Genomic DNA, 113,384 nt, shown 5'->3' on the forward strand with positions numbered 1-113,384 from the left:
CCAGGCCGGTGCCGAGCAGCACCACCCGCCAGGCGGTGACGTCGGCGACGGCCGGGCCGAGCAGGGCGACCAGGAACACCCCGGCCTTGACCATGGCGGCGGCGTGCAGGTAGGCGCTGACCGGGGTGGGCGCGGCCATCGCCCCGGGCAGCCAGAAGCTGAACGGCACGATGGCCGACTTGCTGAGCGCGCCGAGCAGGATCAGCATCAGCGCGGTGACCAGGTAGCCGCCGCCGGGCAGGTCGGTGGCGACGACCGACCAGCGGTAGCTGCCGGCGTGCTGGCCGAGCATCACGAACCCGGCCAGCATGGCGAGCCCACCCAGGGTGGTGACCAGCAGCGCCTGCATGGCGGCCCGCCGGCTGGCCCGCTTGGTCGGGTCGTAGCCGATCAGCAGGTACGAGAAGACGGTGGTGAGTTCCCAGAACACGTAGAGCAGCAGCAGGTCGTCGGAGACGACCAGGCCGAGCATGGAGCCGGCGAAGGCGACGAAGACCGCGGCGAAGCGCCCCAGCCCCGGGTCGTCGGAGCGGAAGTACCTGGCGCTGTACGCCAGCACCAGCGCGCCGACCCCGCCGACGAGCACCACCATCAGCCAGGACAGGGTGCCCATCCGCAGGGCCAGTTCCAGACCGATCCGGGGCACCCACGGCCAGGTCTCCACCACCGGCTCGCCGGCCCGGACCGCACCGGTACGGGTCAGCGCCCAGACCAGCGTGGCGGCCGGGGCGAGCGCGACGGCGTAGAGCGCACGGCGTCCGAAGCGACGTACCAGCCCCGGGGCGACCACGGCTGCCAGTGCGTGGACCGCCACCAGGACCAGCACATACCCTCCTCGAAGATCAGTGTCGGCGGCCACCGGCCCGTTCGGGGCGGTGCGGAACCGGCGGCGCGGGGACGGGCGTCCCCGGGTCGCACGGCCACCGCGGCGGTGGCGTCACCAGTGGTTGGTTGGTCGGTGGTGGTGCCCGGTCAGTGACCGGCGAACACGTCCACGGCGGTCGTGGTGGCCGCCTCCGCACCCGCGACGACGACCTCGTCGCCGGCGAGCAGGACGTAGTCGTCGCCGGGGGTCGGTACGACCCGGCCGGCGCGGACCACCGCCAGCAGCGACAGCGGCAGGCCGGACAACGCGGTGTCCCGCCAACGCTTTCCGTCGCCGTCGCCGCCCACGGCGACGGGTATTCGCACGACGGTGACGCCGGGGAGCTGGCGTTCCAGCTCGGCGAGGTGGTCGACGGTGATCGCCTGGTTGAGCACCCCGGCGACGGCCTGCGCCTCGGACTGGTCGAGCACCAGCGTGCCGACCGCGGTGTCGGTGTCGTCGGGGTGGTAGATCACGATGTCGCGCCGCCCGCCGGGGTGGGAGATGACGCTGGCCCACTGGCCGTGCGCGGTGGCGAAGCGCTGGCAGAGTCCGACCCCGTGAATGACCGTACGTTCGAACCGCACACCGACCTCCTTCGCCCAACATCGAAGGGGCGTCCGGCCGGTAACGGCCGCGCGCCCCTTCATCCCTATCATGATCAGGGCGCGATCGCCCACCCTCACCGTCCCATCATTCGGGAAACCTGGACGTCGGAGGCGGTGTCGACGGACCCTCGACGCCGCCCGGGGCGACGGTCACGGGTCCGCCGAGCCGGCACCGACCCGGTCGGCGGCCGACGGGCCGGGCGACGCGTCGGCGGCGGATGCCGTCCCCGTCGTCAGCGGGCGTCGGTGCGTTCGGCCGACCGGTGCCGGCCCGACGGGTCGTCCCGGTCGATGCGCAGCTCCCGTTCCAGCTCGGCGATCACCGCCCGCAGGTCGTCCAGGCGCTGGGTCAGGGCGATCCGGTCCACCTCGTCGGGCACCCCGTCGCCGTCGGCGTCGTAGCCGGGCGCCAGCCGCTCGGTCATCTCCAACCGGCGGGCCTCCTCCATCGAGTTCACGATGACCGCGATCAGGATGTTCAGCAGCAGGTTGACCGTGATGAGCACGTAGCTGACGTAGTAGACGAGGGTCCACGGGGACAGCGCCATCCCCTGCTCCACCAGATCCGGCAGGGTCTCCAGGGACAGCAGCACGAACAGGGTCAGCAGCGACCGGCCGATGTCGCCGTACTGCTCCGGGTAGGCCCGGCCGAAGATCAGCCAGCCGGCCATGCCGTAGACGTAGAGGGTCACCATGGCCAGCGCGAGGAACCCGCCGACACCGGGCAGGCTGCGCCACAGCGCGGCCACGATGGTGCGCAGACCGGGCGAGAAACGCACCAGGCGCAGCACCCGGGCCACCCGGACGACCCGCAACAGCGCCGAGTCGCCGTGCAGCCCGGGCAGGAAGATCGCCGCGATCACCACCAGGTCGAACACGTTCCAGCCGTGCCGCAGGAAGTCCTGCGGCCGACGCCCGTACGCCAGCACCCGGACGGCGATCTCGGCGACGAAGGCGGCCCGGAAGCTCAGCTCCAGCCAGTGCAACGCCGGCCGGGCCGCACCGAGATCCGGGTAGGTCTCCACCCCGAGGACCGCCGCGTTGGCCATGATGAGCACCACGATCGCCGCCTCGAAGGGGCGTGACCGGGCGATCCGGGCGCACCACTGGGCGAGGCCGGCGGGGCGGACGGGCCCGGGATCGGCGGCACGCCGACGGGTGGGAACAGGCACGGACGACACCGGTCACCCGGTCCCGGGGCGGTACGGGAACGCGGCGGCCATCCCGACACCCTACCGGCCACCCGGGACGATCACCGTCGGTGATGGACCGGGTACCCGACCACCGGCGATCACAGGTTCTCGTCCCGACATTGAACGACCAGCGCCCCGGCTTCGTACCACCCGGTGAAGGGAGCTGCTCATGAAGCGCACGACCCCGTTGCTCACCCTGCTGACCGGGACGGGCATGGCCGCCGTCCTGTTCGCGATGAGCGCCCAGGCGGCGCCGCGTACGGCCGATGCCGGTGCGGCCGCGCCCGCGACGAGCCCGCCCGGCGCCGCCGTGGTGTCGCCCGCCGCCCCCGCGGCCGAACCGGACGCCGACCCGGCGGCCGAGCCGGAGGCCACCCCGGCGGCACCGGCGCCGGGCCAGCCCGGCCCGGCGCAGACCACGCCACCGACCACGGCGCCACCGGCGAAGCAGGCCGACTCCAACTGGACCGGGCGGCTCGACGGCGGCGCCACCATCGCCATCACCGTCACCGACGGCAAGGCGGTGGCGTACGTCTGCGACGGCAAGAAGCTGGAGGTGTGGCTCAACGGCACCGCCGCCGACGGCCGGATGAAGCTGACGGGCAAGAAGGGCGAGGTGCTCACCGGGTCGTTCGGCGACGGGGTCGCCTCCGGCGAGATGGTGGTGGGTCAGCGCCGGTGGAAGTTCACCGCCAAGCAGACCGGCAAGCCCGACCCGGTGCTCTACCGGGCCACCGCGCAGCAGCGCCGCGCCGGCGTCGACGGCGGCTGGATCATGCTGCCCGACGGCAGCCAGATCGGGGTGGTCACCCGAGACGGCGCGCCGGTGCCGGCCCCGCCGCTGGACCCCGCGTTCGGCACCACCATCCTCGACGGCCGGACCGTCACCGCGTCGCCGGTCGTGGCCGACCCGGGGTCCGGTGCGTGATGACGACGGCACGCCGCAGGTTCGAGACCGACGTGGGACGCGACTTCGACGAGGGGCCGTCCGTCCGGGTCCTGTCCGACCCCCCACCCGCCCTGACGCCGTCCGACCCGGTCGCCGCGCCGTCCACCGGCTCCGGCGCCCCGCCCGCCTCGGTGCTCGTACCGCTGCTGGTCGGGGCGGCGGTCGCGGTGGCCCTCGGGGCGTACGGCCGGATGCACCAGCCCACCGGGATCGCGGTCAACGTGGCCGGCTTCTCCAGCCCTCAGGCGGTCAAGGTCTGGCTGGGCACCGGGGCGGCCTTCTTCGCCGTGGTGCAGCTGCTCAGCGCGTTGGCGATGTGGGGCCGGCTCGGTGGCTTCTCGCCCTCCTGGGCGGGTGGGCTGCACCGGTGGAGCGGCCGGGTGGCGTTCCTGCTGACCGTTCCGGTGGCGGTGCACTGCCTCTACGCGCTGGGCTTCGCCGACTACGACCTGCGGACCCTGCTGCACTCGCTGCTCGGCTGCCTCTTCTTCGGGGTGTTCACCATGAAGATGCTGGCGCTGCCCAAGCGGGGGCTGGCCGGGTGGGTGCTGCCGGTCGTCGGTGGGTTGGTGTTCACCGTCCTGATGGGGATCTGGGTGACCTCGTCGCTGTGGTACTTCACCACCTTCGGGGTGGGGACGTGACGGGCTCGTGACACGGGAGAGGAACGACGGGCAGATGTGCGACGAGCGGGGGACCGGTTGTGCGTCCCGACGGGCGGTGCTGGCCGGTGCCGGCGGGGTGGGCGTGACCGCCCTGCTCACCGGCTGTCAGACGTACGGCGAGCCGACCACGCCGGCCGCGGCGCCGCAGACCGGCGGGTCGGCCGCCGCGCCGGGCGGCGCCTCGCCGGGCGGCAGCGGCGCACCGGCCGGGCCGTCCGCCGGGGCGAGCGGCTCCCCCGCCGGGGGCGGCGAACAGCCGCCCGCCCCGGCGGCGCTGGCCGCGGTGGCGGACATCCCGGTCGGCGGCGGCAAGATCTTCAAGGCCGAGGGGGTGGTGGTGACCCAGCCGGCGGCCGGCACCATCAAGGCGTTCTCGGCGACCTGCACCCACCAGGGCTGCACGGTCACCTCGGTCAAGGACGGCACCATCGTCTGCGGCTGCCACAACAGCGTCTTCGGCATCGCCGACGGCGCGGTGCGCAGCGGCCCGGCCGGTAGCCCGCTGCCGCCCCGGGCGGTGACCGTCGACGGCGACGACATCCGGCTGGCCTAGGGTCGGCACACCTAGATCGCCGAGTCCAGCCACGCCATCCGCCGGTCCAGCCAGTCCCGCAGGTAGTCGAGCTGCCCCTGCCACGTGTCGGCGGTCGGGGTGACGATGGGTCCGATCTTCTCGGTGGTCAGGTTCGGCCACCGCTGGAAGTTGCGGTCGGCGGCGTTGGCCAGCGGCGCGGTGAGAGCGGTGAGGCGCGCGTCGAGCCCAGCGGCCGACAGCGGACCCCGCCGGAGCTCGGCCCAGCGGGTCCGGACCAGCGCCATGAACCCGGGGTCGGTGACCAACCTGTTGATCCAGTTGTTGGGCTTCGGCCACCGGGGCTGCTCGTACTGCCAGCCGGTGGTCTCCAGGTTGGCCCCGCCGCCGACGCCGTAGGTGAGGTCGAGGTCCCACAGCGGCCCGGCGGTGATCCTGCCGCCCCGGTCCTTGTAGAAGTACGAGCTGCGGGCGTAGGCGTCGAAGTTGCGGGTCAGTTCGTTGAGGATGAACGAGTCGACGAACGATCCGACGTCGATCCAGGCGGGATAGCCGGTCACCGGATCGGCGAAGCCGGGGGACTGCATCAGGTCGTTGAACTGTTGGAGGTGCCCGGTCAGCCAGGCCTGCTGTTCCGGTTGCAGTGGCGAGGGGTCGACCACCTCCAGGTAGTGCCAGCAGGTCGCGGGCCGGCCCTGGCAGTCCAGGGTGGGCTCCTCGGCCGTCAGCCACTCGAACTTGAGGATGTACCCACCGGTGATGGCCGGCAGGGTGACGTCGTCGGGGTCGAGATCCTTGAGGTCGAGCCGGTTCTTCGCGTTCTTGATGGTCTCGACGATCAGGTAGACGCCCTGGTAGTCCTCGGCGCTCACCGGCCGGTCCGCCACGTTGTGGTAGAACTCCACGAAGGCGTACCGGGGTGCCTGGAATCCGATCTCGCGGGCCAGGTCGAAGGTGAACGCCTCCCGGATCAACGCCTTGTCGGTGTAGGGCCCGCGCAGCACCCAGTCGGACTCGGCCGGCATCCCGAGGACCGGAAGGTCGACGTCGTCGTCCTCGTTGTCCCGGAACTCGACCCGGTAGGGCGCCTTGTCGAACAGGGAACTCGACGTGCCGCGCAGGTGGTAACCGATCCGGGTGGCGAGGGTGGGTGGCGTCGCGAGCGACGCGTGTCCCCCGGTCGGCGCGAAGAGCAGCGCGGCGGCGTCGACGAACTCCCGGTCCGGCGCACCCTGGCCGTACCCGTCGATCAGCAGGATCGGCAGGTCGAGGCTGACGTCCACGGCCCGCTCGACGTAGAGGGCGGTGCCGGGGTCACCGGTGGCCACCCCGTCGACGAACGCCTGGGCCCGTAGCTGGGTGGTGTCGACGAGGGTCACCGGGGTGCCGTCGTAGCGTGGGGAGTCCGCGCCGGGCAGCGCCCCGTCCGTCGTGTAGCGGATCTCGGCGTCGGTCACCGTCGTCCGCAACGAGACCGTGAGATCGTCGCGGAAGGTGCCGCTGGGCACGGAGAAGACGATGTCGCCGGTCAGCTCGTCCGCCGGGTCCGCCGCCGGGGCGACGGTGGCCGCCACGCCGGCCGGCCGGTCCGGGGCCGGCGACGGAGCGCCGACCACACCGAGCGAGATCGCGGTCACGACGCCCAGGACCCGGGCCGGCAGATTCCGCACAGTCACTCCCCTGCGTCACGGGCGGCTGGAGCACGCTCCAATCCATCTACGCACGCCAATGTTACAGGATTGTCACCGTGGGTGACCGGTCCGGTACTTTCAGACGGCGAGCGCCTGGCGGACCGACCGTTCGGCGTCCCGGCCGCCGTCGCCGGTGGCGGTGACCCGGCCGGACTCCAGCACGTAGTGCCGGGTCGCCACCCGCAACGCGAAGCCGAGGTGCTGCTCCACCAGCAGCACCCGGATGCCGGCCCCGGTGGCCAGCTCGACGATCCGGTCCTGGATCTCGGCGACCACCGACGGCTGGATGCCCTCGGTGGGTTCGTCGAGCAGCAGCAGCCGGGGCCGGGTGACCAGCGCGCGGGCGATGGCCAACTGCTGCCGCTGGCCGCCGGAGAGCAGCCCTGCGCGCCGCCGCAGCAGGGGACGCAGCGCCGGGAACAGGTCCAGCGCCTCGGCGGTGGCGGCGGCCCCGTCGCGCCGGCCGTCGGCCACCAGCCGCAGGTTCTCCGCCGCCGTCAGGTGCGGGAAGCACTGCTGCCCCTGCGGGACGTACGCCAGGCCCCGGGCGACCCGCTGGTGCGGGGCGAGCCGGGTGACGTCCTCCCCGTCGAGGGTGACCGTGCCGGCGCGGGGGCGCAGCAGCCCGACGGCGACCCGCAGCAGGGTGCTCTTGCCCGCGCCGTTGTGGCCGAGCACGGCGGCCACCCCGTCGGCGGGGACGGCCACGTCCACCCCGTGCAGCACCTCGCTGCGGCCGTAGCCGGCGTGTACGCCACGCAATTCCAACATCACGCCTCCGGTGCGGTGTCGACGCCGAGGTAGACCTCCTGCACCCGGGGGTCCGCCTGGACCTGGGCGACGGTGCCCTCGCTGAGCACCTTCCCGGCGTGCAGCACGGTCACGCTGCGGGCGAAGCGCCGCAGGAAGTCCATGTCGTGTTCGATGACCACCACGGTGCGGTCCCGGCTGACCGTCTCCAGCAGGGCGCCGGTGGCGTCGCGTTCCTCGTGGCTCATCCCGGCGACGGGTTCGTCGAGCAGCAGCAGCCGGGCGTCGGAGACCAACAGCATGCCGATCTCCAACCACTGCTTCTGCCCGTGCGCCAACGCGCCGGCCGGCTGGTCACCCCGGTCGGCCAGCCCGATCGTCTCCAGCGCGGCGGCCACCTCGTCGGGGATCCGGTTGCGTCGTCGGGCCAGCGTCCACCAGCTCCGGGTGGCTCCGGCGGCGATGTCGAGGTTCTGCACCACGGTCAGTTCCTCGAACACCGACGCGGTCTGGAAGGTGCGGCCGATGCCGAGCCGGGCGATGCGGTGCACGTCGCGGCCGAGCAGTTCCCGGTCACCGAAGCGGACCGAGCCGGTGGCCCGGACCAGCCCGGTCACGGCGTCGACCACCGTGGTCTTGCCGGCCCCGTTGGGGCCGATCAGGAACCGGATGTCGCCGGGCGGCACGTCGAGGTCGACCCCGTCGACGGCGGTGAAACCGTCGAAGGTGACCCGCAGGTCGCGTACGCACAAGCCGTCGAGCTGCGGGCCGGTCATGCCGCCGACACCTCCGTCCGGTTCTCGGCCCGGTCCACCGGCCGGGTCCGCCGCCACCACCGCGCGCCCGCCGGGTCCGACCGGCGCTGCCGGGCCAGCACCCACAGCGACGCCAGGCCGCCCGGCAGGAACGCCACCACCAGCACGAACAGCAACCCCTGCAGGTACGTCCAGGTGCCCGGGAACCGTTCCGACAGGGCGGTCCGCGCCCAGGCCACCGCCACCGCGCCGAGCACCGGACCGAGCAGGGTGGCCCGGCCGCCGACCGCGACACCGATGACGAACTCGATGGACGGGACGATCCCGATCAGCGCCGGCGAGATGATCCCGACCGCCGGGACGAACAGCGCCCCGGCCAGCCCGGCCATGCCGGCGGCCACGACATAGCCGACGAGCTTGACACCGGCCGGGTCGTAGCCGAGGAAACGGACCCGTTCCTCACCGTCGCGGACGGCCACCAGCAACTCGCCGTAGCGGCTGCGGATGAGCTGGCGGGCCAGGGCCAGCAGCGCCAGCAGGCTGGCGGCGATGATGAAGTAGACCATCCGCTGGTTGACCGGGTCGTCCAGGTCGTACCCGAAGAAGCCCTGGATGTCGGTGAGGCCGTTGGTGCCGCCGGTGGTGCCCTGCTGGCCGACCAGCAGGATCACCATCGCGGCGGCGAGGGCCTGGCTGAGGATGGCGAAGTAGGCGCCACGGACCCGGCGGCGGAACACCAGCGAGCCGAGGCCGAACGCGACCGCCATCGGCAGCAGCACGGTGGCCGGCAGCGCGATCCACGGGCTGGCGAACGGCCGCCACCACAGCGGCAGCTCGTCGAGCTGGCCGTAGAGCTGCATGAAGTCGGGCAGTTCGCCGGGGCCGGCGTCGGCGAGCTTGAGGTGCATGGCCATCGCGTAGCCGCCGAGGCCGAAGAACACCCCCTGGCCGAGGGTGAGCATGCCGCCCCGACCCCAGGCGATGCCGATGCCGACCGCGACCATCGCCACGCACAGGTACTTGGCCAGCAGCGACAGCCGGAAGTCCGACAGGGTCAGCGGGGCGACGGCGAACAGCAGCGCCGCCCCGAGGGCGAACCCGGCGGCGGTGCGGGCCGGGCCGTCGAACCGGCGGCCCCGCCGGCCGCCGGCCGGGGTGCCGGCCGCGCCGGCGGGATCGGTGCGGACCAGCGGCGCGGCGGTCATGCGAGGCTCCTGGTACGCAGGGTGAACAGCCCCTGGGGCCGCCACTGGAGGAACGCCACGATCGCCACGAAGACGATCACCTTGGCGACGCTGAGCGTGGTGAGGTACTCGCCGGTGGCCTGGAGCACACCCAGCGCGAAGGCGACGATCACGCTGCCCTTGAGCTGGCCGATGCCACCGACCACGACGACCAGGAAGGCATCGATGATGAGATTGGTGCCCATCGTCGGGCCGATCGGCCCGAGCAGGGTCAACGCGACCCCGGCGACGCCGGCCAGGCCGGAGCCGATGAAGAAGGTGGTCCGGTCGACCCGGGCGGTGGGGATGCCGGAGACGGCGGCGAGGTCGCGGTTCTGCACCACCGCGCGGATGCGCCGCCCGAGCGGGGTGAGCCGCAGCGCCAGGGTCAGCGCCAGCACGGCGGCCAGCGCGAGCGCCAGGATGAACAGCCGGTTGTTGGCGACGGTCAGCCCGCCGGGCAGGGAGATGTTGCCGGTCAGCAGCGCCGGGGCCCGGGTCTGCACGTTGGGGCTGCCGAAGACGTCGCGGGCCAGTTGCTGGAGCATCAGCGAGACACCCCAGGTGACCAGCAGGGTGTCCAGCGGGCGGGCGTAGAGGCGGCGGATCAGCAGCACCTCCAGCAGCACGCCCATGGTGCCGGCCACCGCGAAGGCGACCGGCAGCGCCACCAGCAGTGACCAGCCGGCGGCGGTCACGGTCTGCTGCAGGACGTAGGTGGTGTAGGCGCCGGCCATGATGAACTCGCCGTGCGCCATGTTGATCACGTTCATCTGGCCGAAGGTCAGCGCCAGGCCGAGGGCGATGAGCAGCAGCACCGCGCCGATGCTGACGCCGGTGAAGAGCTGACCGAAGAGGACTGTCACGTTCGCGCTCCGAAGGGGTGGGTCGGCCCGGGCGGGGGTGCCTCCCGCCCGGGCCGGGATCGGTCAGCTCAGGCCGCTCGCCCAGGGGTAGCTCTTCAGGTACGGGTCCGGCGTGATCGGCTTGCCGGAGTTCCACACCTCGGTGATCAGCCCGTCGCCGCCGACCTTGCCGATCCGGGCGGTCTTGGCGATGTGCTGGGTGGGGCCGTCCACGGTGACCAGGCCCTCCGGGGCGTCGTAGGTGATGCCACCGGAGGCCGCCCGGACCTTCTCCACCTCGAACGTGCCGGCCTTGTCGACCATCGCCTTCCACAGGTACACCGCGACGTAGGCGGCCTCCATCGGGTCGCTGGTCGGCTTGTCCGCGCCGTACTTGGCCTTGTAGGCGGCGACGAACTTCTGGTTGGCCGCACCGGGGGTGGTCTGGTAGTAGTTCCAGGCGGTCAACTGGTCCTTGAGGTACTGGGTACCGATCCCCTTGACCTCCTCCTCGGCGATCGACACCGACACCACGGGCATGCTCGCGGCGGTCAGCCCGGCGGAGGTGTACTCCTTGAAGAACGCCACGTTGCTGTCGCCGTTGAGGGTGTTGAACACGGCGTCGGCCTTCGACGAGCGGACCTTGTTGACGATGGTGCCGAACTCGGTGGAGCCGAGCGGGGCGTAGTCCTCACCGAGCACGGTCATCCCGTTCGCCGCCGCGTACGCCTTGATGATCTTGTTGGCGGTACGCGGGAAGACGTAGTCGCTGCCGACCAGGTAGACCGACTTCTTGCCCTGCGCCTTGAGGTAGTCCAGGCCGGGCACGATCTGCTGGTTGGTGGTCGCCCCGGTGTAGAAGATGTACGGCGACTGCTCCAGCCCCTCGTACTGCACGGGGTAGAACAGCAGCGCCTTGTTCTTCTCGAAGACCGGCTTGACCGCCTTGCGGCTGGCCGAGGTCCAGCAGCCGAAGACGGCGGCGACCCGGTCCTGGGAGATCAGCTTCTCGGCCTTCTCGGCGAAGGTGGGCCAGTCGGAGGCGCCGTCCTCACCGACCGGGACGATCTTCTTGCCCAGCACGCCACCGGCGGCGTTGATCTCCTCCACGGCGAGCATGATGGAGTCCCGTACGGTGACCTCGCTGATGGCCATGGTGCCGGAGAGCGAATTGAGCAGGCCGACCTTGACGGTGTCGCCGGACACGTCGGCACTGACCCCGGCGGTCGACTTCTCGTCGGAGGTCTTGCTGCCACAACCGGCGAGCGCGGCGGCGGCAATCAGGGTCAAGGCGCCCGCCAGGATGCGGCGGCCCCGGAACTGTGACATTCATTCTCCCTGCGGAGCGATATTCGCCGGATAATTTTCCGTGCCGGCCCGCACTGGCCGGCAGGTATTGCTGGCAATGATTGGTAGGCGGTGCGGTCGTAGCGCAGGTCGGCAGGCTCGTCGCGCGACGGGTGGGGCGTCGCGGCGGCGGTCCGCAGTGGACTTTCGGGCAGCAAAAGCTTCTGCCCACTTGATTGCCACCACGTTTCCCGGCCCTTAATTGACTGTTTCCCGGACCGATCTCGACACACACAAAAAAGGCCACCGCCACAATGGACGATGACCGCTCACGAGAATGCGCGACGCCTATCCGACACGGGATAGACCACCACCACCGAACCCGCCCGACAATAGACAGGAATGGCGATTACTTCACGCAGGAAGCATCCTAGAACCCCCACCCACCCCCCTGTCAACACCCCACCTCCGCCCTCCCGCCTCCCGCCCTCACCCCTCCCGGCCCACCCCCCGGCCCGCCCTCCCGGCCCGCGTGATCAAGAGGTTTGCGTCAGCCGTGGAGCTGGAGCTGACGCAAACCTCTTGATCACCGGGGACAACCCGCGGGCCGGCGGAAGGGTGGGAGAGTGGGCGGGGTCAGAGTTCGGCGAGGACGGTGAAGTCGAGGCCGTCGGCCTCAGCGAGGTAGATGCGTTGGCGGACGTGGCGGCGGCGCAGCTGCAACTCGCCCCGGGGGCCGTGGTAGGTGACCGCGTCCGCCGCCGCCCCGATGGCGCGGACGTCCAGCGTGCGGGCGCGGGCGATCAGGGCGGCGAGCAGCATCACGCCCTCGTAGCAGGACTCCCCCAGGCTGCCCAGCGGCGGCGCGTCCACCCCGAACCGGCGGGCGAACGCGCCATGGAAGTCCAGGTTCTCCCGGGTGACCAGGCCGGCGAAGAACCCGGCCGTGCTGAACAGCCGGCGGGTGCCGCCGACGCCGCTGGCCAACAGCATGTTCTCGTCCATCAGGGTGCTCAACCGCAGGCACCGCTGGTCCAGCGCGGAACGGCCGAAGGCCCGGTTGAACCGGACGGCGTCGGCACCGACGAGCAGCATCAGCACCGCGTCGGCCTCGGTCCGCTCGATCTCCCGCAACACCGGTCCGAAGTCCTCGGTGCCCAGCGGCAGGAACGCCCGCCCGCACACCCGCGCCCCGTCGTCGCGGGCGTACCGCTGGGCGGCCTGCGCGGTCCGGCGCGGCCAGACGTAGTCGTTGCCGACCAGGTACCAGCGGCGGACCCCCTGCTCCCGGGCCAGCAGCCGCATCGCCGGGCGGAGCTGCGCGTCCGGCGTCTCGCTGGTCAGGAACACCCCCTCGGTACGCTCCCCACCCTCGTACAGGGCGGTGTAGACGTACGGCACCCGGTGCGCGATCCGGGGCGCCACCGCCTGCCGGACCGACGAGATGTGCCAGCCGGTGACCCCCTGCACCGCGCCGGTCGACACCAGCGCCTCCACCTCGGCGGCGACCTGCGCCGGTGGCGCACCGCCGTCGACCGGCACCAGCCGCAGCTCCCGGCCGAGCACCCCGCCGGCCCGGTTGACCTCCTCCACCGCCAACTGGGCACACAGCTCACAGGTGGGGCCGAACATGCCGGCCGGGCCGCGCATCGGAAAGACCAGCGCGACACTGACCACCGACCGGTCGACGGTCAACCAGGGGGCCGCGCCGGCCGTGCCGCCCGAGCGGGGCAACGGCTCCGGCACGCCGTGGGGGCCGGGCACCGGCACGGACATGCTGACATGATTGCCGGCAACCCTGGCGGGCCACCAGACCCGACCGAAAACCGGGACGCTTCGGTAACATGGCAACCCACCGAACGGGGAGAGACATGGCCGACGATCCCACGACGCCCGTCGACCTGATGCGCGCGCTCACCCGCGCCGAACGGCTGCTCGCCCGCCGGGTCGGCGCGGTGCTCACCACCGAGGGGCTCACCGTCGAGGCGTGGCGGGTGCTCTGCCGCCTCGCCGACGGGCAGGGCCACCCGATGAGCGAGGTCTCCACCGAGGAGTCGTTGCCGCCGGGCACCCTGACGAAGCTCGTCGACCAGCTCGTCGACCAGAATCTGGTGCACCGCCGGATCGACCCGTTCGACAGGCGACGCATCCGGGCCTACCTGACCCCCCGGGGCCGCCGCGAACAGGAACGCATCGACGCCCTCGTCCGGGCCGAGCTGGCCGGGCTCCTCGACGACGCGACGCTGACCGGGCAGCTCGTCGACCTGGTCGCCCGGCTCGACCCGCGCCGGCAACCGGTCCGGGTCGGCTGACCCCGGCCCGACCCACCGGGGATCCCGCCCGACGCCTGGCCGGCGGCGGTCCGGCACGGGTGCAGACACGACAGGTCGCCGACCGCCCGCCGGCGGCGGCAACGCCGGCAGGAAGCCTCCGCGGTCGACACCACCGCACCCCGCACCGCCCGGGCTGAGGGCGGACCGGGGCAGGGTCCGCCCGGCCGGTGGCCGGTGCGGGGTTGTGGGGGCCGCTAGGCGACCGGCACCGCGTCGGCCCCGGTGCGGGTCGCGGGTCGGTGGAGACCCCCGGGCGGGGTGTTCGCGTCGACCGGGGCGGTGAGCAGGGTACGCAGGGTGTGCGCGTCGACGGCGGTGGCGGTTAGCAGCGCCGCCGGGCCGCCCGCCAGCGGCAGCCAGGCGGCGGACGCCCCGGGGCCGGCGGGGAGCAGCCGGCCCCGGGGCTGACCGCCGCCGGCGTCCACGGTGGCCGGTCCCGACGCGGCGGCGGGACCGACCACCAGCAGCGACCCGGTCGCCGTCGCCCCGCCCAGCACGGCCGGCCCGGCCCAGCCGGGTGCGGCCGGGCCGACCGCCAGGGACTGGCGCAGCAGCGGCCGCCCGGCGTGGTCGACCGAGGTGGCCACCACGACGTCGCCGGCGGGTTCGCCATACCGGCCGCAGACGAGTTCCTCGCGCCAGAGCAACCGGGCCCCCTCGGCGAGGGTCACCCGGGACCCGGCGACGTGGTCGCAGCCGGCCGCCGCGACCAACTGCTCCGGAAGCCAGTGCAGGGTGCCGCCGTCGTGCACCACCGCGTCGACCCGCATCCGGGAGACCGCGCCGGGCCGGCCGGGCAGGGCGACCGAGGCGGCGACGGTACGCACCTGCACCGCCGCCCCCGGCCCCACCTCGACGCTCAACCGCAGGTCGTCACCGGCCAGCGGACCGGCCGCGCCGCCGACGACGTACACCGTGGGGACGCCCTGTTCGGCGGCGGCCTGGCGCAGCAGCAGCGGTGACTCGCCCCGCAGCTCGCGCAGCACGGTGCGGCCGTGACGGTCGGCGACCGCCACCACCCGGGCGACCGCGCGCATCAGGCGACGGCCAGCCGGCCACGGTGGTGGGCCAGCTCGTGGCGCACCCAGTCGGCCACCCCGGTGGCCAGCGGATCACCCACGATGGACAGGAACACCGTCGGCAGGTCCCCCCGCCGGGCGCGGGCGTCGCGGTCCATCACCGACAGGTCGGCCCGCACCAGCGGGGCAAGGTCGGTCTTGTTGATGACCAGCAGGTCGGCGGCGGTCACCCCGGGCCCACCCTTGCGGGGCACCTTGTCGCCACCGGCGACGTCGACCACGAAGATCTGCCTGTCGACCAGCCCCCGGCTGAAGGTGGCGGTGAGGTTGTCCCCGCCGCTCTCCACCAGCACCAGGTCCAGCGGCCCGACCCCGTCGACCAGCTCGTCGATGGCGTCGAGGTTCGCGCCGATGTCGTCGCGGATCGCGGTGTGCGGGCAGCAGCCGGTCTCCACCGCCCTGATCCGGGCCGGGTCGAGCACCCCGGCCCGACGCAGGAAGTCGGCGTCCTCGGTGGTGTAGATGTCGTTGGTCACCACGCCCAGGCGCAGCTCGTCGGCGAAGGCCCGGCACAGCGCCGCGACCAGCGCGGTCTTGCCCGACCCGACCGGCCCGCCGATGCCGACCCGCAGCGGGCGGGCGGTGGGCGGCAGCGGGGCGTGCGGGTCGACCCCCGGCTCGGGGTGGGTGTGCGGCACGGTCTCGTCGTGCGGGATCGACGCGTGCGGGGTCGGCGATACGGTTTCAGGACGCAAAGAGACGCACCTCCCAGGTGGTGTGGACTTCGGCGTGGATGTCGGTGAGCGGGGCGGCCGGGGCCGGCAGCCACTCGGGCGGGTCGTCGGCGGTGGCGACCGCGCGGGCCGCCGTGGCGTCACAGTCGACGGCCAGCGCCGCCAGCACCGCGTGCACCCGGTACGGGTCGAGGCCGAGCAGCCGGACCGCGGCGCTGGCCGGGCCGGTCACCGACCCGTACGCGGCGACGGTCGCGACCGCCACCGGGTCGAGGCCGGCGGCGGCGGCGACCAGGCCGAGCACCAGCGGCTGGTGCGGCCCGGACGGGCCGGTGGGCACGTCGTCGAACCCGCCGCCGGGCCAGATCTCCCGGCCGGCCCGCAGCAGCGCCCGACCCTGCCGGCGGGAGACGGCCCGCAGCGCCGGGGCGGCGGTGCGGGCGTCCAGTTCGGCGTCCAGCCGGGCCAGCGTCGCCCGCCGGGCGGCGGTGCCGGCGGCCCGGTGGGCCGCCACCGCGAAGGCGGCGGCGACCAGCCCACCGGTGGCCAACCGGCCGCGCAGGAACCCGGCCAGCGTGGCCGGATCGGTGACCAGCCCGGCCGCCACCGCCGCCTCCAACCCGGCGGAGTGGGCGTGCGCCCCGGCGGGGAACCTGCCGTCGGCCAGCAGCAGCACCATGCTCGACGGGGTCATCAGAACAGGTGGTACCGCTGGGCCATGGGCAACTCGACCACCGGTTCCGGGTCGACCACCACCCCGTCGATGCGGACGGTGAAGGTGTCCGGGTCGACCTCGATGCGCGGCAGCGCGCCGTTCTCGGGCAGGTCCGCCTTGCCCCGCGAGCGCACGTCGGCCACCGGGACCAGCGGGCGGCGCACGTCCAGCCGCAGGCCCGCCTCCAACGCGGCCGGCGCGACGAACGCCACGCTGGTCGCGGCCGGCACCACGCCGTACGCGCCGAACATCGGCCTCGGCAGCATCGGCTGCGGGGTGGGGATGGAGGCGTTCGCGTCGCCCATCTGCGCGTACGCGATCATCCCGCCCTTGATCACCAGGTGGGGCCGGACGCCGAAGAACGCCGGGTCCCAGAGCACCAGGTCGGCGAGCTTGCCCGGTTCCACCGAGCCGATCTCCCGTTCCAGTCCGTTGGCCATCGCCGCGCAGATGGTGTATTTCGCCACGTAGCGGCGGGCCCGGTGGTTGTCGGCCGGGCCGTCGCCGGGCAGCGCGCCCACCCGGCGCTTCATCACGTGCGCGCTCTGCCAGGTCCGGGTGATCACCTCGCCGACCCGGCCCATCGCCTGCGAGTCGGAGCCGATGATGGAGATCGCCCCGAGGTCGTGCAGCAGGTCCTCGGCGGCCATCGTGGACGGCCGGATCCGGCTCTCGGCGAACGCCAGGTCCTCCGGCACCGACGGGTTCAGGTGGTGGCAGACCATCAGCATGTCGAGGTGCTCGGCGAGGGTGTTGCGGGTGTACGGCCGGGTCGGGTTCGTCGACGACGGCAGCACGTTCGGCTCCCCGGCCACCGTGATGATGTCCGGCGCGTGCCCGCCCCCCGCCCCCTCGGTGTGGTACGAGTGGATCGCCCGCCCGGCGATGGCGCGCAGCGTGTCGGCCACGAACCCGGCCTCGTTGAGGGTGTCGGTGTGGATGGACACCTGCACCCCGGACGCGTCGGCGACCCGCAGGCAGGCGTCGATCGCCGCCGGGGTGGTCCCCCAGTCCTCGTGCAGCTTGAAGCCACCCGCCCCGGCCCGCAACTGCTCCCACAGCGCCTCCGTGGAGACCGTGTTGCCCTTGCCCAGCAGCAGCACGTTCACCGGGAAGGCGTCCAGCGCCTCGTGCATCCGGGCCAGGTGCCAGGCGTTCGGGGTGACCGTGGTGGCCCGGGTGCCCTCCGCCGGGCCGGTGCCCCCGCCGACGAGGGTGGTGATGCCCGAGGTGAGCGCCTCGGTGACGATCTGCGGGCAGATGAAGTGCACGTGGGTGTCCACCGCCCCGGCGGTGAGGATGCGACCGTTGCCGGCGATCACCTCGGTGGACGGGCCGATCACCAGGTCCGGGTGGACGCCGGGCATGGTGTCCGGGTTGCCGGCCCGGCCCAGCGCCACGATCCGGCCGTCGCGCAGCCCGACATCGGCCTTGGCCACCCCCCAGTGGTCCAGCACCACCGCGCCGGTGATCACCGTGTCCAGCGCGCCCTCGGCCCGGGTGGCCCGGGACTGGCCCATCGACTCGCGGATCACCTTGCCGCCGCCGAACACCGCCTCGTCCCCGCCGACGCAGTGGTCGACCTCCACCTCGATCAGCAGGTCGGTGTCGGCCAGCCGGATGCGGTCGCCGGTGGTCGGGCCGTACAGGTCGGCGTAGCGTCGCCGGTCCACGGTGCTCATCGTCCCGCCTCCGCGTCGCGCGGTCCGGACCCGTCGGCATCCGGCCCCGGGTCGAGGGGGCCGGCGACCTCGCCGCGCAGCCCCGGCACCACCCGGGCCCCGCCCAGCGGCACCAGGTCCACGGTGCGGCTCACGCCCGGCTCGAAGCGCACCGACGTCCCCGCCGGCACCGCGAGCCGGTGGCCGTACGCGGCGGCGCGGTCGAAGCGCAGCCCCGGGTTGGTCTCGGCGAAGTGGTAGTGCGACCCGACCTGGATCGGCCGGTCGGCGGTGTTGACCACCAGCAGGGTGGTCACCGGACGCCCCACGTTGATCTCGACCGGCCCGTCGCCGGGCAGGATCTCCCCCGGGATCACGGGATCGGGTGGTGCACCGTCACCAACTTGGTGCCGTCCGGGAACGTCGCCTCCACCTGCACCTCCCCCAGCATCTCCGGAATGCCGTCGAGCACGTCGTCGCGGCTGAGCACGGTCCGGCCGGCGGCCATCAGGTCGGTGACGGTCCGGCCGTCCCGGGCGCCCTCCAGCAGGAAGGCGGTGATCAGGGCGACGGCTTCGGGATAGTTGAGGCGCAGTCCGCGCTCGCGCCGACGGCGGGCGACGTCCGCGGCGACGTGGACGAGCAGGCGGTCCTGCTCGTGGGGCGTGAGGAACACGGGATCTCCCGGGCGGCTCGGCGTGTTTCCCACCGTAACGGCCGGAACCGGGCCAGGGGCACGGAACGGACACGGGGCAGGAAGGACACACGGGACCGCCGTCGGACCACCGGCAGGGTGCTCCGGGGCCCCACCGGCCCCGGCCCGCCACAGGGCCACTCGGCGGTGGTGGTTGGGAAGGACCGCACCGCCAACCGCTGGACCGACCGTAGAGGATCACCCCGGGCCGTGGCAACGCCCCGGCGGGGGCGTCAGGCGAACAGCAGCAGCGGGTCGGTGTCCCCGCGCACCCCGACGAAACAGGCGGCGGACGTCCGGCAGCCCCGGCGCACCTCCCGCACCCCGTGCATCCGGCCCGCCTCGAACATCACCAGGTCACCCTGGCCGGGCAGCACCGTGTCGTGCGGCGGCCCGACCAGTTCCGGTTCGAGACCGTAGTCGAGCGGGTCGGCCTTGAGCGCCACGAACTCGTCCTCACCGAGGCGTCCCCAGAAGTCGATCTCGCCGCCGTCGCCGGGGGCCGGCACCTCCAGGTAGATGTTCACCCCGAGCCGTCGCCGCAGCCGGTAGGTGTCCAGCAGCGGGATCTGCCGGCGGTCGATGTGCGGGCGGCCCCGGCCGCCGGGGGTCATCCGGCGCAGCACCCCGGGGAGCATCATCCGCCCCTCGTGCCGGCCGACCGTCGCCCCGCACGGCCACATCTCGTCGAGGTCCAGCCGGATCAGGTCGGTGGGCGACTGCCGGCCGGCGAACACCTCGTGCCGGATCAGCCGGGTGGTGGCCGGCGCGTCGTCGAGGTACCGGCGGACCACCTCACCGCCGTTGGCGACCTGCCCCATCGAGGTGCCGACGCTGGTGAACTCCGTGGTGAGGGAGAAGTTCGCCGCCGCGACGGCGGCCACCACCCGGGGCAGGACGGCCTCGCACTCGGCCGGCGGAAAGTACTCCCGGTGCCAGATGAGGTCGATCTCCCCGGTGGCGAGGTCCCGCAGCGACCCGGGGGTCAGCCGGTCGCTGCGGCGCAGGTGTTGGCTCACGTCACTCCCTCGTCGGGCGGCTGCGGCACGGGCCCGCGCTCAGCCGCCCTGTAGCTGTCGCAGGTCGGCCTCCGCCCGTACCGTGTCGGGGTGGTCGTCGCCGAGGATGCGCCGCCGGTCGGTGACCACCTTGGCGAGGACCTTCTCGGCCTCCACCCGGTCGCCGGTGGCGACCAGCGCCTCGGCCAGGGTGTGCCGGGCGGCGATCATCCCGAGGTGCTGGTCCTCCCGCCGGGCGGTGTCGGTGGCGAGGATCGCCCGCAGGTCGGCCAGGGCCTCGGCGGCCCGCCCCTCGTGCAGCAGGCACAGGGCCAGGGTGTGCCGGACGGTCAGCGTCTCCAGGTGGTCGGGGGCCCAGTGCCGCAGCCGGATCTCCAGGATCTCGGTCAGCTCGGCGCGGGCGTCGGCGTACCGGCCCTGGGCGGCCACCGCGCGGGCCAGGCTGTGCCGGGCGGTCATGGTGTCCCGGTCCTCCGGGCCACGGACCCGGAACTCCGCCCGGACGATGTCCCGCAACTCCTGCTCGGCATCGGCCCACCGGCCCTGCTCGAGGATGGTCCGGGCCAGCTTGTGCCGGCTGGCCAGGGTGTTGCGGTGCTCCCGGCCGAGCAGCGCCTCCCGGGCCGGGATGATCTCCCGCAGCTCGGCCTCGGCCCAGTCCAGCTGCCCCTGTTCCAACGCCGCCCGGGACCGCTCGTGGCGCAGGCTGAGCACCGCCCGCTCCCGGGGGTCGAGGCCGATCCGACGGCAGGCGGCCAGGCAGCGGTCGAGCAGGATCTCGGCCTGGCCGGGCAGGCTGACGGCCAGCAGGAAACGGGCGATCAACCGGGCCAGGTCCAGTGCGGTGGTGAGCAGTTCCGGCTCGGTACGGGGCAGCTCCCCCGCGTCGAAGAAGGCCAGCACCGCCCCGGTCGTCGGCGGGGCCAGCACGTGCCAGCTGGCCCACTTGTCGGGCTCGTCCGGGTCGAACTCCTCCTCCCGGGGCCGGTCCGGGTCCCGCAGCCGCAGCACGTCGAGCAGGGTGAGCACCAACTCGTGGTAGGCGGGCCGGTCGGCGATCACGTCGGGGTGGTCGTGCACCAGCTCGCGTACCAGCGGGTGCAGGGTCACCACGTGCGCGACCGGCGACTGCGCGGGCAGCGACTCGATCACGCCGAGGTCGACCAGGGCGAAGTCGGCGAGCGACCGGAGCACCTCACGCAGCCGGTCCTCGCCGATCTCACCGACGAGCCGGGACGCCGACAACCGGGCCGGGTCGAGCAGGATCTGGTACGGGATCGGCGCGTCCCCCAGCGAGGCCAGCAGCCGCAGCATCGGGCGGGCCTGGGCCAGCCCCCGCCCGGCGAGCAGGTCCAGCGACATCTCCCAGGACTGCACGACCGGTCGTACCGCCCGGTCGAACGCCTGCGACACGGTACGGGTCGTGCCGGCGCCGGAGCGGCGGTCCAGGGCCTCCCGGTAGCCGTCGTAGGTGCGGATGGACACCCCGGGGCCGCCGACCGGGATGCGGTTGGCCTCGGCGAGGTAGGTGCCCGCCCCGCGCAGGGCCAACGGATGCCCCTTGAGCCGGGTGGCCAGGCTGGTGGCCTGGGCGAGGTTGCCGGGCGCGTCACCGGCTAGGTCGATCAGGACCTGGGCGGCGTCCGGTGGGGAGAGTTCCCGCACCGGGTGCATGGTGGACCAGTCGCCCCAGGTCTCCTGGCGACCGTCGCGGGTGGTGACCAGGACCAGCCCGTTGCGGGTACGCGGCTGGCGGAACCACCCGGTGCCCTCGGCGACCCGGCCGTCGAGCGGGGCCAGCAGGGACGGCTCGTCGGCGTTGTCGAAGATCAGCAGCCACGGCCGGTCCGACTCGTTGAGCAGCGTCCACACCAGCTCCACCGGGCTGCGGGTCTTGCCCGCCCAGGCCAGGTCGAGCTGGCTCTCCGGGGCCTGGAGCTGGCCGGCGATCTCGCGCATGCCGGCACTGACCCGGGCCGAGTCCTTCGCCGAGATCCACCAGACCAGCCGACCGCGTGCCTCCAGCCGGCGGGCCACCTCCAGCGCGGTGGCGCTCTTGCCGCAGCCGCCCAGCCCCCAGAGGATCTGGGCGGCCTCCTCGGCCGGGCGGAGCGTGCCGGCCGGCGGTTCGGCGGCCCGCAGGATCGTCTCGACCAGTTCGTCGCGACCGCGCAGCGGCAGCCGACCGGGGCGGGGCGGGGTGATGGAGAAACCGGCGTCCTGCGCCGCGCCGGTCATCGTCGACCGGTGCCGGGGCCGGGGGCCGGGGTGCGGCCGGACCGGCGCGTGGACGGGACACCCGGCGTCGCGTGAGGCCGGAAACGGGTCGGGGACGGGAAGGACCGCCACGGTGCGGGCCGAGCCGCTCGGTTCTGGTGAGCGGGACCGGGGGAACTCATCTGACCTCCCGGAGGGGCGGGACGACAGGGGCCACGTCCACGGGTCGGGTGCGGCCCGTGGTGGTGATCCTTCCCCCAACCCTACCCGTCCGCAGCGCCGGTATCACTGCGCGTCGACCACCCGGACCGAACGTGCGGGTCTTGTGGACGGGACGGCGGGACCGGCCGACCGGGCAGGGGAGGCCGACGGCGCAACCCCGCCGGCCGCACCGGGTGCTGGCGGGCCGACGGTACCGTGCCGGCCATGTCGACTGTGGAACTGCTGGCCTGGCTGCCCGTGCACGGGCACATCGACTGGGGATCGGTGCCGGACTGGTTCGGCGGCCTCGGCACGGTGGGCACCCTGCTCTTCGGCGTGCTCAGCCTGCGCCGGGAGATCCGGGCCCGCCGGCGTGAGGACCGGGCCGCCCGCGCCCGGCAGGCCCGGCTGGTGTCGACCTCGACCCGGATCGAGGGCGGTGGGGTGCTGCGGGTACGGGTCACCAACGACAGCGACGGACCGGTCTTCGACCTGACCGCCACCCCCCGGGTCCGGGCCGGGGGCGACGACGCGGACGTCGTCGTCGGGGTCACGGCGGTGACCGGACCGGTGGACCGGCTCAACGGTCACCGCGACGGCGAACTGTTCGTCACCGTCGACCGCGCGGTCGACCTGACCGGTTTCGCGTCGGCCACCGTGGAGCTGTGCTTCACCGACCAGCAGGGCAACCGGTGGCGACGTCGGGGCGCGACGGAACCGGAGCTGGACCTGGGTGTCGAGCCGTCGGGCCGCCGGCTGCGGCTGCCGTGGCGGCGGGGCTGACCGGCGGTCCGTCGACCCACGGGCCAGCACGCCTCAGGTGGCCGGGGTGACCGCCGCCAACCACTGCTGGGCCAGCACGGCGTGACCGGACGGGGTCAGGTGCACCCCGTCGTCGGTCCACACCCGGTCGTCGACGTCGGCGGTGTCGAACCGTGCCTGCACCGCGACCAGCGTCGCGTCGTACTCGACGGCCAGTTTGCGCACCGCGTCGAGTTTCGGGGCCAGGTCCTCGTGCCAGCGTCGCTGGTCGTCGTCGACCGGGAGCAGGAACGGTTCCATCAGCACCAGCCGGACGTCGGGCAGCGTGTCGCGGGTGACGCCCAGCACGTGCCGGTAGTCGGCGGTGAACTCCTCGACGGTGGTGGCCTCGCCGCTGCTGTACCGCCGCCAGGTGTCGTTGATCCCGATCAGCACCGACACCACCTGCGGGGACAGCGCCAGGCAGTCGTCCGACCAGCGGGCCCGCAGGTCGCGTACCCGGTCGCCGCCGACGCCCCGGTTGCGGAAGGTCGCCCGGTGATCCGGGTGCCGCGCGGTGAACCAGGCGGCGGCCATCATCGCCCAGCCCACCCCGAGGTCGGCGGGGTCGGTCCGGTCCCGTCCGGCGTCGGTGATGCTGTCGCCGATGAACAGCACCCGACCGTCGCGCGGTATCTCCACCGTCATCCGTCCGCTCCCCTGTCGTCGTCGGACGCCCATCATCCCCGCTGTCCGACCGGGACACCAGCGGGGAAGTCGACGCGGCGGTGGTGTCCATCGCCGGTCCGGGCCGGCCGACCGGTACAGTGGTGCTCCGCATCCGACGCCCCACCGGGTGTCGTGCGTGAGCGTCAAGCAGCGGCGCGGTCCCCGGCCCGTCCGGCGGCTGCACCTGCGGCCTACCGGCATGGACCGATCATCACGCGCCGCCGGCTCCGGCCGGTGGTTTCGCGCCGGTTCGCAAGGACGTCAGACGCCATGCCGCAGTCACCGCTCGACCTCACCGAGGCCGTCCTCCGGTTGGGGTCCATCCGCCACGACGAGATGGGCCTCGATGCCGTCCTGTCCCGGATCACCGAGGTGGCCCTGGAGAGCATCCCGGACGCCGCCGAGGTGACGGTGACCCTGGTGCACGGCACCGAGGCGACCACCGCCGCCCACACCGGCGAGCTCGCGCTCCAGCTCGACAGGTGGCAGTTCGAACAGGGCCGTGGCCCGAGCCTGGACGCGGCCACCACCGGCACGGTGCTGATCGTGGCGGACATGACCGAGGAGCGGCGCTGGCCGGAGTGGGCGGCCCGGGCGCACGCCGTGGGGGTGTGCTCGTCGATGTCGCTGGGCCTGCCGATCCAGGAGGCGGTGGTGGGCGCCCTGAACCTCTACGCCACCCGGGTCGGCGCGTTCGGCCCGCTGGTCGCGCCGGCCCGGACGTTCGCCGACCACGCCGCGGTGGCCCTGGCCAACGCCCACCTCTACGACAGCACCGCGACCCTGGCCGGGCAGATGCAGGAGGCGATGCGCAACCGGGCGGTGATCGAGCAGGCCAAGGGCATCATCATGGGGCAACGCCGGTGCACGGCCGACGAGGCGTTCGCGATGCTGGCCCGGGTGTCGCAGAATTCCAACCGCAAGCTGCGGGACGTGGCGGAGGCCCTGGTGCGGCAGGTCAGCCGGTCGGTGCCCGGTCAGCCCACCGCCGCCGACCGCTGAGGCACGGGGGTTCAGCGGCTACCGGCGGTGGCCCGGCCGACGAGGGCTGCGGCGACGTCGCGCAGCTTGCGGTGGGAGTCCTGGGAGAGCTTGGCGAGGATGCCGAAGGCCTCGTCGGCGGTGCACCGGCGTTGCCCCATGATGATGCCCTTGGCCTGCTCGATCACCGCCCGGCTCTCCATCGCCGAGCGCATCTGTTCGGCCAGGGTCGCGGTGCTGGCGTAGAGGTGGGCGTTGGCCAGGGCCACCGCCGCGTACGCGGCGAACGTCCGGGCCAGTTCCACCGTCTCGGCGTCGAACGTGTGCGGCCGGGCGCCGTAGAGGTTGAGGGCGCCCACCACCGCCTCCTGGATCGGCAGGCCGATCGCGACCACGCTGCCGATGCCGGCGTCGGCGGCCCGCGTCGCCCAGCCCGGCCAGCGTTCCTCGGTGCCGGTGTCGGACACGACGAGGGTGTCGCCGGTGACCGAGGCGTCCAGGCACGGGCCGTGGCCCTGCCGGTACTGCCACTCGTCGAGCCGCAGCGCGGCGTCGCCGGTGACGGCGACGCTCTGCGGGCTGCCACCGCGCAGCAGGGTCACCGACACCTCGGACACGCCACGCAGGCTGCGGCAGGCCAGGTCGGCGATCATCCCCAACACCTCGTCCACACCCACCTCGTCGAGGCGGATCCGGCCGAGTCGGGTCAGGGCGTCGTGCGGGGAGAGCGGGGGCGCTGCCATCACACGGCTCCTTTCCGGCGGGCGTCCCCCGGGCTGCCCGTGGTGGGGGGCGCGTCGGCCCCCGGCCCGACGGTGGGCCCGACGCACCGGGGTGCGCGACAATCCGCACCATACCCGCACCCGGGGCCGGCCGCCCCCGCACGCACCTGCGGCAAGCTGCCCGCGGTGGCTGGTCAGGCCAGGTAGGCGGGCGGCACCGCGTCGGTGAGCCACACGCCGTTGGCGCTGCGGTAGAAGGTGTGCCCGTCGCGGGCCATGGCCGCCGCGTCGACGGTCAGCACCACCACCGCGCCACCCCGGCGGGCCCCGACCCGCCGGGCCGTCGGCACGTCCGGCGACAGGTGTACGTGGTGCCGTCCGCCCCGGTTCAGCCCGGTGGCGCGGATCGAGTCGAGGGCCGCGGCCCCGGTGCCGTGGTAGAGCCGGGCGGGTGGTGGTTGCGCGGTCAACCCCAGGTCGACCGGGTAGGAGTGGCCCTGGCTGGCCCGGATGCGTTCCACCCCGTCGGCGTCCCGGGTCACCGCGAACCGTTGCTTGTCGTTGCCGGCGACCACGGCGTCGAGGGTGGACCTGTCGATGCGCAGGGCGGCCAGCAGGTCGGTGACGGCCACCCACCCGCCCGGGTCGGGGGCGAGGCCGAACCGGGCGGGTCGGTGGCGCAGGGCCAGCGCGATCCGTTTGCTGGTCCGCACCAGCGTGTGATGATCCATGTCGAGCATTGTCGGGCCGGTGGCGGGCCCGCTCCACCGGTTATCCGGTGCCGCGCCCGCCCCTGCGGTCGGCTCAGCCGGCGGCGCGCAGGGCCTCGGCGAGGGTGGTGGGCCGGCGGCCGAGCAGCTTCTCCAGGTCCGCCACGGGCACGTACAGCGCGCCGTGGGCGAGGCCCCGGTCGGCGTCGGCGAGGGTGGCCGCGTACGGCTCGGGCAGCCCGGCGGAGACGAGCAGCTCGGTGTACGCCGGCACCGGCAGGTCGGTGTAGCGGACGTCGCGTCCACTCTGGCGGGACACCTCGGCGGCCAGTTCGGTCATGGTGAACGCCTCGCCGCCCAGTTCGTAGACCCGACCGGTGTGCCCCTGCGTGGTGAGCACCTCGGCGGCGGCCTCGGCGTAGTCGGCCCGGGTGGCGGCGCTGACCCGGCCGTCGCCGGCCGACCCGGCGACCCCGTGGGCCAGGTAGTTGGCCAGTTGACCTGTGTAGTTCTCCAGGTACCAGCTGTTGCGCAGCAGCACGTACGGCAGGCCCGAGGCGCGCAGTTCCTCCTCGGTGGCCCGGTGTTCGGCGGCCAGCAGCAGGTCGGAGGTGTCGGCGTGGGCGATGCTGGTGTAGACGACCAGGCCGACGCCCGCCTGACGGGCGGCCTCGATCACGTTGTGGTGCTGCGGCACCCGCTGCCCGGCCTCGCTGCCGGAGACGAACATCAGCTTCTCGGCGTCGGCGAAGGCGGCGCGCAGTGAGTCGGGGTCGGTGTAGTCGGCCGTCCGCACCACGACGCCCCGCTCGGCGAGGTCGGCGAGCCGGTCCACGGAGCGGCCGAGGGCCACGATCTGCCCGGCGGGTACGCCCCGGCGCAGCAGGGATTCGACGATGAGGCGGCCCAGGTGGCCGGTGGCCCCGGTGACGACGACGGACATGGCGCTCTCCTTCGGGTGGCGTGCTCTTGTCGTACTGGCCAACACGCAGGTGGGAGCCGATACTTCCCGGCAGAGAGTAGGCACCTTGAAGTTTGTGACGCACTGATAGAGAGTAAAGTGATGCGACCCGACCCGTTCCAACGCGACTGCGGCAGCCGGCAGGTCATCGACCGGATCGGTGACCGGTGGAGCGTGCTGGTCGTGCTCACCCTCGCCGACGGCGAACGCCGCTACGGCGAACTGGCCGAGCACATCGACGGAATCAGCCAGAAGATGCTCACCCAGACCCTGCGCGGGCTGGAACGCGACGGTCTGGTCACCCGCACCGTGCACGCCAGCGTCCCGCCCCGGGTCGACTACGCCCTCACCGACCTCGGCCGCAGCCTGCTCGACCTGGTCTCCGGCCTGGAAGCCTGGGCCACCACCCACCTCCCCGACGTGCAGGCGGCCCGGGTCCGCTACGACGCCGAGGTCCTGCGCCGCCCGACCACCGCGCGAGCCGGCCGCCGGTAAGGGGCGGACGTGAGGGCCGTCATAACGGGTGGACGACCCGCCGGTCGCTGCTGCTAGATTTCGGGCAGGTCATGAGCGCCAGCGTCAAGCCCCGGCTCGCTGGCCGGCAACCCTCCGCCACGGTGGGGTGCTCCGGGTGAGGACCAGGCACCGGTGAACGACCCGGTGCAAGCGTGGCCTGGTCACCCCAGGTCGACACCGATCAGGGAGAACCCGTGTCGAACCACTCACCCGCCCCACCCGGCGACGGCGTCACCGCCGTGATCCGGCCCGGCGTCCGGTCCGTCGGCGTCCGGCTGGTCAGGCGGCGACACGTCGACCTCATGCGGGTGCACAGCGACTCATGTCGCCGCCGCTAGTCGAACCCCTCTTCCCGTGACACCTCAGCGGGATGCCCGGTGGGCATCCCGTCGGCGGCGCGCGTCCGCCGCCGCCCGACCACCTCCGGAGACACCCGTGCGATTCCTTCCTGCCCTGCCCACACTCCGACTGTTCCGCGCCACCTGGACGCGGGTCGCCGCGCTCGGCGTCGCCGCCCTGCTCGCCGGCACCGCGTTGACCGGCTGCGGCGGCGACTCCGAGGCGGCCGACAACCCGTACGGCCTGCTCCAGCCGGGGGTGCTGCGCGCCGGCACGCTCACCGACGCCCCACCGAACGTCTACCTCAAGGACGGCACGTTCACCGGCTTCGACAACGACCTGCTCGTCGCCGTCGCCGGCAGGGTCGGGCTGAAGGTCGAATTCGTCGGCACCGACTTCTCGGCGCTGCTCTCCCAGGTCAACAACCGCAAGTTCGACGTCGGCAGCTCCTCGATCACCGTCACCGAGGCACGCAAGAAGACCGTCGACTTCGGCAACGGCTACGACTTCGGCTACTTCGGCCTCGACGTGCCGGCCGGTTCCCCGCTCACCGGCTTCGACCAGCTCGCCGGCAAGCGGGTGGTGGTCGTCCAGGGCACCGTGCAGGACGACTACGCCACCTCACGCAAGCTCGACCCGGTGCGGGTGCCCGACTACAACGGGGCGATCAACCAGCTCAAGGCCGGCACCGCCGACGCCTGGATCGCCCCCGCCGAGATCGGCGAGAAGTCGGCCGCCGACAGCAACGGCAAGATCACGGTGGCGGCCACCGAACTGAGCCCGGCCCCCACCGCGTACGCCGTCGCCAAGGGCAACGACGCGCTGCGTGAGGCGCTGGACAAGGGCCTCGACGAGGTCATCGCCGACGGCACCTGGACCCGGCTCCAGCAGCAGTACTACCCGGGGCGGCCGATCCCGGCCGGCTTCACCCCCGGCAGCGGCGACGTCACCGCCCCGGGCGCGGCGACGCCGTCGACGTCGGCCACCTCCTGACGGTACGACCAGACCAGCGAGCGGGGCGGTAGGAGAACACGATGGATCCGTTGAGCACCCTGTGGGAGACCTTCTTCGACGGGGACTCCATGCGCGAGGCGCTGCCCGAGATGCTGACCGTCGGGCTGCCCAACACGCTGATCCTGGCGGTCTCCGCCGCCCTGCTCGGCTCGGTACTGGGCATGGCGCTGGCCGTGGCGGGCATCTCCCGTACCCGGTGGTTGCGGTGGCCGGCCCGGGTCTACACCGACGTGTTCCGGGGCCTGCCGGCCGCCGCCACCATCCTGCTGATCGGCGTCGGCCTGGCCCCGCTCGGCATGCAGGTGTGGGGCCCCAACCCGTACCCGCTGGGCATCCTGGCGCTGTCGCTGATCGCCGCCGCGTACATCGGGGAGATCTTCCGCTCCGGTATCCAGAGCGTGGAGGCCGCGCAGCTGGAGGGCGCCCGCGCGCTGGGCTTCTCCTGGGGTGAGGCGATGCGCCTGGTGATCGTCCCGCAGGGGGTACGCCGGGTACTGCCGGCCTGGGTGAACCAGCTGATCGCGCTGATCAAGGACTCCAGCCTGGTCTACTTCCTGGGCCTGCTGGCCAGCCAGCGGGAACTGTTCCGGATCGGGCAGGACTACGCCGCCAACACCGGCAACCAGTCGGCGCTGCTGCTGGCCGGCCTGTGCTACCTGCTGCTGACCGTGCCGCTGACCCACGCGGTCAACGCCATCGACCGCCGGCTGCGTCGGGGCCGGACGGTCACCGTCGATCCCGACGACGACGGCGGGCTGGCCCTGGCCGGCGAGACCGCCCTACCGCAACCGCGCCCCACCCGGGAGGACCCCCGATGAGCACCGGCACCGCGACCACCATTTCGGTCAGCCTCGCCGTCCGCGACGTGCACCTGGCCTTCGGGGCGAACCGGGTGCTACGCGGCGTCGACCTGGACGTCGCCCGGGGCGCCACGGCCTGCGTCATCGGCCCGTCCGGCTCCGGCAAGTCCACCCTGCTGCGCACCGTCAACCGGCTGATCGAACCGGACTCCGGTGACGTCCTGCTCGACGGGCGCAGTGTGCTGCGCGACGACCCGGACGCCCTGCGGCAGCGGGTCGGGATGGTCTTCCAGCAGTTCAACCTGTTCCCGCACATGACCGTGCTGCGCAACATCACCCTGGCCTTGCGCCGGCTCAAGAAGCTGCCCGAGGAGGAGGCGGTGGCGCTGGCCCGTTCCCAGTTGGCGCTGGTCGGCCTCGCCGCCAAGGCCGACTCCCGGCCCGCCCACCTCTCCGGCGGGCAGCAGCAGCGGGTCGCGATCGCCCGCGCGCTGGCCCTGCAACCCCAGGTGATGCTCTTCGACGAGGCCACCTCGGCACTGGACCCGGAGCTGGTCAAGGGGGTGCTCGGGGTGATGGCCGACCTTGCCGCCGGGGGCATGACGATGGTGGTGGTCACCCACGAGATGGGCTTCGCCCGCTCGGTCGCCGACACCGTCGCGTTCATGGACCACGGCGTCGTGTTGGAGGCCGGCGCACCGGAGGCGGTCTTCGAGTCACCGCGGCATCCCCGGCTGCGCCGCTTCCTGTCGCAGGTGCTCTGAGACGGGCGACGCCGCTCCCGGCAGGGCGGGAGCGGCGTCGGATGGTGCGGATAGCCCGGCGGTCAGGTCATGTCGTCGTAGCGGCGGTCGATCGGTTTGGGCGGGGCGACCGGCTCGGAGGCGTGCACCGGCTCGGACAACTCCAGCTCCGGCGTGGCCACCACCGGGTCGTCGTCCAACTCCAGAGGCGACACCTCGTCGTCGTTCAACCCCGCGTAGGAGCCGTCGCGCCGCTTCCTGCGCCGGTCGTTGATGAACGCCACCCCGACCGCGACGAAGTACAGCAGCGACAGCGAGAGGGCCAGCAGCGTCATGCCGAACGGACCCGGGTCCGGGGTGGCGATCGCGGCGAACGCGAAGCAGATGAAGATGACCGCCCGCCACCAGCTCAGCAGGCGCTTCGCGCTCGCCACACCGGTGAAGTTGAGCATCAACAGGATCAGCGGGAACTCGAACGCCACCCCGAACAGCAGGATCATGTTCGTGACGAACGAGATGTAGCGGGTCACCTCGAGCTGGGTGGACAGCCCGGTGACACCGGACTCCATCAGGAACGCGAGACCCTTGTCCACCACCACGTAGGCCAGGACCGCCCCGGCGGCGAACAGCGGCGCCGCGATCATCACGAAGACGTACGCCCACTTGCGTTCGTGCCGGTGCAGGCCGGGCGCGATGAACGCCCACAGCTGGTAGAGCCAGACGGGCGCGCCGACGATCAGACCGATCCAGAGCGCCAGCTTGAGCCTGAGGACGAAACCGTCCGCCGGTGACAGCTGGAGAAACTGCTGACAATCGCCCATCGCGTCGGTGGCGCCGGGCAGTCGGCAGTACGGCTCTCTGAGTAGGTCGAACGCGGGCTGGGAGAGCCAGAAGCCCACGATCAGACCCACCACGATCGCCAGCGAGGCACGGAACAGCCGGTTCCGCAGCTCGCGGACATGCTCCATCAGGGTCATGGAACCGTCGGAGGCCCGTTCGAAGGTGCTGGGGCCACGTTTACGGAGCGCGAAGGCCACGGTGATCGGGCCCTTCGGTCAGTTGTCGCGGACGCGCTGCACCGGGTCGACCGGCGGGGCGAGCGGCTGCTGCGGAGCCTGCGGCGGGGCGTACTGCTGCTGAGGCTGCGGGGCGTACTGCTGCTGGGGCTGCGGCGCGTACGGCTGCTGCTGCACGGGCTGCTGCTGGGGCGGCAGCGGCTGGTAGCCGGCCTGCGCGTCGGCCTTCTCGGCCAGGTCGCGGTCGTCGTCGGCCAGGCTCTTGGTCTCCGCCTTGATGATCCGCAGCGAACGGCCGAGCGAGCGGGCCGCGTCGGGGAGCCGCTTCGCACCGAACAGCAGGATCAGCACGACCACGAGTACGGCGATGTGCCACGGCTTGAGGGCACCCATGGGAAGCTCCAGTCGCTCTGTGTCGAAGGGTGTGTCGAAGCCCATCGTACGTGCGTGACGGGCTGCTGCCACCCGCCGGGCCACCGCTGATGCGGCCCGGCCGGTGAAGTCTTGACCACCTGCGAGTGTCCCGTCAACCACCTGGACGGGTGCAGAGCTGCGTGAAACGGACTCCGGACGGGCCCCGGGCGGGTCGCCCACCGACCGCTGTCGATCAACTCCCGCGCTTGGCCTTGATCAGTTCGAGCCGCTGCTGGGTCGTCTCGGTCTGCCGTTGCAGCACCTCGGCCCGTTCCTGCAACGCCTCGGCGCTGTGCCGCAGCGTCTCGGCCTCGGCCTGGCGACGTTGCAACGCCATCGCCGCCCGGCGCAGCCGGGGCAGTCGCACCAGCACCGGACGGACCGCCAGGGCCAACACGACCAGCGCGAACAGCAGCACCGCCAGAACGATCCACTTCACCACGGCGGTCAGCCTACCGGCACGTCACCGCGCCCGCCGGGCAGGCCGAGGCCGCCGGGCGTCGCGTACGCCTCCAACGCGGCGGTGGCCTGGGCGCGTACCTGGGTCGCCAGCTCGACCGGGGCGAGGACGGTGACGTCCGGGCCGAGCCCGAGCACGAAGCGGCGGGCCCAGTCGAGGTCGGTCACCCGCAGCGACACCCTCCAGTGGTCGCCGTCGACCTCGACCCGCTCGCACGGGTAGTACTCGGTGATCCACCGCTCGCCCCGGCCGATCCGCAGGGTGATCAGCGGCAGGTCCGGTGACGGCTGGAACACCCCCTGCCGCAGGTCGTGCGGGCGGGCCTGCGGCGGCACCACGGCCGGCTCGTCCAGCTCGACCACCGCGTCGATCCGGTCGGCCCGGAACAACCGGACCGCCTCGGCGCGGCGGCACCACGCCTCGACGTACGCCCGGCCGTCGACCATCAGCATCCGCAGCGGGTCGATGACACGGTCGGTGCTCTCGTCCCGGGCGGCGGTGTAGTAGGTGATCCGCAGCGCCCGCCGCCGCTCGACCGCGGCCCGCAGTTCCTGCACCCGCTGACTCTCGCCGGGCAGCCGGACGGCCACCGGCGCGCCGACCAGGTCACCGGCCGCGTTCTCGATCTTGGCCAGGGCCCGTTCGACGGCCTCCCGGTTGGCCACCCCGGGGGTCTCGGCGAGCATCCGCAGCGCCACCACCAGGGCCAGCGCCTCGTCCGGGGTGAGCCGCAGCGGCCGGTCGATGCCGGCGTCGTAGGTGATGGTCACCCGGTCGCCGTCGAAGGCCATGTCGATCAGGTCACCCGGGCCGTAGCCGGGCAGCCCGCAGACCCAGAGCAACTCCAGGTCCTCCCGCAGTTGCCGTTCGGTGACGCCCAGGTCGCCGGCCGCCTCGGCGATCTCGATGCCCGGTCGGGCCAGCAGGTAGGGCACCAGGTTCAGCAGCCGGGCCAGCCGGTCGGCGGAGGTGCGCGCGGCGGGGCGGGTCACCGGGCACCCCCGGCCACGGCCAGCTCGTCGTGCCGGGCGGCGATCTCCTTGAGCCGTTGGATCACCGCGTCGCGTACCTCGGGTGGCTCCAGGACCCGGACGTCGGGGCCGTAGCCGACGAGCTGACCGGCCAGCGACTCCGGATCGGCGTACGGCAGCACCAGCCGGTCGCCGTCGGGGCCGGGCACGCTCTGCACCGCCCACCGGCGCAGCCCGGCGGCCCGCCCGTGGGTGGCCAGCACGGTGGCCCGGCCGGTCCGCTCGACCGGCCCGGACCAGGTGGCCACGTGCGAGATCAGATCGACGCCGGCCGGTGGCTCGTAGCCGCCGGGCGCACCGGTGACCCGGACCGCGCCGGTCACCCGGGACAGCCGGAAGCAACGCGTCGCCGCCCGGTCCCGGTCGTGGCCCACGACGTACCAGCGGCCCCGCCAGCAGACCACGCCCCACGGCTGCAGCCGGCGGCGGGTCGGCGCGTCCCGGTCGGGGACCCGGTAGTCGAAGGTGACCTCGCGGCGGTCCCGGGCCGCGGCGGTGAGTGGGGCGAACGCCGGATCGACGGTGACCATCGGCTCCAGCCCCAGGGTGGCCTGCGGGTCGACGTCCACGCCGGCCGCGCGCAGCTTGGCCAGCCCCGAGGAGGCGGCGGCGGCCAGCCCGGCGTGCTGCCACAACCGGGCGGCGATACCCACCGCGGCGGCCTCGTCCGGTTCGAGCGGAATGTCGGGCAGGGCGTACTCCCGGTGGGCGATCCGGTAACCGGGCTCGGCGTCGAACACGCTGGCCGTCCCGGTCTCCAGCGGCACCCCCAGCTCGCGCAGTTCCGCCTTGTCCCGCTCGAACTTGCGCTGGAACGCCTCGTGTTCCCGGGCGTCGTCCGGATCGTGTTCGTAGCCGGGCACGGTCGCGGCGATCTGCGCGGCGGTCAGGAACCGCCTGGTGGACAGCAGACAGATCACCAGGTTGACCAGGCGTTCGGTACGACTCCGCGACACGGGGTGAACGCTAGCAGCCCGGGCGGGATACCCGTGCACCCGCGCGGGGTGTGGCGTGACGGACACCCCGCCGCCCAGCGCAGGCGGCCCGGCGGACTTACGGTGACCGCATGGCGGAGGCCGAAGGCAACAGCGAGAGCGTCGGCACGGTGGTGGTGGCCGGGGCGGCGAACCTCGCCATCGCGGTGGCGAAACTGGTCGCCGGGATCATCTCCGGCTCGGCGGCGATGCTCTCCGAGGCGGCCCACTCGGTCGCCGACACCACCACCGAGGTGCTGCTCTACCTGGCGTTGCGCCGGGGGGCCCGGCCCGCCGACGTCCGGCACCCGTTCGGGTACGGCAAGGAGAGCTACGTCTGGGCGTTCCTGGCCGCGCTGTTCACCTTCGTGGCCGGTGCCGGCTTCGCGATCACCCACGGTGTGACCACCATTCTGGTGCACGAGCACAGCGGCGACTACCTGATCTCGTACGTGGTGCTGGCGGTCTCCTTCGCCATCGAGTCGGTGTCGCTGGCCCGCGCGGTACGCCAGGTACGCGGCGAGTCCCGCCGCTGGGGGACCACCCCGCGCCGGTTCCTGCGGCTGACCGCCGACACCACCGTCAAGGCGGTGTTCCTGGAGGACAGCGCCGCCCTGATCGGCCTGCTCATCGCGGGGGTCGGGCTGGGCCTGTCGCAGTGGACCGGCGACGAACTGTTCGACGGTGTCGCCTCGATCCTGATCGGCCTGCTGCTGCTCGTCGTCGCCGCCATTCTGGCCAAGAGCAACATCTCGCTGCTGGTCGGCCGGGCGGTGCCCGAACGGCTGCACCACGAGATCGAACGCGAGCTGGCCGGCCTGCCGACGGTGGACCGGGTCGACACGCTGCTGACCATGCAGCTCGGCCCGGACGACATCCTGGTGGCCGCCAAGGTCGACTTCCGGGACGAGGCGACCGGGGCCGACATCGAGGCCGACGCCGACGAGGCCGAACGGCGGCTCACCGACCGCTACCCGGAGATCGGGTACGTCTTCCTCGACCCCACCCGGTCCCTGCCCGGCGCCGGCCGCCACGCCCGGCGGACCCAGCAGGAGCCCGGCCCGGTGCGCGACGCCCCGCTCGACACGGCGTACCCCGGCCCGGCCGCCGACGCGCGCCCACCCGACGGGCCGTCCGATCAGGAGGCCGACGGCCGGCGCTGACCGCAGGCGGCCCCGCACGCGGCCGGCCGGGCGGCCGGCGATAGCGTGCCGGGCATGGTGCGATGGCGGTCCGGGACGGTCACGGCGGTACGGCGACGGTGGGCCGGCGCGGTGGAACTCGACGTCGCCCTGCCCGACGGGGCCACCATGCGCGCGCTGGCCTATCCGGAACTGGTCGGCGACCCCGTCCCCGGCGACCGGGTGCTGCTCAACGCCGGCGCGCTGCTGATGGGCCTCGGCACCGGCGGGTACGCCCTGGTGGTCGCCCTGCCCGACCGGCTGCCCGCCGACCCGCCGCAGGCCGGCGACACCCGCGACGCCGGGCACCTGGTCAAGGCGCGGTACACCCCGTTGCAGCCGATCATGCTCGGGGTCGACGAGGAGGCGTCGCCGCACCACGCGCTGCTCGCCGCCGTCGACGACCTGGACGGGTTGCCGGTGGTCACCGCCGACCTGCACTCCGCCCTGCCGGCCATCCTCGCCGGCATCCACGCCGACTCCCCCGGGGCCCGGGTGGCGTACCTGCTCACCGACGGCGGTGCGCTGCCGGCCTGGTTCTCCCGCACCCTCGACGAGCTGCGTGACGCGCTGGTCGGCACGGTCAGCGTCGGGCAGGCGTTCGGCGGGGACCTGGAGGCGGCCACCCTGCACACCGGCCTGCTGGCCGCCCGACACGTGCTCCGCGCCGACGTGGCGATCGTCGCGCAGGGGCCGGGCAACCTGGGCACCGGCACCCGGTGGGGGTTCTCCGGCGTCGCCGTCGGCGAGGCGGTCAACGCGGTGGCGGTGCTGGGTGGCCGGCCGGTCGGGTCGCTGCGGATCTCCGACGCCGACGCCCGCCCCCGGCACCAGGGGGTGTCACACCACAGCCTCACCGCGTACGGCCGGGTGGCGCTGGCCCCGGCGGAGCTGGTGGTGCCGGCCGGCCTGCCGCCGGAGCTGGCGGCCCGGGTGGACGCCGCGCTGGCCCCGCTGGCCGACCGGCACACCCTGGTCCGGGTCGACACCACCGGCCTGGACGCCGCGCTGCGGGCCCTGCCGGTGCGACTGTCCACGATGGGCCGGGGCCTGGACGCCGACCACGCCTACTTCCTCGCGGCGGCGGCCGCCGGCCGGCACGCCGCCGCGCTGCTCGGCTGACCGGCCGGCATCGGCCAGCGGCGCGGTCTGCGCGACCGTCACCGCTGACCCGACGTCCCGGCGAAGCCGGGGCCGGAACGGTGTCAGCCGACCAGGAAGATCAATGCGAGCCAGCCGACCACGATGACGACCAGCGCCACGGTCAGCACCCAGGTCGGCACGGTGTACTCGCCCCGGCGGTTGCGGGCGATCTCGTCGCGGATCTTCGCCCGACGGCGGTCGATCCAGTTGAGCCGCTGGGCGTCGCCGCGCTCGCGGTCGGCGGATTCGGAATCGTTCATCGCCCCGCCAGCGTACCGGTGGGCCGGCGGCCGTCACCGACCGCCGGCCCCCTGGTCACATGCTCGCGATCAACCGCTCCACCCGCTCGTCGTACGCCCGGAACGGGTCCTTGCAGAGCACGGTGCGCTGCGCCTGGTCGTTGAGCTTCAGGTGCACCCAGTCGACGGTGAAGTCGCGCCGCTTCTCCTGGGCGTGCCTGATGAACTCGCCGCGCAGCCGGGCCCGGGTGGTCTGCGGCGGGGTCTCCTTGGCCTCGAAGATCTCCGGGTCGGTGGCCACCCGGTCCACCTGGCCGCGCCGCTCCAGCAGCCCGTACAGGCCCCGGCCCCGGCGCAGGTCGTGGTAGGCCAGGTCCATCTGCGCCACCCGGGGGTGCGACAGCGGCAGGTCGTGCTTGCGCTGGTAGCGCTCGATCAGCCGGAGCTTGCTCACCCAGTCGATCTCCCGGGCCACCGGGTCCAGGTTGCCGCTCTCCACCGCGTTCAACACCCGGCCCCACAGCTCCACCACCCGCTTGGCGGTCTGGTCGCCGCCGCGACGCTCCACGAACTCGGTGGCCCGCGCCAGGTACTCCTGCTGGATCTCCAGGGCGCTGACCTCCTTGCCGGAGGCGAGGCGCACCTTGCGCCGGCCGGTGATGTCGTGCGACACCTCCCGGATGGCCCGGATCGGGTTCTCCAGCGACAGGTCGCGCATCACCACGCCCGCCTCGATCATCCGCAGCACGATGTCGGCCGAGCCGACCTTGAGCAGCGTGGTGACCTCGTTCATGTTGGAGTCGCCGACGATGACGTGCAGCCGCCGGTAGCGCTCGGCGTCGGCGTGCGGCTCGTCGCGGGTGTTGATGATCGGCCGGCTGCGGGTGGTCGCCGAGGAGACGCCCTCCCAGATGTGCTCGGCCCGCTGGGACAGGCAGTAGACCGCCCCGCGCGGGGTCTGCAACACCTTGCCGGCGCCGCAGATCAACTGCCTGGTGACCAGGAACGGGATGAGCACGTCGGCGAGCCGGCCGAACTCACCGTGCCGGGACACCAGGTAGTTCTCGTGGCAGCCGTACGAGTTGCCGGCCGAGTCGGTGTTGTTCTTGAACAGGTAGATCTCACCCGCGATGCCCTCGTCGTGCAGCCGCTTCTCCGCATCGACGAGCAGGCCCTCCAGGATGCGTTCACCGGCGCGGTCGTGGGCGACCAGGTCGGTGACCGAGTCGCACTCCGGAGTGGCGTACTCCGGGTGCGACCCGACGTCCAGGTAGAGCCGGGCCCCGTTGCGCAGGAACACGTTGCTCGACCGTCCCCACGACACCACCCGGCGGAACAGGTACCGGGCGACCTCGTCTGGGGACAGCCGCCGCTGCCCGCGATAGGTGCAGGTGACGCCGTACTCGGTCTCGAGGCCGAAGATTCGCCGCTCCATGATGTGACACTAGCCGCCCGGAGGGTCGGTTCGTCACTGTCACAGCACAGGTAGTGTGCTCCGGTCGCCCGGATCCCGTCCGGCTACGCCGCCCCGGCCGGCCCCAACCCGGCCACGAACGCCTGGCAGGCGGCGTGATCCGGCAGCATTCCCGCCGCCCGGGCCTGCGCGAACGTCGGTGCCGCCGCGTCCCGGGCGGACAGTTGCGGCACCTCGACCGGCCACTCGATGCCCAACTCCGGGTCGAGCGGGTGCACCGCGTGTTCCCCGGTCGGGTTGTAGGTGGTCGAACAGAGATAGCTCAGGGTCGCGTCGTCGGTCAACGCGCAGAAGCCGTGCCCCAGCCCCTCGGCCAGGTAGACCGCCCGCCGGTCGGTGTCGTCGAGCCGGACGCCCTCCCAGCGACCGAAGGTCGGCGAGCCGGTCCGCAGGTCCACCACCACGTCGAGCACCGCGCCGCGGACGCAGGTGACGTACTTGGCCTGGCCGGGCGGGACGTCGGCGAAGTGGATGCCGCGCACCACGTCCCGGCCGGAGACCGACAGGTTGGCCTGGGCCAGCCGCAGCGGGTGGCCGACCGCCTCGGCGAGGTGGTCGAACCGGTACCACTCCATGAACAGGCCGCGCGGGTCGCCGTGCTGCTGCGGGGTGACCTCCCAGGCGCCCTCGATGCTCAGCGGGCGAATCTTCACCGCACTCCCTCCGTTGACGACTGTGCCGCGCGCAGCACCGCCTCGTCGTGCTTGTCGGCCAGCAGGCCCAGCAGGTAGTCACCGTAACCGCTCTTGGTCAGCGGCTCGGCCAGCGCGCGGAGCTGGTCGTCGTCGATCAGGCCGGCCCGCCAGCAGACCTCCTCGACGCAGCCGATCTTCATGCCCTGCCGTTCCTCGATCACCCGGACGAACTCGCCGGCCTGCATCATCGAGGTGAACGTGCCGGTGTCCAGCCAGGCGGTGCCCCGGTCCAGCACGGTCACCGACAGCTCACCGGCCTCCCGGTACGCCTCGTTGACCGCGGTGATCTCCAGCTCGCCCCGGGCGCTCGGGGTGAGCTTGCCGGCGATCTCGACCACCCGGTTGTCGTAGAAGTACAGTCCCGGCACCGCGTAGCGGGACTTCGGCCGGGCCGGCTTCTCCTCGATCGACAGCACCCGGCCGTCGGCGTCGAAGTCGACCACGCCGTACGCCTGCGGGTTGGCCACCGGGTAGGCGAAGACCCGGCCGCCGACGAGGTCGCCGTTGTCGGCCAACTGCCGGCCGAGGCCGACGCCGTGGAAGATGTTGTCACCCAGCACCAGCGCCACCGAGTCGTCGCCGATGAAGTCCGCGCCGAGCACGAACGCCTGCGCGATGCCCTCCGGACGGGCCTGGGCGACGTACTCCAGCCGCAGCCCCCACTGGCTGCCGTCGCCGAGCAGCCGCTGGAACTGGCTCTGGTCCTCCGGGGTGGTGATCACGAGGATCTCCCGCACCCCGGACATCACCAGCGTCGACAGCGGGTAGTAGACCATCGGCTTGTCGAAGATCGGCATCAGCTGCTTGGACACCGCCCGGGTGATCGGCCACAGCCGGGACCCGGTGCCACCAGCGAGAAGGATTCCACGCACCGGGGGAGCCTACCGGGACCGGCGCGAACCGGACACCGGGGTCATGTCCCCGGGACAGCGGGCCGGTGCGCGTACACTTCCGTCCCCGTGAGGATTCTCGTCACCGGCGGAGCCGGATTCATCGGGTCGGAGTACGTACGGATGCTGCTGGGCGTACCCGGCGGCGACGCGTCCGGGGTGCCCGCCGTCGAGCCCACCACGGTGACCGTGCTGGACAAGCTGACCTACTCCGGCAACCTGGACAACCTCGCCCCGGTGCGCGACGACCCCCGGCTGCGGTTCGTCCGGGGCGACATCTGCGATCCGGCGACCGTCGACGAGGTCGTCGCCGGCCAGGACGTGATCGTGCACTTCGCCGCCGAGTCGCACGTCGACCGGTCGATCGAAGGTGCCGCGCCGTTCGTCACCACCAACGTGCTGGGCACCCAGACCCTGCTGGACGCGGCGCTGCGGCACGGCACCGGCCGGTTCGTGCACGTCTCCACCGACGAGGTGTACGGCTCGATCGACTCCGGCTCCTGGACGGAGACCTGGCCGCTGGCCCCGAACTCGCCGTACTCGGCTTCGAAGGCCGGTTCCGACCTGCTGGCGCTGGCCTACCACCGGACCCACGGGATGGACGTGGTGGTCACCCGCTGCTCCAACAACTACGGGCCGTACCAGTTCCCGGAGAAGGTCGTCCCGCTGTTCGTGACCAACCTGCTCGACGGGGGCACCGTGCCGCTCTACGGCGACGGCGGCAACATCCGGGACTGGCTGCACGTGCACGACCACTGCCGGGGCATCGCGATGGTGGCGCACGCCGGGCGCTCCGGCGAGGTCTACCACATCGGCGGCGGCACCGAGTTGAGCAACAAGGAGCTGACCGGGCGGCTGCTGGAGGCGTGCGACGCCGGCTGGGACCGGGTCGTCCCGGTCGCCGACCGCAAGGGTCACGACCGCCGCTACTCGCTGGACATCAGCAAGATCAACACCGAGCTGGGGTACGCCCCGAGCATCGACCTCGACGAGGGCCTGACCCGGACCGTCGCCTGGTACCGGGACAACCGGGCCTGGTGGGAGCCGCTGAAGAAGGCGTCGGGCGCATGACCCGGGTGCTCGTCACCGGCGCGGGCGGCATGCTCGGCCGGGACCTGCTGGCGGTGCTGGCCACCCGGGGCGACCTCACGGTGACCGCCGCCACCCGCGCCGACCTCGACGTCACCGACGCCGAGGCGGTCCGGGCCGCCGTCGCCGGACACGACGTGGTGCTCAACACCGCCGCGTGGACCGACGTCGACGGGGCGGAACGCGACGAGGCGGCGGCGACCGCGGTCAACGGCGACGCGGTGGCCCACCTGGCCCGCGCCTGCGCCGAGCACGGCGCACGGCTGGTGCACGTCTCCACCGACTACGTCTTCGCCGGTGACGCCGACACCCCGTACGCCGAGGACGCCCCCACCGACCCGATGAACGCCTACGGCCGCAGCAAGCTCGCCGGGGAGCGGGCCGTGGTCCGATTCCTCCCCGAAACCGGCTACCTGGTGCGGACCGCCTGGCTCTACGGGGCACACGGCCGCAACTTCGTCACCACCATGCTCGGCCTGGCCGCCACCCGGGAGCACCTCGACGTGGTCGACGACCAGCAGGGCCAGCCCACCTGGTCGTACGCGCTGGCCACCCGGCTGGTGGCGCTCGCCGACGCGGCCCTGGCCGGACGTGCCCCCGCCGGGACCTACCACGGCACCTGCACCGGCCGGACCACCTGGTACGGGCTGGCCCGCGCCGCCTTCACGCTGGCCGGGCTCGACCCGGACCGGGTCCGACCCACCACCAGCGACCGGTTTCCGCGTCCGGCCGCACGACCCGCGTACAGTGTGCTAGGGCACGACCGGTGGGCCGAGGCCGGCCTGCCCCCGCTGCCGGACTGGCACGACGCGCTGTCCGACGCCTTCGCCTCCCCGACTGCACCCACCCCGTGGAAGGTCGCATGAAGCTCACCCTCGTCACCGGTCTGACCGGCCTGATCCTGCTCGCCACGATCGTCGAGCTGCTGCGCCGCCGGCAGCTCCGCGAGAAGTACGGCATGCTCTGGCTCGGCGTGCTGGTCATCGTCATCCCGTTGTCGCTGTTCCCCCGCCTGCTGGACAACGTGGCCGGCTTCTTCGGCGTGGTCTCCGGCGTCAGCCTCGTGCTCTTCCTCGGCATCGTCTTCCTGCTGCTGGTCTGCGTGCACCTGAGCTGGGAGGTCAGCGCGCTGGAGGAGGAGACCCGCACCCTGGCCGAGGACTTCGCCCTGCTCCGCGCGCAGATCGACGCGGAGCGCGCCGCCCGGCTCGCCGACGGCGCGCAGGTCACCGCAGCCACCCGAGACGAACTGGTGTCCCACGATGGTTAACGGCAAGCGTGTCCTGATCATCATCCCGGCACTCAACGAGTCCGGGTCGATCGCCGACGTGGTCGGCGAGGTCCGGGGCGAACTGCCCGGCGTCGACGTGCTGGTGGTCGACGACGGCTCCACCGACCGGACCGCCGCGGTGGCCGCCGCCGCCGGCGCCCGGGTCGCGAAGCTGCCGTACAACCTCGGGGTGGGCGGCGCGATGCGCCTCGGCTACCGCTACGCCCGGGACAACGACTACGACGTGGCGATCCAGATCGACGCCGACGGCCAGCACGACCCCCGGTACGTGCCCAAGCTGGTCGACCTGCTCGACGACAACGACCTGGTCATCGGCGCCCGGTTCGCCGGCGAGGGCGACTACTCCGTACGCGGACCCCGGCGCTGGGCGATGGTCATGCTGTCCGGGGTGCTCTCCCGGGTCGCCAAGACCCGGCTGACCGACACCACCTCCGGGTTCCGGGCCGCCAACCGGCGGGTCATCGAGATGTTCGCCGGCTGGTACCCGGCGGAGTACCTCGGCGACACGGTGGAGACCCTGGTGCACACCGCCCGGCGCGGCTACCGCATCCGTCAGGTGCCGGTGGCGATGCGCAAGCGGATGGCGGGCACCCCCAGCCACTCCCCCGCCAAGGCGATGATCTACCTGGGCCGGGCCTTCGCGGTGCTCACGCTGGCGCTCATCCGCCGGTGATGCGGCGGCTGCTCAACCTCGTCCCGCCCGGCACCCTCGCCGTCGGAGGCGGGCTCGCCCTGCTCGGGCTCGCCTCCTACGTGCACCTCGCGGTGGCCGGGCACGCCCTCGACCTCGCCGACTACTCCTCGCTGTCGGTGCTCTGGTCGATCGTGTTCACCCTCGGCATCGGCGTGTTCATCCCCGTCGAGCAGGAGGTGGCCCGGGTCGTCGCCGCCCGCCGCAGCCAGGGGCTCCCCCCGGGGCCGGTGCTGTCCCGGGGGGCGGTCGTCGCCGCCGCCGTGCTGACGCTGCTGGTCGTGGCCACCCTGGCCGGCTACCAGGCGCTCACCGACCGGCTGTTCGCCGGTGACGGCACCATGGTCGCCGTGCTGATCGGCGCACTGGTCGCGATGGCCGTCGCCTACACCACCCGGGGCGTGCTGTCCGGCCTGCAACTCTTCCCCTGGTACGGCACCCAGCTCGGCGTCGACGGGGGGCTGCGTATCGCGCTGGTCGCCGGGCTCGGCGTCAGCGGCGTCACCGACCCCGTCTGGTACGGCGCGGTGCTGGTCGTCGCCCCGCTGCTGTCGGTGCTGGTGACCCTCCCGCCGGTGCTGCGGGCCGTCGGCGGCGGCCTCCCGGTGGCCTGGGGCACCCTGCTGCGCGGCCTCGGCCTGCTCACCGTTTCCAGCCTGCTCTCCCAGGTCGTGGTCAACGTCGGCGTGATCAACGCCCGGCTGATCGACCCGGCCGACGTGGCCACCGCCGGCGCGCTGCTCTCCGCCCTGGTGCTGGTACGCATCCCGCTGTTCGTCTTCGGCTCGATGCAGGCGTCGCTGCTGCCCGGCCTGGCAACCACCGCCACCACCGGCGACATCGCCGGCTTCCACGGCCTGCTGCGCCGGGCGCTCGGCGTGGTCACCGCCCTCGGCGTCGCCGGCGCGATCGGCGCGGTGGCGCTCGGCCCGTGGCTCGTGCAACGGCTCTTCGACGCCCCCGGCGTGCTCGGCCACGGCGACTTCGCCTGGCTGGCCGTCGGCACCCTGGCCTACCTGTGGGCGATGGTGCTCGGCCAGGCCCTGCTCGCCCTCGACCGGCACCGCGCCCAGGCCGTCTCCTGGACGATCGGGGTGGCCGCCCTGCTCGCCGTCACGGTCGTCCCGGCCCCGGTCGCGCTCCGCGTCGAACTGGCCTACGCCGTCGGTTCCGTCGTGGTGGCCGCCACCATGGCCGTCCTGCTGCTGCGCCGGGGCACCCGCCCGGCCACCCCCACCCCCGGCCGGCCGCTCGACGACGTGGTGGCCACCGGCGTCTCCGGAGGTCTGTAGATGTCCCGCCCCCAGGTGTCCGCGGTGATGCTCGCCTACGGCGCCGAGCCCTACCTCGTCGACGCCGCCCGTGCCGTGCTGGCCAGCGTCGACGTCGAGATCGAGCTGATCGTGGTCGACAACGGCTGCACCGGTGACGGCATCGACGTGGTCAAGGGCTTCGCCGGGGTACGGGTGGTCCGGCCGGAGGAGAACACCGGCTACTCCGGCGGCTGCCGGGTCGGTGCCGCCGAGGCCACCGGTGAGTGGCTGGCCTTCGTCAACTCCGACGCCGTCGTCGCCCCCGACGCGCTGGCCCGGACGGTGGCGGTGGCCGGTGAGCCGGGCGTGGGCGCGGTGATGGCCTCGATCCGGCTCGCCGAGAACCCCGACCTGATCAACACCTCCGGCAACCCGCTGCACTACATCGGGCTGTCCTGGGCCGGCGGCAACGGCCAGCCCGCCAGCGCGCACGCCCGACGGACCACGGTGCCGTCGATCAGCGGCTGCTGCTTCGTGATCAACCGGGCGCTCTGGCGGGAGCTGGACGGCTTCGCCGCCGAATACTTCGCCTACCACGAGGACACCGAGATCAGCCTACGGCTGTGGCAGCGCGGACTACGCCAGGAGTACGTCCCGGACGCCGTGGTGGTGCACCACTACGAGTTCTCCCGCAACAAGCTCAAGCACTACCTGCTGGAACGCAACCGGCTGATCTCGCTGCTCACCGCGTACGAGACGCGGACGCTCGTGGTGCTCGCCCCCATGCTGCTGCTCACCGAGGCGGCGATGCTGGTGGCCGCGCTGCTCGGCGGCTGGGCGCGGGAGAAGACGCGCGGCTGGGGTTGGCTGTGGACCAACCGGGCCTGGGTGCGGGCCCGACGTCGACAGCTCCAGCAGGAGCGGACGGTCCCCGACGGGATCATCGCCGAGCTGATGACCGCCAAGGTCGACCCGTCGAACGTCGAGTCTCCGCCCGGGATGGGCATCTTCAACGTCATCGCCGCCGGCTACTGGGCGCTGGCGAAGCCGCTGCTGCGCACCCGCTGACCGTCGACACGCCAGGGGGCCGGGGTGCGCACCCCGGCCCCCTGTCTGCGTCCGCGTCAGGCTTCCGGCTTCTCCTGGGGCTGACCCTCCAGGTCGGCCGAGCCGGCCGAGGTGGTGGGCTTGTGCGCCTCCTCCGTCGGCACCGTCGGGGTCGCGGCCCGGCCGTCGGCCGGCGCGGCGTCACCTGCCGCGTCACCCTCCAGCAGCGCGGTGAGCGCCGCGCCGGTGATCCGCCGGAAGGTACGCCCCACCCGGTTGCGGTCCAGGACCGCCACCTCCAGCTGGTTGGGGGCGATCGTCCGGGCCGCACCACCCTCGCCGCCGACGCTGCTCAGCGCCTTCATGGCCACCCTGACCGCCTCGCTGAGCGACATGTCGGGGCGGTGCTCGGACTTGAGCACGCCGGTGATCGCCTCGGCCTGACCGCCCATCGCCATCCGGCCCGGCTCGTCGTTGACCGAGCCGTCGTAGGTGAGCCGGTACAGCTCGTCCTCGTCGGCCGTGGCGCCGACCTGCGCCACGCAGATCTCCACCTCGAACGGCTTGGACTGCTCGGTGAAGATCGCGCCGAGGGTCTGCGCGAACGCGTTGGCCAACGCCCGGCCGGTCACGTCGCGCCGGTCGTAGCTCAGGCCGTTCAGGTCGGCCATTCGCACCCCGGCGCGGCGCAGGTTCTCGAACTCGTTGTACCGGCCGACGGCGGCGAAGCCGATCCGGTCGTAGATCTCACTGACCTTGTGCAGGGCGCTGGAGAGGTTCTCCGCGACGAAGAGCACCCCGCCGGTGTAACTCAGGACCACCGCGCTGCGCCCCCGGGCGATGCCCTTGCGGGCCAGCTCGGAGCGGTCGCGCATGATCTGCTCGGGCGAGGCGTAGAACTGCATGGCCACGGCGGCGGTTCTCCTTCTGGCGCTGTGCTGACGACTGGGGCTGGTGGGGGGTGGGGACGGCGTCAGCCGCCCGGGTTCTCCATCCGCCCGGCGACGACGGCCTCGGCGATGGTGGCCGTCTCGGCCTCGGTGAGCCGGTGGGTGCCCTCGGCGGTCGCCGTCATCACCACCGGGTAGATCCGCCGGGTCAGGTCCGGTCCACCGGTGGCCGTGTCGTCGTCGGCGGCGTCGTAGAGCGCCTCGACGGCGAGCCGGGTCGCGTCGTCGACGGACAGGCCGGCCCGGTAGCGCTTCTTCAACGCCGACTTGGCGAACAGCGAGCCGGAGCCGATCGCGTCGTAGCCGGTCTCCTCGTAGGGGCCGCCGGTGACGTCGAAGCTGAAGATCCGCCCGGCCCGGGCGGGGTCCCGGGCGGCCAGGTCGAACCCGGCGAACAGCGGGACGACCGCGAGCCCCTGCATGGCGGCGCCGAGGTTGCCCCGGATCATCGCGGCGAGCCGGTTGGCCTTGCCGTCGAGGGAGAGCATCGCGCCCTCGATCTTCTCGTAGTGTTCCAGCTCGACCTGGAACAGGCGCATCAGCTCGATGCCGATGCCCGCCGTGCCGGCGATGCCGACGAGCGAGTACGCGTCGGCGGGGTGCACCTTCTCGATGTCGCGCTGCGCGATCAGGTTGCCCATGGTGGCCCGGCGGTCGCCGGCCAGCACCACGCCCCCGGTGGCCGAGATGGCCACGATGGTGGTGGCGTGGGGTGCCAGGTCGGCGGCCATGCCCGGCGGCAGCGGCCGTCGGCCGGGCAGCATCTCGGGGGCCACCCTGCTCAGGAACGAGGTGAAGGAGGACGTCCCCGCGTTGGTGAACACATCTGGTAGACGCCCGGATGGATCAAAGCCCGCTGCCACGTGGTTCCTCTCAGGTACGTGATCGCCCTGGCCAGTCTCGTGGGACTGTCACGGAACTGGCCAAGACCACCGTTGCAGTTGAAGCAGAGTATCCCGCGCACCCATCCGGTGCGGTGATCGTGGTCCACATGTTGAGGATCTTCCGCGCCACAGACGGCGCAGACGCCGCCCTGCTCGGCGAGCAGCTCCTGGAACTCCTTTTCGCCGATCCCGTAGCGGCGGCGCAGGTGGTACTCGCGACTGCCGCCGTAGAGCCGCTGCCTGACTTCCCTTGTCCGGCTGTTGTGACAGGGCTTGCAGTACGTGGCATAGCCCGTACCGTCGGCCCGGTTACGGGGAAAGTCGACCACAGGCTTGACGGTTCCACAGTCGGCGCAGAAGCGATGACCTTCCGGAACTTCCCGGGTGGCCCTCACCTCTCGGCCATGCTGCTCCCTGATCCGTTTGGCGTAACTGGCTTTCGAACGGGTGTTGAAGCAAGGCTTGCAGTAGCTGCCACGACCGCTGGGACGCTTGCTGCTCGCACAGAACTCAACGAGCGGCTTCCATTCCCCGCAGTCGCGGCAACGACGACGGCCGTTCTGGTCATCCAGCGGGAGCGGCATGTCCGTTTTGAGCCGATTTGTTCACTGACCTCCTTTTTGTACATAACCCCTGACAAATTCTTCGGCGTTCTCCTCCAGGACCGAGTCGATCTCGTCGAGCAGGTCGTCGACGTCCTCGGTGATCTCGGCGTGCCGTTCGGCGACCTCGGGGTTGACCTCGGTGGTGACGTCGTCGATCTCCTCGGCCTGGTGCGACTTGCCCGACTGGGTCTGGCCGCCCTCTTGTGAAGCCATCTCGCTGCCTCCTCCACGATCGTCTGCGATGAACTTACCTCGCGGAGGCGACGAAAAGCCCGCCGCGCGCCGGCATCCGACGCACGACGGGCCACCGTCACCGGTCGGGTCAGCCGCCGGTCAACGTCTCCAGCAGGTCCTTGGCGGTGTCGCACCTGTCGAACAGCGCGCCCACGTGCTTGCGGGTGCCCCGCTCCGGTTCCATCATCGGCACCCGGACCAGCGACTCCCGGCCCACGTCGAAGATCACCGAATCCCAGCTCGCCGCGACCACCTCGGAGGCGTACTGGGCCAGGCAGCGGCCCCGGAAGTAGGCCCGGGTGTCCTCCGGCGGCTCGGTCATCGCCCGGCGGGTCTGCTCGTCGTCCAGCATGGTCTTCATCGAGCCCCGGGTCACCAGCCGGTGGTAGAGGCCCTTCTCCGGCCGGACGTCGGAGTACTGGAGGTCGACCAGTTGGAGCTTGTGCGAGCCCCAGCCCAGCTTCTCCCGCTCCCGGTAGCCCTCCAGCAGCCGCAGCTTGGCCACCCAGTCCAACTCGTCGGCGCAGAGGAACACGTCCCGGCCCAGCCGGTCCAGCGCCCGTTCCCAGCGCTCCAGCACGTCCAGGGTCTGCGCGTCGGCGTCCGCGCCGTACCGCTCGTCCACGAAGGAACGGGCCCGCTCGTAGTAGGCCCACTGGAGGTCCAGGGCGGTCAGTCGCCGGCCGTCACGCAGCCGCATCCGATGGGTCAGGGACGGGTCGTGGCTGACCGCCCGCAACTCGGCGACCGGGTCGGCGATGCCCAGGTCGGCACCGAGCGCCTTCTCCTCGATCATGGTGAGGATCAGCGCGGTGGTGCCCACCTTGAGATAGGTGGAGATCTCCGACAGGTTGGCGTCGCCGATGATGACGTGCAACCGGCGGTACTTGTCGGCGTCGGCGTGCGGCTCGTCGCGGGTGTTGATGATCGGCCGCTTGAGGGTGGTCTCCAGCCCCACCTCGACCTCGAAGAAGTCCGCCCGCTGGGAGATCTGGAAGCCGCTCTGCCCGCCGTCCTGCCCGATGCCGACCCGGCCCGCGCCGCAGACGATCTGCCGGGTCACGAAGAACGGCGTCAGGTACGCCACGATGTCGGCGAACGGGGTCTGCCGCCGCATCAGGTAGTTCTCATGGGCGCCGTAGCTGGCACCCTTGTTGTCGGTGTTGTTCTTGTAGAGGTGGATCGGCTGGGTGCCGGGGATGGTGGCCGCCCGCCGGGCCGCCTCGGCCATCACCCGCTCCCCCGCCTTGTCCCACCGCACCACGTCGAGGGGGTTGGTCACCTCGGGTGTGGAGTATTCCGGGTGGGCGTGGTCGACGTAGAGCCGGGCACCGTTGGTGAGTATCACGTTGGCCAGGCCGAGATCCTCGTCGGCGAGCGCCTCCGCCGGGTCGTAGGCGGCCCCGGAGTAGGTGAACCCGCGGGCGTCGCGCAGCGGCGACTCCTCCTCGTAGTCCCAGCGGGCCCGGCCGCCCCGGTTGAGTTCCGGGCGCGCGCCGTACGCGTTGACCACCTGCGACGAGGTGACCATCGGGTTTGCTCCGGCCTGGCCGGGCACGGAGATCCCGTACTCGACCTCGGTGCCCATGATCCTTCTGACGCTCATCGACCTACCCGCTCCGCTCGCCTCACCCGGTCCGCCGTCACGTCGAGCGTAGTCCGCCTCACCGGGGAAGGGGGCATGCCGCCTCGGCCGGGTCGGGTGTCGCCGTCTCCGGGGTCGGCGGGGGCGGCTCGTCGGAGGGGGCCACGTCGCACTCGGGGACGGTCAGCGGCACCCAGCTCAACCGGTGCCGCAGCGCGGGTTCGTCGCGCAGCATCCGGTGCACCCGGCGCTCCCCCTTGGGATCGGAGGTGATGAACCGGACCGGGCCGGCCACCCGGCGCACGATGATGTCGGTGCGGTCCGGTTCGAGGAACGGCAGGCTGTAGATGCCGGGGTCGGTGGCGGCGGTGGTGCCGTGCAGCGCCGACAGGCACAGCGAGATGAGATAGGAGCGCACCGGCCCCCGGTCGATGACCAGGGTGGTGGTCCCCGGGACCTCCGGGTAGCGCTGCTGGGCGTCGGCGCACACCCAGGCCACCCGGGACGGCAGGGTGAGGTCCTGGTGGACCCAGCGCTGCGCCCAGGTCTGCTCGTCGACCACCAGCAGGCTGCGGTGCCAGCCGGTGACGCCGCACAGCGCCACCGCGACCGTCATGGTGAGGGCGGCGGCGAGCACCCCGGCCGTGGTGCTGCCGACCCCGCGCCAGCTCAGGCCGGGCCGGGGCACCGGCAGCAACCGGACCACCGCGGCGGTGCCGACGATGAGCAGCGCGGTGGCCAGGTGGGTGCCCTTGACGAAGTAGTAGCCCGGTGCCACCCCGGCGTTGGTGTTGATCTGCGCGATGGTCAGCGGCAGGGCCACCCCGACGACGCCGACCAGCAGCCAGCGTCGCCAGGCCGGGTCGGTGCGGGCGATCTGCACGAGCAGGGCCACTCCGACGATCCCGCCGAGCCAGATCAGCGCCCGCCAGCCCTCGACGGCCTGGGACGAGCCGATGACCAACGCCTCGGTCTGCCCGGCCCGTAGCACGCCGAGCAGCGGGGCGATCAGGGCGAGCGCGGCCCCGGCCAGGCCGACCGTCAGCACGGTGAACCAGCGGCGCAGCGCCTCCCGCCAGTGGGTGAGCACCCAGCACAGGACCAGGACGGCGGCGGCCGGCAGGAACAGGTAGTAGGTGAACCCGACGGCGGCGAGCAGGGCGCACAGCAGCACGACCTGTTCGCGGGTGCCGGGGACGGGCCGGGCGACCAGGGTGGCGATCAGGACGGTGAGGGTCAGCCCGAGCACCTCGGTGGGGTAGCCGGCGTTGAGCAGGCGGGGCAGTTGGGTGCCGAGCACCAGCGCGCCGACGACCACGGTGAGCACGGTGCGGTGCAGCAGGTGGATCGGGCCGGCCAGCCGTTGGGCCGCCCAGATCAGCACGAGGGTGAACAGTCCGAAGCCGGCGATGGTCCAGCCGAAGTAGTGGGCGACGAGGGCGTCGACGCGCGGCCCGGTGGGGGTCAGGAAGCCGTCGAGCAGGGCGGTGACCAGGTGCCAGCCCTGCGGGTAGTAGATGAGCTGGGCGGTGATCTGCTCCCGGGCGGCGGCCGGGTCGACGAAGGTGTAGCCCTCGAGGCGGCCCATGGCGTCGAACAGTGCCAGGTGCCGCCAGTTGTCCTCGCCCGTGCCGAGGACGGTGAGCCGGTCGGCGAGGTCGGCGGCGCGCTGCCAGGGCTGCCGCAGGTAGACCACCATGGCGGCGGCGCCGGCCAGCGGGAACAGGTCGGCCCAGCCGGGTCGGGGCAGCCGGGGTCGGCGGCGCAGCGCGGCGGCGGCGAGGGCCAGCGCGGTGAGGGCGATCCCGGTCAGCGGCACCGGCCGCATCCCCCAGGGCCAGACCGGGAAGACCAGGCCGGCGATCGCGGTCAGGCCGAGCAGCAGGCCGAGCGCGAGCATCAACCGGTCGAGCAGGGTGCGGCCACCGCGTAGCAGGCTGGCTGTGGCGACCAGGACGACCGGCGGGAGCAGCCACTCCCGGTGCAGGGCGTGCCCGGCGAGGGGCACGGCCCAGGCGGCGACGAGGGCGGCCAGCAGGAGGGGTATCCACCGCCAGCGGCGGCCCCTCGGGGCCGTCGGGACGGTGGGGGGCGTGCGATCCAGCGCCGGGGACAGCGGCGGATCGGCGACGGAGAGCTCGGGCGGCACGCGGTTCCTCGGAGTCGACTACGCGGTGGGGGAAGTCTAACGACGAGTCCGGCATTCCACCCGTCCCACGCGGGGTGGCGCGGTTAACAGTGGGTGACGCAGACGCGCGGGCCCGCGACGCATCGCGTCGCGGGCCCGCCCGGTCGGCCGGTCAGAGGTACTGGCCGGTGTTGCTCGCGGTTTCGATGGAACGGCCGGCCTCGGTGCCCTTGCCGCCGGAGACGAGCGTGCGGATGTAGACGATCCGCTCGCCCTTCTTGCCGGAGATCCGGGCCCAGTCGTCCGGGTTGGTGGTGTTGGGCAGGTCCTCGTTCTCCCGGAACTCGTCGACGCAGGCGTCGAGCAGGTGCTGCAGCCGCAGTCCCTTGCGCCCGGAGGTGAGGAACTCCTTGATCGCCATCTTCTTGCCCCGGTCGACGATGTTCTGGATCATCGCGCCGGAGTTGAAGTCCTTGAAGTACAGGACCTCCTTGTCACCGTTGGCGTAGGTGACCTCGAGGAAGCGGTTCTCCTCGGTCTCCGAGTACATCCGCAGGACGACCGCGTCGATCATGGCCGCGACGGTGGCCTGTGGCTCACCGCCGTGCTCGGCCAGGTCGTCGGCGTGCAGCGGCAGCCCGGCGAGGATGTACTTGGAGAAGATGTCCTTGGCCGCCTCGGCGTCCGGACGCTCGATCTTGATCTTCACGTCGAGCCGGCCGGGGCGCAGGATGGCCGGGTCGATCATGTCCTCCCGGTTGGAGGCGCCGATCACGATCACGTTCTCCAGGCCCTCGACACCGTCGATCTCGCTCAACAGCTGCGGGACGATGGTGTTCTCCACGTCGGAGGAGACACCGGAACCACGGGTCCGGAAGATCGAGTCCATCTCGTCGAAGAACACGATGACCGGGGTGCCCTCCCCGGCCTTCTCCCGGGCCCGCTGGAAGATCAGCCGGATGTGCCGCTCGGTCTCGCCGACGTACTTGTTGAGCAGCTCCGGGCCCTTGATGTTGAGGAAGAAGCTGGTGTGCCGGTCCTTACCCAACCGCTCGGCGATCTTCTTGGCCAGCGAGTTGGCCACCGCCTTGGCGATGAGCGTCTTGCCACAGCCCGGCGGACCGTAGAGCAGGATGCCCTTCGGTGGCCGGAGCTGGTGCTCCCGGAACAGGTCTGCGTGCAGGAAGGGCAGTTCCACCGCATCGCGGATCTGCTCGATCTGCGACTGGAGGCCGCCGATGTCGGTGTAGTCGACGTCGGGCACCTCCTCCAGCACCAACTCCTCGACCTCGCTCTTCGGGATCCGCTCGTACGCGTACGCCGAACGGGGCTCGATCATGAGCGAGTCACCGGCCCTGATCGCGGTGCCGATCAGGGTGTCGGCCAGGTAGACGATGCGCTCCTCGTCGGAGTGCGAGACCACCAGCGCCCGGTCGCCCGGAGCGCCCTCGGGACCCGCGAGGATCTCCTTGAGCATCACCACCTCACCGACCCGCTCGTAGCCGAACGCGTCGACGATGTTGAGCGCGTCGTTGAGCAGGACCTCCTGGCCGCGCCGCAACTCCTCGGCGTCCAGTGAGGGTGAGACGGCTACCCGGAGCTTGCGTCCGCCGGTGAAGATGTCCACCGTGCCGTCGTCGTGTCGCGCGAGGAAGACACCGTAGCCGGACGGCGGCTGTGCCAGCCGGTCGATCTCCTCCTTGAGCGTCACGATCTGCGCGCGAGCCTCCTTGAGGGTGCTCACGAGCCGGTCGTTGTTCTCGGTGAGCCGCGCCAACTGTGCCTGGGTGGCCGCCAGCCGCTCTTCGAGCTGCCGGACGTGTCGGGGGCTTTCGGTCAACTTGCGCCGCACCAGAGCGAGTTCCTCCTGAAGGAACGCGACCTGCGTGGAGAGATCGTGGGCCTCCTTCTCCCACCGTGCGGCGCGCGAGTCCGCGTCGTCACTGCGTGCCACGTCCCACCTCCCCGGGGGGCTTGAACGTTCTGCCCTAACACTAGCCGCTATGAGGCCGATTCGGTCCCACGCAACGCCCTCGTCACCGAACCTTGATCGCCAGGGACGCCTGAGGGGCAGGTCCGGCCGTTCGGGTACCGTCGGGGAGTGGGACGGGAGAACATGGGGGGTGCCGGGTGACCGACGTCGCTACCGACCAGTTGCAGGTCTGGGTTGACCAGGACCTCTGCACGGGTGACGGGCTCTGCGTGCAGTACGCGCCGGAGGTCTTCGAGTTCGACGTCGACGGCCTGGCGTACGTCAAGGGCGTCGACGGTGAGCTGCGGCTCGCCCCCGGCAGCCGGGTCGACGTGCCGGAACACCTGCGGCTGGAAGTGATCGACTCCGCGAAGGAGTGCCCGGGTGAGTGCATCCACGTGGTGCGCGGCAGCGACGGCGTCGAGGTCGCCGGTCCCGAGGCCGAGGACGACTGAGCCGGGGACGACTGGACGGCCCCGGGCCGGGGCCGCTCCGGCGTCGCCCACGGCCCGGTCGCGGCGTCACAGCAGCGGGCGGCCGACCACCGAGGCGACCAGCCGGGCGAACTCCTCCAGCCGGGCGATCTGGCCGGCCCCGCCGTCGTCGAGGGTCTTGCCGAAGCGCAGCGCGTCGTGCCGGGGCGCGCCGACCATCTCGTCGCCGGGTGGGGCCTCGTCCAGCGAGGTGAGCAGCAGGTAGACGTCGATGCTGTCCACCCGTACCTCGCCGTTCTCGGCCCGGGTGAGCCGCCGCCGGCAACCCACCTCGGTGACCGTGGAGACCGGCACCACCCGCAGCGACGACGTCATCGACCCGGGCGGCCCCTCCCCCGGCGGCACGTCCTCGCCGTGCCAGAGCACCAGCCGGCTGCCGTCGCAGACGACGACCTCCTGCCACACCCCGTTGACCTCGTTGACGAAGCGTTCCAGGGTGAAGCCGAGCACCGAGGCACCCCGCAGCACCCCGCCCAACGCCTCCAGGGCGATGTCCGGGTCACGCAGGTAGGCCCGCGCCGCCGATTCCAGGTCCTGGTACGGCGACCAGTCGGGAAACACGGCCGGCAGCTCACCGCCGCCGAAGCCCGGCCGACTCATGCCCACTCCCCGCGGTCACACCGTCGGCCCGCACCGGCCGTCGGGTTCTGCCCGTTCACGCCCAGCCGCTCCGATCCGCCGTCACGGCAGGTCCTGCCCGTCGGCTCCGGCGGCCGACGCGGCGGCGGTGGCCTGCGCCGCCGCCTCCCGGGCCGCCGCCGCCTCCCGCAGCGCCTGCTTGCGTTCGGCGTACGCCTCCGCGCCCTTGCTGGGCTTGCGGCGGCGCGGCGGCGCGGTGACGCCCGGAGCGAGCTTACGCGCGGACACCAGGAACGCGGTGTGCGCGATCATCCGGTGGTCGGGCCGGACGGCGAGCCCCTCGGCGTGCCAGTCGCGCACCAGCGACTCCCAGGCCCGCGGCTCGGTCCAGCCGCCCCGCTCGCGCAGCGCCTCGACCAGCTCGGACAGCTGCGGGGTGGTCGCCACGTAGCCGATGAACACGCCGCCGGGCAGCAGCGCCCGCTCGACCATGTCGAGGGTCTCCCACGGGGTGAGCATGTCCAGGATGATCCGGTCGAAACCGGTCTCCGGGCAGTCGGCGACGTCGCCGACGTGCAACCGCCAGGCCGGGTGCGGCGCGCCGAAGAACGCCTCCACGTTGCGTCGGGCGATCTGGGCGAAGTCGTCGCGCACCTCGTAGGAGTGCAGCTCACCGCCGGTGCCGACGGCACGCAGCAGGGAGCAGCTCAGCGCCCCGGAGCCGGCGCCGGCCTCCAGCACCTTGGCCCCGGGGAAGATGTCGCCCATGGCGACGATCTGTGCCGAGTCCTTCGGATAGATCACCTGGGCGCCGCGCGGCATCGACAGCACGTAGTCCGACAGCAGCGGACGCAGCGCCAGGAACGCCGTCCCGCCGCCGGCGGTGCTGACCACGCTGCCGTCGGGCTGCCCGATCAGCGCGTCGTGCGCCAGGATGCCCCGGTGGGTGTGGAACTCCTTGCCGTGCTCCAGGGTGACGGTGTGCATCCTCCCCTTGGGATCGGTCAACTGCACCCGGTCACCCGGACGGAAGGGGCCCCGGTGCACCGGGGGGAGTTCCGCCACGGCGGTGGACGTCGGTGTGCCGTCGGGGGCCGGGAGGGCGGGGGGATGTGCTGCGGTCACCTGTTCATCTTCCGTGTGGGTTCGAGGACCTGGGCGAGATCCGCGATGTGCAGAACGCCGACCACATCTTCGCCTGACGTCACCACGTACCGCGCGCCCGGGTGGGCCTGCACGGCCGCCATCAGCCGTTCGCCGTCCAGACCGAGGGGCACCGCCGGCAACGCGGCCAGCGGCCGGGCCACCGCGTCCACCCCCAACCAGGGCCGCCGGCCCACCGGTACGGCCTCCGCCGCCGCCGGGTCGACCAGGGCGACCGGCCGGCCCGCGCCGTCGACCACCAGCACGGCGGACCCGGGTGGTCCCTGCTCGGCGTGCCGGCGCTGCGCCTCGGCCAGCGGCGTGCCGGTGGGGACGGCGACGACCGGACGGACCAGCCGGCCCAGGTCGAGCAGCGGCACCCGGCGGCTGATCCGGGCGTACCGGATCGACTGCCCGGCGCCCCGCCAGAGGGTGACCGCGACCAGCAGCATCAAGGGCAGCGCCAACGGCACCAGCACCCGTTGGACGGTGAGCAGCACGACCAGCCCGGCGGTGCCCACCGCGACGGCCCGCCCGACCCAGCCGGCGACCTCGGTGGCCCGGTGCCGGTCGCGGGTGATCCGCCACAGCACGGCGCGCAGCGCCCGGCCGCCGTCCAGGGGCAGGCCGGGCAGCACGTTGAACACGGCGACGATGACGTTGCTCAACGCCAGTTGCAGGGCGAGCTGGTGGGCCAGGGTGTGGTCGGGGGTGGCCAGGGTGGCGGCCACGGCGAGCCCGCCGAGCAGCGCCGAGACGGCCGGGCCGGCCAGCGAGACCAGCAGCTCCACCCGGGGGGTGGGGGCGTCCCGGTCCATCTCGGTGTAGCCGCCGAGCAGTTCCAGGGTGATCCCGCGCACACCGATGCCGTAACGGCGGGCGGTCAGCGCGTGCCCCAGCTCGTGCAGCAGGACCGAGCCGAGCAGCGACACCACGAAGCCGAGGCCGATGAGGTAGCCGCCGAGCGGGGACAGGCCGAGCCGGTCCCGGGCGAACTCGGCGTAGGTGACGGTCACCAGCAGGGTGAGCAGCAGCATCGACACGTTGAGGTGCAGCGGCACCCCGAACACCCGGCCGACGGTCAGTCCGCTGCGGGGCCGACGCGGCGGGCGGGGACGGGACTCCACCGCCCCGATGCTACGCGCCGACCCGATCATGCCCGGTGCGGCGAGCACGACCCTGTCAGACCGGTGTCCTAACCTTCGGGGCATGACGGCGGAACCGGTGATCGACCAGCAGCATCCTCCGGCGGCGCTGCCCGCCACGGTCCGGGCCTCGCTGTCGCCGTCACGGGCGGCCGACTTCAAGACCTGCCCGCTGCTCTACCGGTTCCGCAGCATCGACCGGCTGCCCGAGCGGCCCAGCGTCGAGCAGGCCCGGGGCACCCTGGTGCACGCGGTGCTGGAACGGTTGTTCGACCTGCCGGCGGACGGGCGCACCCCGCAGGCCGCCGGTGACCTCGTCGGCCCGCAGTGGGACCGGCTGGTCACCGGGCAGCCCGAGCTGGCCGGCCTGTTCGACCCGGGCGACGAGCCGGGCACCGCCGAGTTCCTCCGGTCGGCGGCGGCCCTGCTGGAGGGCTACTTCGCGGTGGAGGACCCACGCCGGCTGGAGCCCGCCGAGCGGGAGAGCCTGATCTCCGCGGTGGTCGACGACGAGCTGCTCATCCGGGGTTACCTCGACCGGCTCGACGTGGCCCCCGACGGGGCGTTGCGGGTGGTCGACTACAAGACCGGCGGCGCGCCGAGGGAGGCGTTCGAGGCGCGGGCGCTGTTCCAGTTGAAGTTCTACGCGCTCGTCCTGTGGCGGACCCGGGGTGTGGTGCCGCGGGTGCTGCGCCTGCTCTACCTCAAGGACGCCGAGGTCTGCGACTACTCCCCCGACGCCGACGAGCTGCTGCGGTTCGAGCGGACGGTGGTGGCGCTCTGGCAGGCGATCGAGCAGGCCACCGCGCGGCAGGATTTCCGCCCCCGGCCGAGCCGGCTCTGCGACTGGTGCAACCACCAGGCGCACTGCCCGGCCTTCGGCGGCACCCCGCCGCCGTTCCCCGAGCGGGCCGGGGCGGCCGACCCGTTGCGCGACGCCCGGTCCCGTCCGGCCGCCCCGGGCGCCGACGAGTAGCGCCCGCCGTCACCGGCGGGTGGAGATCGGCTCATCCGTGAGGAGGAGACGAGGTTCACCGTCGGCGACGACCGGACGCCCCGGCAGGCGGCTAGCGTCGCGGTATGACCGAGGGACCCGAGCGGTGGTGGGTGCGCCGGCCGCTGGCCGGTGACGTCCTGTTCGCCGCCGCGCTGGTGCTGGTCGAGGTCGCCTTCGTCCTGCTCACCCCGCGCGAGTTCTGGCCCCGGCAGTTGCCGTCCATGCTGGCCTGGAGCGGGTTGTGCGCGGCACCGGTGGCGCTGCGCCGGGCCGCGCCGTGGCCGGCGGTGGGGGCGGCGCTGGCCACGCTGGCCGTGCCGGCGGTGCTCGGGCACGCCCCGACCACGCAGAGCCTGACGTTCCTGGTCCTGACGTACACGATGGCGGTGCACCGGGCGGCCCTTACGGCGGTGGCGGCCACGGTGCTGCTCTGGGTGCCGGTGGCCGCCCTCAACGTGCTCACCCCGCTGGACACCGGGCTCGACGTCGGTCCGGCGTACCTGGTGCTCAACAACCTGCTCACCGCGTTGCTCGCCTACGCGGTGGGGCGGGCGGTGCGCGCCCGGCGCACCTCGCTGCGGGTCCTGCGGGAGCGGGCCCGGGCGGCCGAGGACAACCAGCGGGCGCTGGCCGAGCAGGCGGTGGCCGACGAGCGGCGTCGGATCGCCCGGGAACTGCACGACGTGGTCGCCCACCACGTCAGCGTGATGGGGGTGCTGGCCACCGGGGCCCGGCGGGTGCTGCACCGGGACCTGGCCGCCGCCGACGAGGCGATCGCCACCATCGAGGACACCAGCCGGGTCACGCTGCGGGAGATGCGCCGGCTGCTGGACGTGCTGCGGACCGACGCGGAGCCCGCCGCCGACCTCACCCCGCAGCCCGGCCTGGCCGGCATCACCGCGCTGGTGGAGCAGGTACGCGAGGCGGGGCTACCGGTCGTCCTGGAGGTCGCGGACCCGGTGCCGACGGTCGACGAGGGTGTCTCGCTGACGGTGTACCGGATCACCCAGGAGGCGTTGACCAACGCGCTCAAACACGCCGGGTCGGCCACCGCGACCGTCCGGCTGGGCGTCGACGGCGGCGGTCTGACCGTGGAGATCACCGACACGGGGCGGGGGCCGGAGCCGGGGCCCGACCGGATCGGGCACGGACTGGTCGGCATGCGCGAACGGGTGGCCCTCTACGGTGGAACCCTGCGGATCGGGCCACGGGCCGGTGGCGGCTTCCGGGTGTACGCGAGAATTCCGGTGGAACCGGCCGGGACGGTCCCGGCGTGACGGGGGAACGGGGACAGCAGATGGGCCAGACGTACGGCAGCCCCCCGTCGTCCGCGCCGGACGGTGGGGCCGCCGCGCGCCCGCCGGGACGGCCGGTGCGGATCCTGCTCGCCGACGACCAGCCGTTGCTGCGCACCGGGTTCCGGATGGTGCTGGGCACCGAGGACGATCTCGACATCGTCGCCGAGGCCGGGGACGGTCAGGAGGCGGTGGAGCTGTCCCGGCGGCTGCTGCCCGACGTGGTGCTGATGGACATCCGGATGCCCCGGATGGACGGGGTGGCCGCGACCCGGGCGATCGTCGAGGCGCGGTTGCCGGTGCGGGTGCTCATCCTCACCACCTTCGACCTCGACGAGTACGTGGTGGGGGCGTTGCGGGCCGGGGCGAGCGGTTTCCTGGCCAAGGACGTGCCGGCCGACGACCTGGTCACCGCCATCCGGACGGTGGCCGCCGGGGAGGCGGTGGTGGCGCCGCGCATCCTCAAGCGGCTGCTGGACCGGTTCGCCACCGTGCTGCCCGACCCGGCGGCGAGCCCACCGAAGGCGTTGGGCACGTTGACCGAGCGGGAGCGGGAGGTGCTCGTCCAGGTGGCCCGGGGGTTGTCCAACGCGGAGATCGCCGCCGCGTTGTCGGTCAGCGAGACGACGATCAAGACGCACGTCGGGCACGTGCTGACCAAGCTGCGGCTGCGCGACCGGGTGCAGGCGGTGGTGCTGGCGTACGAGTCGGGGCTGGTCCGCCCCAAGGCGTAGCCGGGCGGCACCGGATGCCCCTCGGGGCGTACCCAGGGTGAGGCCGGTGGGGGGACGGCAGCGTTGCCGCGCTCACCTACCGTGACGAAAGGCGGCGCGGCGCGGTTGACCGTGTCGTGGCGTCAGATCCTGACGTCGGTGTCGGGGCCCCGCCGCAGGGTGGGGTGGCACGACCGGTCGCCGGATCAGGGACAACCCTGAGCCGTTCTCCGGGCCGACCCGCAGCGGGAAATCCGCGCCGGGTCAGTCCGTGGTCGGACGGATCCGCGCCGAGCGGCACCGAGGATGGGATCGACCCCACCGACCAGCGGGGGCGGTGGGGGCACACACAGCCAGACGGAAGAGGTAGATGACGTGACCGCGACGGTAGGCCAGCATGCGCAGGCCGCGGCCCGGGCGAACGACGTGTGGAAGGTGTACGGCACCGGCGAGGCGCAGGTCGCCGCGCTACGGGGGGTCAGCGCCGAGTTCGAGCGGGGCAGGTTCACCGCGATCATGGGCCCGTCGGGCTCGGGCAAGTCGACGCTGATGCACTGCCTGGCCGGGTTGGACTCGGTCAGCAAGGGCACGGTGCAGATCGGCGACACCACGGTGACCGGGCTGGGTGACTCGGGTCTGACGAAGCTGCGCCGGGACAAGGTGGGCTTCATCTTCCAGCAGTTCAACCTGCTGCCCACGCTCACCGCCCAGGAGAACATCCTGCTGCCGATGTCGATCGCCGGTCGCAAGCCCGACCCGGCCTGGTACGACACGGTGATCGACACCGTCGGCCTGCGGGACCGGCTGGGGCACCGGCCCGCGCAGCTCTCCGGTGGCCAGCAGCAGCGGGTCGCCTGCGCGCGGGCGCTGGTCGCCCGGCCCGAGGTGATCTTCGCCGACGAGCCGACCGGGAACCTGGACTCCCGTTCCGGCGCGGAGGTGCTCAACTTCCTGCGCAACTCGGTCCGCGAGCACGGGCAGACCATCGTGATGGTCACCCACGACCCGACCGCCGCCGCGTACGCCGACCGGGTGGTCTTCCTGGCCGACGGGCAGATCGTCTCGGAGCTGATCGAGCCGACCGCCGACACGGTGCTGGACACCATGAAGAAGCTGGACACCCTGGTCGAGGTGGCCGGCTGATGTTGCGGGCCACCCTCAAGAGTCTGCTGGCGCGCAAGGTGCGCCTGCTGCTGTCCGGCCTGGCCGTGGTGCTGGGTGTCATGTTCGTCTCGGGGGCGTTCGTGCTCACCGACACGCTGGGCCGCTCGTTCGACGCGGTCTTCGCCGACGCGTACGAGGGCATCGACGTCAACGTCGCCGGCAAGCCGAAGGTGGCGCTCAGCGAGATGCAGGGCGAGCAGGTGCCGACCACGGTGTCGGCGGCGACGGTGCAGCGCATCGCCGGGGTGCCCGGGGTGGCCGAGGCCACCGGCGTGGTCACCACCGACGGGGCCCAGCTGATCGGCAGCAACGGCAAGGTGGTCACGTCGTTCGGGCCGCCGCAGCTCGGGGCGAACTGGCGGGGCGAGAGCGACCTGGTGAAGCTGCGGGAGGGCCGGGAGCCCCGGGCCGACGACGAGATCGTCGTCAACGCGGCGCTGGCCCAGGCGGCCAAGGTGAAGGTCGGCGACCGGGTCGGGGTGCTGACCCCCCTGGTGCCGAAGCAGACCTTCACCCTGGTCGGGGTCTTCGGCTACAGCGGTGACCGGGACTCGATCGGCGGGGTCAACGAGATCGCCTTCACCACGCCTGTCGCGCAGCGGCTGCTGCTGGGCGAGCGGGACGCCTTCACCAACGTCACCGTACGGGCGGCCGCCGGGGTCGGCGACGCGGAGTTGCGCGACGACGTGGCCCGGACGCTCGGCGACGGCTTCGAGGTCAAGACCGGCGAGCAGTTGTCGGCGGACGCCTCGGCGAGCCTGAAGGAGGGGCTGTCCTTCTTCAACAAGATCCTGCTCGGCTTCGCGGCCGTCGCGCTGCTGGTGGGCACGTTCCTCATCCTCAACACCTTCTCGATCATCGTGGCGCAGCGGACCCGGGAGCTGGCGTTGATGCGGGCGATCGGGGCCAGCGGCCGGCAGATCATCGGTTCGGTGGTGCTGGAGGCGGTGGCGATCGGCCTGATCGCCTCGGTGCTGGGGCTGGGCGCCGGCATCGGCATCGGCGCGCTGCTGGCGTACGTCTTCGGCAACCTGGCCGGTGGATTGACGCTGGCCGGCATCGGCGTCCCGGCGTCGGCGGTGATCGGCTCGTTCGCGGTCGGCCTGCTGATCACGGTGGTGGCGGCGCTGCTGCCGGCGCTGCGGGCCGCGCGCATCCCGCCGATCGCGGCGATGCAGGACGTGGCCAACCCGGACCGGCCGCTGACCCGGATCACCGTGACCGGTGGGGTGATCACCGGGATCGGCGCGGTGCTGCTGTTCCTCGGGCTCAGCGACAACGCCGGGGACAACGCGCTGGCGGTCATCCTGGGCGGGGTGCTGTTCGCCTTCATCGGGGTGGCGCTGCTGACGCCGCTGATCAGCCGCCCGGTGGTGTCCCTGCTGGGGGCGATCTTCGCCTGGTCGGTGCCGGGCAAGCTGGGTCGGCTGAACTCCGGCCGCAACCCGCGCCGCACGGCGATCACGGCGGCGGCGCTGATGGTCGGCATCGCCCTGGTGACCGGGGTGACGGTGATCCTGGACTCGGCGAAGGGCAGCATCGGCGCGCTGGCCCAGGACACCATCAAGGCCGAGCTGGTGATCTCGGGGTCGACGACCGGTCCGCGGCCGGCGAGCTTCGACCCGGCGGTGCTGACGAAGGTGGCGGCGCTGCCCGGTGTGCAGATGGCCGACGGCGAGTACGGCGACATGGGAATGGTCGACGGGAAGGTCACCTGGCTGGCCGCGTCCAGCGACGTGACCGCGTTGCAGCGGATCTTCGGGGCCAAGACGACCGCCGGTGACATCAGCCGGCTCGGCCCGGACCAGATGCTGTTCAGCTCCGACGCCGCCCGGTCCCGCAACATCTCGGTCGGCTCGACGGTGACCGTCCAGGCCTCCCGAGGTGAGCCGCGCACCTACACGGTCAGCGGCATCTACGAGAGTTCCGAGCTGACCAGCCCGGTGCAGTTGCCGCCGCAGGCGGTGAAGGACTTCGCCATCCCGAAGCCCAACCAGGGGTTCATCCAGCTGGCTCCGGGCACCCGGGTGGCCGACGTGCAGCCGCAGGTGGAGGCGCTGCTGGCCGACAGCCCGGAGGTGTCGGTGGCCGATCGGGACGCGTTCATCGAGCAGCAGACCGGCTCGCTGGACAGCCTGCTCACGATGATCCAGATCCTGTTGGCGCTGGCGATCGTGATCGCGGTGCTCGGCATCGTGAACACCCTGGCCCTGTCGGTGCTGGAGCGGACCCGCGAGCTGGGCCTGCTGCGGGCGATCGGGCTGCGCCGGGCGCAGACCATGCGGATGATCACCGTGGAGGCGGTGGTGATCTCGGTCTTCGGGGCGCTGCTCGGGATCGTGGTGGGTGTCGGTCTCGGTGCCGCGGTGGTGCGGGCGCTCAAGGACGACGGCATCACCGACCTGATCCTGCCGTGGGGTCAGATGGGGCTGTTCCTGCTGCTGGCGGCCATCATCGGCGTGGTGGCGGCGGTGTTGCCGGCGGTGCGGGCGGCCCGGATCAACGTGCTGGGTGCGATCGCGCACGACTGATCCCGTCCGACCTCGGGGGGTTCCGCCGACCGGCGGGACCCCCCTCGTCGTGGCCGCGCGGGCCCGCCCGGGAGCTCAGGCGGGTGGCTCGCCGAGCAGCGCCGCCAGCAGCTCCAGGTCCGCCGAGGTCAGGCTCTCCACCTGGTGTACGCCGTCGGTCGGCGGCACCGGCACCTCCGCTGGCACGGCCAGCACCGCCGCACCGGCGGCGAGCGCGCTGGCCACCCCGGTCGGCGAGTCCTCGATCGCCACGCAGCGGCCGATCGGCACGTCGAGCAGCCGGGCGGCGGTCAGGTACGGCTCGGGGTGCGGTTTGGCCGAGTCGACCTCGTCGCCGCACACCACGGCGTCGAAGCTGTCCCGGCCGAGGGTGTCCAGGGCCACCTCGACCAGCGGCCGGCCGCTGGAGGTGACCAGCGCGGTGGGGATGCCGGCGGCGCGTACCGCCCGCAGCAGCGTCAACGCACCCGGCCGCCAGCGCAGCCCGGTGCGGAACAGCTCCAGGATCCGCGCGTTGATCCACTCCGCGCTGACCTGCGGGTCCCGCTCGGGTTGACCGAGGTCGTCGTGGAGGATGCGCATCGACGCCGCCATCGCGGTGCCGATCATCGCCCGCCGGGCCGGGCCGGTGAGCGTGCCCCCGTACTCGGCGGCCAACTCGTGCAGGGCGACGTCCCACAGCTTCTCGCTGTCGACCAGGGTGCCGTCCATGTCGAAGAGCACGGCGGCGGGGTGTGGGCTGCTCAGCGGAATCCTCCTGGCGCTCGCGGGTGGTCTCCGGGCGATCCTGCCAGCCCGGCCCGGGACGCGTGCCGCCGTACCGGTCGGACGTGACCTGCTCCTCAGCGCAGGTTGCAGGCGTCCAGGGACCGCTCGTAGCCGCGGAAGAACCAGTCGGTGCGCTGTTCGGCGGTGCCGTGCGAACCCTCGGCGAACCACGGCTGGTCGGGGTCGTCGCCGACGGCGAGCAGCCCCTCCCGGAACTCGTCGAGGTCACCGGCGTCGAGTCTCAGGGTGCCGTCACGGACGGAGTCGCCGAGGTACGCCCCGGCCATGCAGTCGGCCTGCAGCTCCTGCTGGATGGTGAAGTTGGCGCGGATGCCGAGCCGGATCTGGATGCCGTGGGCGTACTCGTGGCCCAGCAGGTAGAACACGAACGCGTCACCGACCTGCCGGAACGCCGCCACCGACCAGTTGACGTCGTAGGCGATGAAGTCGCCCTGGGAGCAGTAGACCGCGTTGTTGCGCGGCAGTGCCTGCCCGCCGCAGGAGATCTCACCCTCACGCTGGTAGGGCACGATCCGGCTGATCGGGCGGAACTCCTGGCCGGAGGAGCGGAACTGGGCGCCCCAGTAGCGTTCGGCGATGGTGACGGCGTCGTCGATGTCGCTCTTGAACTCGGCCACGCTGGTGGTGCCGTCGGCGCGGGTGGTCTCCGCCTCCGGTGAGGCCGGGGCAGCCGGGCGCGACGACTGCCGGGGGGCCGGTTCCCGGGGTTCCTGCGGGCCGCTCTCCCCCACCCCGCCGGCCGCGCAGCCGACCGCCACCACCAGCGCCGTCAGCGCGGCGAGCAGTGGTCCGTGCGAGCGGCGTCGCGAGCCTGCCGTCACCGTGTGCCTCCCAGGCGTGCCGGTCCTGCGATCGGTGGTACCCCGACCGTGGAACGATCATGCCCGGCCGGCGTCCCGTTGACCATGGGTGAGCCGGGTCGGCCCGGCCGGACGGTCAGTGGTGCTCCTGTCCCCGGTGGATCGTGTCGTTCTGGGCGAAGTGGCGTTCCGCCTCGTACCGGTGCTGTCTGGCCTGGGCGTCCCGCCCGGCGGTGCGGTCCTCGGCCCCGACGGTGCGGGCCCGGTCGCGCCAGGCGACCCAGCCGACCGTGCCGATCATCACCAGGGCCGCCACGCCGACCACGAGCCACATCGTCGTCATGGGACCACGGTAGGTGACCGCCACCACCCGTCCCGGGGGTTAGCCTCGGGCCCGGTGTCCGGATCGGCCCGGCGGCTCCGACGTCCCGGATGTCCGGCCGCATCCCGCGGCCGAGAGGAGAACCATGAAATACATGATCATGTTGTACGGCTCGCAGCGCGACTACGACGCCATGGCCGGCCGTCCCGGGGCGCAACCGCCGATGACGCCGGAGCAGGTCGCCGCGATGCACGAACACATGGCGGCGGTGCACCAGGAACTGGCCGAATCCGGTGAGCTGGTCGACGGGCAGGGGTTGACCGCGCCGGTGCACGCCCGGCGGGTGCGGCTGCGGCAGGGCGCGCCGGTGGTCACCGACGGGCCGTACCCGGAGACGCAGGAGGTGCTGGCCGGGTTCACCGTCGTCGACTGTGTCAGCTTCGACCGGGCCACCGAGATCGCCGCCCGGTTCGTCGACCCGGACACCGAGGGCGGATACGTCGACGTACGACCGGTCGCCGACGGCATCGACGACCTGGACGGCTGACCCGGTCGCCATGGGACCGTCCACCGTCGAGGACCTGTTGCGCGTGCTCGCGCCGCAGGTCCTCGGCGCGGTCGTCCGCCGGTACGGCCACTTCGGCACCGCCGAGGACGCCGTCCAGGAGGCGCTGCTGGCCGCCGCGACCCGCTGGCCGGTCGACGGGCTGCCGGAGCAGCCCCGGGGCTGGCTGGTCACCGTGGCCGCCCGGCGGCTGACCGACCTGCTCCGCGCCGAGCAGGCCCGGCGGCGGCGGGAGGACGACGCCGGCCGGGCGCTACGGTGGCTCGCCCCGGCGGCCGACCACCGGGAGCCGGGCGACGACAGCCTGGTGCTGCTGTTCCTGTGCTGCCATCCGGCGCTGCCGCCGGCCGCCCAGGTGGCGTTGACCCTGCGCGCCGTCGGCGGGTTGGGCACCGCCGAGGTGGCGCGGGCGTTCCTGGTGCCCGAGGCGACCATGACCCGCCGGATCACCCGCGCCAAGCAGCGCATCCGCGACAGCGGGCTGCCGTTCGCGCTGCCCGACGCCGACGAGCGCGCAGCCCGGCTCGACGCCGTCCGGCAGGTGCTCTACCTGATCTTCAACGAGGGGTACGCGAGCACCACCGGCCCGCGCCTGCGCCGGGTGGACCTGTCCACCGAGGCGATCCGGCTGACCCGGCTGCTGCGCCGGCTGCTGCCCGACGATCCGGAGGTGACCGGGCTGCTGGCGTTGATGCTGCTCACCGACGCCCGGGGGCCGGCCCGGGTGGGCCCGGACGGTGAGCTGGTGCCCATGGCGGAGCAGGACCGCAGCCGCTGGCGGGCCGACCAGATCGCCGAGGGGGTGGCCCTGGTCAGCGCGGTGCTGCCGCGCGGCGACGTCGGGCCCTACCAGCTCCAGGCGGCGATCGCGGCGGTGCACGACGAGGCGGCGAGCGTCGAGGCGACCGACTGGGCACAGATCGAGGCCCTCTACGGGGTGCTGCTGGGGATGTCGGACAACCCGGTGGTCGCGCTCAACCACGCGGTGGCGGTGGCGATGGCCCGGGGTCCCGCCGCCGGGCTGCGCCTGCTCGACGCGCTGGCCGACGACCCCCGCGTCGGCGACGACCCCCGACGGCACGCGGCCCGCGCGCACCTGCTGGAACGCTGCGGCAACCTCGCCGAGGCCCGGACGGCGTACGCCCACGCGGCCCGCCGCTCGACCAGCCTGCCCCGCCAGCGCTATCTGTACGGCCGGCTGACCCGGCTGACCGACGCCGGGAACGGTGGGCCGGGCGACGGTGGACGGGCCGGGCCCGCGGACCGTCCGACGGGATCATGATCCGTCGGCGAGGTCCCTGCCGAGGAAGCGGACCAGTGGCTCCACGTGCCGGTCCGGCCGCCGCCACCCGGCCAGCAGATCCCCCGGCAGGTGCTGCTCGGCCACCAGTTCGCCGTGGCGGTACCGCCGGAGCACCGGGTGGATGACGGCGCTGGCCCGGGTCGGGCGTCGGTCGGTGTCGGACCCGTCGGCGCGGCCCCGGCGCAGGGCCAGGGTGTAGCAGTGGGAGGAGTCGGCGAACCGCGGCACGGCGTAGTCCTCCGGCAGGTCCTCGTGGTGCCGGAAGTCCCCGGTGGCGTCGTCGCGGACGAAGACGTCGCAGAGGTACCCGGACTGGGTCCACAGCGCCGGACTCCCGTTGACCCGGTCCAGCATCACCGTGGTCAGCGAGGCCGGCTCGCCCGACGTGGTGGCGGCGGGCAGCGGCACGTCGTCGTAGCGCTCCCGCAGCAGCCGGGTGAAGGTACGCAGGTTGTAGCGGAAGCCGTCGATGAACGGCGACGCGGCGTGCCGCACGTCCCGCGCCTGGGCGACGGTGCCGGCGAAGTACAGGTCGTCGACGTTGCTCGACTGCCAGTCGGGGCGCAGGCCCGGCAGCCGGCCGTCGCGCATCATGTCCGGCGCGCAGGAGGCGTCGAACAGGGAGGTGTCCATCCGGAAGCCGGTGCAGCGCAGCACCTCGTGGTAGTCGAGTTCGACGGTCTCGCCCGGGGCGTGGGTGTCGGTGATCGAGACGCGGAACCCGCCGTCGACCGGTCGGATCGCGTCGATGGTGCAGTCGAGCACCGCGTGCAGTGGCGTGAACCGGTCGCTGTCGAGGATCGCGCCGTGCCGGCCCCGGACGTCGCCGGGGTGCCAGGTGTCGTAGGCCAGCCGCAGCGGCCGGCGGCTCGCCAGGTGCACCACCGACGCCCTGCCCAGGATCGACGAGGCGGTCTCGAACGCCGAGTTGCCCTTGCCGATGATCAGGACCCGCCTGCCGGTGTACCGGTCGGGGTCGACGTCCATCTCCTCGTAACCGGTGGCGTGCTCGATGCCCGGGATGTCCGGCACGAACGGCCGGCCCCAGCCGGTCGCCACGACCAGGCACCGCGCCCGTACGACCCCCCGGTCGGTGCGGACGGTGAACCCGTCGTCCTCCCGGGAGACCTGCTCGACGGTGGTGCCGTAGCGGACCCGGAGCTGGTGGATGCGCTGGAACTCGGCGAGGTACCGCACCAGGTCGTCGGCGGCCGGCAGGTACTCCTGGCTGAACTTCGGGAACAGCAGCTCCGGGTCGTCGTTGAGCAGCGAGTTCCCGTCGCACCGCAGTCGGATCCCGGGGTCGCTGCTGTCGGTGTGCACCGCGTTGACGGAGTTCAGGCGGCGGTGGCGCGGGAACCGCCGGAAGAAGCCCCCGGGCTCGGCGCCACGTTCGAACGTCAGGTAGTCGGCGCCCTGCTGCTGAAGGTGGTAACTCAGCTGCAGGCCGGCGGGCCCCGCTCCGACGATGACGTACGTGTGTGCGGTGTCGACCATCAGGCGAGCCCTTCGACGCGGAGGCGGTTGCTCCGACGATGAAGTGGATCACGATAGGTGTCAATGGTCGACGGCCGGCGTCGGCGGTGGGGCCCGCCGGGAAGGCGGCGCGGCGCCGGTGGCTACGACGAGATGCTGAACGCCGCCACGACGCCGTTGTGGTCGGAGTTGGTGCCGCCGACGATGGAGTAGTCGGTCATCCACATCTCGCGGTGTTCCTCGACGCGCTTCCAGAAGTAGATGTAGTCGATGTGCCGGTTGCCGTGCGTCCCGTTCCCCTTCTCGCCGTACAGGTTGTAACAGGACCGCAGGTTCGGCAGCTCGTTGGCCTCGAACACCTTCCAGGGGAACTTCTGGTACCCGTACGCCCGGTCGGCGCTGAAGTCGACGTTCAGGTCGCCGCTGACGATGACCTGGCCGGAGTCCTTCTTGGCGGCTGCCAGGTTCTTCAGTGCCTGGAACTGCTGCTCGGCGCAGGCGGTCCGGGGCAGGTCCTCGGGCTGGCCGTTGTTCTCGATGCTCGCGTTGGCGTGCGCGTTGAGGTGGTAGACGCTGCGCCCGGTCGCCTTGTGGCGGTAGCGGACCCAGTTGTTGTAGCGGGCCGGCGGCACCTCGCCGGGCCCGTTGGTGTCGCACACGAAGTTCGACCCCTTGTCGAGCACGTCGAACATGCTCTTGCGGGCCAGCAGCGCCTCGTTGGCCGCCTGCGTCGGCTCGGGCGCGTACAGCCACCAACCGTTGTCCGCCGCCCAGTCCTTCAGGTACGCCTTGCGGTTGCCGACCTCGTTGAGCCCGACCAGGTCCGCCTTCGCGGTGATCAGCTCCAGGTCGTGGACGAAGTCGGCCTGGTTCAGCTCGTTGAGGATGTTCAGGGTCGCCGCCTGGAAGGTGGAATTCGCGGCGGCGGGCGTGGCCGGCACCAGGCTCACCAGCAGCACCGCCGCGCCGACGAGGGCACCCGCACCCCGCACCGACCATCGTTTTCCGCCTGCCATGGCTGTCCTTTCCCGAACGCCGACGGCCGGCGCGACACGATCCGGCCGTGAAGGAAGGTTACTTTGGCAACTCCGGCACGGTAGCTTAGTTTCACCTTCCGGACAACGGAGGCGCATTGTCCGTAGTGAATTGCTCTTGCCGGGGAGAATCCATGCACCCACGAAGGACCTGGCGACCGGCGCTGATCGCCGTCGCGGTGACGGTCGTCACCGGCACCGGCACCGTCGCCGCGCCCGCCGCAGCCGCCACCCCGCAACCGGTGTACGCCCCCTCGGGTGGGATCGCCGATCCCGGCGTGGTGCGGCACAACGACAGCTTCGTCGTGTTCGCCACCGGCACCCGCGCCCCGGCCCACCGGGGTGAGACCGCGTCCGGGCCGTGGAGCACCCTCGGCACGACCCTCGGGTCGGTACCGGACTGGGCCGAGAACGGCGCGGTGTGGGCCCCCGACGCCGTCCGTACCGCCACCGGGTGGGTGCTCTACTACTCACTGCCCGCCAAGGGCAAGAACGGGCAGCGGTGCATCGGGGCCGCCACCTCCGAGGCCGTCGGCGGGCCGTACACGCCGGTCGGCACCGCGCCGCTGGTCTGCCCGGGTGGCGCGCACGGAGCTGACGACGTGGTGGCGGGGCGGCCGGTCGCCGCCGCCGGGGTGATCGACCCGTCCCCGTTCGAGGACGCCGACGGCAAGCGGTTCGTGCTCTACAAGACGCAGCAGACGCCGTCGTCGATCCGGATGCTGCGGCTCGACGACACCGGCACCCGCTGGGTCGGCAACGCCAGTGGTGAACTGGTCCGCAGCACCGGCATCATCGAGAACCCGGTGCTGCGGCAGCGGGGCTCCACGTTCGTGCTGTTCGCCTCCCGGTACGGCTACGACAACTGCAGCTACGCCACCGTCTACCTGACCTCCACCGACCGGTGGGACTTCCACGGCAGGACCGAGCACTCGTTGCTCACCACGTCCGGCACCGGGATCTGCGGCCCGGGAGGCGCGGATCTCGTCCCCGCCCTGGTCGACGACGAGCAGCGGCTGTTCCTGCACGGGTGGGTCTGCGGCGGGACCACCCCCTGCCGGCAACGGGCCGACGGCTCGCTGCCCGCCGACGCCCGCCGCGCGCTGTACGCGGCGGTCTTCCGCTGGGACGGTGCGACACCCCGGGTCGGCGCGTTCCTCTGACCCGGCCGCCTCGCCCGGCGACCACCATCGGTCGCCGGGCGAGGTGACCGTGGACGCCGGTCAGTCGTCACGCTGGCGGCCCGACCGGCCGGTGGTGCGGGCGACCACGACGGCGGCGGCGAGGCTGAGCGCGGCGGCACCCAGTTGCAACAGGCCGTCGAGCAGATCGACGAGGTCGACGAGAGAGGGGTGATCCACTGTGGCCTCCGGGGGTAGGTATCCCCCGCCGTCCGCATGCTGCGGAGGCGGCCCCCCGGGCCCGGCGGTGACAACCGCGGGCGCCACCGGAATTATGGCACGGCGGTCCGAACGCCGTCACCCGGCGACCACTGCGCGTCCCACCCGGCCGGACCGGCGCGTCCCGGCCGGACCGGGCACCCGCTGGCCGGCGCGGGGTCAGAGCTGGCCGGGGTAGAACCCGTACCGGGCCAGGGGTTCGACGATGTTCTCCTCCTCGTAGGACAGGTGGGACAGCAGGGTGTCGGTGAGCACGTCCACCGCCTGCTGCAGGCCGGTGAGCCGCCCCGGGTCCCCGATCAGCGCGACCAGGGCCCGGTCGACGCCCTCGACGACCTCGTGGATGACGACGTGTTCCTGCTCCAGCCGGTCGATCACCGGGACCAGCCCCGGATCGGCCCGTCGCAGGTGCGGGAAGATCGCGTCGTCCTCCAACCCGTGGTGCTGGGTCACGAGTGTGCAGTAGGCGGCGCAGTACGCGCCCAGCGTCCAGTTGTTCTGCCGCAGGGTCATCCGGTTGAGCACGCCCCGGGCGTCGCCGGCGGAGACCGCCCCCCGGCGGACCTGGTCGAGCAGGTCGCGGATCTCGCCCAGTTCCCGACGCAGGTGGTCGTGCACGTCGACCAGGTGCCCACCGACGGCCTGGGCCTGCGGGGAGTAGACGTGCCCGGTCGGGGCGGGCGGGGCGACGGGGCGGGTCGACTCGTCCCAGAGCCGGTGGTCGCTGTGCCGTACCTGCGGTGCGGGGGTGGGGGTGACCGCGAGTCCCGCGACACTACCGACCCGGAGGGTCTCCCGCCGCTCCTGCGCCGCTCCCGCCGTACCGGTCGGCTCCGTCGTGTCCCCCGCCGGCCCGGTCAGCTCCCCCGGCGGCGCGGCGGCGGGGGCGGTCGAGCCGGCCCGTTCGGCGGCGACCAGTTCACGGACGCCCGGGGCGACCTCCTGGGCGAAGAGCTGGATGCTGGCGGGGTCGTCGGTGCCGAGGACGAACCCGGAGGTGCCGTGCTCCAGCACCAGGTCGGTCAGCTCCCGCACCCACTGCCGGGGCGGGCCGTCGAGGAAGCCCGCACCGGTACCGGTGAACCGGCCGGAGACGTTCAGCAACCGCCGCACCTCGGCGGGGTCCCGCCCGGCCGCCGCCGCGCCCTCGTCGACGAGCGCGTTGAGCCCGGCCAGGTCCGCCGGCCCGTTCGGCAGGTACGCGAGCGACGGCAGCCAGCCGTCCGCCGTCCGTCCCACCAACCGCAGCAACCTCGGCTTGTACGCCCCGACCCAGATCCCCACCGGATGTGCCGGGGCGGGGCCGCGTTTCGCGCCGACCACCCGGTAGTGCTCACCGTCGACGCGTACCCCGCCGCGCCGGTCGGCCGCCCACACCTCCCGGATGATCCGGATCGCCTCGTCGAGGGCGTCCACCGCCTGCCCGGGGGTGAGCCGTCGACCGCCGTTGGCCTCGATGGCGTCCCAGAACGCGCCGGTGCCGAGGCCGAGTTCGACCCGGCCGCCGCTGAGCAGGTCGAGGCTGGCGACGCTGCGGGCCAGCACCACCGGCTGCCGCAGCGGCAGGTTGAGCACGTTGCCGGCCAGCCTGATCCGGCTGGTCGCCGCCGCCAGGTAGGACATCAGCGTCCAGGTGTCGAGGAAACCCGGCTGGTAGGGGTGGTCCTGGAAGGTGACGAGATCCAGGCCGGCCTGCTCGCAGAGCCGGGCGCGGGCGACGACCTGCTCCGGCTGCCGGGCGTCGGGGGTGAGGAAGCCGCCGAACAGCAGCTCGTGTCCGTAGTCGGTCATGACGCTGCCGTCACCTGGTCCCCTCGTCGCGTTCCCGGCGTCGCCCCGGCGGCCCGGCAGGGTGGGCGACCGGCCCACCGTAGCGCTGACCTGCGCCGACCCGCCGGGCGGTCGCGGGTTTCGGGTCGCCCGGGGCGGTGCCGGTGCGATCACACGTCGACGGTGAGGTGCACGGCCACCGGGACGACCACGAGTGGCACATCTTGCGGCCGCTTGCGAGGCTAGGAGCCGTGTATGACTACGACCTGTTGGTGCTGGGCTCCGGGCCCAGCGGTCAGAAGGCGGCGATCGCCGCCGCGAAGCTCGGTAGGCGGGTCGGTATCGTGGACCGCCGCGACATGATCGGTGGGGTGTGCATCAACACCGGCACCGTCCCCTCCAAGACGCTGCGGGAGGCCGTGCTCTACCTCACCGGCCTGAGCCAGCGGGATCTGTACGGCAGCAGCTACCGGGTCAAGGAGGAGATCACCGTCGGTGATCTGGCCGCCCGGACGCAGCACGTGATCAGCCGGCAGACCGACGTCATCCGCAACCAGCTCGCCCGCAACCGGGTCGCGTTGATCACCGGCACCGGTCGGTTCGCCGACCCGCACTCGATCTGGGTGGACGGCGGCTCCGGGCACGAGTCGAAGATCACCTTCGACAAGATCGTCATCGCCGCCGGCACCCGCCCGGCCCGGCCGGACAGCGTCGACTTCGACGACCGGACGATCGTCGACTCCGACGGGGTGATCAACCTCCAGGCCGTGCCGCGCAGCATGGTGGTGGTCGGCGCGGGCGTGATCGGCATGGAGTACGCGTCCATGTTCGCCGCGCTCGGCACGAAGGTGACCGTGGTGGAACGCCGTGACGGGATGCTCGACTTCTGCGACGAGGAGATCATCGAGTCGCTCAAGTACCACCTGCGCGACCTGTCGGTGACGTTCCGCTTCGGCGAGGAGGTCGCGGCGGTCGAGAAGCACGAGACGGCCGCGCTGTGCGTCCTCAAGAGCGGCAAGAAGATCGTCGCGGACACGGTCATGTACTCGGCCGGCCGGCAGGGGCAGACCGACGACCTGGCCCTCGACGCGGCCGGGCTGGAGGCCGACGCGCGCGGCCGGATCGCGGTGGACGAGCACTACCGCACCAGCGTCGAGCACATCTACGCGGTCGGTGACGTGATCGGCTTCCCGGCGCTGGCGTCCACGTCGATGGAGCAGGGCCGGATGGCGGCGCTGCACGCCTGCGGGGAGCCGGTGCGCGAACTCCAGGAGCTGCAGCCCATCGGGATCTACACGATCCCGGAGATCAGTTTCGTCGGCAAGACCGAGGAGGAGCTGACCAACAGCGCCACCCCGTTCGAGGTCGGCGTCGCCCGCTACCGCGAGCTGGCCCGGGGACAGATCGTCGGCGACTCGTACGGCATGTTGAAGCTGCTCGTGTCGCCGCAGGACGGCCGGCTGCTCGGGGTGCACGTGTTCGGCACCGGCGCGACCGAGATCGTCCACATCGGGCAGACGGTGATGGGCTGCGGCGGCACGGTCGACTACCTGATCGACACGGTCTTCAACTACCCGACCCTGTCCGAGGCGTACAAGGTCGCCGCGTTGGACGCGTCCAACAAGATCCGCAACATCACCCGGATCGAGGGGTGAGCCACGGTCTGCCGCGGGCCCGACGTCGGGTCCGCGGCAGACCGTGGGCACGGTCACCGGCCGGGTACGCGAGGTGGCCGACGGTCGTCGTCGCCACTACCCTCGACGGGTAGCCAACCGCCGATCGACAGGGCCCGCCGCGTGATGCCGAGAAGTCCCACCGTGGACGGGCAGTCGCCGGGTGACAGCCGCCGCCGGAGCCTCGGGGCGCTGCTGCGGCGGGTGCATCTCGGCGGCCCGGTGTCGCGGGCCGGGCTGGCCGAGTGGCTGGGCGTCAACCGCAGCACGGTCCTGGCGCTCACCACGGACCTGGTCGCGGCCGGCCTGGTACGGGAGGACTTCCCCGAGCTGACCGGGCGGGCCGGCCGGCCGTCCCTGGTGGTCCGGCCGGCCGGCGACCGGGTGTACGTGCTCGCCTTCGACATCGCGGTGGACCGGCTGGTCGCGGCCCGGGTGGGGCTGGGCGGGGCGATCCAGGACCGCCGCGAGGCGCACCGGGCCCGCGCGGGCGCCGACCTGGACACCGTCGTACGGGTGCTGGCCGACCTCGGGCGGCAGTTGCACGCCACGGCGACGTCGGGGGCGACCTGCGTCGGGATCGGCGCGTCGTACTGCGGGATGATCCGGCCGGGCGACGGGATGGTCCGCTTCGGGCCGGACATGGGCTGGGTGGACCAGGCGTTCGGCGCGGAGCTGGCCCACCGGCTCGATCTCGGGCTGCCGGTCCTGGTCGGCAACGAGGCCCACCTGGGCGCGGTGGCCGAGCACCAGCGCGGGGTGGGTGTCGGGGTGGACAACCTGGTCTACCTGCACGGCGACGTCGGGGTCGGCGGCGGGATCATCGTCGGTGGCGACCTGCTCGGCGGCGACGGCGGGTACGGCTCCGAGGTCGGTCACATGCTGGTCAACCCGTACGACGGCAGACCGTGCGGGTGTGGTTCGCGCGGCTGCCTGGAGGCGGAGGTCGGCGAGCGGGCGCTGCTCGACGCGGCGGGTCGGCCCGCCGACCGGATCGGCCGGGGCGCGGTCCGGGAGGTGGTCGACGCGGCGGACCGCGGCGACCCGGCAGCCCGGGAGGCGTTGCGGACCGTCGGCGACTGGCTCGGCATCGGGGTGGCGAACGTGATCAACCTGTTCAACCCCGGCATGGTGATCTTCGGCGGCATGCTGCGGGAGGTGTACCGGGGATCGGCGGCGCACGTACGGGAGCGGATCGCCGTCAACGTCCTGCCGGTCTCGCGTACCCGGGCACAGCTGCGGGTGTCCGCACTCGGTGACGACGCCACCCTGGTCGGCGCGGCGGAGCTCGGCTTCACCCGGCTGCTCGCCGACCCGTTGGGGACGCCGGTCGGCTGAGCGGCCGACCGAAAACCGGTTGGCGGAAGCGGTCCGGTGGGCCAGGCTGACGGGCATGACGTACTGACGGACACCCCCGCACCCCGCACGCCCGTGCCGCGCCGCCGCACGCCGTGGCGTCGCCACGAGCCATCGTGCCGCCGGCTGCCATCGTGCCGCCGCGTGCCGTCCGTCGTTCCCGTCACCCGAAACGAGCGTCCGTGTCCCCACAGCGTTCCCTGCCGTCCCCGTCCCCGTCGCCGGCCACGGCCACGGCCACCGTCACCGTCTTCGCCTCCCCCGAGAGCTGGATCGAGTCCGACGCCGTCCGGCAGTGCCACCAGGTGGCCGCCCTCGACGGCATGCGGCACGTCGCCGCCATGCCCGACCTGCACCCGGGCAAGGGCGCCCCGATCGGCGCGGCGATGGCCTCGACCGTGCTCTACCCGCACCTGGTGGGCTCCGACATCGGGTGCGGCATCGCCGTCTTCCCGATCGGCCTCAAGCGGGCCGTACCCGAACGGATCGCCGCCCGGTTCCCGGACCTGGACCGGTCGCCGGACCCCGACGACCCGGCCTGGGCCGTCGCGCCCGGCGGGCCACCCGCCGGTCACGTCGAGGGGCTCGGCACGGTCGGACGGGGTAACCACTTCGTCGAACTGGCCCGGATCGATACCGTCCTCGCGGCGGACCACGCGGACCGGCTCGGGCTCGCCGCCGGGGACCTCGTGCTCATCGTGCACAGCGGGTCGCGGGGCCTGGGCGAGCGGATCCTGCGGGCACACACCGGGGCGCACGGCGCGGGGCCGGCCCCCGACCCGTCCGGCTACCTGGCCCGGCACGACGAGGCGGTCCGCTGGGGCGCGCTCAACCGGCGGATGCTGGCCGCCCGGGTCGCGCACGCCCTGGGGGCCGCGCCCACCGAGCCGGTCGTCGACCAGTGCCACAACCTGGTCGAGGTCCGCGACGGCGAATACCTGCACCGCAAGGGGGCGGCCCCGGGCGACGGCCGGGACGTGCTGGTCGCCGGCACCCGGGGCACCCCGTCGTACCTCGTGGCCGGGCACGCCGGCCCGACGGCCAACCACTCCGTGGCCCACGGCGCGGGTCGCAAGATGTCCCGCGCCGACGCGCTGCGCCGGGGCCGGGCCAAGCACACCGTCGCGCAGTTGCGGCGTACGCCGGTGGGTTCGCTGGTGGTGTGCGGCGACCGGCAACTGCTGTTCGAGGAGGCGCCGACGGCCTACAAGCGCATCGAGCAGGTGGTCGCCGACCTCGTCGCGCACGACCTGGCCACCCCGGTGGCGAGCACCCTCCCGCTGGTCACCTACAAGACGCCCGACCCCGGGCCGACCCACCGGGACGGGCGTCGGCGGGTTCGGGAATGAGCGTCCACCTGCTCCTGTCCGCCGGGCGCGGCCCCCAGGAGTGCGCCTGGGCGGTGGCCCGGCTGCTGGACCGGTTGACTGCCGACGCCGCCCGGCACCGGGTGGACAGCCACCGGGTCGAGTCCGTCGCCGGCGACCGACCGGGCACCTACCGGTCGGTCGTGGTCCGGCTCGACGGGCCCGACGTGGCGACGTTCGCCGCCGGGTGGACGGGCACCCTGTGCTGGCAGGCGCCCAGCCCGTACCGGCCGACGACCGGCCGGAAGAACTGGTACGTCACCGCCCGACCGTGCCGGGTGGACACCCCGACCACGGCGTTCGTCGAGGCCGACGTGCATGTCGTCGCCTGCCGGACCGGTGGACCGGGGGGTCAGCACCGGAACAAGGTGAGCACGGCGGCGCGGGCGACCCACCGTCCCTCCGGCACCGTCGTCGTGGTCGACACCGAACGGCAGTTCGGTCTCAACCGCGCCGCCGCCCTGCGGTTGCTGCGGCAGCGCCTCGCCGAGGACGACGCGCGTGCCGGCCGCGCCGTCACCGCCGCCCGCCGACGCCTGCACGACGAACTCGTCCGGGGCGACGCCGTGCGGGTCGAACGTCCCCACCCGCCCGGCGCGACCGGCACCCGGGTCAGGAGCCGTCGCGCAGGTCGGTCAGCCGGTCGCGGGTGAAGCGGAGGTCGTCGAAGACGACCCGGCAGCCGTCGCCGGTGGGTGACTGCGCCTCCAGGCCGATCGTGGCGGCGGTGGCCGCGCCGTCGATGCCGAAGTACCTGACCATCCGCCAGGTCCGTCCGTCGACCGAGGCGTGGTACGCGAACGCGTGGTCGATCCGGGAGACCCGCAGCCAGACTGTGCGGGCGTCGACGACGAAGGCGTTGGCGTCGTCGGCGACGCCCCGGGCGACCACCGAGACGATCATCGGTTCGCCGTCGGGAGAGAGTTCGAAGCAGAGCTTGCCCCAGTGCCGCTCGTCGATCCAGAGCAGCAGCACCCCGGCGTCGTAGGTGGCCGCGAAGTCCACGGTGACCCGGGCGCTGAACTGGAAGTCGCCGTCCGGGGGCGGGCCGAGCAGGGTCGCCGCGTCGAGCGTCGACCCGGCGGCCGGATCGCCCGCCGCCGGGTCGATGAAGATGTCGCTGCGCGGGGCCGCCGACCCGGTCACCACGCCGTCCGCCTCGGCGATCGTCCACGCCGCCTCGGGCGACGGCGACAGGGCGAACGGCAGACCCGGGACGTTCCAGGTGGTGGTCATGGTGTCCATTATCTGCCGGGGCCCCAGCGCGCGTCGCCCCGGTGGCCCTCCGGGTGACGGGCAGCGCGGGGACAGCGGGACCGGCGGGCGCCGACGGCCGGCTCCCCCACCGGGCCGGTACGCACCGTTGTCGGTCGGGCCGCCTAGGGTGAGGGCATGGCGGAACGAGGTCTGACCCTGATGGCGGTGCACGCGCACCCCGACGACGAGGCGACGAGCACCGGTGGCGTGTTGGCCCGGTATGCGGCGGAGGGCATCACGACGGTGCTGGTGACCTGCACCGACGGTGGTTGCGGTGACGGCCCCGGCGGGGTCAAGCCGGGCGACCCGGGGCACGACCCGGCCGCCGTGGTGGCGATGCGGCAGGCCGAGCTGGAGGCCAGCTGCGCGGCGTTGAAGGTCAGTCACCTGGAGACGCTCGGTTACGCCGACTCCGGCATGATGGGCTGGTCGACCAACGACCTGCCCGGAGCGTTCTGGAACACGCCGGTGACGGAGGCGGCGCAGCGGCTGGCGGAGCTGATCCGCCGGTACCGGCCGGACGTGGTGGTCACCTACGACGAGAACGGCTTCTACGGTCACCCGGACCACATCCAGGCCCATCGGATCACCATGGCCGCCGTCGAGATGACCGACGTCCCGGCGAAGGTCTACTGGACCACCGTGCCGCACACGGCGTTCGCGGAGTTCGGCCGGGTGATGAAGGAGCTGGGCGTCGAGTGGGCCGAGCCGGAGGAGACGCCGGGAGCGGACGGGCCGGGCCCGCAGCTCGGCCTGCCCGACGACGAGATCACCACCTGGGTGGACACCAGCAGCTACGGCGCGCAGAAGTTCGACGCGCTGGCCGCCCACGCCAGCCAGACCGAGAACATCTTCTTCCTGCGGATGGGCCGGGACCGGTTCGTCGAGCTGATGGGCCGGGAGACCTTCGTCCGGGTCCGCGACACCACCGGGGCGGCCCTGCCGGAGGACGACCTGTTCGCCGGCCTGCGCTGACCGGCCCGGCGAATGTTGCCGGGGTGTTCCAGCCGTAACCGGGACGGAACACCCCGGCGGTCATCGCCTTGGACAGATGGACAACTCGGTATGGTTATCCATCGACATCCATCTTCACAGACTCTCCACGGCCGACGATGATCGCGTCATCGAAAGATGCGAAAGCATCTCGGATCGGGGAGGTCAGTTTGAGATCAGCCCTAGCGCTGGCCGGCGTCACCATGCTGGTCGGCAGTGGTCTCGTGGTCACCACCACGAGCGCGTCCGCCGCTCCGCCCGCCGCCTCGGGACCATCGCTGGTCGCCGCCGCCGACACCGCGCTCAAGGAGCACTCCCGCGACGTCAGGTCGTCGGCGAAGGACCGCTACGCCGTGCACAGCAGCAGGCGCGACGCCCAGGGCCGGGGCGCGGTCCGCTACACCCGCACCTACGACGGGCTCCGCGTCTACGGCGGGGACGTCGTCATCCGCACCGGGGCCGACGGTGACTACGCCGGCAGCTCGGTCGGCCTGGCCGCGCCGCTGAGCCTCGCCACGACCCCGAAGGTCAGCGCCGCCAAGGCCAGCAAGGCGGCGACCACCGCGTTCTCCGGGCGGATCACCGGCACCGGCGCGGCGGAGCTGTTCGTCGACGCCAGCAGCGGCACCGGCCGGCTGGCCTGGGAGACGGTGGTCACCGGCTGGGCGCCCGACGGGCAGACCCCCTCGAAGCTGCACGTGATCAGCGACGCGATCACCGGTGCCCGGATCGGCTCCTACGACGAGATCGAGTCCGTCGTCGGCACCGGCAACAGCATCTACGCCGGCCCGGTCGCGATCGACACCACCCAGTCCGGAGCCACGTACAGCATGATCGACCCGACCCGGGGCAACGGCCGTACCTGCGACATGAACAACGGCACGTCGACCTGCACCACCTTCACCGACGCCGACAACGTGTGGGGCACCGGCGCGGCCTCGAACCGGCAGTCCGCCGCCGTCGACGCCCACTTCGGCGCGGCGACGACCTTCGACTACTTCACCGAGGTGCACGGGCGCAACGGCATCTTCGGCAACGGCACCGGCGTGCCGAGCCGGGTGCACTACGGCAACGCGTACGTCAACGCCTTCTGGGACGGCGCGCAGATGACCTACGGCGACGGCGCGGGCAACGCCAAGCCGCTTGTCGCCCTCGACGTCGCCGGCCACGAGATGTCCCACGGCGTCACCGAGAACGTGGTCCCCGGCGGCCTGACCTACTCCGGCGAGTCCGGCGGCCTGAACGAGGCCACCAGCGACATCTTCGGCAACATGGTGGAGTTCTACGCGAACACCCCGGTCGACCCCGGCGACTACGAGGTCGGCGAGAAGATCGACATCCGGGGCACCGGCGCGCCGCTGCGCTACATGTACAACCCGACGCTTGACGGTTCGTCGCACGGCTGCTGGTCGACCAGCACCAACAGCCTCGACGTGCACTACTCCTCGGGCGTGGCCAACCACTTCTTCTTCAACCTGGCCGAGGGCTCCGGTGTCACCCCGTACGGCACCTCGCCGCTGTGCGGGTCGGCCCCGCCGGTGACCGGGATCGGCCGGGAGAAGGCGGAGAAGATCTGGTTCCGGGCGCTGGACGCGTACTTCGTGTCGAACACCCGCTACGTGAACACCGCCCAGCCGACCAACACCGCGCGGATGCACACCCTGTCGGCCGCCACCGACCTGTACGGCCTGTGCAGCACCGAGTACAAGGCCGTGATGGCCGCCTGGACCGCGGTGAACGTCACCGGCACCGAGTCGTGCGCCGCCAACGACTTCACCGTCGCGGTCGCCCCGGCGACGGTGACCGTCGACCCGGGCACCTCGGCCACCGCGACCGTCACCACCACGGTCATCCGGGGCACCGCCGAGACGGTCACCTTCTCGACCGGCCCGCTGCCGGCCGGGGTGAGCGTGTCGTTCTCCCCCGCGTCGGTCACCGCCGGCGGGTCGACCACCGTCACGGTCACCGCCGCCGCCACCGCCGGCAGCGGCACGGTACCGATCACGGTGGTGGGCACCGCCCCCTCGGTGGCCCGCACGACCACGCTGAACGTGACGGTGAACGGGCTGCCGGGCTGCTCCGGCAGCAACGGCACCGACGTGCCGATCGCCGACAACTCGACGGTGGAGAGCACCATCGTGATCAGCGGCTGCGCCGCGACCCCGTCGACCACGAGCAAGGTCGAGGTGCACATCGTGCACACCTACATCGGTGACCTCGTGGTCAGTCTGATCGCCCCGGACGGCAGCGTGTACACGCTGCAGAGCCGCTCCGGGGGCAGCACCGACAACATCGACCAGACGTACACCGTGAACCTCTCCTCGGAGGTGGCGAACGGCGCCTGGCGGCTGCGGGTGCAGGACGCGGCGACCCTGGACACCGGTTACCTCAACAGTTGGAGCCTGAACCTCTGACGCGTCGGTGACGCAGGCGGGCCATCCGGGTCTCCCGGGTGGCCCGCTCACACGTCGGTGACCCGACCCCACCCCGGTATAGTCATGCCTGTCTATTGGTGTCGCCGTCCCGACGCCCCCAGGTCACCCACCACCCCACCACCGAGGAGGTCCGGATGACTCCGTACCGATCCCGCCTGCGGGCCTGGGCCGTCGCGTTCCTCGCGGCGGTCGCCCTGCCCGCCGCCCTGCTCGGCCCGCCGACGTCGGCGTCGGCCGCGAACACCCTGACCATGCTCGGCGCGGACGTCTCCTCCGTGCAGCGCAGCCTGGACCTCGGCGCGCGGTACTACGACGCCGCCGGCACCGCCCGCGACCCGCTCGACATCCTCAAGGGCGTCGGCGTCAACTACGTCCGGCTGCGGGTCTGGAACAACCCGGCCAGCGGCTGGAACAACAAGGCCAAGGTGCTGGCGTACGCGAAGACGGTCAAGGCCAAGGGCCTCAAGCTCATGATCGACTTCCACTACTCCGACACCTGGGCCGACCCGGGCAAGCAGTACAAGCCGGCCGCCTGGGCCAACCACGGCATCGGCCAGCTCCAGAGCGACGTCTACAACTACACCTCCGACGTGTGCACCAGCCTGCGTAACCAGGGCACCACGCCGGACAGCGTGCAGATCGGCAACGAGATCAACGTCGGCATGCTGTGGAACGACGGCAAGGTCGTCAACAACGACTTCACCAACCTCAGCCTGCTGCTCAAGGCCGGTTACCAGGCCACCAAGGCGTGCAACGGCGGAACCCAGGTGATCATCCACACCGCGAACGCGGACAGCATGGACCACGCCCGCTGGTTCTACGACGGCATCCGGGCCAAGGGCGTGCAGTGGGACCTGACCGCCCTGTCGTACTACTGCATGTGGCACGGCACGCTGGCCAACCTCTACAACGTCATCACCGACGTCCGCACCCGGTACGGCAAGCCGGTGGTGCTCACCGAGACGGCATACCCGTTCACCGCCGCGAACGCCGACAACGAGCCGAACGCGATCAACGGCACCGAACCCTGTGCGGGGCACCAGGCGAGCTGGACCGGCCAGGCCACCGAGTTCTCCTGGGTGCAGGACACCGCCCGCAACGCCGGCGCGATCGGCGTCTTCTACTGGGAGCCGACCTGGTACGCGGTGCCCGGCAACGGGTGGGACCCGGCGAACATCAACGGCACCGGCAACCAGTGGGACAACATGGCCGTCTTCAACTGGACCGGCCAGGTGAACCCGAGCATCCGCTGGCGGCCGTAGCGGCTTGCGTCCCGGTCGGCGGGCCACCGTCGGTGGCCCGCCGACCGGGCACTACCCTGGCGCGGTGCGATACGACGAGTGTGAAGCGGCCATCCGTGAGCTGGTCGACGCGGCCGACGAGGACGCCCTGCACGCCTTCGGGCTGGCGACGGTCACCCGCCTGCTGGAGGCCGACCTGATCGACGAGGCCGGCGCGGACGACCTGGACGAGGACGCCACCGCGGCGCTGACCGCCGCGCGGGAACGGATCGCCACGGCCGGCGCGGCCGAGCTGCGCGCCCATCTCGACCGCATCGACGAGGGCATCCTCGCCGACGGCGACATGGACCCCGGCCTGCTGATCGCCCTGTCGGCCCTCGAACACTGGACCAGTTACCTGGAGGAGCACCGACGCGGCGAGCTGCACGAACTCGCCCTGCGCTCCGTCGAGGAGGTCGACTACCGGGTCTCGGCCGCGCTCGACGACTTCCTGGCCACGCCGGAGATGGCCGCCGAGTACGCGCGGATCAGGCAGTCGCTGACCGCCTGACGGGTCGCCTGGCGGTGGGCCGGACCGACGGCGTGCCGCCACCCGGGTGGGCGGCGACACGCCGGTGTGGGCCTCAGTGCCGTGCGGCGTGCCCGCGCGCCGGCACGGCCGTGGCCTGCCGGCCGACGGTCACCGGCCGCAGTTCAGCGTCAGCGGGCCCGGCGCGTTGGTCCAGACGAGCATGCCGAACGTCGTGCTGCCACCCGGGGCCAGCGTCCCGTTCCACGAGGCGTTGCGCACCGTGACGTCGGGACCCGAGGTGCTGAGCACGCCGTTCCAGAGGGCCGAGATGCGCTCGTCGCCCAACCACCGCCAGGTGACCTGCCAGCCGTTGAGCGTCTCCTCGGCGGTGTTGCGCACGGTGACCGTGGCGGCGAACCCGCCGGTCCAGCGGTTGTCGACGGTGATCGTCGCCCGGCACGACGCCGACCCGGCCGGCAGCGTCCGGACCGGACCGTTGATGACGTACGGGTCGTGCTTCTCCCCGGCGCTGAACCGGTACCAGTAGTCGCTGTCCGGGGTCAGCCCGGTGACCGTGATCTCCCCCTGCCGTTCCGGGCCGGACACCGCCGAGGCCACCGGGTTCAGCCAGGCCGTCGCGTCCGCCTGGCTGGCGAAGAGGACCAGGGTCATCGGCGGGTTGTAGCCGCACGGCGGGGTCATGATCATCGAGTACCGGACGGTGATGCTCGTGGCGCTGGCCGACATGAACTGCCCGGAGACCGGCAGCGCCGGGGGGCACGCGTAGGTGGGGGTGGGAAGGGGGGTGGCCGAGAGCGCCGGCTGGGCCTGGGCGCCGGTGAGTGTGCCGGCCCAACCGGCCAGGGTCAGGGTCGTGGTCGCCAGCACCACGCCGAGCGTGCGGAGCATCCGTACCTCCGAGAGGGTTGCGGGGGCACCGGCGGCCGGGACGGGCCTGGGTGCCGGGCGGTGAGGGGTGGGTGATCTCTGCGCGACCGATGGCTGCCGTGGGCCGGATGGTGCCGGACGGGCCTGCCGACGGGCGGGGCGACCGGCCGGTGGTCACCGTCGCGGACTGCCCGGCGCGGGGTGGCGTGGCCGCCCCGCGTGTCCGACGGATCGGCGCACGAGTGGTCACGCTGGCTCCCGAGCGTGACGACGCCAGAACAGTCTGGCATTCGATGACTGTCGATGCAATGCCCGCCCGGGGGGCCTGCGTGCCACCGGACGGGCGCGGCGCGTCGCCGTCCGACCGATCGCCGAGGGCGGGTCGGATCAGCGGTTACGCGGTGCCGCGGCGCTGTCGCGGACGACCAGATCGGTGGCGAGTTCGATGCGCGGACTCTCGATCGTCTCGCCCCTCGCCAGCCGCAGCACGGTACGGGCGGCCAACATGCCCATCTCGGCCAGTGGTTGCCGGATCGTGGTCAGCGGCGGTGAGCACCAGCGGACCTCCGGCAGGTCGTCGAAGCCCACCACGCTGACGTCGTCAGGCACCCGCAGGCCGCGCTTGCGGACCGCCTCGTAGACGCCGAGCGCCATCTGGTCGCTGGAGGCGAAGATCGCGGTGGGCGGTTCGGGCAGGCCCAGCAGGTGCATCCCGGCGGTGTAGCCGGACTCGTGGTAGAAGTTGCCGGGCCGCACCAGCCGGTCGTCGACGGCGAGGCCGGCGGCGTCGAGCGCGGCCCGGTAGCCGTCCATCCGGGCCCGGCTGCACATCAGCTGCGGCGGGCCGGCGATGAAGCCGATCCGCCGGTGACCGAGGCCGAGCAGGTACTGGTTGGCGCGCAGGCTCCCCGCCCAATTGGTGGCGCCGATGGTGGGGGCCTCCTGCGGGGCCACCCCGGCCGGGTCGACGATGACCACCGGCAGCCGCAGCCGGCGCAGCTCGGCCTGCAACGGTGGCTCCACCATCGAGGTCACGAAGATGACCCCCTCGGTGGAGCGGGTACGCATGTTGTCCAGCCACTGCTTGGCCGACGAGGTGCGCCGGTGGATGGCCGACACGACCGTGCCGGCCCCGCTGGCCTGCGCGACGTCCTCCACCCCACGGATGATCTCCACGGCCCACGGGCTGTCGAGGTCGTTGAAGACCAGGTCGATCAGGGCGGACTGGGTGCGTCGCGCCGCCGAGCGGGGACGGTAGCCGTGCCGGGTGAGCAGTTCCTCCACCCGTTCCCGGGTCTGCGGGGCGACGTCGGACCGGCCGTTGATCACCCGGGAGACCGTGGGCACGGAGACGCCCGCCAACCGCGCGATCATCGCGATGGTGACGTTCCTGCCGTTCTCGGAGCCCACGGTCGCCCTTTCGGTCGGGGGAACTACGGTCGCAGAAGGCTATCGCAGCAGGTCGGGGTCACCCCTTGACGCTGCCGGAGAGCCCACCGATGAGCTGACGTTCGGCGATGGCGTAGAAGCCCAGCGCCGGGATCATCGACAGCACGACGTAGGCGAGCACCTTCGCGGTGTCGTCGGAGTACTGCCCCTGGAACGCCTGGACCCCGAGGGGCAGGGTCCACCAGCTCTGGTCGGTGAACACCACCAGCGGCAGCATGAAGTTGTTCCAACTGCTCACCAGGGCCAGCACCGACACGGTGGCCAGGGCGGGCCGGGCCATCGGCAGCAGCACCCGCCAGAAGAACCCGAACGGGCCGCAACCGTCGAGGGTCGCCGCCTCCTCGACCTCGCCGGGAATGGTCCGGAAGAACTGCCGCAGGATGATGATGGTGATCGGCAGGCCGAAGGCGGCCTGGGGCAGGATCACCCCGAGCGGGTTGTCCAGCAGGCCCATCCCGCGCAGCAGGATGAACAGCGGCAGGATCGCCACCGCGAACGGGAACATCAGCCCGATAGCGAAGAGGGTGACCAGGAACTCCCGACCCCGGAAGGCGAAGCGGGCGAACACGAACGCGGCCATCGCCGCCGCGGCGACCACGACGAACGTGCTGGCCACGGCGATGAAGACGCTGTTGCCCACGTTGCGCCAGAACACCCCGGCGGTGAAGATCTCGACGTAGTTGCCCGGCACCCACGGGTCGGGCAGGCCGAGCGGATTGGTGGAGAGCTGCCCGTTGTCCTTGAACCCGCCGATCACCCCGAACCAGACCGGCACCACGATGAGCGCGCCGACGGCGATGGAGATGAGGTGCAGCAGGAGGCGGCGGGCCCGCTGGGCCGGGTTCGCCGGGCTGGTCATCGCTGGTCTCCTTGGACGGTGAGGGCGCCCTCGGTGTCGCGCCGCAGGACGATGCGCTGGTAGATGAGGGCGAAGACGAGGCTCAGCAGGAACATGATGATGCTGATCGCGCTGGCGTAGCCGACCTCGAAGCGGCGGAAGCCGAACTGGAACATCGTCACGGCCATGGTCTCCGAGGCGTGGATCGGCCCGCCGCCGGTGAGCACCCAGACCATGTCGAAGAGCTGGATGGTGCCGATGACCGACAGGAACACGCTGATCCGGATGGTCGGCCCGAGCAGCGGCAGGGTGACGAGCCGGAACGCCTGCCACGCGTTGGCCCCGTCGGTGACCGCCGCCTCGTCGAGTTCCTTGGGGATGCTCTGCCGGGCGGCCAGGAAGAGGATCATGTAGAGGCCGAAGTACTTCCAGGAGACCACCAGGAAGACGGCGTACAGGACGGTGTCCGGGTCGGCGAAGACCGCCCCCGCGTCGGCCCCCAGGAACCGGGAGATCGCGTCACCGAACCCCCGGTTGGGCGAGAACACCAGGTTGAACAGGACCGCGGTGGTGACCTCGGAGAGCACGTACGGGGCGAAGAAGATCACCCGGTAGATCGCGCGTCCCCGCAGCGGCTGGTTGAGCAGCATCGCCAGACCCATCGCGACCGGCAGCTGGACGACCAGGGAGAGCACGATCAGCACGAGCCCGTGCCACAGGTCACCCCGGAACACCGGGTCGCCGAAGGCCCTGGTGTAGTTGTCCAGCCCGATGAAGTTCTCGGGCAGCCCGAAGCCGTTCCACTTGTAGAGGCTGGCGTAGCCGGCCACCACGATGGGGGTCAGCACCAGCAGCAGGAACAGCAGCAGGGACGGGGTCAGAAAGACGGCCAGGGCCCGGCGACGGCCCGGCCGGGGCCGGCGGCCGGTACGGCGTGCGCCGCCCGGCCCCGGCCCCGACGGTTCGGTCACTCGGCCGCCGGGTCCCGCATTCGACAGGATCGATGGCGTGGTCATGCCTGCTCCACTCAGTTCTCGCCGGCGGCTGGTGATCGGTGGGGGTGGGACGTCCCTACTGGGTCTTCGCCACCTGGGTGATGTCCTTGAGGATCTGCGCGGGTGACTTGCTGCCGGCGACCAGGGCGGCGACGCTGTCGTTGACCTGCTGGCCGACGGCCGGCGGGTACGCCTGGTCCAGGTAGAGCTGGAAGCCGGTGGCGGCGGCCAGCGTCTGCGCGACGACCTTGTTGTTCGGGTCGGCGACGGCGTCGGTGGCTTCCTTGACCGTCGGCAGCACCGCGCCGGTCTTGGTGCTGCGACGCTGCACGTCGACGCTGAGCAGGGTCTTGAGGAAGTCCATGGTGGCCGGCGGGGCGTCCTTGCCGACGGCGAAGCCGTTGCCACCGCCGAAGACCTCGGTGGCCGAACCCTTGCCGCCGTCGACGGCCGGGAACGGGAAGAAGCCGAGCTTGTCGCCGAGCCCCTTCTTGCTGGTCGAGCTGGACGCCTGCACCGACGGCGCCCACTGCCCCATCAGCTCCAGCGCGGCGCCACCGTTGCCCATGGTGGCGGCCTGGCCGTCCGGGGAGCCGTACTCGGCGCCGAGGAAGCCCTTCTGGAACGGCTGGAGGTCGATCAGCTCCTTGAACCGCTCGCCGGCGGCCACGAAGTCCGGGGTCTCGAAGTTCTTGTCCTTGGCGGCCTGCTGGAGGGCGCCCAGCCCGCCGATGCGCATGGACAGGTAGGCCCAGTAGAAGTGGGCCGGCCACTTGTCCTTGCCGGCCAGCGCCACGGGGGTGATCCCGGCAGCCTTGAGCTTGCGGACCACGTCGAGCAGCTCGGCCCAGGTGGCCGGCGGCGCGGCGATCTGCGCCTTGGCGAAGAGGTCCTTGTTGTACCAGAAGCCGACCATGCCGATGTCGAACGGCACCCCGTAGATCTTGCCGTCCACGGTGTACGGCTCCAGCGACAGCGGCAGCAGGCCGTCCTTCCACGGGGCGATGGTCTCGGTGAGGTCCTTGACCAGGCCCGCGTCGACCTGCTGCTTGAGCACCCCGCCGCCCCAGGACTGGAACAGGTCGGGCGGGGAGCCAGCCTGGGTGGCGGTGGTCAGCTTGGCCTTGAACGCCTCGTTCTCCAGCGGCTGGATCTCGATCTTCACGTTGCTGTGCGCGCTCTGGTACTCCTTGGCCACCGCCGCCCAGACCGGCAGCATCGGCTCGGTGTTCTGGATGTGCCACCAGTTGATCGTCTGGGGCGCGTCTGGGTCGTCGGACGCGTCGTCGCTGCAGCCGCTGAGCAGGTAGGCGCCGGCGCCGGCGCCGACGAGGCCGAGCAGCGATCTGCGGGAGAGGTGCGCTGTCATGATCCATCCCTTCAGGGACTCACGAGGTGCTCGGGCGCCGGCCGGGCCGGCGGGTTTCGAAACGTGTATCTCCGGAACTTTCAGAGCGTCGCCGGTATTACCGATCGATGGCGGGCACGCTACGAGTTGTTTCCACGCGGGTCAAGCCCTCTGTCCTATCGCGGCGAAAACGGCTAGCGTGTGCAGGGCTTCACCGACTACGGCCCTGATTTCGAAAGTTTCGAGAGCTGCCCGAGGAGTGCACGTGTCGACCGACACCGCTGAAGTGGCGACCGCTGCCCGGTCGATCCGCAATCCCGTCCTCGCCGGGTTCCACCCGGATCCGTCGATCCTGCGAGTCGGCGACGACTACTACCTGGCCACCTCGACGTTCGAGTGGTACCCCGGGGTCCGCCTGCACCACTCGCGCGACCTGGTGCACTGGCGACCGCTCGGCGGGATCATCACCGACCGCCGCCTGCTCGACCTGCGCGGCTGCGGCGACTCCAACGGTGTGTGGGCACCCGACCTGACCTACCACGACGGGCAGTTCCACCTCGTCTACAGCGACGTGGCCAGCTTCGCCAGCGGCTACTGGGACCCGCAGAACTTCCTGATCACCGCGCCCGACATCACCGGCCCCTGGTCGGACCCGGTGAAGCTGCACGGGCGCGGCTTCGACGCCGCGCTGTTCCACGACGACGACGGCACCACCTGGCTGCTGGCCATGAGCGCCGACTGGCGGCCCGGCCGGGACCGCTTCGGCGGCATCGAGATCCAGCAGTACGACCGGGAGGCGCGCCGCCTGGTCGGCCGGCCCCGCATCCTGTTCACCGGCACCCCGGTCGGGGTCACCGAGGGCCCGCACCTCTACCGCCACGACGGCTGGTACTGGCTGATCACCGCGGAGGGCGGCACGAGTTGGGAGCACCAGGTCACCGTGGCCCGCTCCCGCGAACTGTTCGGACCGTACGAGGTGGACCCGGACGGCCCGCTGCTGACCTCGGTCGGCCGGCCCGACCTGCGGTTGCAGAAGGCCGGCCACGGCAGCCTGGTCCGCACCCCCGACGGCGGGTGGTACCTCGCCCACCTGGTCGGTCGCCCCTACTCCCCGCTGGGCAGCTGCGTGCTGGGCCGGGAGACCGCGATCCAGCGGGTCGAGTGGCCCGCGGGCGGCTGGCCCCGGATTCCCGGCGGGGTGCCCGCCGACGAGGTCGACGCCCCCGACCTGCCGGCGCACCCGTGGCCGGCGGAACCCGACACGGACGACTTCGACGCCGACGAGCTGGGCACGGCGTGGTCGACGTTGCGCCGGCCGGCCGCCCCGGACTGGATCGACCTGCGGTCGCGCCCGTCGCACCTGCGGGTCCACGGTGGGCAGTCACCGGTGGGGCGGCAGGCCCCCAGCCTGGTCGCCCGCCGGGTCGGCGCGACCCGGTGCGCCCTGGAGACCGTCGTCGAGTTCGACCCGGTCGACCACCGTCAGCTCGCCGGGATCACCGCCTACTACAACACCCTGAACTGGCACCACCTCTACCTGACCCGCGCGGACGACGGCCGTACGGTGCTGGAGCTGCTCAGCTCCGACAACGGCCGGCGCACCGCCCACCCGGAACTGACCGTGGACACCGGCGGCGTCACCCGGGTCGGCCTGCGCGCCGAGTTCGACGGGCCGGTGGTGCGCTTCGGCTACGACCTGGGCACCGGTTGGCAGCAGCTCCCGGTCGAGCTGGACGCGACCATCCTCTCCGACGAGCACGCCGCGCTGATCATCGACGGCGAGCCGGCCGCCTGGGGGTTCACCGGGGCGTTCCTCGGGCTCTGGGTGCAGGATCTCGGCGGCGACGGCGGGTACGCCGACTTCGACCGGGCCACCTACCGGGAGCACTGACCGGCACGGCACGACCGACCGCACCACGACCGGCTCCGGTGGGGCCGGTCGTGGTCGTGTCCGGGTCCCGGTCGGTGTCGAAACGTTGCGACGCGCGACCGGCGGCGTGACCAGGAGTTCCGGAAGTATCGATGGTTGACCGGCGGGGTCTGCGCTCGTAACGTTCCAGTCGACTTCCGGAAATCGATAGTTGACTATCGGTAGGTTTCGGTGTGGCCGTCGCCCGCACACATCGGTGGCCGCACCGCGCCCCGCCCACCTCGCCGCCGTCGACCCGTCGACGCGCCTCGGGAAAGGAACGCAGATGATGCTCAGACGGTGGATGGCCGCCGGGTTGGTCGCCGTCGCGACCGCCGGTGTGTTGAACGCCGTACCGGCCGCCGCCGAACGGCCGTACGACCCGACCGCGCAGAGCCTACGGGCCCTAGGCCAGCGCCACGGCCTGTACGTCGGCACCGCGGTCGACATGGCCGCCCTCGCCGACCCCGCCGAGCCCCGCTACCGGGAGATCGTGCGCGACGAGTTCTCCACCGTCACCGCCGAGAACGTGATGAAGTGGGAATCCCTGGAGCCGACCCGGGGCACCTACGACTGGAAGGCCGCCGACGACCTCGTCGCCACCGCCCGGCGCAACGGCCAGAAGGTCCGGGGTCACGTGCTGGTGTGGCACAGCCAGCTGCCCAAGTGGCTCACCGACGGGGTGGCCGACGGCTCCATCGACAACACCGAGCTGCGGTCGATCCTGCGCAAGCACATCACCACCGTCGCCAGCCGCTACCGGGGCAAGATCTGGCAGTGGGACGTCGTCAACGAGGCCGTCAGCGACCCCTGGGACACCCCGTCCACCCTGCACTACAAGGGGTTCTGGGCCGAGCACCTCGGCCCCGGTTACGTGGCGGACGCGTTCCGCTGGGCGCGCGCCGCCGACCCGACCGCCCTGTTGTTCTACAACGACTACAACATCGAGGCGTTCGGCTCCGGCGACCCGGCCAACGACAAGACCCAGTTCGTCTACGACATGGTCAAGGGCCTGCTGGCCCGGGGCGTGCCGATCGACGGGGTCGGCAGCCAGGGCCACCTGGGCACCCAATACGGCAACTACGACACCCTCCAGGTCGCCGACGCGCTGCACCGGTTCGCCGGGCTGGGACTGTCCACCGCGTTCACCGAGGTCGACGTGCGCAGCCGGCTGACCGACGGGGTGCAGGCCGGCGACTCGGAGGAGATCAACCCACGGCTCCAGGCGTCCGCGGCGAACTTCCACGTGCTGTTGCAGGCCTGCCTGGCCGAGCCGCGCTGCCTGTCGTTCACCGTCTGGGGCTTCACCGACCGGCACTCCTGGGTGCCCGGCACCTTCGACGACCCGCCGCAGGGCCTGGCCACCATCTACGACGAGAACTACCAGCCCAAGCGGGCGTACCAGGTGATGAAGGCCGACCTGATCTACGCCGGACCGCCGTACGTGCGGATGCGGGCGACGCCGAAGCCGCGCCGGTAGGCCGGCCGGTGGGCGCCGACATCCTCGACACGGCCCGGGGCGGCGGGCGGACGGTCAGCCTCACCTTCGACGACGGCCCGAACCCCGCCGACACCCTGCGCCTGCTCACCGTCCTGCGGCGGCACCGGATCGCGGCCGTGTTCCTCCTCTGCGGCGGGCAGGTCGAGGCCCACCCCGAGGTGGTGCGCAGGATCGTGGCCGACGGCCACCACCTGGGCAATCACAGCATGCACCACGACGACATGACCACCTGGTCGGCCGAGCGGATCGAGGCGGACCTGCGGGAGACCAACGAGGCCATCCGGCGGGCCGTGCCGTCGGCCCGGGTCCGGTACTTCCGGGCCCCCTACGGGGCCTGGGGGGCGACCCCGGCGGTGGCCGCCGCACTGGGCATGCGACCGCTCGGGTGGCGGCTGGCCGTCGGGGACTGGGAGCCGCCGGGCACCGACGAACTCGTCCGCCGGCTGCTCGACGGGGTCACCCCCGGCGCGGTGGTGCTGCTGCACGACGGCGGCGGGGACCGCAGCCAGAGCGTCGCGGCGGTCGACCGGGTCGCACCCGTGCTGCGCGCACGACGCTGGCGGTTCACCCTGCCGGCCGGTTGACCCGCTGCCGGCCCGCCCCGGCGGAGCGGGCCGGCAGACCGGCTACGGCCGGTGCGGGTGGTGGGTGGGGGGTCGGGGTGTGCCCACCCACCCACCACGCCGTCGGGGTGCCGCCGGTCCACGTCCCTGGACGCGGCGGCACCCCGACCTGGCCGGTCACGGCCGGCGTGACCTACCGGACGACACCGGAGCCACCGCTGCTGCCGCCACCGCCGCGCCGGTGGTGGTCACGGGTGCGGTCGGACACGTTGCGCCGGCTCACCGACTCGTGCGACGAGCCGCTGTCCCGGCCGCTGGTGCGGGAGGTGTGGTTGCGGGACGTGTGGTTACGGGAGGTGACCCCGCTCCTACGGTGCGAACTGGCGGTGTCGGCGATCTCCCCCCGGGACTCCGTGTCCTGGTGGGAGCGCCTCGGCTGTTCCCGGGGGCCCCGGGTGACCATGAACGCGGAGCCGGCACCGTGCACAATGGCCCCGGCGTTGCCGGCCGTGGTGTCCTGACCCGGCGCGTAGCCGACGCCCCAGGTGAGCGCGCCGGCGGTGGCCACCGCGCCGTAGGCGGCCCGGACCAGGTCACCCTGCCGGCCCGCGCGCAGCGAGTTGACCACCTCCTTGCCCACCACGTACGCGCCGGGGCCGGCGGCCAGGGCCAGGCCCACGCTGTTGGCCACCGCGTTACCCCGCAGCCCGGCGGCGCCCTGCACGCCGGGCGACGCGACCATCGACACGAAGTTGACGATCTTCTCGTCGTTCTCGTAGATCCAGTTGCCGGTCGCCTTGATCAGGGTCATCACCCGGTTCGCGCTGTCCAGCGAGTGCTCGCTGGTTTCCCTGTCGTTCCACTCGACGCTGATCGAGTCCCCCGGGCCAGGGCTGCTGCGGCCCGAGGAGGTCGACGTGCTGTACGGCTGGCCCACGTCGGCCTGGTAGTCGGCCGCGCTGTACTGGCCGTAGCCCGACGGCACCGACGAGGTGCTCGGGGCGTCCTGGCTGTAGTTGCTGGGGGTGTAGGCGCCCGGGGTGTAACTGACCTGGCTGTAGACGCTCGGCGAGTAGACGACCTGCGGCTCGGACTCGGTCGGGGTGGGCGGGTAGTGGACGCTGTAGCTCTCGCTGCCGGTGGGACTTCCGGTCCCGCCCGGTGGCGGCTGATGGGGTGAGGACACCTGGGCTCCTTGATGCTCGACCAGCGGTTGACACGCTCTTTACGACCGGCCCGGCGTACCGGTTCAGCCGGCGGCCGGGGTTTCTCGCCGGTTCGCCTGCCACGGCGTCGCGGTGGCCCTGCCGGCGGCCCGCTCGGTGATCGCGGCGACCTCCTGACGGGCCTGGGCCGAGATCCGCGCCGCGTCCGGCTCCTTGTACCAGGGCCGCAGCGTGATCACGGCGGGTCGGATGCCGGTGGCGAGCAACAGCGCGGTCCCCTTCGGCAGGGCCCGGATCCGGTCCGGCGGCAGCACGTGCTCCTGCCGGTACGAGGTGGACCGGGACGAGCCGTCCCGGCTGCGCGAGACGCTGACGGTGCTCACGTCGTGCTGCCCGACCAGCTTGGAGACCTTCTCCACGAAGTCGGCGTCGTCGAGGCCCGCACCGAGCAGCTTGATGGTGGCCGCGCCCCACAGCGCGTCCATCCCGGCCTCGCCCCACACCCGGGACCCCTGCCGGTAGCTCTGCAACAGGGTGACCACGTTGATCCCCCGCGATCCCAGGTGCGAGTAGAGGTCCGGCAGGTCGGAGATCCGGCACACGTTCGCCGCCTCGTCCAGCACCGCCGTCATCGGCGGGTCGAGCCGGCCACCCATCCGTTCGGCGGCCACCACCCCCGCCCGCAGGGTCGCGTCGGCGAGCCCGGCGATCACCCCGGCGGCCGAACCGCCACCGTCCTTGGAGAGGAGGAAGAGGGTGTCCCGGCCGAGCACGTGCTGTTCCGGGCGGAACTGCGGCAGGTACGGGTCCGGGGACACCCAGGCCAGGATCTCCGGGTCGAGCAGGCACGCCACGCACTGCCGGGCCGTCTCGTAGATGCCGTCGCGGGTCTCCACCGCCCCGCGTACGGTGCCCTGGAGCTGCTCGGCCATCGCCGGCAGCCCGGCGTCGCGCAGCAGGTCGATCGGGGTACGGTCGGCCGGGTCGGCCAGCCAGCCGAGCAGCTCGGCGACGGGTGCCCGCCCCCGGGCGGCGGCCAGGAAGAGCGCGGTCAGGGTGTTCTGCGCCGCCGAGATCCAGAAGTCCTTCTTGGCGGTGTCGTCGTTGACCGACGCCACGAAGTGTCCCGCCAGCCGGCGGGCCCCCTCGATGCTCGTGCAGTCGGCGAGGATGTCCCACCACATCCGCCGGGGCACGTGGGCGATGCCCTGCGGGTCGAACGTCCACACCGTACCGACGCGTTCCCGTTCGGCGCGGGTCACCGCGTACACGTCGGACTTGTTGGAGGTGAGCAGCACCGCGCCCCGGGCCCGCAGCACCCGGGGCACCGCGATTCCTGTGGACTTGCCGGCCCGGGGGGCCATCAGGTCCAGCTCCACGTCCTCGAAGGAGGAACGCAGCTCCGGGCCGTTGGGCGACAGGTCGCCGAGCAGGTTGCCGGTGTCGTCCGGGGCGAGCTGCCGTACCCCGGCCAGCGAGGGACGCAGCTCCCGGGCACGGGCCGCGATCCCGGCGGGGGCCAGCGGGGCCAGGTCACGCACCCGGGCCAGCCCGACACCGCGCCCGCGCAGGTCCAGCAGCCGGCGTCCGGCGAGCACCCCCGGCACCACCAGCAGCAGCGCCACCACCAGCATTCCGGCGTAGACCGCGTACGGCGACGCGCCGGGCCACAGCGTGCCGGTGTCCCCGGAGATCAGCGCCAGGTACGCGCCGAGCGTGAACGGCGGCGGGTGCCACCCGTGCCCGGTCACCGCGGCGCCCAGGGTGCCGCCCAGCCAGGCGACCGTGAACAGCGCCGCGTTGGCGAGGACCACCAGGCAGAACGCCCAGAAGAACAGGTCCGCCCCCCGGGGCGCGCCCGACGACATGCGGCTCACGCCCGCCACCTCCGCTCACCGGCGGCGACCTCGTCGGCGGCCAGTTCCGGCCGGGTGGCCAGGTTGCCCAGTTCCGCCTCGGCCTCGAAGGCCGCCTGCCGGGCCGCCGCCCGCTCGGCGGCCTGCTGGGCGGCGTAGCCGTTCTGCACCCAGCGCTGGTTGGTGTCGTGCAGCCGGCGCTCGGTGTCGGTGATGGACACCCGGATCGGGATGCCGGGCCGGCCACCCACCTTGATCAGGAACCGGCCCCGCCCCGGTGGCTCCTCGTTGCTGCCGGTGCTCGCCCAGCCCGGTGGCGACGACCAGGAGGAGACCAGCTCGATCTCCCGTTTGGACAGCCCGATCACCCGGCCCAGGTCGGTCATCTCCGCCGCCGGCAGCCCGGCGCAGGCGACGATCCCGGCCCGTTCCACGAAGCCGCGCGCCTTGGCCCGGTCGGCGTCGGAGCCCAACGCCTCGGCGTCCTTGAGGGTGTGGGTGATCTTGGCATCGCCGAGGCCGAGCGACCGGTTGAGCCGGGTCAGCGCGTCGATCCGGTCGACGATGCCGGACGCCGCCCGCAGCGGCCGCCACAACTCGTCCAGGATGGTGAAGAACCAGCAGCGCGGGGCCAGCCCGGCGTCGGCCAGAGCGTGCGAGGCGGCGACCGTGCCCAGCCCCTCGGACCAGGCGGCCAGCATCGCCGCGGCGGTGAGTTGGGTGTCGGACTCGCCGATGCGGGAGATGTCGATGCACACCGCCGGGGCGTCCGGGTCGATCCGGGTGGAGGTGGTCGAGCCGAAGGTGTCGCCCAACGCCCCGTCGAGGATGCCCAGCAGCGACCGGTGCAGCGGGTCCACCGCGTCGCGGTAGCGGCTCTCCTGACCCCGGTCCAGGGTCACCGCGCGGACCCGGTCCGGCCCCTCCGCCAGCACCCGCAGCAGATCCGGCAGCAGCGGGGCCCGGCCCTGCGGGGTGTGTTCGCGCAGGTGCCGCAGGCAGGCCGAGAGCACCGACTGTTCGTGGTCGTCCAGGGCCCGGCCGCGCACGATGGTCAGCAGCGCCGCCACCATGTTCAGCACCCGGCCGTGCGTCTCGGCGGCCAGCGCCCGCCCGGCCCGGCCGCCGATCCGCTCGGCGGCCAGCCCCATCGCCCCCGGGTCCAGCACGTTGATCCCGCCGACGCCGCGCCCGATCGGGATCACCTGCCCGCCGAGGGCGCGGACCGTGTCCGCGTAGTCCGGCTTGAGGTCGCCGAGGACCAGCGGCACCACACCGGTCGCCGCCAGGCCCACCGCCATCCGGTTGATCAAAGTCGACTTGCCCAGGCCGGGCATGCCGAGCATGAACAGCGACGGGTTGGAGATGTAGCGGGCCCGGGTGAACCAGGAGATCGGATCACCGCAGACCGTGGCGCCGGTATAGAGGTGCTGGCCCAGCGGCACCCCGGACATCGGCGCCCCCGAGCCGGCCGAGAACGGCCACAGCCCGCACGCCTGCACCGTGGTGGCCCGCCACATGGTGGGCGCGTCGAGGTAGCCGACCCGGCCACCGCCGGGCCCCTCCCACCCCCGCGCCGAGGCGGGCAGCTCCCGACGGGGCCGGGGCGGCCGGGTGTTCTTCGGCGGTACGGGGGCCCCGTCGTCCGGGTCGCCGACCAGCCCGGTCAGCGCGGTCCGCGCCCCCGAGGTCCCGGCCGGCCAGCCCGCCCCGAGCCCGTCCGCGCGGACGACCGGTGCGCCGCTCACATCGCCTCCTGGAGTTCGTGTGGCAGCACGGTCTGCTCCCACGGAAGGATTCCGGCCGGCAGGGTGCAGGTGAACGCCGCCGCCTGCATCCGGTGGGCCGGCCGCATCGCGATGCGGGTCGCCCCGGTCATGTTGCGGACCAGCACCGACGCGTCGTCGAGCTGGGACCGGTCGTCGACGGTGACGGTGAGCATCAGCGAGAACTCGACCAGACCCGCCCCGGTGGCCTCCTCGGCGGCGGCCTGCTCGGCGGCGCGGACCTCGGCGGCGGCCCGCGCCTGCACCATGCCCCGCCCCGAGGTGGCCATGAACTGCGCCGTACGCCGGTCCGCCTCGACGATCCGGGCCGAGGTCGCCGGGTCGATCGGCCGGTAGAGCAGCGCCACCCGCTTACGGCGGGTCCCGGCGGACGCGTCGAGCATGGTGCGCAGCACACTGGAGCGCACCGTCCCCCGGGGAGCCAGGGTGAGCAGCCAGGTCCGGGACACCCCGGAGTCGTGCTGGTAGGCGTCCACCGACTCGACCGCCGCGACCGGCCCGCAGTCGGCCCACTCCAGCCCGGTCTGCCCGTGCTCGGCCCGGACGCTGAGCACCTCGGCGGCGCAGGCCGGGTCGTACGCCACCCGGACCACCTCGGCGATCTGCTCGGCCGACAGCGGCTCGGCGACACCCCCACCGGCCCCGATCAGCCCGGTCAGCAGGCTCGGCACCCGGATGGCCAGGTCGGTGACCACGTCCTGCGGGTCCCGTCGCGGCCCGCCCACCGGCGCGTAGGTGAGGGTGATGTACGAGTTCATCTCCGACGACGCCGACGGGTAGTCCTCGACCACCTCCTCCAGCACCGCGCGCGCGGCGGCGGGAGCGGCGGCGTCCAGCCGGGGCAGCACCTCCGCCGCGAGCCGGGTGCCCGGGTCCGGGGCGGTCTCCACCACCACCGACGCCCCCCGCAGCCCCGGCTCGTGGGCGAGCCGGGACAGCCACTCCCCCCACAGCGACACCCACGTGTCGACCTGCTCCGGGTCGACGAGCGACCCGCCGTCGGGTTCGCACCGCAGCACGATCGTGTAGAGGTTGCGGCTCTTGTGGTGCAGCACCCCGAACGGCCTGTCGTAGGCGTCCCGACCCTCCCGGGCGAGCACCCCGCTGAGCAGGCCGGGCGGCGGGAACCGGCCACCCGGTCGCGCCGAGAGCGGCCCGGAGACGTACAGGTGCTCGCGCCGGGACACCCGACGCGACCAGCCGATCCGCAACGTCAGGAGCTGGTACATGTTGCGGCCGTCCTGGGTGCGTACGGCCATCGGCAGCAGCGCCACCACCAGCGGCACGCCGACCACGAACGCCGCCTGCAGCGACGCCAGCGAGGCCAGCAGCACCAGCACCAGCCCGCCGAACACCCCGACCGTGCCGACCAGGCCGAGCGGGCCCAGCCCGGCCCGGCGCGGCCGACGCCAGTTGCCGTACGTCGGTTCGATGACGGCTTCGGTCGTCATTGCCTCCCCCTCGTCTCACCCGGGCGACGGCCGGCCGGCCGTCGCCCCGCGCTGTCAGTTGTGGCCGGCGTCGCCGTCCGCGCCCGACACGGTGCCGGCCGCCATGCTCCGGCCGGCGCGGGCCGCCCGGTGCGCCCCGTCGATCGCCGCCCCGACCGGCCCGGCCAGCCGGGCGGCAGAACCCGCGGCCGCCGCGGAGCCGCCCGCGTTACGGCCGGTGCGGCCCTCGCTGCCGGCCGGTCCCTGCCGGCCGGTGTCGCCCCGACTGCCCTGCGGCCCGCGAGCCCCGGACGGCGCTCCCCCGCCCCCGCCGCCGGAGGACAGGGCGGACCCGGCGACCCGTTTCGCGCCGGAGGCGACCATGCCGCCCGCGGCCGAGACGGCGGTGCCGGTCGGGTCGCCGGTGCCCAGCGCCGCCGTGGCCGGCACCACGATCTTGAGCAGCGCCGGCAGGGCGATCGCCGACAGCAGCAGCACGCCGATGCCGGCGATGCGGATGTGCGAGGAGTTCTGGGTCCGGCTGCCGACGGCGAGCATCTCCGCGCCGGAGAACATGATCAGACCGACGGCGGGCTTGTAGAGCAGCCAGGCCACCGTCCAGCCGATGTGCTTGCGCCACCAGCCGGCGCCCCAGTTCGTCATCGACGCGGCGGCGGCCAGCGGCAGGGTGCCGAGCATGATGGTCATCACGCCCAGCCGCAGGTAGAGCATCAGCACGTGCACGATGGCGGCGATCAGCAGCAGGAAGGCCAGCACCAGCAGCAGGAACGACTCGATGGAGGAGCCGTTGTCCACGCACGGCACCCCCATGATCACCTGCATGGCCGCCGACTTGAGCAGGTGGTCGGAGAAGCCGTCGGAGAGGCTGGCCGCCCGGCCCACCACCCACGACCCGGCCCCGGCGACCAGGATGACCCGCAGGAAGCCCTGCAGGGCGGTCCGTCCGGCGGTGCCCTTGCGTTCCATCGCCATCCGGGCGGCGGCGAACAGCACCGACCCGATCGCCAGGTACGTCACGACCCACTCGATCTGGTCGCTGATCAGGCTCGGTACGTCGTCCGGACCGCCCTCGGTCGTGGTGCCCAGCGTCGGCACCGAGGCGCTCAACTCGGCGAAGATCGAGATCGCGGCGGCCAGCATCAGGTTGGCGATCATCCGGACCAGGGTGCCGATCGGGTCACCCAGGAACGAGAAGAAGCCGGTGATGATGTCGAGGGGACTGGGAGGTGAACACCCGCCCATCTACTTCCTCCAGAGTGTGTAGCCGGCGCTGCCGGTGACCGTGCCGAGCGACGCGTGCACCACGCCGGCCCGCGACGGCGCGACCTTCCAGTCACCGGCGTCCCAGCGCAGCTCGACCAGGGTCGCCACGTAGCCCCCGGCGCCGGTCTTGACCAGCAGCTGCACCCGGGCGGCGTCGGCCGCGTACCGGACCAGGGCGAAGCCCGCGTAGCTGCCGCCGCCCCGGCTGGTGACGACCCCGGCGGCGGCCTCCAGCCGGGCCACCAGCACGTCGCGGCCCGGCCCCGGCAGCACCTGCCGGTCGGCCACGGCCCGCCAGGCGGGCCCGGCCAACTGGGTGGGCACGGCGTGCGCCGCCAGCACCGCACCGACCGGGGTGTGCGCGAAACAGCCCAGCACCCCGTCGGCGGTGCGCGACGGTCCCTGCGTCGCGGAGACCGGCACCCGGTCGCCGCCGTCGAGGGTCCGCCACGCCACGTCGTCAGGTGGCACCGCCGGCCCGGCCGCCACCACCGGTCGGGACGGACACTGTGCCACCTGTGCGTCGGCGGCGGTCCGGACCACCGGGTCGACCTCCGGCTGCCGGGTCGCCCCGGACACCCAGACCCCCGCCGCCAGCAACGCCATGCCGGCGAGGAACGCGACGGACAGCAGCCAGCCACGCTCGGCCCAGAACGGCGGGTCCGCCGGGGACCGGCCTCCCCCGCCGGTCACTGCGGCTGGCCTGCGGCGGTGCCGGCACCACCGAGGAAGAAGTTGGCCAACGGACCCGCGACGGCGACCAGGATGCAGCCACCGAGCACCAGGCCGAGGCGGGACATGTGCTCGGAACTCTCGCCCCGCTTCACCGAGACCGCCATCATCGTGCCGGTGATCAGCACCCCGGCCACCCCGGCGGCGGTGCCCGCCCAGGCGATCAGGCCCAGCAGCTTGTTCACCAGGGTGTTCAGCTGCCCCGGCGCGTTGGGGGTCGGGTTGATCCCGCCACCGGGCCCCGGGTCGGGGGCCATCGGGAGGCGGGCGAACAGGTAGGCCGCCGCGTACTGGGACAGGCTCGTGAACGTCATCGGAACAGCTCCTTCAGGGCAGGTGGCATCACCGGAGGCGTCAACGACGCTCCGGCGGTGACGGGGTGGGACAGGGCCGGCAGTGCGGGGTGCGCTGCGGCCGGCGGCGATCGGCTCAGAGTCCGAGGTCGCCGAAGAACATGACGAGCGGTCCGGCGGTCGCGCCGAGCACGCAGCCCATCGCGACGAACACCGCCCCGCGGAAGTGGTCACTCATTTCCCCGGGCACACCCCGGTTGAGTTGGATGGCCATCGAGATGCCGAGGATGAGCAGCCCGGCGACGCCCGCCGCACTGACCCCCCAGGCGAGCAGGTTCAGCAGGTCGTCGGCCGCGCCACCGGCCGGGTTGTACGGCGGCGGGGGCTGGAAGGCCGGCAGCGGGGAGGGTGCCGCCGCCGGAGCACGCGCGAGGAACGCGGCGACGATCCCGTACCCGGAGGTCACGGTGTCCTCCCCTCGCCGGCCGACCCGGTCGCCATCCGCAGCCGGTCCAGGGCCTTGGGCATCCGGGCGGGCTGCTGTCCCAGCCGCCACGCCGGAATCCACGGCACCCGGTGCACCGGCGCGACCGACCGCAGCACCCGGATGCGGCGGGCCAGTGCCGACGGCAGCCGGCCCGGGGCGTCGGCCAGCAGCACCAGACCGACCAGCCGCATGCCGGGCGGATGACGCCCCTCCCGCAGCGCGTTGAGCGCCCGGGACATCGCCCGCATACCCTCGGCGTTGGTCCGGGCGACCAGCATCACCGTGGCCGGCTCCGCCCGCGCGGCGTCCGGCCACCGGCAGCCGAGGTCGACGCCGCCGAAGATCCGGGACAGCGTCGTCGTGCCGGCGCCACCGTGCGCCGCGATCCAGCCCAGCCCCGTCTCGGACAGGGACCGCCGGGACCCCGCCGCCCCGGGACCGGTCCGGACGGACGGCGGCCCCGGTGGCATCCGCGGTGCCGGGTCGGTCATCGTCGCGGACCCCATGCACCCACCTCCTGTCGAATGTCGCTCCACTTCGTCGACGTCCCGGTTGAACCACCCCGGGTCCGGACCCGTCAGTACGGCGGGCCGGGCGGTCGACGGACGCCACTACGACAGGCCCCGCCACCCGGTTCACGCCGGGGACGAACTTTTTTCCACCGCGGTGGTGACCAGCCTGGGAGGCGACATGGCAGCGTCCGACAACGACGGCGCGGAGCCGACGCAAGGGTCGAACCGAAGCAGCGCGGCGCTGATCGGCGCGGCCGTCGCGGCCGGGCTGAGCTGCCTTGCCACCCCGGTGGCCGGGGTGGTCGGGGCCGCCGCCGTCTTCGTGATCGGCGCCCTGGGCGTGCTGCTGGCCCCGCTCGTCGCGCTGATCCTGTTCTTCGGTGGCGGCGGTGGGTCGGCCGACCCGGTCAGCGCCGCCGACGACTCGCTGGCCGCCGCGCAGGGCGACGGCAAGGGCACGCTCGACCCCGACCAGGTGCCCGAGGGGCTGGCGGACAGCATCGAGGACGCCGGGAAGACCTGCACCCAGATCGGACCCGTGGTGATCGCCGCACAGATCGAGGTGGCCTCCGGGTGGGACCCGGCGAAGGTCGGCCCGAGCGGGGAGAAGGGCATCTCCCAACTGCCGCCCGCGGTCTTCACGCGGTACGGCGAGGACACCGACGACGACGGCGACACCGACGCGGTCGACGAGGAGGACTCGATCGCCGCCCAGGCCAAGCACGTCTGCGCCCTGGCCGGGCAGGCCCAGGCCCTGCTCGACAACGGCGAGGCGATCGGTGAGGTGCTCGACCTGACGCTCGCCGCGTACGCCGTCGGCATCGACGAGGTACGCCGGGCCGGTGGCGTCCCCTCCACCAACGCCGCCCAGCTCTACCTCGCGCAGGTCCGGTCCCTGTTCGCGAAGTACCAGGGGCTCGGCGGTCCGCCGCCGTCGTTCCCGCCGACCGCCTCGCCCAGCCCCGCCTCGCCCAGCCCCGGAGCCTCGGGCGACTGAACCGTACCGACCGGCGGAACCGATCCGACCGGCAGACCGATGAGGAGTGTCCATGACGGTGACGACCCCACAGGAACAGACCCGCGCCGACGACGTGCCGCCGGAAGACCGCCCGCCCACCTCACCGTTCATCCTCTACCTGCGTGACGACGAGTACGTCGAGGAGTTGGAGCTGCTCAGCAACTGGGTCCGGCTGCTGCTCGTGCCGATCTACGCCCGGGAGGCGTCCTCGACCGCGCCGTGGTGCGGGCAGTGGTGGCGGCACCCCGAGGCGGTGGCGCAGCTACACGGCCTGTGGTTGGCCTGGCAGGAACTCACCGGCCCGGAGGCGGGACTGTGCGGCCCGGCCAACTGGCACCGCGACTACCTGGAACCGGTGCTGACCAGCCTGCGCAACCCGGCCGGGCCGTTCGCCGGCTGCAAGGCGGGCGCGCACCGGGCCAAGGAGATCCCGCACACCGACCCGTACTGACCACGGCGGCCCGCCCGACCCCGGACCTGCACGTCAGGTCCGGGGTCGGGCCGGCAGGTCCGGGTCGGGATTAGGCCGGCCCGAGCCCCGGCAGATCGGGGCCGGGCGGGCCGGGGCGGCTCAGCGGGAGATCGGGGCGGTGACGATCGCGGTGCCGTCCACCAGGCCCACGGTGACGAAGGCCAGGTCCGCGACCGGCAGCGACAGTTCGCCGGTCACCTCCTGCGGCCCGGTCGAGGCGGTCCAGTCCCGCACCACGTGGGTGACGCCGTCGCGGGTCACCGCGAACAGCCGGTACCGCAGGCCCTGGCGCAGGCCGGTGGCGGTGATCCGGATGGTGGAGCCCCGCCCCTCGTCGGTGGTGATCGCGACGGAGAGGCTCACCCCCTCGGCCGGCGCCTCCCCGGTCGCGGTGAGCACCACGCCGCTGCGGTCGCCGAAGCCGGTGACCGCGGCGATCCCGCCGGCCAGGACGACGGCCACCAGCGCGGCGGCCACCCCGCCCCAGAGGACCATCCGGCGACGGCGGGCCGGGTCGGCGGGGCGGGTGCCTCCCGGGCCGAGGGCCGTCGCGGGTCGGTCCCCGCCGGGGCGGCTGCCCGCCCCACGGCCGGTGGTACGCGGACCGGCACCCCGGCGGGCACCCCGTCGGGGAGCCGCGACCGGCGTGCCGGACCGCGGGTCCGGCGGTACGTCGGCGAGCGGGCCGGCGTCGGCGGCCGGGGCGGGGGTCGGGGTCGACCCGGCGGCTGCCGCCGGACCGCCGTCGGCGGTGGGTGCCGGCGGGGGCGAGTCGGCGGGCGGGCGGGCGACAGGCACCGGTGCAGCCGGCTGACCAGAACCGGTGGGGGATGGCGGGACCACGGGCGGCGGGTCGGCCGGCAGCGGGCCCGGTGGCAGACCCGCCGACGGCGCGTCGGCCGGCGTCAGATCGGCAGGCGGCGCGTCGGCCGGTGGCAGGTCGGCAGGGGGCGCAAGGGCCGGTGGCAGGTCGGCAGGCGGCGTGGCGCGGGCGCGGTCCGGCGGTGGGCCGAACCCGGGCGGTAGCGGGAACTCGGGCGTCAGGCCGACGAGGTCGTCCCAGTCGGCGGCGTCGAGCCCACCGAGGGCACTGGTCACGCCGCCCATCTCGCCCGCCGCGGACAGGCACTCGTCACAACCGGCCAGGTGGGCCTCGAACGCGACCCGGTCGGCGTCGTCGAGCGCGCCGAGCAGGTATAGAGCCAGGGCGGCGTGCTCAGCGGTGGGATGGTCACCCCCGGTGCGCATCACGCCCCCCTTCTCGACCCGGAGACACCGGTGACGGTGTGACGACCCCCGGGACGGCGGCCGTCCGGGAGATCGAGCGGGAAACCGACACGTCGCGTCATCACGACGACTCGGTCGGGCCGATCGCTGCGTGCAGCGCGCGCACCGCATAGTACGTTCTGGACTTTACCGTACCCTCCGGGATTCCCAGTCGCTGCGCGGCCTCGGCGACCGAGGAGCCCTTGTAGTACATCTCGACGAGCACCTCACGGTGTTCCGGTTTGATCTGCCGCAACGCCAACCGGACGGTGTGGGTGCTGACCACCCGGTCCATCTCGTCGTCGGTGGAGGCGAGCCGGTTGAGGTCGGGGATGGCCACCTCGGGCGGGCGGGACTGCCGGGCGCGCATCGCGTCGATGGCCACGTGCCGGGCGACCGTGTAGAGCCACGGGGCGATCCGGCGCGGGTCCTCCGCCAGCGTCTCCAGGTTCCGCCAGGTGCGCAGGAACGTCTCCTGGACCAGGTCCTCGGCGAGTTCCTGCCGGCCGAGGACGAGTCGGGTGAGGAACCGCAGCAGCGGTCCCCGGTACTGCTCGTGGATCCAGCGCATCAGGGCCTCGGGGGAGGCCCGTTCGGTCGCCGCGTCGCCGGTCACCCCGGGCGCTTCGTTGGGCACCGCCGACACAGAACGCCTCCCCCTGACGTACGGGTCGCCCCCGTACGGCCGCGCCGTCGTCTCGACGTCGAGCCCGCCTAGGAAGAGAGCATAACCGTGCTCATCGGACGGTCGACCGGGCCGTCGACCGGTCGACAGGAGCCGCCGGGTTGCGGCGGTGGACGGCGCCACGGTGGACGGCGCGGCGGCGGTCCACCGGTCGGTGTCGTACGCCGGGGCGACGAGGGTGGCCGCGCTCATCGGGTGAAACGCAGCCAGCGGACGTTGACGAACTCCTCGGGTTGGCCGCTGGCGAACGTGAGGTAGACGTCGTGCACGCCGGTCACCGGGCCGAGGTTCCCCGGCACGGTGACCCAGTTCTGCCAGCCACCGGTGCTGGCCACCGCGATGCTGCCCACCGGCGGCAGGCCGGGGGCGTCGAGGCGTACCTCGATCAGGCCGGAGACGCCCTGCGGCGCGCCGGAGGCCACCCGAACCTGGAACTGGGTCGCCGGCTCACGGCCGAAGTCGACCCCCCGGTACCCGGCCCAGTCGCCGTGGGCGAGGAAGCCCAGGTGCTCGCCGCCCTCACTGGAGGGTTCCTTCCGTACGCCCTGCTGCCGGTCGAAGCTGGCCGCCGCGATCTCCTGGCCCACGCCCCGGGCGGCGACGACGGCCGCCGGCCCCTCCACGACCACCGGCTCCTCGACGACCACCGGGCGCTCCACGACCACCGGGCGCTCGACCTCGGGTGCCGGCTGTCCGGCCGTGCCCCCGCCGAACGGGGTGAGCGTGATGGTCATCTCCCCGGGCGCGACGTCCTGGATGTAGGAGGCGTCGTCGGCGACGTCGTCGAAGGGGAAGCCGTACGCCCGGCCGTCGGCGCTGTGCCGGTGCAGCACCCGGGAGTAGTGGTTGGTCACCGGATGCTGGTAGTAGGCGTCCCGGCTGGTGGTCGGCTGGTCCGGTTGGTCGAGCACCGACCGGTTGAACCCGGCCCCGAGGACCGCCGCCACCGGACCGGAGAGCTTGTCGTTGGGTGCGGCGAGTGCGCCGTCGCAGTGGAACACGTTGAGCGTGGAGGGCCGGTCGAAGGCGCGAACCCCGCCGTCGAAGGCGAACCGCCCGTCGACCACCCGGCCCCGGACGGTGCCCTCCGCCCCGTGGATCCGCAGCTCGGAACGGCTGTACCGGTCCCAGATCTCGGCGATGTAGCCGTCGTAGTACGCCGGGTCGAAGCGGCCCGTCTCGATGCCCTTGCCCGGTGCGATGACGCGCAGCCCGTCGCCGACCACCAGCCGCTCGAAGCCGGGCTGGCGGGCCAGTTCGGCGAAGATCGCGTCCCGGCCGCCGTCGACCAGCTTGCCGGTGGCCTGCTCCACGTCACCGAGCAACCGGATCGACATCGGGATGCTGAACATGTCCACGGTGGTGGTGTTGCAGAACATGCCGGAGGCGTTGTAGGTGAACTCACAGCAGTCGTGCAGCACGCCGAAGCTCGGGTCGTCGGCCACCCAGCCGACCGGGTACTGCAACGCCGGCCGCCCGTTGCCGTCGGTGACCACGGTGAACCGCAGCTCGCCGTCGATGGCGAAGTAGATCCGACCCGACATCATCGGCAGGACGAACCGGGTCACCCCGGAATCGGCCAGCCGCACGCCGATGTCGGCGACCCCGTCCGGGCCGTTGTGCGCCGGGTCGGCCGGGGTGAACTGTCCGCTCTCCCGGACGTAGCCCATCGCCCCGGTCTCCGCGTCGGTGCCGACGACGTACATCCGGATCGCCGAGTTGGCGAACCTGCCCGTGCTGTTCACCACGTTCAGCGGCAGACCGCCCGAGGCCCGCGCCCGCGAGATCAACGGGGCCGCCACGAGCGGCACGCCGACCACGGCGGCGCCGGCGAAACCCATCCCGAGTACCCTGCGGCGAGAAAGCATCCCAAGCTCCGATCAACGACACGGCCATCGCCGCCGACGCCCGGTGTGACGTCGGCCCGGCCCGGCGGTAGCCACGTTGACGGCCCGCCGTACCCCTCGGTTCAATGTCGACCGGACCAAAATCACCAGATCCGATTCGAGCCCGGTGAACCGGGGACATCGCGCATCCGTCACGACAGCGATGTCGCCACGCCGGAAGGGACACCTCCCGTGAAATCCGATCACCCCTCCGTACTCGCCCGACTGGGGTCGATCCCCCGTCGTACCGCAGCCCTCGTCGTCGCCGGACTCGCCGTGTTGTCCATGGTGGTGGCCGCTGTCGGCTGGGGCGCGGCCGAGGCCCGCGACGACGACCTGACCGGTCGGCCCGTCTCCAAGGAACACCTGACGACCATCCAGGCCGCCGCCCGCTCGTGCCCGACGCTCACCCCGGCCCGGCTGGCCGGGCAGCTGATGGCCGAGTCGGGGTTGGACGGTCGGGCCGACCGGACCACCTCCGGCGGGCAGGGCATCGCCGGTCTCGACACCGCCGCGTGGAAGTCGTGGGCACCGTGGCCCGGCGCGGAGCGTTCCGATCCGGCCGCGAACATCCTCGCCCTGGCCCACCTGATGTGCGACCTCAGCGGCCAGGTCCGGCTGGCCGACGTCGCGGGTGACACCTGGCGGCTCTCGCTGGCGGCGTTCCACACCGGCCTCGACGAGGTACGTGACGCCAAGGGGGTGCCCACCGACGCGGTCGAGTACGTCGACCAGGCCAGCGGGTACGCCGCCTACTACGGCAAGCTGACCGCGTTCGGCGGTTCCGGCCAGCCCCGCCCCAGCTCCGGCGTCCAGCAGCCCAAGGCGGTGCCCGGCAGTTACACGGCGCTCGTCGTCCGGGGTGGTTCGGTCTGCCCCGAGGTGACGCCGCCGCTGGTCGCCGCCCAGCTGATGGCGCTGTCCGGGTTCGACGCCAACCTGCTCGGCCCCGAGGGGCAGCGGGGTGTCGCGCAGTTCCGGTCCGAGGTGTGGCAGGCGTACGGCCCGTCCGACGCCTCGGCGTGGGACCCGCAGGCGGCGATCCCGGCGGTCGGCACGGCCCTGTGCGCCCTGCACAAGGAGCTGTCCGGGCTGGAGGGTGACCCGTCGCTGCTGGCGCTGGCCGCGTACCGCAACGGCCCGGCCGCCGTGCGCCAGGCCGGCGGCGACCTGGACGCGGGGACGCAGGCGTTCCTGCGGACCGTGCGGGAGCACACCGACTACTACGCCCTGGACAACCGGCTGCGGCCGGCACCGCCGTCGGCGTCGCCGTCGCCCAGCCCGACTGTGACGCCCCCGGCGTCACCGTCGCCCAGCCCGAAGGGCAGCTCGACCGCCCCGCCGCCGCCCGCGAGCCCGTCGGCCAAGCCGGCGGCGGCACCGACCCGGCCGGCCGGTACCAAGCAGCTCGTGGGCAAGGAGACCGGGCTGTGCGTCACCGCCGGGACCAGCGACGGGGTACGGGCGGTGCTGAACAAGTGCCGGGAGGAGCGGTCGCAGTGGTGGGACTTCCGCTCCGACGGCAGCGTCCGGGCCAACGGGCTCTGCCTCGACGTGGCCTGGGGTGAGAAGAAGGACGGCACCCCCGTGCAGGTCGCGGTGTGCAGCGGCAATCCCGCCCAGAAGTGGGAGTGGATCGAGCACAACGGCCGCACCTCCCTGTTCAACCGGGAGACCGACCGCTGCCTGGACGTCGACGGGCACGGCGTCGGCGCGCCGATGATGTCCTGGATCTGCGTGTTCAACCCGAAGCAGACCTTCACCCGGCGGTAGCCGTACCGACAGGCGGGCTCCGGTGGGCACGTTGCCCACCGGAGCCCGTCGCGTCGGAACCACCGGGGCCCGGCGTTACCGGGGCCCGGCACCGGTGTCGACGGCCGGGCCGGGCACGACCGGTAGCGGGCTCAGCCGGCGAACCGGCGGCGGCGCAGCCGCAGGCCGAAGACCACGGCGACGCCGCAGAGCAGCGCGATGCCGAGGATGACGGCGAGCGCCGCGCCGGTGCTGCCCTGCTGCTGGCTGGCCACCTGGTTGCGGTCGTCGACCGCCACCGACACCGAGGCGGCCGGGTTGATCATGCCGGAGCCGTACTTGGCGTCGGGGGCCGCGCCGATCGCGTCGGCGGTGCTGCGGATACGCTCCTTGACCTGGGCGGCGGTCAGGTCGGGCTGGGCCGCCCGGATCAGCGCCGCCTGCCCGGCGACGAACGCGACGGCGAACTCGGTGCCGGTGTTGCTGACCGCCTTGCCCCCGCCCACGCCGAGGCTCGCCACGTCCACCCCGGGCGCGACCACCTCCACCGCGCCCTGCACGTACTGCTCGGCGAGCTGGTCGCCGGCACCGACGCCACCGGTGAACAGCAGCGCACCGCCCCCGGACCGGCCGGCCGGGGACGGCGGCGTCACGGCCCTGGTCGGCGCACCGGCCACCAGCAGGACATCGTGGTCGAGGGCGGTGGCCACGGAGGACGCCACCGCCGGGTCACCGAGGTCGACGTGGGAGCCGACCGCGACCACCGACGCACCGGCGCTGACCGCCACCTCGATGGCGTTCGCCGCGTCGGCCGCCCGCGCGACGCCCGAACCGCGGACCACCCGTACGGGCAGGATGGTGGCGTCCGGCGCGATGCCCACCGGGCTGCCGTCGACGCTGCTGTCACCGGCGATGATGCCCGCCATCGCGGTGCCGCTGCCCAGGCAGTCGGTGTCCCCGCGCCCGTTGCCGACGGTCACGTCCGCGCCGACCGCCACCCGGCCGCTGAGCTGCTGCACACTCGCGTCGACGCCGGTGTCGACCACCGCCACCTTGACCCCGTTGCCACGGGTCAGGGTCCAGGCGCTGTCGGCGGCCATCCGCAGCTGCGCCCAGTCCGACCGGCTGCTCGACCCGGTGGTGGCGGTGCACTTCGGGCCGTTCGCGCCCGGTCGGGGGCTGCCGCCCGTCCGGGTGGGGCTCGGATTCGGGCTCGGGCTGACGGCCTTGGGGGTGGGGTCGGCCGCGCCGGAGGGCCGGGCACTCGGGGTGGGCCGCTTGCCCGTCGGGAGCTGGCCGTACTTCACCCCCTCACCGGCCGCGTCCCAGGGCAGCACGAGCTGCCAGCCGGCCTTGAGCCGACCCGGGTCGGTCAGCCGGGACCCGTCGGGCTGCACCCGGCCGGTGTTGAGGTGGTAGATCTCCGCGGACCGTTCGCCGCTGCCGAGGAACCGCCGCGCGATCGCCGTCAGGCTCTCCGGTTGGCCCTGGTACTGCGCCGCGACCACGTAGTACTTCACGTACGGCTGCGGATCGTTGGTGGCCTTCGCCACAGCCGGCCCGGTCGGCGCCATCAGCACGCAGCCGGCCATCGCCACCGCGAGCAGGCGGGCAAGGATCGAGCGCTTCGCCAGCACTGGGTGTCCCCCTTCAGTCACCATGGCCGAGCGTCACCGGCCTTCACCGTCTATTGCGGATCAGCGGCCAGTCCGTTCAAATCAATCTGAACCAGATTTCCATGATCCTCGTCATGAGGTCAGCCGAGGGTACCGGCCGCCGATGACGGGAACGTCTCCTCGGGCCGTCCCCCCGGTGGGGACGGCTGACCGGCAGACGGGCGACCGTCCACCACCGACGGTGGCGGCGAACGACCGGCCGGGCGATCAGGTGCCGGTGGAGACGAAGGTGGGGCGGCGGTGAACGGGCTCGGGCGCACGGTGGAACCGATCGGCGGCAACGGCTTGGACCGGGTGCCGGCCACCCGCCGTTTCGACCCGCGCCGGCACCGCCGCATCGCCGGCCTGTACGACCTCTGGCTGGCCCCGGGCCCCGGCGGACGGCTGGTGGTACCCACCGCCCCGGGTCGGCCGCTCGACGCGCGGGCCGTCGCCACCCTGGTCCGGCACGGCGCGGACGCGGCGCAGGACGTCCGGATCCTCGCCGACGACGGGGCCCGGCACCTCGACCTGTTCACCGAGGTGGCCGGGTTGCTCGGGCACGACGTGCTGGTCAGCCCGGACGGCTCGGACATCAGGCACGCCATCGACCGGTCGGCCACCGGGTCCACCCGCCCGACCACCGACAGCGGGCCACTGGACGCGGTGCCGCTGGACCGGGTGACCCGTCAGCCGATGGACTGGCTCGTGCTCCAGCCACCGGATCTCGCCACCTCCCTGCCGGGCTGGTTCGCGGTGGACGACGGGCTGGTCCGTCCCCGTACCGGGGTGGTGGGGTTGCCGCTGCCCGACGGCCTCGCCCTGGCGACCCGGGCCGACTTCGTGACCAGGCGGGCCACCGCACACCGGCTCGGCGCGTCGACCGGGGTGGTCACCGTCGCGGTCACCGCCCGCTCCGGCGGGTTCCTCGTCGGCACCTACAGCGGCACCCAGGACGTGCACAGCGGCGGGCAGCTCGCCGCGCTCCTCGGCGACCTGCCACTCTACGGTGCCGACCTGCGGCTCTGGCTGACCTGGCCGTCCGACGCCGACGAGCAGGCCCGGCTCGTCGCGGAGGTGGTCGAGCTGGCCGAGACGACCGGGGCCACCGTCTGGACCCCACCCGCGGGCGGCCGGGCCGAGCTGATCGACGACCGGCGCGACCTGCGGGCGTTCGACCCGACGGGCGCGGTCGCCGCGTGGCAGGCCCACCGGCCGAGGTACGCCGACGGCCCGTCGACCCTGGACGCGACCCCCGAGGGGCTGCTGGTGTCCCGACGCGACCGGGAACGGATCGAGGTCGCCTCCCCCGCCGCCGGAGCCGTCGACACCGGCGCGGCCGACGGCCACCCGGGACCGGCCCGCGCCGACGACCCGACCCCCGGACCGGACGGTGCCGCCGCGTCCCCCTCGGCGGACCCGGCCGACGCGGCACCCCCGACACCGGACGGTGCCGAAGCCGCGGTGGCGGAACAACCGGCCGTGCCCCTCCCCCGGCCCGCCCTGGTCACCGAGAGCCGCCGCGCGGCCGACTACGGCCCGCCCTGGTTGCGGCGCGGCCAGCAGGTCAACGCCGAGACGTTCGAGGCGTACGTCCTCGTCGAGGGTGACCCGGCGCGGGCGGTCGGCAACGGGTTGCCCGGCGTCGAGTTGTTCGTGCCCGCGTTCCTCGACCCACGGTCGGCCCCGGCCGGCAGCGACCTGCTGCGGGTGCGGATCTCCCCGGGCGGCGCGATCCCGATGGCGGTGCTGCGGGCGCACGTGCCGGCGCGGTTCAAGTACGTCCTGGGCAGCCCCGACA

108 protein-coding genes, 1 pseudogene and 1 riboswitch (2 of these 110 only partly in view) are annotated in these 113,384 nt (G+C 73.0%); of the genes and pseudogenes, 42 read left to right on the forward strand and 67 right to left on the reverse strand.

Annotated elements, in window-relative coordinates; translation table 11 throughout:
• The 3 genes from ACN265_RS14995 to ACN265_RS15005 form a co-directional block, all read right to left on the reverse strand.
• Positions 1–826 carry the 5' portion of a Na+/H+ antiporter subunit A gene (locus tag ACN265_RS14995; RefSeq protein ID WP_421408214.1) on the reverse strand. Its footprint begins 1,997 nt before the window's first position, so 826 of the gene's 2,823 nt are visible here — the first part of the coding sequence; its start codon is at positions 824–826; its stop codon lies beyond the left edge, outside the window.
• Between the two features lie 146 nt (positions 827–972).
• Positions 973–1,452, reverse strand: coding sequence for a hypothetical protein (locus tag ACN265_RS15000; RefSeq protein ID WP_421408216.1), 480 nt, complete (start codon positions 1,450–1,452; stop codon positions 973–975).
• A 254-nt stretch (positions 1,453–1,706) separates the two neighbouring features.
• The gene (locus ACN265_RS15005; protein WP_421408218.1) at positions 1,707–2,645 is read right to left on the reverse strand and encodes an ion transporter; all 939 of its coding nucleotides are present in this window, start codon (positions 2,643–2,645) and stop codon (positions 1,707–1,709) included.
• A gap of 190 nt (positions 2,646–2,835) precedes the next feature.
• Here ACN265_RS15005 and ACN265_RS15010 point away from each other — a divergent pair, with 190 nt between their 5' ends.
• Genes ACN265_RS15010 through ACN265_RS15020 form a run of 3 tightly spaced genes read left to right on the forward strand, consistent with a single transcriptional unit; the run spans position 2,836 to position 4,833 of the window.
• Positions 2,836–3,594: a hypothetical protein gene (locus ACN265_RS15010; protein ID WP_421408221.1), complete on the forward strand. Its 759-nt coding sequence runs from the start codon at positions 2,836–2,838 to the stop codon at positions 3,592–3,594.
• Complete coding sequence (locus tag ACN265_RS15015; RefSeq protein ID WP_307826112.1) at positions 3,594–4,259, forward strand: DUF6529 family protein; 666 nt, start codon at positions 3,594–3,596, stop codon at positions 4,257–4,259. The genes ACN265_RS15010 and ACN265_RS15015 overlap by 1 nt, the downstream gene beginning before the upstream one ends.
• A 7-nt stretch (positions 4,260–4,266) precedes the next feature.
• A complete protein-coding gene (locus ACN265_RS15020) occupies positions 4,267–4,833 on the forward strand; it encodes a Rieske (2Fe-2S) protein (protein ID WP_421408223.1) in 567 nt (188 codons plus the stop codon).
• Positions 4,834–4,844: 11 nt separating this feature from the next.
• On the opposite strand, the gene ACN265_RS15025 is transcribed toward ACN265_RS15020, so the two are convergent.
• From ACN265_RS15025 to ACN265_RS15055, 7 genes are all read right to left on the reverse strand, one after another.
• Complete coding sequence (locus tag ACN265_RS15025; protein ID WP_421408225.1) at positions 4,845–6,482, reverse strand: CotH kinase family protein; 1,638 nt, start codon at positions 6,480–6,482, stop codon at positions 4,845–4,847.
• Positions 6,483–6,581: 99 nt separating this feature from the next.
• Positions 6,582–7,274, reverse strand: coding sequence for an urea ABC transporter ATP-binding subunit UrtE (gene urtE, locus ACN265_RS15030; protein ID WP_204924364.1), 693 nt, complete (start codon positions 7,272–7,274; stop codon positions 6,582–6,584).
• Positions 7,274–8,029: an urea ABC transporter ATP-binding protein UrtD gene (urtD, locus tag ACN265_RS15035; protein WP_204924365.1), complete on the reverse strand. Its 756-nt coding sequence runs from the start codon at positions 8,027–8,029 to the stop codon at positions 7,274–7,276. The genes urtE and urtD overlap by 1 nt, the downstream gene beginning before the upstream one ends.
• On the reverse strand, positions 8,026–9,213 hold the full coding sequence (gene urtC / locus ACN265_RS15040) for an urea ABC transporter permease subunit UrtC (protein WP_421408228.1): 1,188 nt from the start codon (positions 9,211–9,213) through the stop codon (positions 8,026–8,028). The genes urtD and urtC overlap by 4 nt, the downstream gene beginning before the upstream one ends.
• A complete protein-coding gene (gene urtB, locus ACN265_RS15045; RefSeq protein WP_204924367.1) occupies positions 9,210–10,097 on the reverse strand; it encodes an urea ABC transporter permease subunit UrtB in 888 nt (295 codons plus the stop codon). The genes urtC and urtB overlap by 4 nt, the downstream gene beginning before the upstream one ends.
• 63 nt (positions 10,098–10,160) lie before the next feature.
• Positions 10,161–11,405, reverse strand: a complete 1,245-nt coding sequence (urtA, locus tag ACN265_RS15050; protein ID WP_421408231.1) for an urea ABC transporter substrate-binding protein — start codon at positions 11,403–11,405, stop codon at positions 10,161–10,163.
• A gap of 594 nt (positions 11,406–11,999) precedes the next feature.
• Positions 12,000–13,139: a substrate-binding domain-containing protein gene (locus ACN265_RS15055; RefSeq protein WP_357930431.1), complete on the reverse strand. Its 1,140-nt coding sequence runs from the start codon at positions 13,137–13,139 to the stop codon at positions 12,000–12,002.
• A gap of 95 nt (positions 13,140–13,234) precedes the next feature.
• Here ACN265_RS15055 and ACN265_RS15060 point away from each other — a divergent pair, with 95 nt between their 5' ends.
• Positions 13,235–13,675, forward strand: coding sequence for a MarR family winged helix-turn-helix transcriptional regulator (locus ACN265_RS15060; protein WP_421408233.1), 441 nt, complete (start codon positions 13,235–13,237; stop codon positions 13,673–13,675).
• 215 nt (positions 13,676–13,890) lie between these two features.
• Here the strand turns inward: ACN265_RS15060 and ACN265_RS15065 are convergent, their stop codons facing one another.
• The 8 genes from ACN265_RS15065 to ACN265_RS15100 form a co-directional block, all read right to left on the reverse strand.
• On the reverse strand, positions 13,891–14,733 hold the full coding sequence (locus ACN265_RS15065) for an urease accessory protein UreD (RefSeq protein WP_421408235.1): 843 nt from the start codon (positions 14,731–14,733) through the stop codon (positions 13,891–13,893).
• Positions 14,733–15,470 (reverse strand): urease accessory protein UreG, encoded by a 738-nt coding sequence (ureG, locus tag ACN265_RS15070; protein WP_088647759.1) that lies wholly within the window; start codon positions 15,468–15,470, stop codon positions 14,733–14,735. Before ureG ends, ACN265_RS15065 begins: the two co-directional genes overlap by 1 nt.
• Positions 15,460–16,143: an urease accessory protein UreF gene (locus ACN265_RS15075; protein WP_421408237.1), complete on the reverse strand. Its 684-nt coding sequence runs from the start codon at positions 16,141–16,143 to the stop codon at positions 15,460–15,462. The genes ureG and ACN265_RS15075 overlap by 11 nt, the downstream gene beginning before the upstream one ends.
• Positions 16,143–17,846: an urease subunit alpha gene (locus tag ACN265_RS15080; RefSeq protein ID WP_420118184.1), complete on the reverse strand. Its 1,704-nt coding sequence runs from the start codon at positions 17,844–17,846 to the stop codon at positions 16,143–16,145. Before ACN265_RS15080 ends, ACN265_RS15075 begins: the two co-directional genes overlap by 1 nt.
• Positions 17,843–18,202: an urease subunit beta gene (locus tag ACN265_RS15085; RefSeq protein WP_421408240.1), complete on the reverse strand. Its 360-nt coding sequence runs from the start codon at positions 18,200–18,202 to the stop codon at positions 17,843–17,845. Before ACN265_RS15085 ends, ACN265_RS15080 begins: the two co-directional genes overlap by 4 nt.
• The gene (locus tag ACN265_RS15090; protein WP_088646841.1) at positions 18,199–18,501 is read right to left on the reverse strand and encodes an urease subunit gamma; all 303 of its coding nucleotides are present in this window, start codon (positions 18,499–18,501) and stop codon (positions 18,199–18,201) included. Before ACN265_RS15090 ends, ACN265_RS15085 begins: the two co-directional genes overlap by 4 nt.
• A gap of 251 nt (positions 18,502–18,752) precedes the next feature.
• Positions 18,753–19,538, reverse strand: coding sequence for a 2OG-Fe(II) oxygenase (locus tag ACN265_RS15095; protein WP_420118186.1), 786 nt, complete (start codon positions 19,536–19,538; stop codon positions 18,753–18,755).
• 39 nt (positions 19,539–19,577) lie between these two features.
• On the reverse strand, positions 19,578–21,776 hold the full coding sequence (locus tag ACN265_RS15100; protein WP_204924377.1) for a tetratricopeptide repeat protein: 2,199 nt from the start codon (positions 21,774–21,776) through the stop codon (positions 19,578–19,580).
• Between the two features lie 405 nt (positions 21,777–22,181).
• Between ACN265_RS15100 and ACN265_RS15105 the strand changes: the two genes are divergently transcribed.
• Positions 22,182–22,739: a hypothetical protein gene (locus ACN265_RS15105; protein WP_421408244.1), complete on the forward strand. Its 558-nt coding sequence runs from the start codon at positions 22,182–22,184 to the stop codon at positions 22,737–22,739.
• 33 nt (positions 22,740–22,772) lie between these two features.
• On the opposite strand, the gene ACN265_RS15110 is transcribed toward ACN265_RS15105, so the two are convergent.
• Positions 22,773–23,405 (reverse strand): SGNH/GDSL hydrolase family protein, encoded by a 633-nt coding sequence (locus tag ACN265_RS15110; protein ID WP_421408247.1) that lies wholly within the window; start codon positions 23,403–23,405, stop codon positions 22,773–22,775.
• A 291-nt stretch (positions 23,406–23,696) separates the two neighbouring features.
• Here ACN265_RS15110 and ACN265_RS15115 point away from each other — a divergent pair, with 291 nt between their 5' ends.
• Entirely contained in the window at positions 23,697–24,428 is a 732-nt protein-coding gene (locus tag ACN265_RS15115) for a GAF and ANTAR domain-containing protein (RefSeq protein ID WP_204924380.1), read from the forward strand.
• Positions 24,429–24,439: 11 nt separating this feature from the next.
• On the opposite strand, the gene ACN265_RS15120 is transcribed toward ACN265_RS15115, so the two are convergent.
• The 3 genes from ACN265_RS15120 to ACN265_RS15130 form a co-directional block, all read right to left on the reverse strand.
• Positions 24,440–25,150, reverse strand: coding sequence for a GAF and ANTAR domain-containing protein (locus tag ACN265_RS15120; RefSeq protein ID WP_420116973.1), 711 nt, complete (start codon positions 25,148–25,150; stop codon positions 24,440–24,442).
• A 173-nt stretch (positions 25,151–25,323) separates the two neighbouring features.
• Positions 25,324–25,860, reverse strand: coding sequence for an RNA 2'-phosphotransferase (locus ACN265_RS15125; protein ID WP_420116972.1), 537 nt, complete (start codon positions 25,858–25,860; stop codon positions 25,324–25,326).
• A 73-nt stretch (positions 25,861–25,933) separates the two neighbouring features.
• The gene (locus ACN265_RS15130; RefSeq protein WP_204924383.1) at positions 25,934–26,782 is read right to left on the reverse strand and encodes an SDR family oxidoreductase; all 849 of its coding nucleotides are present in this window, start codon (positions 26,780–26,782) and stop codon (positions 25,934–25,936) included.
• Between the two features lie 120 nt (positions 26,783–26,902).
• Here ACN265_RS15130 and ACN265_RS15135 point away from each other — a divergent pair, with 120 nt between their 5' ends.
• From ACN265_RS15135 to ACN265_RS15150, 4 genes are all read left to right on the forward strand, one after another.
• Entirely contained in the window at positions 26,903–27,295 is a 393-nt protein-coding gene (locus tag ACN265_RS15135) for a winged helix-turn-helix transcriptional regulator (protein WP_420116971.1), read from the forward strand.
• Positions 27,296–27,362: 67 nt separating this feature from the next.
• A riboswitch (SAM riboswitch) is annotated at positions 27,363–27,475 on the forward strand.
• A gap of 276 nt (positions 27,476–27,751) precedes the next feature.
• Positions 27,752–28,648, forward strand: a complete 897-nt coding sequence (locus ACN265_RS15140) for an ABC transporter substrate-binding protein (protein WP_421408253.1) — start codon at positions 27,752–27,754, stop codon at positions 28,646–28,648.
• A 41-nt stretch (positions 28,649–28,689) separates the two neighbouring features.
• A complete protein-coding gene (locus ACN265_RS15145; protein ID WP_204924386.1) occupies positions 28,690–29,487 on the forward strand; it encodes an amino acid ABC transporter permease in 798 nt (265 codons plus the stop codon).
• A complete protein-coding gene (locus ACN265_RS15150) occupies positions 29,484–30,233 on the forward strand; it encodes an amino acid ABC transporter ATP-binding protein (RefSeq protein ID WP_421408256.1) in 750 nt (249 codons plus the stop codon). The genes ACN265_RS15145 and ACN265_RS15150 overlap by 4 nt, the downstream gene beginning before the upstream one ends.
• 62 nt (positions 30,234–30,295) lie before the next feature.
• Here the strand turns inward: ACN265_RS15150 and tatC are convergent, their stop codons facing one another.
• The 5 genes from tatC to ACN265_RS15175 form a co-directional block, all read right to left on the reverse strand.
• Complete coding sequence (tatC, locus tag ACN265_RS15155; protein ID WP_421408258.1) at positions 30,296–31,249, reverse strand: twin-arginine translocase subunit TatC; 954 nt, start codon at positions 31,247–31,249, stop codon at positions 30,296–30,298.
• 18 nt (positions 31,250–31,267) lie between these two features.
• Entirely contained in the window at positions 31,268–31,621 is a 354-nt protein-coding gene (gene tatA / locus ACN265_RS15160) for a Sec-independent protein translocase subunit TatA (RefSeq protein ID WP_363655222.1), read from the reverse strand.
• A gap of 214 nt (positions 31,622–31,835) precedes the next feature.
• Positions 31,836–32,084, reverse strand: a complete 249-nt coding sequence (locus ACN265_RS15165) for a hypothetical protein (RefSeq protein WP_204924390.1) — start codon at positions 32,082–32,084, stop codon at positions 31,836–31,838.
• Between the two features lie 5 nt (positions 32,085–32,089).
• Positions 32,090–33,094, reverse strand: coding sequence for a helix-turn-helix transcriptional regulator (locus ACN265_RS15170; protein ID WP_204924391.1), 1,005 nt, complete (start codon positions 33,092–33,094; stop codon positions 32,090–32,092).
• Positions 33,091–34,089 carry a helix-turn-helix transcriptional regulator gene (locus ACN265_RS15175; RefSeq protein ID WP_421408263.1) on the reverse strand — a complete coding sequence of 333 codons (999 nt, stop codon included), beginning with the start codon at positions 34,087–34,089 and terminating at the stop codon, positions 33,091–33,093. The genes ACN265_RS15170 and ACN265_RS15175 overlap by 4 nt, the downstream gene beginning before the upstream one ends.
• Positions 34,090–34,199: 110 nt before the next feature.
• Here ACN265_RS15175 and ACN265_RS15180 point away from each other — a divergent pair, with 110 nt between their 5' ends.
• Both ACN265_RS15180 and ACN265_RS15185 read left to right on the forward strand, forming a co-directional pair.
• Positions 34,200–35,270 carry a cation diffusion facilitator family transporter gene (locus ACN265_RS15180; RefSeq protein ID WP_421408265.1) on the forward strand — a complete coding sequence of 357 codons (1,071 nt, stop codon included), beginning with the start codon at positions 34,200–34,202 and terminating at the stop codon, positions 35,268–35,270.
• Between the two features lie 54 nt (positions 35,271–35,324).
• On the forward strand, positions 35,325–36,410 hold the full coding sequence (locus ACN265_RS15185; protein ID WP_421408268.1) for a DUF3866 family protein: 1,086 nt from the start codon (positions 35,325–35,327) through the stop codon (positions 36,408–36,410).
• 83 nt (positions 36,411–36,493) lie between these two features.
• Here the strand turns inward: ACN265_RS15185 and ACN265_RS15190 are convergent, their stop codons facing one another.
• From ACN265_RS15190 to rfbA, 4 genes are all read right to left on the reverse strand, one after another.
• Positions 36,494–36,691 (reverse strand): hypothetical protein, encoded by a 198-nt coding sequence (locus tag ACN265_RS15190; protein ID WP_421408270.1) that lies wholly within the window; start codon positions 36,689–36,691, stop codon positions 36,494–36,496.
• A 55-nt stretch (positions 36,692–36,746) separates the two neighbouring features.
• Positions 36,747–38,105 carry a Pup--protein ligase gene (gene pafA / locus ACN265_RS15195; RefSeq protein ID WP_088646860.1) on the reverse strand — a complete coding sequence of 453 codons (1,359 nt, stop codon included), beginning with the start codon at positions 38,103–38,105 and terminating at the stop codon, positions 36,747–36,749.
• Between the two features lie 83 nt (positions 38,106–38,188).
• Positions 38,189–38,797: a dTDP-4-dehydrorhamnose 3,5-epimerase family protein gene (locus tag ACN265_RS15200; protein ID WP_420117802.1), complete on the reverse strand. Its 609-nt coding sequence runs from the start codon at positions 38,795–38,797 to the stop codon at positions 38,189–38,191.
• Positions 38,794–39,711: a glucose-1-phosphate thymidylyltransferase RfbA gene (gene rfbA / locus ACN265_RS15205; RefSeq protein ID WP_421408274.1), complete on the reverse strand. Its 918-nt coding sequence runs from the start codon at positions 39,709–39,711 to the stop codon at positions 38,794–38,796. The genes ACN265_RS15200 and rfbA overlap by 4 nt, the downstream gene beginning before the upstream one ends.
• An 87-nt stretch (positions 39,712–39,798) precedes the next feature.
• Here rfbA and rfbB point away from each other — a divergent pair, with 87 nt between their 5' ends.
• The 6 genes from rfbB to ACN265_RS15235 are packed head-to-tail and all read left to right on the forward strand — an operon-like array spanning position 39,799 to position 45,121.
• Complete coding sequence (gene rfbB / locus ACN265_RS15210; RefSeq protein ID WP_421408277.1) at positions 39,799–40,800, forward strand: dTDP-glucose 4,6-dehydratase; 1,002 nt, start codon at positions 39,799–39,801, stop codon at positions 40,798–40,800.
• Positions 40,797–41,684 (forward strand): dTDP-4-dehydrorhamnose reductase, encoded by an 888-nt coding sequence (gene rfbD, locus ACN265_RS15215; RefSeq protein WP_421408280.1) that lies wholly within the window; start codon positions 40,797–40,799, stop codon positions 41,682–41,684. The genes rfbB and rfbD overlap by 4 nt, the downstream gene beginning before the upstream one ends.
• The gene (locus tag ACN265_RS15220; protein WP_145920204.1) at positions 41,681–42,088 is read left to right on the forward strand and encodes a DUF2304 domain-containing protein; all 408 of its coding nucleotides are present in this window, start codon (positions 41,681–41,683) and stop codon (positions 42,086–42,088) included. Before rfbD ends, ACN265_RS15220 begins: the two co-directional genes overlap by 4 nt.
• Positions 42,081–42,782 carry a glycosyltransferase family 2 protein gene (locus tag ACN265_RS15225; RefSeq protein WP_145920205.1) on the forward strand — a complete coding sequence of 234 codons (702 nt, stop codon included), beginning with the start codon at positions 42,081–42,083 and terminating at the stop codon, positions 42,780–42,782. The genes ACN265_RS15220 and ACN265_RS15225 overlap by 8 nt, the downstream gene beginning before the upstream one ends.
• Positions 42,782–44,092 (forward strand): lipopolysaccharide biosynthesis protein, encoded by a 1,311-nt coding sequence (locus ACN265_RS15230; protein ID WP_421408284.1) that lies wholly within the window; start codon positions 42,782–42,784, stop codon positions 44,090–44,092. The genes ACN265_RS15225 and ACN265_RS15230 overlap by 1 nt, the downstream gene beginning before the upstream one ends.
• Entirely contained in the window at positions 44,093–45,121 is a 1,029-nt protein-coding gene (locus ACN265_RS15235; RefSeq protein WP_421408286.1) for a glycosyltransferase family 2 protein, read from the forward strand.
• Positions 45,122–45,177: 56 nt separating this feature from the next.
• Here ACN265_RS15235 and prcA read toward each other — a convergent pair whose 3' ends face one another.
• The 7 genes from prcA to arc form a co-directional block, all read right to left on the reverse strand.
• Positions 45,178–46,011, reverse strand: coding sequence for a proteasome subunit alpha (gene prcA, locus ACN265_RS15240; RefSeq protein WP_204924402.1), 834 nt, complete (start codon positions 46,009–46,011; stop codon positions 45,178–45,180).
• 62 nt (positions 46,012–46,073) lie between these two features.
• Positions 46,074–46,913 (reverse strand): proteasome subunit beta, encoded by an 840-nt coding sequence (gene prcB, locus ACN265_RS15245; protein ID WP_204924403.1) that lies wholly within the window; start codon positions 46,911–46,913, stop codon positions 46,074–46,076.
• Positions 46,832–47,518 (reverse strand): endonuclease VII domain-containing protein, encoded by a 687-nt coding sequence (locus ACN265_RS15250; protein WP_421408289.1) that lies wholly within the window; start codon positions 47,516–47,518, stop codon positions 46,832–46,834. The genes prcB and ACN265_RS15250 overlap by 82 nt, the downstream gene beginning before the upstream one ends.
• Positions 47,519–47,539: 21 nt before the next feature.
• The gene (locus ACN265_RS15255; RefSeq protein ID WP_302743503.1) at positions 47,540–47,752 is read right to left on the reverse strand and encodes a ubiquitin-like protein Pup; all 213 of its coding nucleotides are present in this window, start codon (positions 47,750–47,752) and stop codon (positions 47,540–47,542) included.
• A gap of 109 nt (positions 47,753–47,861) precedes the next feature.
• Complete coding sequence (gene dop, locus ACN265_RS15260; RefSeq protein WP_421408292.1) at positions 47,862–49,379, reverse strand: depupylase/deamidase Dop; 1,518 nt, start codon at positions 49,377–49,379, stop codon at positions 47,862–47,864.
• A gap of 58 nt (positions 49,380–49,437) precedes the next feature.
• The gene (locus tag ACN265_RS15265; RefSeq protein WP_421408295.1) at positions 49,438–51,507 is read right to left on the reverse strand and encodes a hypothetical protein; all 2,070 of its coding nucleotides are present in this window, start codon (positions 51,505–51,507) and stop codon (positions 49,438–49,440) included.
• Positions 51,508–51,658: 151 nt separating this feature from the next.
• The gene (arc, locus tag ACN265_RS15270) at positions 51,659–53,440 is read right to left on the reverse strand and encodes a proteasome ATPase (RefSeq protein ID WP_421408298.1); all 1,782 of its coding nucleotides are present in this window, start codon (positions 53,438–53,440) and stop codon (positions 51,659–51,661) included.
• A gap of 176 nt (positions 53,441–53,616) precedes the next feature.
• Between arc and ACN265_RS15275 the strand changes: the two genes are divergently transcribed.
• A complete protein-coding gene (locus ACN265_RS15275; protein WP_088646668.1) occupies positions 53,617–53,913 on the forward strand; it encodes a ferredoxin in 297 nt (98 codons plus the stop codon).
• Between the two features lie 66 nt (positions 53,914–53,979).
• On the opposite strand, the gene ACN265_RS15280 is transcribed toward ACN265_RS15275, so the two are convergent.
• The 3 genes from ACN265_RS15280 to ACN265_RS15290 all read right to left on the reverse strand — a co-directional run bounded on the left by ACN265_RS15280 (position 53,980) and on the right by ACN265_RS15290 (position 56,744).
• Entirely contained in the window at positions 53,980–54,552 is a 573-nt protein-coding gene (locus ACN265_RS15280; protein ID WP_088646669.1) for a hypothetical protein, read from the reverse strand.
• A gap of 81 nt (positions 54,553–54,633) precedes the next feature.
• Entirely contained in the window at positions 54,634–55,596 is a 963-nt protein-coding gene (locus ACN265_RS15285; protein WP_357930556.1) for a tRNA (adenine-N1)-methyltransferase, read from the reverse strand.
• 56 nt (positions 55,597–55,652) lie between these two features.
• Positions 55,653–56,744 (reverse strand): site-2 protease family protein, encoded by a 1,092-nt coding sequence (locus tag ACN265_RS15290; RefSeq protein WP_421411498.1) that lies wholly within the window; start codon positions 56,742–56,744, stop codon positions 55,653–55,655.
• 139 nt (positions 56,745–56,883) lie between these two features.
• Here ACN265_RS15290 and ACN265_RS15295 point away from each other — a divergent pair, with 139 nt between their 5' ends.
• The 5 genes from ACN265_RS15295 to ACN265_RS15315 all read left to right on the forward strand — a co-directional run bounded on the left by ACN265_RS15295 (position 56,884) and on the right by ACN265_RS15315 (position 63,519).
• Positions 56,884–57,795 (forward strand): RecB family exonuclease, encoded by a 912-nt coding sequence (locus ACN265_RS15295; protein ID WP_204924408.1) that lies wholly within the window; start codon positions 56,884–56,886, stop codon positions 57,793–57,795.
• A gap of 104 nt (positions 57,796–57,899) precedes the next feature.
• Complete coding sequence (locus ACN265_RS15300) at positions 57,900–59,093, forward strand: sensor histidine kinase (protein ID WP_204924409.1); 1,194 nt, start codon at positions 57,900–57,902, stop codon at positions 59,091–59,093.
• A gap of 20 nt (positions 59,094–59,113) precedes the next feature.
• On the forward strand, positions 59,114–59,845 hold the full coding sequence (locus ACN265_RS15305) for a response regulator (protein WP_420116394.1): 732 nt from the start codon (positions 59,114–59,116) through the stop codon (positions 59,843–59,845).
• Between the two features lie 354 nt (positions 59,846–60,199).
• Positions 60,200–60,967: an ABC transporter ATP-binding protein gene (locus tag ACN265_RS15310; protein ID WP_204924410.1), complete on the forward strand. Its 768-nt coding sequence runs from the start codon at positions 60,200–60,202 to the stop codon at positions 60,965–60,967.
• Positions 60,967–63,519, forward strand: a complete 2,553-nt coding sequence (locus ACN265_RS15315; RefSeq protein WP_421408305.1) for an ABC transporter permease — start codon at positions 60,967–60,969, stop codon at positions 63,517–63,519. The genes ACN265_RS15310 and ACN265_RS15315 overlap by 1 nt, the downstream gene beginning before the upstream one ends.
• A 75-nt stretch (positions 63,520–63,594) precedes the next feature.
• Here ACN265_RS15315 and ACN265_RS15320 read toward each other — a convergent pair whose 3' ends face one another.
• From ACN265_RS15320 to ACN265_RS15330, 3 genes and pseudogenes are all read right to left on the reverse strand, one after another.
• The gene (locus ACN265_RS15320; RefSeq protein ID WP_204924412.1) at positions 63,595–64,242 is read right to left on the reverse strand and encodes an HAD family hydrolase; all 648 of its coding nucleotides are present in this window, start codon (positions 64,240–64,242) and stop codon (positions 63,595–63,597) included.
• Between the two features lie 119 nt (positions 64,243–64,361).
• Positions 64,362–65,150 (reverse strand): annotated as a pseudogene (locus ACN265_RS15325) (neutral zinc metallopeptidase); the annotation flags it as partial.
• Between the two features lie 94 nt (positions 65,151–65,244).
• The gene (locus tag ACN265_RS15330; protein WP_204924414.1) at positions 65,245–65,451 is read right to left on the reverse strand and encodes a hypothetical protein; all 207 of its coding nucleotides are present in this window, start codon (positions 65,449–65,451) and stop codon (positions 65,245–65,247) included.
• Positions 65,452–65,575: 124 nt separating this feature from the next.
• Between ACN265_RS15330 and ACN265_RS15335 the strand changes: the two genes are divergently transcribed.
• Positions 65,576–65,977, forward strand: coding sequence for a YciI family protein (locus ACN265_RS15335; protein ID WP_420116388.1), 402 nt, complete (start codon positions 65,576–65,578; stop codon positions 65,975–65,977).
• Positions 65,978–65,987: 10 nt separating this feature from the next.
• The gene (locus ACN265_RS15340) at positions 65,988–67,277 is read left to right on the forward strand and encodes an RNA polymerase sigma factor (protein ID WP_421408308.1); all 1,290 of its coding nucleotides are present in this window, start codon (positions 65,988–65,990) and stop codon (positions 67,275–67,277) included.
• Here the strand turns inward: ACN265_RS15340 and ACN265_RS15345 are convergent.
• A complete protein-coding gene (locus ACN265_RS15345; protein ID WP_421408310.1) occupies positions 67,272–68,795 on the reverse strand; it encodes an NAD(P)-binding domain-containing protein in 1,524 nt (507 codons plus the stop codon). The genes ACN265_RS15340 and ACN265_RS15345 overlap by 6 nt on opposite strands.
• Before the next feature lie 122 nt (positions 68,796–68,917).
• Positions 68,918–69,790 carry an endonuclease/exonuclease/phosphatase family protein gene (locus ACN265_RS15350; RefSeq protein WP_421408312.1) on the reverse strand — a complete coding sequence of 291 codons (873 nt, stop codon included), beginning with the start codon at positions 69,788–69,790 and terminating at the stop codon, positions 68,918–68,920.
• 152 nt (positions 69,791–69,942) lie between these two features.
• Between ACN265_RS15350 and ACN265_RS15355 the strand changes: the two genes are divergently transcribed.
• The gene (locus ACN265_RS15355; protein WP_421408314.1) at positions 69,943–70,971 is read left to right on the forward strand and encodes a family 43 glycosylhydrolase; all 1,029 of its coding nucleotides are present in this window, start codon (positions 69,943–69,945) and stop codon (positions 70,969–70,971) included.
• Between the two features lie 60 nt (positions 70,972–71,031).
• On the opposite strand, the gene ACN265_RS15360 is transcribed toward ACN265_RS15355, so the two are convergent.
• A complete protein-coding gene (locus tag ACN265_RS15360; protein WP_357930531.1) occupies positions 71,032–71,169 on the reverse strand; it encodes a hypothetical protein in 138 nt (45 codons plus the stop codon).
• Between the two features lie 198 nt (positions 71,170–71,367).
• On the reverse strand, positions 71,368–72,999 hold the full coding sequence (locus ACN265_RS15365; protein WP_421408316.1) for an LLM class flavin-dependent oxidoreductase: 1,632 nt from the start codon (positions 72,997–72,999) through the stop codon (positions 71,368–71,370).
• A gap of 230 nt (positions 73,000–73,229) precedes the next feature.
• On the opposite strand from ACN265_RS15365, the gene sthA reads away from it, so the two are divergent.
• The 4 genes from sthA (at position 73,230) to prfH (ending at position 78,027) form a co-directional block, all read left to right on the forward strand.
• On the forward strand, positions 73,230–74,633 hold the full coding sequence (gene sthA / locus ACN265_RS15370; protein ID WP_421408318.1) for a Si-specific NAD(P)(+) transhydrogenase: 1,404 nt from the start codon (positions 73,230–73,232) through the stop codon (positions 74,631–74,633).
• A 144-nt stretch (positions 74,634–74,777) separates the two neighbouring features.
• Positions 74,778–75,989 (forward strand): ROK family protein, encoded by a 1,212-nt coding sequence (locus ACN265_RS15375; protein WP_421408320.1) that lies wholly within the window; start codon positions 74,778–74,780, stop codon positions 75,987–75,989.
• A 200-nt stretch (positions 75,990–76,189) separates the two neighbouring features.
• On the forward strand, positions 76,190–77,356 hold the full coding sequence (locus ACN265_RS15380; protein ID WP_421408322.1) for an RNA ligase RtcB family protein: 1,167 nt from the start codon (positions 76,190–76,192) through the stop codon (positions 77,354–77,356).
• Positions 77,353–78,027, forward strand: coding sequence for a peptide chain release factor H (prfH, locus tag ACN265_RS15385; RefSeq protein ID WP_421408324.1), 675 nt, complete (start codon positions 77,353–77,355; stop codon positions 78,025–78,027). Before ACN265_RS15380 ends, prfH begins: the two co-directional genes overlap by 4 nt.
• Here the strand turns inward: prfH and ACN265_RS15390 are convergent.
• Positions 77,987–78,610 (reverse strand): DUF1349 domain-containing protein, encoded by a 624-nt coding sequence (locus ACN265_RS15390; RefSeq protein ID WP_421408326.1) that lies wholly within the window; start codon positions 78,608–78,610, stop codon positions 77,987–77,989. The genes prfH and ACN265_RS15390 overlap by 41 nt on opposite strands.
• A 156-nt stretch (positions 78,611–78,766) precedes the next feature.
• Here ACN265_RS15390 and ACN265_RS15395 point away from each other — a divergent pair, with 156 nt between their 5' ends.
• The 4 genes from ACN265_RS15395 to ACN265_RS15410 all read left to right on the forward strand — a co-directional run bounded on the left by ACN265_RS15395 (position 78,767) and on the right by ACN265_RS15410 (position 83,850).
• On the forward strand, positions 78,767–79,606 hold the full coding sequence (locus ACN265_RS15395) for a PIG-L family deacetylase (protein WP_204924425.1): 840 nt from the start codon (positions 78,767–78,769) through the stop codon (positions 79,604–79,606).
• Positions 79,607–79,794: 188 nt separating this feature from the next.
• Positions 79,795–82,038: a M4 family metallopeptidase gene (locus ACN265_RS15400; protein WP_421408328.1), complete on the forward strand. Its 2,244-nt coding sequence runs from the start codon at positions 79,795–79,797 to the stop codon at positions 82,036–82,038.
• 155 nt (positions 82,039–82,193) lie between these two features.
• Positions 82,194–83,321, forward strand: coding sequence for a glycoside hydrolase family 53 protein (locus ACN265_RS15405; RefSeq protein WP_204924427.1), 1,128 nt, complete (start codon positions 82,194–82,196; stop codon positions 83,319–83,321).
• Positions 83,322–83,385: 64 nt separating this feature from the next.
• A complete protein-coding gene (locus ACN265_RS15410; RefSeq protein ID WP_204924428.1) occupies positions 83,386–83,850 on the forward strand; it encodes a hypothetical protein in 465 nt (154 codons plus the stop codon).
• 129 nt (positions 83,851–83,979) lie between these two features.
• Here ACN265_RS15410 and ACN265_RS15415 read toward each other — a convergent pair whose 3' ends face one another.
• The 5 genes from ACN265_RS15415 to ACN265_RS15435 form a co-directional block, all read right to left on the reverse strand.
• Positions 83,980–84,720 (reverse strand): cellulose binding domain-containing protein, encoded by a 741-nt coding sequence (locus tag ACN265_RS15415; protein WP_421408331.1) that lies wholly within the window; start codon positions 84,718–84,720, stop codon positions 83,980–83,982.
• 366 nt (positions 84,721–85,086) lie between these two features.
• Positions 85,087–86,073, reverse strand: a complete 987-nt coding sequence (locus ACN265_RS15420; RefSeq protein ID WP_363793472.1) for a LacI family DNA-binding transcriptional regulator — start codon at positions 86,071–86,073, stop codon at positions 85,087–85,089.
• Positions 86,074–86,167: 94 nt separating this feature from the next.
• On the reverse strand, positions 86,168–87,007 hold the full coding sequence (locus ACN265_RS15425; RefSeq protein WP_204924431.1) for a carbohydrate ABC transporter permease: 840 nt from the start codon (positions 87,005–87,007) through the stop codon (positions 86,168–86,170).
• Positions 87,004–88,002, reverse strand: a complete 999-nt coding sequence (locus ACN265_RS15430) for a carbohydrate ABC transporter permease (protein WP_420116211.1) — start codon at positions 88,000–88,002, stop codon at positions 87,004–87,006. Before ACN265_RS15430 ends, ACN265_RS15425 begins: the two co-directional genes overlap by 4 nt.
• Before the next feature lie 55 nt (positions 88,003–88,057).
• Positions 88,058–89,350, reverse strand: a complete 1,293-nt coding sequence (locus tag ACN265_RS15435) for an extracellular solute-binding protein (protein ID WP_421408333.1) — start codon at positions 89,348–89,350, stop codon at positions 88,058–88,060.
• Between the two features lie 244 nt (positions 89,351–89,594).
• On the opposite strand from ACN265_RS15435, the gene ACN265_RS15440 reads away from it, so the two are divergent.
• The 3 genes from ACN265_RS15440 to ACN265_RS15450 all read left to right on the forward strand — a co-directional run bounded on the left by ACN265_RS15440 (position 89,595) and on the right by ACN265_RS15450 (position 93,323).
• The gene (locus ACN265_RS15440; protein WP_421408335.1) at positions 89,595–91,220 is read left to right on the forward strand and encodes a glycoside hydrolase family 43 protein; all 1,626 of its coding nucleotides are present in this window, start codon (positions 89,595–89,597) and stop codon (positions 91,218–91,220) included.
• A 304-nt stretch (positions 91,221–91,524) separates the two neighbouring features.
• The gene (locus ACN265_RS15445) at positions 91,525–92,718 is read left to right on the forward strand and encodes an endo-1,4-beta-xylanase (protein ID WP_420116212.1); all 1,194 of its coding nucleotides are present in this window, start codon (positions 91,525–91,527) and stop codon (positions 92,716–92,718) included.
• Positions 92,719–92,726: 8 nt separating this feature from the next.
• A complete protein-coding gene (locus ACN265_RS15450; protein WP_204924436.1) occupies positions 92,727–93,323 on the forward strand; it encodes a polysaccharide deacetylase family protein in 597 nt (198 codons plus the stop codon).
• Positions 93,324–93,495: 172 nt separating this feature from the next.
• On the opposite strand, the gene ACN265_RS15455 is transcribed toward ACN265_RS15450, so the two are convergent.
• From ACN265_RS15455 to ACN265_RS15495, 9 genes are all read right to left on the reverse strand, one after another.
• The gene (locus ACN265_RS15455) at positions 93,496–94,488 is read right to left on the reverse strand and encodes a hypothetical protein (RefSeq protein WP_420115649.1); all 993 of its coding nucleotides are present in this window, start codon (positions 94,486–94,488) and stop codon (positions 93,496–93,498) included.
• 63 nt (positions 94,489–94,551) lie between these two features.
• The gene (locus ACN265_RS15460) at positions 94,552–96,336 is read right to left on the reverse strand and encodes a type IV secretory system conjugative DNA transfer family protein (RefSeq protein ID WP_421411501.1); all 1,785 of its coding nucleotides are present in this window, start codon (positions 96,334–96,336) and stop codon (positions 94,552–94,554) included.
• 5 nt (positions 96,337–96,341) lie between these two features.
• On the reverse strand, positions 96,342–98,072 hold the full coding sequence (locus ACN265_RS15465; protein ID WP_421408338.1) for an ATP/GTP-binding protein: 1,731 nt from the start codon (positions 98,070–98,072) through the stop codon (positions 96,342–96,344).
• On the reverse strand, positions 98,069–99,562 hold the full coding sequence (locus ACN265_RS15470; RefSeq protein WP_204924438.1) for an SCO6880 family protein: 1,494 nt from the start codon (positions 99,560–99,562) through the stop codon (positions 98,069–98,071). Before ACN265_RS15470 ends, ACN265_RS15465 begins: the two co-directional genes overlap by 4 nt.
• A gap of 54 nt (positions 99,563–99,616) precedes the next feature.
• On the reverse strand, positions 99,617–100,804 hold the full coding sequence (locus ACN265_RS15475) for a hypothetical protein (protein WP_204924439.1): 1,188 nt from the start codon (positions 100,802–100,804) through the stop codon (positions 99,617–99,619).
• A complete protein-coding gene (locus ACN265_RS15480; protein WP_421408341.1) occupies positions 100,805–101,518 on the reverse strand; it encodes a hypothetical protein in 714 nt (237 codons plus the stop codon). It abuts the gene before it with no gap.
• A complete protein-coding gene (locus ACN265_RS15485) occupies positions 101,515–101,871 on the reverse strand; it encodes a hypothetical protein (RefSeq protein ID WP_211291545.1) in 357 nt (118 codons plus the stop codon). Before ACN265_RS15485 ends, ACN265_RS15480 begins: the two co-directional genes overlap by 4 nt.
• Before the next feature lie 115 nt (positions 101,872–101,986).
• The gene (locus tag ACN265_RS15490) at positions 101,987–102,316 is read right to left on the reverse strand and encodes a hypothetical protein (RefSeq protein WP_420117848.1); all 330 of its coding nucleotides are present in this window, start codon (positions 102,314–102,316) and stop codon (positions 101,987–101,989) included.
• A complete protein-coding gene (locus ACN265_RS15495) occupies positions 102,313–102,843 on the reverse strand; it encodes a hypothetical protein (protein ID WP_420117849.1) in 531 nt (176 codons plus the stop codon). Before ACN265_RS15495 ends, ACN265_RS15490 begins: the two co-directional genes overlap by 4 nt.
• 184 nt (positions 102,844–103,027) lie before the next feature.
• Here ACN265_RS15495 and ACN265_RS15500 point away from each other — a divergent pair, with 184 nt between their 5' ends.
• Both ACN265_RS15500 and ACN265_RS15505 read left to right on the forward strand, forming a co-directional pair.
• Positions 103,028–103,846 carry a lytic transglycosylase domain-containing protein gene (locus ACN265_RS15500; RefSeq protein ID WP_421408344.1) on the forward strand — a complete coding sequence of 273 codons (819 nt, stop codon included), beginning with the start codon at positions 103,028–103,030 and terminating at the stop codon, positions 103,844–103,846.
• Between the two features lie 52 nt (positions 103,847–103,898).
• Positions 103,899–104,318 (forward strand): DUF4913 domain-containing protein, encoded by a 420-nt coding sequence (locus tag ACN265_RS15505; RefSeq protein ID WP_421408346.1) that lies wholly within the window; start codon positions 103,899–103,901, stop codon positions 104,316–104,318.
• Positions 104,319–104,438: 120 nt separating this feature from the next.
• Here the strand turns inward: ACN265_RS15505 and ACN265_RS15510 are convergent, their stop codons facing one another.
• From ACN265_RS15510 to ACN265_RS15520, 3 genes are all read right to left on the reverse strand, one after another.
• Positions 104,439–105,587, reverse strand: a complete 1,149-nt coding sequence (locus tag ACN265_RS15510) for a zf-HC2 domain-containing protein (protein ID WP_421408348.1) — start codon at positions 105,585–105,587, stop codon at positions 104,439–104,441.
• 100 nt (positions 105,588–105,687) lie between these two features.
• Positions 105,688–106,242 (reverse strand): sigma-70 family RNA polymerase sigma factor, encoded by a 555-nt coding sequence (locus tag ACN265_RS15515; RefSeq protein WP_421408350.1) that lies wholly within the window; start codon positions 106,240–106,242, stop codon positions 105,688–105,690.
• A gap of 236 nt (positions 106,243–106,478) precedes the next feature.
• Entirely contained in the window at positions 106,479–108,131 is a 1,653-nt protein-coding gene (locus tag ACN265_RS15520) for a beta-1,3-glucanase family protein (RefSeq protein WP_421408352.1), read from the reverse strand.
• Positions 108,132–108,368: 237 nt separating this feature from the next.
• Between ACN265_RS15520 and ACN265_RS15525 the strand changes: the two genes are divergently transcribed.
• The gene (locus ACN265_RS15525) at positions 108,369–109,949 is read left to right on the forward strand and encodes a ricin-type beta-trefoil lectin domain protein (protein ID WP_421408354.1); all 1,581 of its coding nucleotides are present in this window, start codon (positions 108,369–108,371) and stop codon (positions 109,947–109,949) included.
• Between the two features lie 131 nt (positions 109,950–110,080).
• Here the strand turns inward: ACN265_RS15525 and ACN265_RS15530 are convergent, their stop codons facing one another.
• Positions 110,081–111,565 (reverse strand): S8 family serine peptidase, encoded by a 1,485-nt coding sequence (locus ACN265_RS15530; RefSeq protein WP_421408356.1) that lies wholly within the window; start codon positions 111,563–111,565, stop codon positions 110,081–110,083.
• A 279-nt stretch (positions 111,566–111,844) separates the two neighbouring features.
• On the opposite strand from ACN265_RS15530, the gene ACN265_RS15535 reads away from it, so the two are divergent.
• A protein-coding gene (locus ACN265_RS15535) for a hypothetical protein (RefSeq protein ID WP_421408358.1) crosses the window boundary here: on the forward strand, positions 111,845–113,384 show its 5' portion. It continues 584 nt past the right edge of the window; 1,540 of the gene's 2,124 nt are visible here — the first part of the coding sequence; its start codon is at positions 111,845–111,847; its stop codon lies off the right edge, out of view.

Origin of the sequence: Micromonospora sp. WMMD730, from assembly GCF_049178955.1 — a bacterium.
Classification (GTDB): domain Bacteria; phylum Actinomycetota; class Actinomycetes; order Mycobacteriales; family Micromonosporaceae; genus Micromonospora; species Micromonospora wenchangensis.

Bases quoted from the DNA above. Each gene is read 5' to 3' on its own strand.
- ACN265_RS15010 (WP_421408221.1), top strand. From the start codon at position 2,836: ATGAAGCGCACGACCCCGTTGCTCACCCTGCTGACCGGGACGGGCATG.
- ACN265_RS15015 (WP_307826112.1), top strand. From the start codon at position 3,594: ATGACGACGGCACGCCGCAGGTTCGAGACCGACGTGGGACGCGACTTC.
- urtE (WP_204924364.1), bottom strand. From the start codon at position 7,274: ATGTTGGAATTGCGTGGCGTACACGCCGGCTACGGCCGCAGCGAGGTG.
- urtD (WP_204924365.1), bottom strand. From the start codon at position 8,029: ATGACCGGCCCGCAGCTCGACGGCTTGTGCGTACGCGACCTGCGGGTC.
- urtC (WP_421408228.1), bottom strand. From the start codon at position 9,213: ATGACCGCCGCGCCGCTGGTCCGCACCGATCCCGCCGGCGCGGCCGGC.
- urtA (WP_421408231.1), bottom strand. From the start codon at position 11,405: ATGTCACAGTTCCGGGGCCGCCGCATCCTGGCGGGCGCCTTGACCCTG.
- ACN265_RS15055 (WP_357930431.1), bottom strand. From the start codon at position 13,139: ATGTCCGTGCCGGTGCCCGGCCCCCACGGCGTGCCGGAGCCGTTGCCC.
- ACN265_RS15060 (WP_421408233.1), top strand. From the start codon at position 13,235: ATGGCCGACGATCCCACGACGCCCGTCGACCTGATGCGCGCGCTCACC.
- ACN265_RS15065 (WP_421408235.1), bottom strand. From the start codon at position 14,733: ATGCGCGCGGTCGCCCGGGTGGTGGCGGTCGCCGACCGTCACGGCCGC.
- ACN265_RS15075 (WP_421408237.1), bottom strand. From the start codon at position 16,143: ATGACCCCGTCGAGCATGGTGCTGCTGCTGGCCGACGGCAGGTTCCCC.
- ACN265_RS15080 (WP_420118184.1), bottom strand. From the start codon at position 17,846: ATGAGCACCGTGGACCGGCGACGCTACGCCGACCTGTACGGCCCGACC.
- ACN265_RS15100 (WP_204924377.1), bottom strand. From the start codon at position 21,776: ATGACCGGCGCGGCGCAGGACGCCGGTTTCTCCATCACCCCGCCCCGC.
- ACN265_RS15105 (WP_421408244.1), top strand. From the start codon at position 22,182: ATGTCGACTGTGGAACTGCTGGCCTGGCTGCCCGTGCACGGGCACATC.
- ACN265_RS15110 (WP_421408247.1), bottom strand. From the start codon at position 23,405: ATGACGGTGGAGATACCGCGCGACGGTCGGGTGCTGTTCATCGGCGAC.
- ACN265_RS15115 (WP_204924380.1), top strand. From the start codon at position 23,697: ATGCCGCAGTCACCGCTCGACCTCACCGAGGCCGTCCTCCGGTTGGGG.
- ACN265_RS15120 (WP_420116973.1), bottom strand. From the start codon at position 25,150: ATGGCAGCGCCCCCGCTCTCCCCGCACGACGCCCTGACCCGACTCGGC.
- ACN265_RS15125 (WP_420116972.1), bottom strand. From the start codon at position 25,860: ATGGATCATCACACGCTGGTGCGGACCAGCAAACGGATCGCGCTGGCC.
- ACN265_RS15130 (WP_204924383.1), bottom strand. From the start codon at position 26,782: ATGTCCGTCGTCGTCACCGGGGCCACCGGCCACCTGGGCCGCCTCATC.
- ACN265_RS15135 (WP_420116971.1), top strand. From the start codon at position 26,903: ATGCGACCCGACCCGTTCCAACGCGACTGCGGCAGCCGGCAGGTCATC.
- ACN265_RS15145 (WP_204924386.1), top strand. From the start codon at position 28,690: ATGGATCCGTTGAGCACCCTGTGGGAGACCTTCTTCGACGGGGACTCC.
- ACN265_RS15150 (WP_421408256.1), top strand. From the start codon at position 29,484: ATGAGCACCGGCACCGCGACCACCATTTCGGTCAGCCTCGCCGTCCGC.
- tatA (WP_363655222.1), bottom strand. From the start codon at position 31,621: ATGGGTGCCCTCAAGCCGTGGCACATCGCCGTACTCGTGGTCGTGCTG.
- ACN265_RS15180 (WP_421408265.1), top strand. From the start codon at position 34,200: ATGGCGGAGGCCGAAGGCAACAGCGAGAGCGTCGGCACGGTGGTGGTG.
- ACN265_RS15185 (WP_421408268.1), top strand. From the start codon at position 35,325: ATGGTGCGATGGCGGTCCGGGACGGTCACGGCGGTACGGCGACGGTGG.
- ACN265_RS15190 (WP_421408270.1), bottom strand. From the start codon at position 36,691: ATGAACGATTCCGAATCCGCCGACCGCGAGCGCGGCGACGCCCAGCGG.
- pafA (WP_088646860.1), bottom strand. From the start codon at position 38,105: ATGGAGCGGCGAATCTTCGGCCTCGAGACCGAGTACGGCGTCACCTGC.
- rfbD (WP_421408280.1), top strand. From the start codon at position 40,797: ATGACCCGGGTGCTCGTCACCGGCGCGGGCGGCATGCTCGGCCGGGAC.
- ACN265_RS15220 (WP_145920204.1), top strand. From the start codon at position 41,681: ATGAAGCTCACCCTCGTCACCGGTCTGACCGGCCTGATCCTGCTCGCC.
- ACN265_RS15225 (WP_145920205.1), top strand. From the start codon at position 42,081: ATGGTTAACGGCAAGCGTGTCCTGATCATCATCCCGGCACTCAACGAG.
- ACN265_RS15230 (WP_421408284.1), top strand. From the start codon at position 42,782: ATGCGGCGGCTGCTCAACCTCGTCCCGCCCGGCACCCTCGCCGTCGGA.
- ACN265_RS15235 (WP_421408286.1), top strand. From the start codon at position 44,093: ATGTCCCGCCCCCAGGTGTCCGCGGTGATGCTCGCCTACGGCGCCGAG.
- ACN265_RS15250 (WP_421408289.1), bottom strand. From the start codon at position 47,518: ATGCCGCTCCCGCTGGATGACCAGAACGGCCGTCGTCGTTGCCGCGAC.
- ACN265_RS15255 (WP_302743503.1), bottom strand. From the start codon at position 47,752: ATGGCTTCACAAGAGGGCGGCCAGACCCAGTCGGGCAAGTCGCACCAG.
- dop (WP_421408292.1), bottom strand. From the start codon at position 49,379: ATGAGCGTCAGAAGGATCATGGGCACCGAGGTCGAGTACGGGATCTCC.
- ACN265_RS15280 (WP_088646669.1), bottom strand. From the start codon at position 54,552: ATGAGTCGGCCGGGCTTCGGCGGCGGTGAGCTGCCGGCCGTGTTTCCC.
- ACN265_RS15295 (WP_204924408.1), top strand. From the start codon at position 56,884: ATGACGGCGGAACCGGTGATCGACCAGCAGCATCCTCCGGCGGCGCTG.
- ACN265_RS15300 (WP_204924409.1), top strand. From the start codon at position 57,900: ATGACCGAGGGACCCGAGCGGTGGTGGGTGCGCCGGCCGCTGGCCGGT.
- ACN265_RS15305 (WP_420116394.1), top strand. From the start codon at position 59,114: ATGGGCCAGACGTACGGCAGCCCCCCGTCGTCCGCGCCGGACGGTGGG.
- ACN265_RS15315 (WP_421408305.1), top strand. From the start codon at position 60,967: ATGTTGCGGGCCACCCTCAAGAGTCTGCTGGCGCGCAAGGTGCGCCTG.
- ACN265_RS15330 (WP_204924414.1), bottom strand. From the start codon at position 65,451: ATGACGACGATGTGGCTCGTGGTCGGCGTGGCGGCCCTGGTGATGATC.
- ACN265_RS15335 (WP_420116388.1), top strand. From the start codon at position 65,576: ATGAAATACATGATCATGTTGTACGGCTCGCAGCGCGACTACGACGCC.
- ACN265_RS15340 (WP_421408308.1), top strand. From the start codon at position 65,988: ATGGGACCGTCCACCGTCGAGGACCTGTTGCGCGTGCTCGCGCCGCAG.
- ACN265_RS15345 (WP_421408310.1), bottom strand. From the start codon at position 68,795: ATGGTCGACACCGCACACACGTACGTCATCGTCGGAGCGGGGCCCGCC.
- ACN265_RS15350 (WP_421408312.1), bottom strand. From the start codon at position 69,790: ATGGCAGGCGGAAAACGATGGTCGGTGCGGGGTGCGGGTGCCCTCGTC.
- ACN265_RS15355 (WP_421408314.1), top strand. From the start codon at position 69,943: ATGCACCCACGAAGGACCTGGCGACCGGCGCTGATCGCCGTCGCGGTG.
- ACN265_RS15365 (WP_421408316.1), bottom strand. From the start codon at position 72,999: ATGACCGACTACGGACACGAGCTGCTGTTCGGCGGCTTCCTCACCCCC.
- ACN265_RS15375 (WP_421408320.1), top strand. From the start codon at position 74,778: ATGCCGAGAAGTCCCACCGTGGACGGGCAGTCGCCGGGTGACAGCCGC.
- prfH (WP_421408324.1), top strand. From the start codon at position 77,353: ATGAGCGTCCACCTGCTCCTGTCCGCCGGGCGCGGCCCCCAGGAGTGC.
- ACN265_RS15390 (WP_421408326.1), bottom strand. From the start codon at position 78,610: ATGACCACCACCTGGAACGTCCCGGGTCTGCCGTTCGCCCTGTCGCCG.
- ACN265_RS15395 (WP_204924425.1), top strand. From the start codon at position 78,767: ATGGCGGAACGAGGTCTGACCCTGATGGCGGTGCACGCGCACCCCGAC.
- ACN265_RS15405 (WP_204924427.1), top strand. From the start codon at position 82,194: ATGACTCCGTACCGATCCCGCCTGCGGGCCTGGGCCGTCGCGTTCCTC.
- ACN265_RS15415 (WP_421408331.1), bottom strand. From the start codon at position 84,720: ATGCTCCGCACGCTCGGCGTGGTGCTGGCGACCACGACCCTGACCCTG.
- ACN265_RS15420 (WP_363793472.1), bottom strand. From the start codon at position 86,073: ATGATCGCGCGGTTGGCGGGCGTCTCCGTGCCCACGGTCTCCCGGGTG.
- ACN265_RS15425 (WP_204924431.1), bottom strand. From the start codon at position 87,007: ATGACCAGCCCGGCGAACCCGGCCCAGCGGGCCCGCCGCCTCCTGCTG.
- ACN265_RS15430 (WP_420116211.1), bottom strand. From the start codon at position 88,002: ATGACCACGCCATCGATCCTGTCGAATGCGGGACCCGGCGGCCGAGTG.
- ACN265_RS15435 (WP_421408333.1), bottom strand. From the start codon at position 89,350: ATGACAGCGCACCTCTCCCGCAGATCGCTGCTCGGCCTCGTCGGCGCC.
- ACN265_RS15445 (WP_420116212.1), top strand. From the start codon at position 91,525: ATGATGCTCAGACGGTGGATGGCCGCCGGGTTGGTCGCCGTCGCGACC.
- ACN265_RS15460 (WP_421411501.1), bottom strand. From the start codon at position 96,336: ATGTCGTCGGGCGCGCCCCGGGGGGCGGACCTGTTCTTCTGGGCGTTC.
- ACN265_RS15470 (WP_204924438.1), bottom strand. From the start codon at position 99,562: ATGACGACCGAAGCCGTCATCGAACCGACGTACGGCAACTGGCGTCGG.
- ACN265_RS15475 (WP_204924439.1), bottom strand. From the start codon at position 100,804: ATGGGCGGGTGTTCACCTCCCAGTCCCCTCGACATCATCACCGGCTTC.
- ACN265_RS15485 (WP_211291545.1), bottom strand. From the start codon at position 101,871: ATGACGTTCACGAGCCTGTCCCAGTACGCGGCGGCCTACCTGTTCGCC.
- ACN265_RS15495 (WP_420117849.1), bottom strand. From the start codon at position 102,843: ATGGGGTCCGCGACGATGACCGACCCGGCACCGCGGATGCCACCGGGG.
- ACN265_RS15500 (WP_421408344.1), top strand. From the start codon at position 103,028: ATGGCAGCGTCCGACAACGACGGCGCGGAGCCGACGCAAGGGTCGAAC.
- ACN265_RS15505 (WP_421408346.1), top strand. From the start codon at position 103,899: ATGACGGTGACGACCCCACAGGAACAGACCCGCGCCGACGACGTGCCG.
- ACN265_RS15510 (WP_421408348.1), bottom strand. From the start codon at position 105,587: ATGCGCACCGGGGGTGACCATCCCACCGCTGAGCACGCCGCCCTGGCT.
- ACN265_RS15520 (WP_421408352.1), bottom strand. From the start codon at position 108,131: ATGGGTTTCGCCGGCGCCGCCGTGGTCGGCGTGCCGCTCGTGGCGGCC.